The sequence below is a fragment of the Pseudoxanthomonas sp. 68-E7 genome (assembly GCF_057773145.1).
This window is the reverse complement of record NZ_JBYMTI010000003.1, coordinates 225,802-340,102: the sequence shown is the minus strand read 5'-3', so window position 1 is coordinate 340,102 and position 114,301 is coordinate 225,802. Positions and strand designations below refer to the sequence as shown.

Here is a 114,301-nt window from a genome sequence, read left to right as displayed (position 1 = left end):
ACGGCCTCATCGCGCGCATCGACCACGGCACGGTGCCGCCGAGCGTGGAGTACCGGCTCACCGCGCTGGGCCATTCGCTGGATCGCACCCTGGTCGGGCTGGATCGCTGGGCGGAACAGCACAAGGCGGCGTTGATCCAAGCGCGGGCGCAGCATGACCGGGGACCGGCACAACCGGAATAATCGGCGGACCCGATCCCGGGTGACAGGAGCGTCGAAGCATGCACCGCAAAGCCACCGATACCACCGCGGCCGTCGATGTCTTCATGGCCGCGCTTGTCCATCCCTGCAAGGCGGAAGTGGAGGTGCTGCGCGGCATCGTGACCGGCGTGGATCCGCGCATCGCCGAAGGCATCAAATGGAACGCGCCGAGCTGGCGCCTGGACGAGTACTTCGCCACCACCCATCTGCGGGCCAGGCAGGGCATCGGGGTGATCCTGCACCTGGGCGCGAAGACGCGAGCGCCCGAACAGCGGCCGGCGATCGACGACCCGGACGGACTGCTCGAATGGCTGGGGCCGGACCGCGCACGCGTCGCCTTTGCCGGCATGGACGAGCTGCGCCGCCGTCAATCGGCGTTCGAGGCCGTGCTGCGGCAGTGGATCCGCCTGCTCTAGGCGATGTGGGCGCCGCGCGTGATCACGCGTGGTCGGTCTGGTGCGCCCGCGCGAGTTCGCCGACGAGACGCCGGCCGGGATTGTCGCCGGCCATCCATTCCGCTGGCGGGAACAAATCGAACAGGCCGACCTTGAACAAGGTCGGTATCGCCGCCGCCAGTTCGCGTTCGACCGTGCCGCGTTCGCCGGCGTTGTAGCGGGTGATGTTGTGCAGCAGCGTGGCGACCGTGCCGGTCTGCACGCGACTGCCGTCCTTGAGGACGACCGCGGGCAGCACTTCGCCCTCGGCGACGATCTTGCGGTTGATGGCGGCCAGATCGTCAGGCGGGGAGGGCAGGGACATGCGATGTTCCGGTGACGGGGATGCCTGCAAGGATGCGGGCGGATCGCGCGCGGACAAGGGCGTAGACTCGCGCCCATGAGAGAACACCTGCAACCGTCCTGGCAGCGCGCCTGGCGAGGCATCGGCGCCCTCGGCGATGGCCTGGCCTGGTTCGAACAATTGCTGGCCTGCTACCGCGAGCCGCAGCGCCACTACCACACGCTGCAGCACCTCGGTGAATGCCTGGCCGCCTTCGACGAGGCGCGCGCGCTGGCCCATCGGCCGCACGAGGTCGAGCTGGCGTTGTGGTTCCACGACGCCATCTACGAGTTGAAGCGATCCGACAACGAGGTGCGCAGCGCCGACTGGGCGCGCGAGGCGCTGGTGGACGCGGAAGTCGACATCACCGCCGCGGATCGCGTCCACGCGCTGGTCATGGCGACCCGCCACGACGCGGTGCCGCGGGACGCCGACGCGCAGCTGCTGGTGGACGTGGATCTGGCGATCCTCGGCGCGGCGCCGGATCGGTTCGCCGAATACGAGGCGCAGATCCGGAGCGAGTATGCCTTCGTGCCCGGTTGGCTGTTCCGGCACAAGCGGCGCGAGATCCTGCGCGGCTTCCTGAATCGTCCGCGGCTGTACTCGACCCCGCATTTCCATGATCGGCTGGAAGCGCGCGCGCGGGAGAACCTGGCACGCGCGGTGTCGTAGCGCCGGTCCCGGCTGGCGCCCGGGGTGACGATCAGCGGAACAGGCGCCGCGCTACTCGCATTTCTTCTTGCCGCCCCACAGCTTGCCCAGGCGGAAGCCTTCGTCGTCGCATTCGGCGGGCTTGGGCGGCGCGACCGGCGCCAGTTTCGCCGCATGCGCGGCCAGGCGCTGCTTGCGCAGCTGTTCCAGCTTCTCGTGGATCTGCGGCATCACCGCCATCGCCGCGCGTTCGCCTTCCAGGATCGCGTTGTTCTTCTGCTCGAAGTCCGCCGGACCGATCTCGTTGACGCGGGGACGGATGACGATGTCCGCACGCGCTAGCTCCTGTTCACCCAACTTCTGGCCCATGATCGTGATCGACTGGTTGACGATGCCCAGCATGCTGCCCGGGCGGGTGCCCGGTGCCTTGGTCGAGATATCCACCGCGATCACGAAGTCCGCGCCAAGCTGGCGCGCGGCGTCCACCGGCACCGGGCTGACCACGCCGCCATCGACATAGGTGGCCTTGCCGATCACCACCGGTTCGAACACCCCGGGAATGCTGCTGGACGCCCGCACCGCCTGGCCGACGTTGCCGCGCACGAACACGGTGCGCTCGCCGGTTTCCAGTTGGGTGGCGACCGCGGCGAAGGGCTTCTTCAGCTTCTCGATCGGGCGCTTGCCGAGCAGGCCGTTGACGTAGTCCTGCAACGCCTGGCCCTGCACCAGGCCGCCGGAGAACAGGCGCACGTCGCGGATTTTGGTTTCATCCAGCGCGAACGCCTGCTTCTGCATCTGGAACGGATCCATGCCGCTGGCGTACAGCGCGCCGACCACGCTGCCGGCGCTGGTGCCGGAGACCACTTCCGGCTGGATGCCGTTGGCTTCCAGCATCTTGATCACGCCGATGTGGGCGAACCCCTTTGCCGCGCCGCCGCCCAGGGCCACGCCGACGCGAATCGGCGATGGTGGCGGCACCGGCGCGACGGGCGTGACCGCGGCGGGCGGCGGCGAGGGCCTGGTGTTGCCGCCGCAAGCAGCGAGCAGGACCAGCGGCAGCAACCAGGACAGGCGCGGGCGAAGCGGATTCATGAACGTGCAGGCGAAGTGGACTGGCCGCGCAGGATACCGCGTACCGGCCCAATGGCTTCCTACCGGGACGGCGGGAAGCCGGGGACGCGCAGATCAGTTGACGGAGAGGGGGCGTATCCCCGCCACCGCCGTTTCAGAAGCTGTTGTCGCCATCCAGGATCCGGCCCAGCCCGCCCAGCACCGAACCTTCGCCGCGCGCCTGCCCGCCGCCCTGCGGCGCGGCCTGCAGCATGCGGCCGGCCAGGCGCGAGAACGGCAGCGACTGCATCCACACCTTGCCCGGACCGGTCAGGGTGGCCAGGAACACGCCTTCGCCACCGAAGAACATGCTCTTGATGCCGCTGACCGGGCGCACGTCCATGTTCACGCTGGCGTGGTAGGCGACCACGCAGCCGGTGTCGACATCGATGCGTTCGCCGGCCCGGAGTTCGCGTTCGACCACGGTGCCGCCGGCGTGCACGAACACCCAGCCGTCGCCTTCCAGCTTCTGCATGATGAAACCTTCGCCGCCGAACAGGCCGGTGAGGATCTTGCGCTGGAAGTGGATGCCCACGCTGACGCCGCGCGCGCCGGCCAGGAAGCTGTCCTTCTGGCAGATCAGGGTGCCACCGTGCTCGTCCAGCTTCATCGCCAGCACCGTGCCGGGGTAGGGCGCGGCGAACGCGACCTTGGCCTTGCCGGTGCCGGTATGGGTGAACACCGTGGTGAACAGGCTCTCGCCGGTCAGCACGCGCTTGCCGGCGGACAGCAGCTTGTCCATGAAACCGCCGCCCTGGCCACTGTGCGAGCCATTGCCGAACACGGTGTCCATCTGCACCGTGCCGTCCTTGAACATCAGCGCGCCGGCCTCGGCGATCGCGCTCTCGCCCGGATCCAGTTCGACCTCGACGAACTGCATGTCGTGGCCGACGATGCGGAAATCGATCTCGTCGGCGCCGCGGCGGCCGCCGGAACCCGGCAGCGGCGGCACATGCGGCGGGGTGCTGGCCGCGCCGCCCAGTTCCGGCACCTCGCGCACCGCCTTCCATTCACGCATGCCCTCGCGCCAGGCCAGCGCGCCGGGGTTGAGCTGGGCATGGCGGCGGGCGGCTTCGTCGTCCAGCGGACCGACCCGCTGCTGATCATTGGGACTATGGAAATACCACTGGCTCATGAGGGCGTCCGGGGGGTGGGAAGAGCCGCGAGTCTAGCCGCGCCGCGGCCCGCCGCGACATACCCGGAAGTCCTGCCCGGTACGGTCGGATCGCGACCGCGGTCGCGGGTGGGCGGGATCCCCGTTACCTTCGGCATGAACAGGACTTCCGGCCATTGCCCCGGCTGTTGCTGTAATGCAACATTCGCGTGCTATGCGGCGCCCGCCGCCCCGACCACCCACCGGAAAGCCATCGCCATGTCCCGACTCCGCTCCGCCGCCGTGCGGCCGCACCGCCTTGCCTTCGCCATCGCCGCGCTGCTGCCGTTCGGCAGCGTCCTTGCACAGGAAGCGGCCACGCCCGCTCCCAAGACTGAAGCCTCGACGCTGGACACCGTGCAGGTGACCGCGCAACGCAAGGTCGAGAACATCCAGGACGTCCCGGTCTCCATCTCCAGCGTCAGCAGCGAAAAGCTCGACGTGCTGGGATCGGGCGGCAATGACATCCGCTTCCTGTCCGCGCGCGTGCCCAGCCTCAACATCGAATCGTCCTACGGCCGCGCGTTCCCGCGCTTCTACATCCGTGGCCTGGGCAACACCGACTTCGATCTCAACGCCTCGCAGCCGGTCTCGCTGGTGTATGACGAAGTGGTCCAGGAAAGCCCGCTGCTGAAGGGCTTCCCGATCTTCGATCTGGAACGCATCGAAGTGCTGCGCGGCCCGCAGGGCACGCTGTTCGGCCGCAACACCCCGGCCGGCGTGGTCAAGTTCGAATCGGCCAAGCCGACCCGCGAACTGGACGGCTATGCCCAGCTGTCCTACGGCACCGACAACATGTGGAACTTCGAGGGCGCCATCGGTGGTCCGCTCAGCGAGCGCTGGTCGGCGCGCGTCTCCGCGCTGTACCAGCGCAAGGAAGACTGGGTGAAGAACCAGAACCCGGCCGGCGTGGATCGCGGCGCCGAAGGCTATGACGAGTCCGCCGCGCGCGTGCAGTTCCTGTACGAGGGCGACGCGTTCGAGGGCCTGTTCAACCTGCACAAGCGCCACCTCAACGGCACCGCCCGCCTGTTCCGCGCCAACATCATCAAGCCGGGCACGAATGACTTCGTGCCGGGTTTCGACAAGGACAAGATGTACACCGACGGCGTGAACTTCTCCGAGCTCGACACCTGGGGCGGCAGCGCCCGCCTGCGCTGGGATCTGGGCGACTACAACCTGTATTCGATCAGCGGCTACGAGACCGCCGAATCGCTCAACCGCGGCGACATCGACGGCGGCTACGTCTACACCTTCGACTTCAATCCGGCCGACGGCACCGACGCCGGCCAGCCGCTGATCGGCGCGCGCTTCCCGTCCGAATCGGCCGACGGCCTGCCGCACCACAAGCAGCTCACCCAGGAGTTCCGCCTGGAATCGGACTACAGCGGCAGGTTCAACTGGCAGGCCGGCCTGTTCTGGTTCAAGGAAGACATCCGCATCGACAGCTTCAACTACGACTCGCTGGCGTCGGGCAACCCGCAGAGCGGGCACGCCATCCAGGAGCAGGAGAACAAGGCCTGGGCGGTGTTCGCCTCCGGTGAATACCAGGCCACCGACAAACTGAAGCTGCGCGGCGGCGTGCGCTACACCCAGGACGAGAAGGATTTCAGCGCCAGCGTGCTGCAGGCCGTGCCGGGCGGTTCGCCGGTGGGCGGCCCGTTCCGCGAGCGCACCGACGTGGACGATGTCAGCTGGGATGCCAGCGCGGTTTACGCGTTCAATGACAGCGTGAACTTCTACGCGCGCGTCGCAAAGGGTTTCCGCGCGCCGTCGATCCAGGGTCGCGTGGCCTTCGGCACCGTGACCAAGGCCGACTCGGAGGAAGTGATTTCCTACGAGGCCGGCGTCAAGGCGGACCTGTGGGACAAGCGCGCGCGCCTGGGCTTCAACGTATTCCGCTACGACGTGGATGGCCAGCAGCTGATCGCGGTCGGCGGCGGCACCAACCAGGCCAACCTGCTCAACGCCGACAAGACCATCGGCCAGGGCTTCGAGCTGGATCTGGAGGCCTACGTCCTGGACAACCTGCTGGTGACCTTCGGCAGCAGCTACAACGACACCGAGATCAAGGACGCCGATCTGGGCGTGGCGCCGTGCGGTGGCGGTTGCACGGTCACCGATCCGATCGTCAACGGCTTCGCCCGCATCAACGGCAACCCGCTGCCGCAGGCGCCGAAGTGGGTGCACAACCTGACCGCGCGCTACAGCGTGCCGATGGGCGATGGCGCCGAGCTGTACTTCTACACCGACTGGGCCTACCGCAGCGAAGTGAACTTCTTCCTGTACGAGTCGGTGGAATTCACCGGCAAGTCCTCGCTGGAAGGCGGCCTGCGCATCGGCTACGGCTGGAACTACGGTGACTACGAAGTGGCGCTGTTCGGCCGCAACATCACCGACCAGACCCGCATCGTCGGCGCCATCGACTTCAACAACCTGACCGGCTTCATCAACGAGCCGCGCACCGTCGGCGCCGAGTTCACGATGAAGTTCTGAGGCATCGCCCGCTCCGCCGGATGGCCGGCGGAGCGGGATGCGGCAGTCCCATGCGGGCTGCCATGCGAGTTCCGCGGCAGGAGCGACGCCAGTCGCGATACCTTCCCGCACACTGATTCCGGTGACTGCCTTCGCGACTCACGTCGTCCTGGCAGGATAAATCCCACGCGAAAAAGAAGCGGGACGCGTCCCGGCCGTTACTGCGTGGCGGACGAACCGGAGAACAGCGCTTCGCGCGCCACATCGAGCAACTGCTCGTCCGGGTCATTGCTCTGTTCCCAATACATCACGCCACCCAGGCCCTTCTCGCGCACGTAGGCGACCTTGGCGCGCAGGGCCTGCGGGTCCTCGTAGCTGATCATCTTGCGCAACCGCGGATTCCACAGCCAGGCGGCCTGCGCGTCTTCGTCCCAATGCCGGACATAGCCTTCCTTGTCCAGGCGGCTGCGCGCGATCTCCCGCCAGGAAATGAAACCGCCGCCGCTGGCGAAGGGTCGGTCCAGGCCGTTGTTGCCGTCGGTCACCTCGTCGAAGGTGCGGCCGTAGAACGCCAGGCCCACATGCAGTTTGCGCGGTGGCACGCCGCCGGCGAGGAATTCCTCCACCGCCTGCACCGTGTTGCGACTGCCGGGCTCGGCCGTGCGCGAAGGACGCAGGCCGGCGTGGTGGCCGGTGGTGCGCTTGAGGCTGCCGTAGAAGTCGTAGGTCATCAGGTTGATCCAGTCCAGGATCGCCGAGATGCGCGGAATGTCGAGGCCACGCGCCGCGTCGCCATCGGCGGCGGCGATGGTCAACAGATAATGGCGGTCGCCCTGGGTCTTGCCGAGCGCGTCCAGCTTTGCACGCACCGCTTCCAGCATCAGCGGGAAGTTGGCCTTGTCGTCGGCGCTGTAGCTGATGCCCGGGCCTGGATGGCCGGGATACTCCCAGTCGATGTCCAGGCCGTCCAGATCATGCCGGCGCACCAGCTCCACCGCGGTGTCGGCGAAGCGCGCGCGTGCGGCTTCGGTGGCCGCCGCTTCGGAAAAGTTCCCGGCGCCCCAGCCGCCTATCGACAGCACGATCTTCAGATCCGGATTGTCCTTGCGCAGCGCGGTCAGCCCCGCCAGCGATCGCGTCGCGGTCTCGCGGGGAAGGAATACTTCGTGCTGCGGATTGACGTGGGCGAAGGCGAAGTTGATGACGTCCAGCTTGCGCGCGCTGATCGGCGGCAGCTTTTCGCCATCGGATACGTAGCCAATCACCCGGTATTCCGGATCGTCGTCCACTTGCGCGGCGTGCGCTTCAACGGCACCGATCGCGAAAACGAATCCCAGTGCCAACCACCCTGATCGAATCAATCTGCTCATGTATCACGACTCCAAGCGGGGTCGCCAATATACGATTACTTTCACAGGGTGGAAGCGATGCGGGTCGCGATAGCGCTGAATGTCCACGATGACGTCATGCTGATGCGATGAAAGGTCATGCGATGGCTGCCGGGCGCCTTCGGATGTCCGTTCGGATGACGGCAGGACATGGCGCGGACAGCAAGGTCGAATGCGGATGATGTTTCGTCATTCCGTCGAAACGTGGTCGCGGCTCACGTCGCTCCTACAGGACACAGCGCCACGGATCCCGGCCGTGTAGGCGCGACGTCAGTCGCGACAACCCGTTCCGCCGGGAAATCAAAAGCTCGCGACTCACGTCGTTCCCACAGGACACGGTGCTGCGAATCCCGGCGGTGTAGGAGCGACGTCAGTCGCGACTCTCTCCATCCGCTCGAAGCAGCAACAGGAGCGCGCTTGAACCGCTTAGACGGACCAGCGACTTACTGCCCAGGCGGATCGCGCGGCGGAAAGCGCAGCACCACCCCGCGCACGCCATCGTCCTGCGGACGTATCCACAGCACCGGTACTTCGCGCGGCGCGGGCGGTTCCAGTTCGTCGTCAATCGGGGCCATCGATTCTTCTTCGTCTTCCCAGCTGTAGCGCTTGCGCGGCAGCGGTGGATCCAGCCGGCGGAACAGGATCGCGGCGATGAAGCCGCCGACGGCACCGCCCATGTGGGCCTGCCAGGACACGCCGGGTTCCTGCGGCAGGATGCTCAGCACCATGCCGCCGTAGAACAGGAACGCGATCATGCCGGCCGCGATCGCGGCGCGATCCCGGCGCAGCACGCCGAGCATGAAGATCATGAACATCAGGCCATGGGTCAGGCCGCTCGCGCCCAGATGATGCGAGCCCGGTTCGCCCAGCAACCACGGTCCCAGCCCCGCGCCCAGCCAGACCAGCGGCACCGCGCAGGCGGTGGCGCGCGGATACACCGCGCCGGCCAGGGTGCCGAGCATCAGCAGGGCGGTCGCGTTGGCGGCGATGTGCTCGACCGATCCGTGCAGCAGCGGCGCGGTCAGGATGCCGATCAGCCCCTGCGCCTGCAGCGGTGCGATGGCAAACGGCGCCCAGTCGAAACTGGATTGTGCCGAGAACACGATCGCCAGCAGCAGCACGAAGGCCAGGCTGAGATTCAGCGCCCACAGCAGGCGTCGGCGGTCATGCCGGCGCTGGGTGTCCGGATCGAAGGCCGGATGATCGGGATGATGCGCGTCCATGGATTCCTGCATGGCGCCCGGCCCCGGCGTTTGCAAGGGCCGGAGCGCGGGGACAGACCATCCCGTGGGCGGGATGGCCGTCCCCCTGGGTCAGGCGTGCGTGTCCGACCGGGCCGGACGGGCCAGGCTCAGGGCGATGGTCACGCCCAGGATCGCGGCCACGCCGGCCAGCGACCACAGCACCGGGATCTTGAACACGTCGATCAGCAGCATCTTGGTGCCGATGAAGGCCAGCACCACCGCCAGGCCGTAGGGCAGCAGGTGGAAGCGGTCGGCCATGCCGGCCAGCAGGAAGAACATCGCGCGCAGGCCCAGCACCGCGAACACGTTGGAGGTCAGCACGATGAACGGGTCGGCGGTGATCGCGAAGATCGCCGGGATGCTGTCCACCGCGAAGATCACGTCGGTGACGCCGATCAGCACCAGCACCACGAACAGCGGCGTGTACCAGCGCTTGCCGTCGCGGACGACGCTCAGCGCCTCGCCGTGATAGTCGGGCGAAAGCGGCAGGTGCCCGCGCATCCAGCGCAGCACCGGATTGCGTTCCAGATCCGGCTCCTTGCCGGCGGCGAACCACATCTTCACGCCGGTCAGCAGCAGGAACGCGCCGAATACGTACAGCAGCCAGTGGAAGTGGGCCAGCAGGGCGGCGCCGGCGAAGATCAGGAGGCTGCGCAGGACGATCGCGCCGAGGATGCCGATCACCAGCACGCGCTGGCGCTGCTCCTCCGGCACCGCGAAGTAGCTCATCAGCATCAGGAACACGAAGATGTTGTCGACCGCCAGCGACTTCTCCACCAGATAGCCGGTGAGGAATTCCAGGCCGACCTTGTTGGCCATCGCCACGCCGGCGGTCTCGTTGAGGTACCACCACAGGCCGGCATTGAACAGCAGCGCCAGGCCGATCCAGCCCAGGCTCCAGTACAGCGCCTCCTTGAAGGTCACCTTGTGCGCGCCGCCATGGCGCATCAGCACCAGATCGACCAGCAGCGCGATCACCACCACGCCGGCGAAGCCGGCCCACAACCACGGATTGCCTATCGTTTGCATCGGAATTCCCGTCGGAAAGAGTCAAGACCAGGCCGCAGGGCGACAGGCATGCACGGGATCGGGGGGAATCCGGGGCAGATCTTCGCCGTTGCGGCGAAGGTCTCGCTCACAGCCAGGTCTCTGGCTGCCGTGGGACCGGAGCTGGAAGGCTCGAAATGACGGCCGGCACGTTGGGAGCTACTCCCCTTCTGGCGGCGATTTTCAGGGCAAGGGGCCGGGACGGTCAACGGGAAAGGTAAAATGGCGTTCATGAACAGCCCGCTCCCCGTCGTACGCCTCAAGAACGCCTGGCGCTCCAGCCACCCGTGGATTTTCCAGAAACTGGTGGAAAAGCCCGCCCAGAAGCCCAAGCCGGGCAGCCTCGTCGACGTGGTTGGGGTGGACGGCGAGTGGATTGGCCGGGGCTTCTACAACGGCCATTCGCGCATCGCCGTGCGCATCCTGGAAACCCACCCGGATGTTCCGATCGACGCCGGCTGGTTCTCGCGCAAGATCGCCGAAGCGGTGTCGCTGCGGCGTGACGTGTTGAAACTGGACGCGACCACCGACGCCTGGCGCGTGGTCCACGCCGAGGGCGACGGCCTGTCGGGCCTGGTGGTGGACCGCTACGGCGATCTGCTGGTGGTCGAATTCTTCAGCGCCGGCATGTTCCGCCATCGCGAGTGGGTCTACGAGGCCCTGCAGGAACAGTTCCCCGGCGCACGCTTCTACAGCTTCGCCGAGGAACACATCCAGAAGCAGGAAAGCTTCGACTTCCGCGGCAGCGATCCGGTGCCGCCGGCGGTCATCAGCGAATACGGCGTTAAGTTCCGCGCCGACCCGGCCGGCGCGCACAAGACCGGTTTCTTCGCCGATCAGCGCGAGAACCGCGAATGGCTGTCGCACCAGTGCGGCGGCAAGCGCGTATTGGATCTATGCTGCAACACCGGTGGTTTCGCCGTCTACGCCGCCGCGCGCGGCGCGACCGAAGTGGTCGGTGTGGACATCGATCAGGACGTGATCGAAATCGCCAAGGGCAATGCGCGCCTGAACGACGTGCGCCCGAAGTTCGTGCAGGCCGACATCTTCCCGTACCTGCGCGATGCGGCCAACCGGGGCGATCAGTACGACGTGGTGATCCTGGATCCGGCGAAGATGACCCGCGATCGCGAACAGGTCATCGCCGCGCTGAAGAAGTACCTGGACATGAACAAGCTGGCGTTGGGCGTGGTCAAACCCGGCGGCCTGTTCGCGACGTTCTCCTGCACCGGCCTGGTCAGCGAGGAACAGTTCCTCGACATGCTGCGCCGCGCGGCCTACTTCTCCGGTCGCACCATCCAGATCCTCAAGGTCGCCGGCGCCGGCGCCGACCATCCCTTCATGGCGCACGTGCAGGAATCGCGCTACCTGAAGGCGGTGTTCTGCCGGGTGGTGGACTGAGCGGGCTGCGGGACACCTGCAAAAGCAAATCCCCCTCATTCCCCCTTTTACAAAGGGGGAGGCCGGAGCGGATTCCGAGCGATGGGTTTCCTCTAGCCCCCTTTGAAAAAGGGGGCGGGCGCCTGCGAAGCAGGTGACGGGGGATTGACCAGCCATGCGGCTGTTGAGAAGCGCTTGCTTTTTGCGATAGAAGCAAATCCCCCTCAGTCCCCCTTTTATAAAGGGGGAGGCAGAAGCAGAAAGCGCTCTGGCGCCTCAGCCTTCCGGCGACAGTTCGATGCAGTCGAACTTCACGTCCGGATTGACGTCGGCGTCGTAGTCCACGTCGTCGCGCTCGAAGCCGAACAGCTTGAGGAATTCGTGCTTGTAGTTGGCGTAGTCGGTCAGCGCGAACAGGTTCTCGCTGGTGATCTGCGGCCACAGCGCCTTGGCCTTGGCCTGCACTTCCGGACGCAGTTCCCAGTCGTCCAGGCGCAGGCGGTTCTCGTCGTCGGTCTGCGCCGGCTGGCCATCCGCGCGGTACATGCGGTCGCGGAACAGGCGGTCGAGCTGTTCGATGGTGCCTTCGTGCAGGCCCAGTTCCTTCATCACCTTGAACACGATGCTGATGTACAGCGGCATCACCGGAATCGCCGAGCTGGACTGGGTCACCACCGACTTCAGCACGGCGACGTTGGCGCCACCGCCGCTCGCTTCCAGGCGCTTGTCCAGGCGATGCGCGGTCTGGTCCAGATCGACCTTGGCCCGGCCCAGCGCGCCGTGCCAGTAGATCGGCCAGGTGATGTCGGTGCCGATGTAGCTGAAAGCGACCGTGCGCGCGCCGTCGGCGAGCACACCGGCCTTGGCCAGCGCATCGATCCACAGTTCCCAGTCCTGGCCACCCATCACGGTGACGGTGTCCTCGATTTCCTGCTCGGTCGCCGGCTCGATGGTCGCCTGGATGATGGCGTCCTTGTTGGTGTCGATGGCGGTGGAGGTGTAGGGCGCGCCGATCGGCTTGAGCGCGGAGCGCTTCAATTCACCAGTCGAGGGCAGCCTGCGCACCGGCGAGGCCAGCGAGTAGATCACCAGATCGACCTGGCCGCCCATCTCGTTCCTGATCAGTTCGATGACCTTGGCGCGGGCTTCGTCGGAGAACGCGTCGCCGTTGATCGAGCGGCTGTAGAGGCCGGCTTCCTTGGCGAATTTGTCGAACGCGGCGCTGTTGTACCAGCCGGCGGTGCCGGCCTTCTTCTCGCTGCCCGGCTTCTCGAAGAACACGCCCAGGGTGTCGGCACCGAAGCCGAACGCGGCGGTGATGCGCGCCGATAGTCCGTAGCCGCTGGAGGCGCCGATCACCAGGACCTTCTTCGGTCCGTCCGTGCGCACGCCCTGCGCGCGCGTGGCAGCGATCTGGTCGCGCACGTTGAGCTCGCAACCAAGCGGGTGGGTGGTGGTGCAGATGAAGCCGCGGACTTTGGGATGGATGATCAACGTCGTTACCGGGAATGTGCCTGCCCGGCATCTTAATGGCCGCTCCGGCGGGAAAGAAGCCTGAGGACGCTCCGCCGAAAATCCGTTCGCGCCGTTCGCAGGCGTACTGTTCCGGCGGGACAAAGAAAAAGCGGGCTTTCGCCCGCTCTTTCCATGCCGGTTGGCCGACGTTGCGCGATCAGGCGTCGCCGCCCTTCGCCAGCAGGCTGCTACGACGGCTGTAGAGCAGATAGACCACCACGCCGATGGCGTTCCAGGCCAGGAACCACAGCTGGGTGGTGCGCGGCAGGCTCCAGAACAGGTACAGGCAGCCGCCGATCGCCAGCGGGCCGACCAGCCAGGCCGCCGGCGTGCGGAACACGCGCGGACGATTCGGGTCGCGCTTGCGCAGTACCAGCAGGCACACCGCGACCGCGATGAAGGCCGCCAGCGTGCCGGCATTGGCCAGCGCGGCGATTTCGTCCAGGCGCGCCACGCCAGCCAACGCGGCCACCAGGACGGCGGTGAACACGGTGATGGCCACCGGCGTGCCGGTGCGCGGATTGACCTTGGACAGCCCGCGCGGGAGCAGGCCATCGCGCGACATCACGAAGAAGATGCGGCTCTGCCCGTACAGGAACGCCAGCAGCACCGTCGGCAGCGCGACCACGGCGGCGCCGGCGATGACCTTGGCGGCGGTGCCCTGGCCGAGTTCGCGCAGGATCAGCGCCAGCGGCTCCGGGCTCTGGCCGAACACGGTATAGCTCATCGCGCCGACGGCGGCGGCGGCGACCACGATGTAGATCAGGGTGCAGCCGATCATCGAACCGACGATGCCGATCGACAGATCGCGGCCGGGATTCTTGGTTTCTTCCGCCGCGGTGGAGATCGCGTCGAAACCGTAGAACGCGAAGAAGATGATCGCCGCCGCCGCCATCACCCCGCGCTCGACCCCGTCCGCGCCCATCGACTTGACGAAGCCGTAGGGCATGAACGGTTCCAGGTGGGTGGCATCGAAATGCGGCAGTGCGATCGCGACGAACACCGCCAGTGCAATTACCTTCACCACCACCAGGATGGCGTTGAGCGTGGCGCTCTCGCGGGTGCCGGCGATCAGCAGGCCGGCCACCACGAAGGTGATCAGCACCGCGGGCAGGTTGATCAATCCACCCGCATGCGGACCCACGGTCAGCATCGTGGGCAGCTCCACGCCCATGCCTTTCAGGAACCCCACCGCGTAGCCGGACCAGCCCACGGCCACCGTGCTGACCACCAGCGAGTACTCCAGGATCAGGCTCCAGCCGACCACCCAGGCGATCGATTCACCCAGCACGGTGTAGCTGTAGGTGTAGGCGCTGCCGGCGGCCGGCATCAGCGTCGCCATTTCGGCGTAGGCCAGCGCCGCGCAGGCGCAGACCACGCCGGCGACCACGAACGAGAGCAGCACCGCGGGCCCGGCCAGGTTCGCGCCCACCCCGATCAGGGTGTAGATGCCGGTGCCGACGATCGCGCCGATGCCCAGCGCCACCAGGTGGGGCCAGCTCAGCGTGGGGACCAGGCGGCGGCCCTCCTCGTGCACGGTGACGCGATCGATGGACTTGCGCCGGAGCCAGGTCTGCATGGAGTGTCCTTGGGAATTGCTCGAAGGGCCCGGCGGACCGGGGCAAGCCCCGGCCCTGATATGAGTCGAAGCGCGAGCAGGCTAAAGGCGCACCGCCCGGCTGGCAATCGGCAGCGCACCACCGGGACATCCGGGCCTGCGGTTGCCAGGAAGCGTGGGTGTCTGGCGGAAAAAATCAAATCCCCGTCGGCCGCCCACGCGACCGCCCGGCCCCCTTGACCCGCCATTCGGCTGCTGGGAAGCATTGCAGGGTGCATGCAGACAAGTACCCGGGCCCGTAGTCCGATTCCCCAACTGCAAGCGCACGCGCAGAGGTGCTCCGGAACCAGCAACCGCCTTTCTTTCCTGCGGAAGGGCCATGCCGAAGACATCCGGAGCCGGCATCCCGCATCTCCTCCCCCTTCGAAGAAGGGGGACCGAGGGGATTTGCTTCTGCTTCCGGTGCCGACCCCCTAACGCCCGTGATGCTTCTTCAGATACTCCGCCAGCGCCACGGCCTGGTTGTGCTCGGAATCGCGGGCGCCGTAGATCAGGGTGACCCGGCCATGCCGCAGCGCTTCGCGCAGCGGGGCCAGCACCTCGGGCTGGGCATCCAGCTCGGCGAAATAGCGCTCGCGGAATCCGTCCCAGCGCGCTGGCTCATGCCCGTACCAGGTCCGCAGTTCGGTGCTGGGCGCCACCGCCTTCATCCACTCCGCGTCCAGCTTCTCCTTCGATACGCCGCGCGGCCACAGCCGGTCGACCAGGATTCGCTTGCCGTCCGTCCGCGAGGCGGGTTCGTACGCACGCTTGATTCGCAGGTCCATGCAAGTGTCCTCAACCGGTGCCCAGGCGGACCCCGAAACCGACCAGGAAGACGCCGGCCAGCGACTGCAGCCAGCGCCGCAGCCGCGGCTGCTGGCGGACCCGCTGGCTCATCGCGTGTCCAGCCAGGATCAGCAGCGAGCAGTACAGCAGGGTGATCACCGCGATCAGCGCGGCCATCGTGGCGAAGGTCGCCAGGCCCTGGTGATGGGCCGGATCGATGAACAGCGGGAAGAACGCCATGTAGAAGATGATGGCCTTCGGATTCAGCAGGGTGACCAGGATGCCCTGGCGGAAATAACGTCCCGCTTCCATCCGCACCGGTCCGCCCGCACCCTCGCCGCGCTGCCACAGCAGCTGGAGGCCGATCCAGATCAGATAGGCGGCGCCCGCGTACTTCACCAGCCCGAACAGCACCGGGTTGGCCTTCAGCAGCGCCGCCACGCCGATCACCGCCAGCCACATCAGGATCTGATCGCCCAGCGCCAGCCCGGCGAGCGTCGCGTAACCCGCGCGCAGGCCGCCCTTGCCGGTGGCCGTCAGCAGCGAAAACGTGCCCGGGCCGGGAATGGCGAGGAAGACGATCACGGCCGCCACGAAGGTGCCGAGATCCTGGATGCCCATCCACTGCATGGCGGACCCGTTTCGATGAGGGAATCCGATTTTGCGCCCGAAAATCCGGCCTGTCATGCGCAGATGCCGATGGTTTGCCGAGGCGCCGGTATCAAGGCCTGAGACGCCGCCGGCTACACTGTCGGCATGGATACCCAGACCCTGCTCGTACTGCTCCTCGTCCTTGCCGCCGTGGCCATCGCGCTGCTGGTGGTGCTGCTCCTGCGCCGGCCCGAGGAACGGCTGGGCGGGGTGCTGGAGCGCGCGCTGCGCGACGAGCAGCGCGATGGCCGCAGCGAGTTGCGTGAACAACTGGAAGGGCTGTCGCGCCAGCAGGACGTCCGCATCGAGGGCTTCGGCCGCAGCCTGGCCGATCTGAGCACGCGCACCGATCAGCGATTGGACATCCTGCGCGAGGCGCTGAACGAGGACGCTCGCAAGGGCCGCCTGGAGGCGGCAGAGTCGCAGCAGCGTTTCGCCGACAGCCTCGGCCAGCGCCTGGCCGAGTTGACCCAGCGCAACGAGCTGCGCATCGGCGAGATGCGCACTACGCTGGAGGCGCGGTTGAAGGAACTGCAGACCGACAACACCGCCAAGCTGGAGCAGATGCGGCAGACGGTGGACGAGAAGTTGCAGACCACCCTGGAAGCGCGCCTGGGCGCGTCGTTCAAGCTGGTGTCCGAACGCCTGGAACAGGTGCAGCGAGGCCTGGGCGAAATGCAGCAGCTGGCCACCGGCGTGGGCGACCTCAAGCGCGTGCTGAACAACGTGAAGGACCGCGGCGGCTGGGGCGAGGTGCAATTGGAGAACCTGCTCGAACAGGTCCTGACCGGCGAGCAGTTCGCACGCGGCGTGCGCGTGCGGCCCGACAGCGGCGAAGCGGTCGACTTCGCCATCCGCCTGCCCGGGCGCGGCGAGGACCAGGCGCCGGTGTGGCTGCCGATCGACGCCAAGTTCCCGCGCGAGGATTACGAGCGGCTGCTCGACGCGCAGGAACGTGGCGACACGGACGCGGTACGCGCCGCCGGCTTGCAGCTCGAACGCGCGATCAAGGTCCAGGCCAAGTCGATCAACGAGAAGTACGTGGTGCCGCCGCACACCACCGACTTCGCGGTGCTGTTCCTGGCCACCGAAGGCCTGTACGCCGAGGCGATCCGGCGCCCGGGGCTGGTCGATGTCCTGCAGCGCGAACACCGCATCGTCGTGGCCGGGCCGACCACGCTGGCCGCCCTGCTCAACAGCCTGCAGATGGGCTTCCGCACCCTGGCCATCGAACAGCGCTCCAGCGAGGTCCGCCACCTGCTGGGCGCGGTGAAGACCGAATTCGGCAAGTTCGCCACGGTGCTGGAGAAGGCGCACAGCCAGCTCGACACCGTGCAGAACAGCATCAAGGCCGCCGGCGTGCGCACCCGCGCCATCGAGCGCCAGCTGCGCAACGTGGAAGCGCTGCCCGGCGAGGACAGCCAGAAGCTGCTGGGCGCTGACGAAGCGGAGTAGTCCTTGATTCTCGTCGGAGCGACGTAAGTCGCGACCTTTCGCTTGTCGAACGGATGGCTGTCGCGACTTACGTCGCTCCTACAAGGGACGAACCATTGGCAAACCAGAAGTGGCCAGATAAGAAAAAACCGGCGCTTTGCGCCGGTTTTTCCTGGGTCTCCACTTCGCGACTGACGTCGCTCCTGCCGAAAAAGAGGCCTCAGCCGCCCGGAGTGATCTGCGGCATCGGCATCGCGTTGGCCGGCACCGTCGGATCCGGATCCTCGTCGTTGAGGTAATCCGGCAGTGACTTGTCCTCGTCCTGCGAGCGCGTGCCCTCGATCTGGTAGGCGCGGCGCTGCATCCAGGAATCGCGGACCAGCGTGTAGTCGTCGACCGCGCCTTCGCGCAGGCTGTCCAGCGACAGCAGCTGGGCGCGGGTGTCGACCAGGTTCAGGCCCTGCAGGAAGATGCGGGTCTTGTCGTCCTCGACATAGCGGACCGGGCTGAGCGGAATGTCGCCGGCCAGGCCGAACACGTCGCGCACGGTGCGCGGGCCGAAGAACGGCAGTTCCACGTAGCGCGACTTCTTCCAGCCCCACACGCCCAGGGTCTGGCCGAAATCCTCGCTGCGGCGGGGAAGCTTGGCGTCGCTGGCCGGATCGAAGATGCCGCCGATGCCCAGCGTGGAGTTCAGCAGGAACCGGCCCAGCGCCTGGCTCGCCTGCTTGGGACGGCCCTGCAGCAGGTGGTTGATGGCGCTGAGCGGCTGGGTGAGGTTGTCGAAGAAGTTGCTCACGCCCAGGCGCATCGGCCGCGGCACCACATTGGAGTAGGCGCGCGCCAACGGCCGCGCCACGCCCCGATCCACCGCGTTGTTGAAGCGGTGCACCTTGCGGTTGAACTTCTCCCACGGGTCGTACACCGCGGGCGAGGCGACCGCGGCGGGCAGGGTGGGATCGGCGACCGCGCCGCCGTAGATGGCGGCGTAGTCGTCCTCGGCGGCGGTCGCCGCGACCGGTGCGTCGGAGGCGACGCCGGTGGCGGGTTCCGTTGCCGGTGCGTCGGTGACGGCCGCGGCCTGTTCCTGCGCGGACGCATCGACCGGCGGCGCGGCATCGGCGCTCACCGTTGCCGGCGCGGTGCCGTCGATCACCGCCGAACCGGCGGTGTCCGGCGCGGAGGCCGGCTGGGGTGCCGACGCGCAGGCGGTGGCGAGCGCGGCGAACAGGAGCACGGTGCAAAAGCGGAAGGTGTTCATCCCGTTTCCTTGGAATCTCGGGGGGAGAGGGTCAGACCGGGAACTCCAGTCCCGGCGTCAGGCGATAGGCGGCGCACAGATCGGTGAATCCGGCCGGTTGGCCTTCGATGGCCACCGTGCCGCCGGCCGCGCGCAGTTGCGCGATCAGTTCGGCCAACAATGCCAAGCCCGCGCTGTCCACGGTAGTGACATTGGTCAGGACGATGCGTTGCGCGCCGGTGGCCTTCGCCAGCTGCGGCCACAGCGCGACCGCCGCGGCGCGATCCAGCGCGCCGCGGAAGACCAGCGCGTCGCCCTCGCGGGCGACGCCGGCGTCACTTCTTGCCGCTGGTGTTGGCATTGGTCTGCAACCGGCCGGCGCGCAGGTCGGCGGCGACCTGGCTGATCGACTTCTGCCGCAACGGGGTGTCGAACTGGGTCTTGAACGTCTGCACGAACGAGACGCCCTCGACCATCACGTCGAACACCTTCCACTTGCCGCCCGCCTGGCGCAGCAGGTAGTCCACCGGAATCGGTTCGCCGTCCGGGCGCAGCATCTCGCTGGCGACCTTCACGCCGCGGCCGCCGGGCAGGGCCGACTCGGACTTCACCCGCACCTTCAGCTGGGTGTTGAAGTCCAGCAGCGCCGAACCATAGCGGGTCATCAGGCTATCGCCGAGCGCGTCGGCGAAGGTCTTGATGTCGGCGTCGCTGGCGCCGCGGCCGTGGATGCCCAGCACCAGCCGGGCAGCGTATTCGCGGTCGAACAGGTTGTTGAACTCGCCGGACACGTACTGGCGCAGGGTGGCCGGGTTGGCCTTGAACTCGGCGCGACGCTTTTCCAGCGTGCCGATGATGCGCGAGCTGTTGGTCAGCACCACCTGGCTGGCCGAACTGGGCGCGGCCTGGGCGGTGGCGGTCTGCGCGCTGGCGATCACCGGCGCGGCGGCGAGCAGCGCGGTGGCCAGGGCGAACGGCAGCAGGGAACGTTTCATGATCGTTTTCATGGCTGGGGTTGTTCTTCCGTCGGTTGTGCGGGAGGCGCGGCGGATTCGCCGTTGTCGCCACTGCCGGCGTTGCCGCCGCCGCTGAACATGTATTTGCCGGCCAGTTGCAGCAGATCCACGGCCGGTTGGGTGAAGGCGATTTCCTCGCCGGGCTTGAGCACTTCCGGATCACCGCCCGGCGAGAGGCCCACGTAGTTCTCGCCGAGCAGGCCGCTGGTGAAGATGCCGGCGGCGGTGTCGGCGGGCAGATCCTTGTACTTGCTGTCGAGCGACAGGGTGACGATGGACTCGAACTTGACCGGATCCAGCTGAATATCGGCCACCTGGCCGACCACCACGCCGCCGATCTTCACCGGCGCCTGCTTGCGAAGCTGGCCCAGGTTGGTGAAGCGAGCCCTCAGCTCGTAGCTGCCGCCGCCGATGCCGAAGCGCTTGTTGGTGGAGGCGATCGCCAGCACCAGCAGCGAGGCCAGGGCGAGCAGCAGGAAGGCGCCGACGGCGAATTCGAGACGGGGTCCACGGACGGCCATGGCATCAACTCCGGAAAAGCAGGGCGGAAAGGACAAAATTGAACATCAGCACCAGCAGCGAGGCGTTCACCACGGCGCGGGTGGTCGCCACCGAAGTGCCTTCGATGGTGGGTTCGGCGTGGTAGCCCACGTAGGCCGCCACCAGCGCGCTGGTGCCGCCGAACACCGCCGATTTCAGCAACGCCACGCCGAAGTCGTCCCAGAAATCGACGCTGTTCTGCAGCGCGGACCAGAACGTGCCGTTGTCCAGGCCCAGCACGTGCACGGCCTCGAAGTAGCTGGCGCTGATGGCCAGGCTGCAGAAGAAACCGGTCAGCAGCGGCACCGTCAGCACCGCCGCCCAGAAGCGCGGCGCGACCGCCTTGGCGACCGGATCAATGGCCATCAACTCCAGCGCCTTGATCTGATCGGTGGCGCGCATCAGGCCCAGTTCGGCGGCGATCGAGCTGCCGGCGCGGCCGATGAACAGCAGCGCGGTCAGCACCGGGCCGAGCTCGCGGTACAGCGACAGGCCCAGCAGTGTCGACAGCGCGTCGGAAGCGCCGAACGTGGTCAGCGTGCGATAGCCCTGCAGGGTCAGCACCAGGCCCACGAACGCGCCGCCGACCGCGATGATCGGCAGGGAACGTCCGCCAATCTTGTAGATCTCGCGGGTCAGTTCGGCGAGGAAATCCCGGGTCGGCGCCGAGGCGCGGAATACCGACAGCGAGAACAGCCCCGCGCGGCCGAGCGAACGGGTGGCGGCAACGAATGGCATCAGCTAACTCCTCCCTTGGGCAGCAGTTCCCTCCCCCGCGTGCGGGGGAAGGTGCCCGAAGGGCGGATGGGGGCAAGCGCGGAAACCCGCTTCCAGTCGCCCCCACCCCAGCCCTCCCCCGCGTCGCGGAGGAGGGGGCCATTCATGGATGCGACCGGCCGGCCCTGCGTGAAGGCCGCTTCGATGCCTGGTTCCCGATTCTGCATTCCCCGCTTCAAGCCGCTTCCTCCACGCGCTTGACCGCGTCGAACGCGATCGGGCCGTCCGGCTCGCCGCGCAGGAACTGGCGCACCAGCGGGTCGGCGGTGTTCTCCAGTCCGGCCGGCGTGCCGCTGAACACTAGGCCGCCATTGGCGATCACCAGCGCCTGATCGGCGATGGGCAGGGTTTCGTGGACATGGTGGGTGACGATGATGCTGGTCAGGCCCAAGGTGTCGTTGAGGCGCTGGATCAGGCTCATGATCACGCCGCTGGCAATCGGATCCAGGCCGGTCAGCGGCTCGTCGTAGATCATCAGCGGCGGATCCAGCGCCAGCGCACGGGCCAGCGCCACGCGGCGGGCCATGCCGCCGGACAGTTCGCGCGGATACAGATCCGCGGCGGCGCGCAGGCCCACCGCGTTCAATTTGAATTCGACGATGCGCCGGATCAGCGGCGCCGCCAGCCGGGTGTGCGTGCGCAGCGGCAGCGCGACGTTCTCGGCCACGGTCAGATCGGTGAGCAGGCCATTGCCCTGCAACAGCACGCCGATGCCCTTGCGCATTTCCAGCAGCGCGTGGCTGCGGCGCGGCACGGTTTGCCCGAATACTTCGACCTGGCCCGCGGTGGGCGGCAGTTCGCCGGTCAGCGCCGCCAGCAACGTGGACTTGCCGCTGCCGCTGGGGCCGAGCACGGTGGTGATGCTGCCGCGCGGCACCGACAGCGCGATGTCGCGCAGGATGGTGCGCCCGCCGCGGTCGAGGCGGACGTCGGACAGGCGCACGGCGGGTGTGTCGGCGGATGTCATGGCGGCGGCATTTAACGGAAAAGCAACGAGGAAGCTTCGCGTGAGATGGCTGAACAAAACCGAACTGGCCGGTACAGGTATTGTGCCGGAATCCCGGCCAGGAACGCCGGGGGCCGCGCGGGAAACAGCATCCCGAATCGGCCCGCTGAATCTCCCGCGTCTCGGCGACAGAGACGCCGCTGCGGCAAGATAGCCGGATGCCCGACGCCGCCGCGCCCGACTTCCGCCTCTACCACTCCAATTCCCTGGACGTCCTGGCGGGTCTGCTGGCCGCCGAGCTGCGCCAGCCCCTGCCGGGCCAGTCCCTGCTGGCGCCGGAAGTGGTGCTGATCCCGCAGGTGGCGATGCGGCGCTGGCTGCAGGCCACGTTGGCCGCCGAGCACGGCGTCGCCGCCAACCTGGAATTCCTCACCCCGGGCGAATTCGTCGCCCGCGCGCTGGCCGCCAACGTGCCAGGGGAGGGCGACGACCTGGACGCCGCAGGCCTGCGCTGGCGCCTGTACGCCGCGCTCACCGATTCCGCATTGCTGGCCCGACCCGCACTCGCATCGCTGCGCGGCTACCTGGCCGACGGGGATCCGGTGAAGCCGTGGGCGCTGGCGACCGAACTGGCCGGTGTGTTCGAGAAGTACCAGGCCTGGCGCCGCGACTGGCTGCTGCGCTGGGAAGCCGGCGCCGACCCGGCCGATCCGCAGGCGGTGCTGTGGCGGCACATCGCCAGCGGGGGCGAACACCGCGCGCGGCGCATCCAGCACTACCTCGACCGCTTCGCCGGCCCGGCGGCGGCCTTGCCCGAAGGCATGCCCGCGCGCCTGTTCGCCTTCGCCACCCTCAACATCTCGCCCGACGTGCTGCGCGTGGTCGCCACCCAGGCGCGCGCCGGCACCCTGCATTTCTACCTGCCCACGCCCACCCGATCCTATTGGGGCGATCTGCAGACGCTGGGCGAGCGCCTGCGCGCCGGCGACGCCGATCCGTTTGGCGAGGAACCGGGCGAGAACCCGCTGCTGCAGGCCTGGGGCGCGGCGGGCCGCGATTTCATGGCGGTGCTGGGCAGCTATGAAGTGGTGCATCCGGCCGGCGAGATCGCCGCCTATGCCGATCCCGCCGACGACTCCGCGCCGACGCGCGCCCAAGGCGGCCTGTCCGACAGCCTGCTGCGGCACATGCAGCAGGATCTGTTCCACCGCCGCGCCGCTCCCTCCGGCCCGCGGCGCGACACCCTCGATCGCCACGATCCCAGCATCCAGGTGCATGCCTGCCACACCCGCCTGCGCGAAGTGCAGGTGCTGCATGATCACGTGCGCGCGCTGCTCGACGACAAGCGCTTCGACCCGCCGTTGCAGCCGCGCGAGATCGCCGTGCTGGCACCGGACATCGATCCCTATGTGCCGTACCTGGACGCGGTGTTCGGCGGCGATGGCCACGACGATGCGCTGCCGTGGGCACTGGCCGACACCAGCCCGCTGGCCAGCGAGCCGTTGGCCGAGGTGTTCCTGCGCCTGCTGGACCTGCCGGTCTCGCGCTTCGGCCTGGACGAAACCCTCGACCTGCTCGCCAGCGCGCCGGTCGCCGAGGCGGCCGGCCTGGACACCGACGCCATCGACCGCCTGCATGGCTGGTTGCGCGAAGCCGGTGCGCGCTGGGGCCTGGACGCCGCGCATCGCGCCGCCGCCGCCGCGCCGGCCGACGATGCCTACACCTGGCAATTCGCGCTGGACCGCCTGCTGCTGGGCCACGCCAGCGGCGCCGAAGACGACATCGCCGGAGTCGCGCCGTGGACCGGATTGGAAGGCGGCGCGCTCGACGCGCTCGATACCCTGATCTGCCTGTTGCGCGAACTGGCCCGCCAGCGCCGCGATCTGGCCCAGCCGCTGCCGCCGGCGCAGTGGCGCGAACGCCTGCTGCGCCTGCTCGATGCGTTGCTGCCCGAGCGCCCCTCCGCGCCGCGCGCGCAACGCGCGCTGGATCGCCTGCGCACGCTGGTCGATCGCTTCGCGCGCGACGCCGAAGCGGCCGGCTATGCCGACGAGGTGCCGGCGGAAGTGGTGCGCGCTTATTTCGCCGACCTGCTGTCGCAGGCCGACACCCGCGCGCCACTGCTCACCGGCGGCATCAGCGTTGGCCGGATGGTGCCGATGCGCCTGCTGCCGTTCCGGGTGATCTGCCTGCTGGGCATGAACGACGGCGAGTTTCCGCATCGGGATCCGGCCGCCGGGCTCAACCGCCTGACCGCCGAACTTGGGACCGGGCGCCGGCGCCATGGCGACCGCTCCACCCGCGAGGATGATCGCTACCTGTTCCTGCAGTTGTTCGCCGCCGCCCAGGATGTGTTCTACCTGAGCTACCAGGGCGCGGACCCGCGCGACGGCAGCGTGCGCGAACCCTCGGTGCTGATCAGCGAACTGCTGGATGCGGCGGCGGCGTACCACGCCGATCCCGCCGCGCGCAAAGCGCTGGTGGTGCAGCACACCCTGCAACCGTTCGCGCCCGCCGCCTTCGGCAGCAAGGAGGAACCGCGCCGTTTCAGCTACCGCGCGCAATGGCGCCCGGCCGCGGATCGCGCCGGCGGCGCACGCCACCCGCCGCCGCCGTGGCTCGCGCAGCCCTTGCCCGCGCTGGACGCGCCGGAAAGGGATCTGTCGCTGGATACGCTGCGTCGCTTCCTCGCCGATCCGCAAGGCCAGTTCCTGGCCCAGCGGCTGGGCCTGCGCCTGCCCGAACCGATCGAGACCGCGGAGGATGTCGAACCGCTGGTGCTGCCCGGCGGCGGACTGGAACGCGCAGCCTTGCAGCAGGCCGTGATCGAGGCGCTGGATGATGGCCAGGAAAGCGGGCTGCGCGAACGCCTGCGCGCGCGTGCGCTGCTGCCGTCCGGCGTGCTGGGTGAACGCCAGTTCGAGACTCTGCTCGCCGAGATCCGCCCGTTCGCGCAGGCGCGCCGCGATTGGATGGAAGGGGAGGCCCTCACGTCCGAGCGTTATGAAGTGGAGCTCGACGGCACGCACCTGCACGGCCGCGTCGCCGATCTGCATCCGCGCGGGCTGGTGCGGTTGCGTGCCGGCGCGCTCAACGGCAACGCCGCGCTGCGCTGGGGCCTGGACTGGCTGCTGGCCAATGCCGCCGGCGCGAACCTGCCGCTGGTGCAGTTCCACGACGGCGGCGACGGCCCGGGGCCGCACCTGCTCGAAGCGCTGGATCCGGACCAAGCACGCGACGCGCTGCGCCAATTGCTCGCCCTGCATGCACAGGGCCTGCGCGAACCGTTGTGGTTCGCGCCCTACACCGGCTGGGACATCTGGAACGCCGAACCGGACAAGCGCCGCGCCGCCGGCTGGAAGCGCTGGCACGGCGACGGCAACGGTGGCTGGGCCGAAGGCGAGGGCGAAGCGATCCGGCTGGCGCTGCGCGGCCGCGATCCCTTCGCCAGCGAGGCGGACTACCTGCGGCTCGAACGCACCAGCCTGCGCATCTATGACCTGGTGCGCCGGGGCCGCGCGCATGGCGACGCCATGGAAGCGGAGGAGGCCGCATGAGCGCGCCGGATCCCGCCAGCCAGCCCTACCTGACCCGCGGGTTGGACGGCGTCCAGCTGATCGAGGCCAGTGCCGGCACCGGCAAGACCTACACGCTGGCCACCCTGTTCACCCGCCTGATCGTCGAACAGCAGCTGCGCATGGGCCAGGTGCTGGCGGTGACCTATACCGAAGCCGCCACCCAGGAGCTGCGCAAGCGCATCCGCGAGCGCCTGTCGCTGGCCGCGCGGCTAGCCGGCACCGACGCCAATGAGGGCGACAATGCCGAAGTCGCACTGACCCGCCACATCCTCCAGCGCCATCTTGCCGGCGGCGGGGAAACCGCCGACCAGCTCGCCCGCCGCCTGCGCATCGCGGCGGAGGAAACCGATCTGGCCGCCATCTTCACCATCCACGGTTTCTGCGCGCGCGTGCTGCGCGAACATGCGCTGGAAACCGGACAGGGTTTCGATGCCGTCGAACTGCTCGGCAATGCCCGCGACCTGTACGCCGAGGTCGCCGCCGACCTGTGGCGCGTGCACGCGGCCGATGCGGTGGATGCCGACGCGCTGGTCCGCCTGTGGAACAGTCCTGATGCACTCGCCGCCGATCTGCCGGCGCTGTGCGGGCCGTTGCCGCTGTATCCGCAGGACACGGCGAATACGCGGGATGACGACGCGCCGCCCGGCCTGGCCGGCGCCTGCGATCGGCTGGCGACCGGCATTGCCGCCCACGGCGAGGCCTACTTCGGTGCGGTGCTGGCGGCGCTCGATGGCGGCGTGCTCAACAAGACCTCATACAAGCCCGACTGGCTGGCCGCGTTGCAGCGCCAATTGCAGCAATGGAGCCAGCGGCCGGATCCGCTGATCGTGCTGGACGAACGCATCGAACGACTCACCCACGAGGCGTTGTCCGCCAAGACCAACAAGGCGCATGCCGGCAAGACGCCGCTGTCGCCCCTGCAGCCGTTGATCGCCGATTACCTGCAGGCGCTCGAGCGTTGCGCGCAATGGCGGCGCGGGCGGGCCATCGGCCTGCTGCATCGCCTGCGTGGCGAAGCCCGCCAGCGCCTGGCGGCGCTCAAGCGCACCCGTCGCGTGCAGACCTACGACGATCTGATCGAAGGCGTCGCCGAGGCGCTGGAAGGTCCGGATCGGCAGGCGCTGGTGGCGCGGCTGCGCGCGCAGTACCGGGTCGCGCTGGTGGACGAGTTCCAGGACACCGACGAGCGCCAGTGGCGGATTTTCGCGCGCGTGTTCGGCGATTCGGAAGAGGTGCGCACGCTCGGCGACGTGCCGGCGCTGTTCCTCATCGGCGATCCCAAACAGGCCATCTACGGTTTTCGTGGGGGCGACGTGGACACCTACCTGCTCGCCCGTCGGGTGGCCGACGAGGCGCCCCGGCTGGCCCACAATTTCCGCTCGCGTCCGGCGGTGCTGCGCGCGACCCAGGCGCTGTACGACGGTGCCGATGCCGCGGGCCAGGAGGCGTTCGCCCATCCCGGGATCCGCTTCGAACCGGTGCAGCCCGGCGACAAGCGCACCGATGCCGATCACCTGCGCGATGGGTTGCCCGCGCCCGCGCTGACCCTGCGCCTGCTGCAGGGCGAGGACGGCCAGCCATTGGCCGCTGACGGATCACGTGCCGCCGCCACCGCCGCCTGCGTCGCCGATATCCATCGCGTGCTCGCCGATGCGCGCGAAGGCCGCGCGCTGATCGACGGCCGTCCCGTGCAACCCGGCGACATCGCGGTGCTGGTGCGCAACCACAAGGATGCCACCCGCATGCAACAAGCGCTGGCGCGCGCCGGCGTGCCCGCGGTGGCCGCCGGCAAGCAGAGCCTGTTCGACACCGGTGAGGCCGGTGAATTGCGCACCCTGCTGCTGGCGCTGCTGCAACCGGCCGACAGCGGCCGCCTGCGCGCCGCGCTGTCCACCGTGCTGCTGGGCGAGGACGCGGCCGCCATCGCCGCGCTGGAAGTGGAGGGCGACGCGCAGCGCCACCACCAGGCCCGCCTGCTGCACTGGCGCGAGCGCTGGCAGCGCAGCGGTCCGCTCGCGCTGGTGTCGGATCTGTGCGCCGAACAGGCCGAGCGCCTGCTGCAACTGGTCGACGGCGAACGCCGCATGACCAACTACCTGCAACTGGGCGAGCAATTGCAGGAAGCCGCCACGCGCACGCTCGGCCTGCATGGCTTGCTTGATTGGCTGCAGGCGCGCATCGCCAGCGCCGATCCCGACGACGAGACCCAATTGCTCCGCCTGGAATCGGACGCGCGCCGGGTGCAGATCGTTACCCTGCACAAGAGCAAGGGCCTGGAGTATCCGCTGGTGTATCTGCCCTTCACCGGCATCGGCACCCGCCGCCCGGACAGCGGTCGCTACCGCGTGCTGCACGAAGATGGCCAGCGCGTGCTGCTGTGGCGCATCGACAAGGACGATCCCGCCTGGAAGGCGGCGGGCGAGACCGCCCGCAGGAACGCCGAGGCCGAAGACGCGCGCCTGCTCTACGTCGGCTTGACCCGTGCCGAGCATGCGCTGTGGATCGCGGCCGGCGACATCACCGACATCGACAAGAGCCGGCTGGCGCCCCTGCTGGCCGGCATCGCCGCGCTGCGCGATCACGCCGACATCCATGTCGTCGAAGGTCCGGCCGAACCGCCGCCGCCACGCCTGTCGCCCGAACACGAAGCATCGGTCGCGCCCGCGCGCATCGCCACCCGCCGCGTCGCCGCCGACTGGTGGGTCTACAGCTTCACCCAACTGGCGCACGCGGAAGCCGGCGGCGATCCGCTCGCCGCCGCCACCCAGGCAGACCCCGGTGGCGGCGACGAGACCCCGGCCGCGGATCCGGACGCGCCCGCCACCGTGGCCGCGCTGCCCGTCGCGGCCGATCCGCGATTTGCCGGCAGCCGCTTCGGCGTGGTCATGCACGCGGCGCTGGAAAATGCGGACTTCGCCGCCTGGCGCGATTGGCGCCGAGACGACCCCGCGCCCCCCGGGCAGGATCTCGTCATCGCCGACGCGTTGCGCGAGGGCGGCTATGCCGAGGCCGATGTCGCCGCGGGCGTGGAGGTGCTGGTGCCATTGATCGGGCACACCCTCGGCACCGCGTTGCCCGAAGGCGTGCGCCTGGCCGACCTGCCCGCGGACACGCGCCGCGCGGAAATCGAATTCCACTTCGCCATGACCGCCACCCCGGTGCCGGCGCTGCTCGCGCTGCTGCATCGCCACGGCGTGCTGCGCACGCGCAGCGCCTTCGGTGCGCGCCAGCGGCTGGAAGGCCTGATGACCGGCCTCATCGATCTCACCTACCGCCACGATGGCCGCTGGTACGTGCTCGACTACAAATCCAACCAGTTGCCCGGTTACGACGCCATGGCCATGCAGCAGGCGATGGCGCATAGCGAATATGACCTGCAGGCGCTGATCTACACCCTGGCCCTGCACCGCTGGCTGCGTTTCCGCCTGGGCGATGCTTACGACTATGCGCGTGATTTCGGCGGCGTGCGGTATCTGTTCTGCCGCGGACTGGATCTGGACCGGCAGCCTTCGCCCGGCGTGCATGCGCAGCGTTTTGATCCGGATCTGGTCCACGCCCTGGATGCGCTGTTCGCCGGCAATGCGGCAACCGCCCATCGTGACCCGCCCCCTCCCCCGCAGGCGGGGGAGGATTGGGGTGGGGGCAAGCGCGCCGGTGAATCCGCATGAGCACCTCCGGTCTCCTGAACACTCTCTGGCAGGCGGGCCACCTGCGCACGCTCGACCACGCGCTCGCCCAGAGCCTGCGCCGCCTGGATCGCGACACGCCGGACGAAGTGCTGGCCGCCGCCGCGCTCGCGTCGCTCGCCGTCTCGAAGGGGCATGCCGGCCTGCTGCTCAGCCAGCCGCGGGCGTTGCTCGACACCGAAGCCGAGTGTGCCTGGCCGGATGCCGACAGCTGGCGCGCGCAACTGATGGCCTCGCGCTGGGTCGCCCGTCCGGACGGCGCGGATGAAGCCTCCGACGCGCATGCGCCGCTGGTGCTGGAGCAGGGACTGCTCTATCTGCGCCGTTATCGGGAATACGAGCGGCAGCTGGCGCTGGGATTGCGGCGCATCGCGGCGCAGCAGATCGATGAGGGGAGAGACGTGTCCGCGCTTGAACCCTTGTTTGCTCGATTGTTTCCAGGCGCCCCCATCCCAACCCTTCCCCCGCACGCGGGGGAAGGGCTCGAGATTGCGCGAAACCAGACACTCCCCCTGTTCGCAGATGAACAACCTGACATCAAATCCGAAGCATCCCTTCCCCCGCCTGCGGGGGAAGGGGCTCGGAGTGCCTGCCCCAGACCTGATCCGGGGGCGGATGGGGGCAACCCGATCCCCGATCACCAGGCACTCGCCGCCACGCTCGCGCTCCTCCACCCCCTCCTGCTGATCACCGGCGGCCCCGGCACCGGCAAGACCACCACCACCGCGCGCCTGCTGGTGCTGCTGGCCGCGCAGGCCCGCGATGCGGGCCGTGCGCCGCCGCGCATCGCACTGGCGGCGCCCACCGGTCGCGCCGCTGAACGGATGGCCGAGAGCGTGCGCCACGCCACGCAGGCGCTGGCCGCCGTCGGCATCGACGCCGATCTGCTCGCCGCCCTGCCCACCACCGGCACCACCCTGCATCGCCTGCTCGGCACCGTCCCGGATTCGCCGCGCTTCCGCCACCACGCCGACCATCCATTGCCGTTCGACATCGTGGTCGTCGACGAAGCCTCGATGATCGACCTGCCATTGATGGCCAAGCTGGTCGACGCCATCGCCGACGGCACGCGACTGGTGTTGCTCGGCGATCCGGATCAGCTGCCTTCGGTGGAAGCCGGTGACGTCCTGTCCGCCATCCTCGGCGCCGCCATCGACGGCAACCGTGAACCGGAATCCGGTCGTCCCGACGAAAGCAGGGACCCCTTGCCCACGCAGCCCCGGGATGCCAAGGATGCGCGTTTCGCGTCGGATGCGCGGGAAACCTTCCCCGCCGTCCGCGTCCACCTTCAGCGCGGCTGGCGCCAGAGCCAATCCCTGCAACTGGCCCCGCTGGCCACCGCCGTCCGCGAAGGCGATGCTGGAACCGCACTGTCGCTGCTGCGCGCCGGTCGGTTGTCCAACGTACATTTCCACGAAAACCTGGAAGATCCGTTGCAGGCCCGGCAGGACGAATTGCTCGCCCACTGGCGCGCACTCGCGGCCGCCGCGTCGCCGGTCGAGGCGCTCGCCCTTTCCAGCCGCCTGCGCATCCTCACCGCCGTGCGCGAAGGACCGCAGGGCGCGCGCACCCTCAATGCGCGCGTCGAGCGGCTGTTGCTGGAAAGCCAGGGCATGGGCCTGCCACGGCCCGGTCAGCCTCATTTCCACGGCCAGCCGATCATCGTCACCGAGAACAGTTATCGCCACCGCCTGTTCAACGGCGACATCGGCATCTGCCTGAAGGACGGGCAGGGCGCGTTGACCGCCTGGTTCCCCGGCGATGACCCGCACCAGCCGCGCGCCTTCCATCCGGCCGCGCTGCCCGCGCACGAATCCGCCTTCGCCATGACCGTGCACAAGGCCCAGGGATCGGAGTTCGATACCGTCTGGCTGCTGCTTCCCGCGCGCACCAACCGCGTGCTTTCACGCGAACTGGTCTATACCGGCCTCACCCGCGCCCGTCGCGAACTGCACGTGGCGGGCGACGAAGCAGTGATCCGCGAGGCGCTGGCACGGCACGCGAGTCGCTGGTCGGGATTGGGATGGCGACTGGGCCGGGCTCAACCAAGGGAATGAGGTTTCCATGCACCCTGAAAAACTCTTCGCAATGAAGTTCTCGAGCGTGTATCCGCTGTACGTCAGGAAGGCGGAAGCCAAGGGACGTACGAAGGCGGAGCTGGACCAGGTCATCCACTGGCTGACCGGCTACGATCAAAAAACACTGCAGCGGCAGCTCGATGCCGGAAGCAGCATCGAGGCGTTCTTCGACGACGCGCCCGCGTTCAATCCGAGTGCATCGCTGATCACCGGTGTGGTCTGCGGGGTCCGGGTCAAGGAGGTCGAACATCCCCTCATGCGGAAGATCCGCTACCTGGACAAACTGGTCGATGAACTGGCGAAAGGGAAGGCGATGGAGAAGATCCTGCGGAAATGATCCGCGGTGCTCCCCGCCACCGCCTTCGATGGCGCCGTTTCAGTCGTTCGATACGCGCTCCAGATCCGTCCAGTACGGAAACATGTTCATGTTCTCCGAGGTCTTGCGCCAGGCGACGATTTCGCCGTCGATCCGATTGCCACGCAGCTTCAGCGCCAAGGACAGCTGATCCAGGTTTTCGCGGCGTGTATCGGGGCTGCCGACGTCGCCCTTGACCTCGCCCGACACCAGGCCGTCGATCAGGCCGAAATCGGCAATCGGGTTGGCCGGACCGTCGCCAACCGACATCGTGGCTTTGCCCTCATCCGAAATGGTCAGCACGGTCGGCAGGCGCTTGCCTTGGGCGAGCAGCGTCCCGCGCCAGGTGCCGCGGTAGTCCTTCAGGGGGTGAAGCGGCACCAGCGGCGGGTTCGCCGGGCGGGGCAAAGTGGTCCAGCCGGGCACCACCGTTTTCAGCAGGCGGTCGCGTACGCCGTCGATGAAATTGTGTTCGCCGCGCCGGTTGCTGAGCACGATCACGGCGGCCTCGGCCGAGGGCACCAGCACGAATTCCGCATTCACGCCGGCCTGTCCGCCGCCATGATGCAGCACGCCGATCTGGCCGGGTTCGTCATAGATCTCCCAGCCCATCCCGTAATGGAAACGCGGGGCGACCTGCGTGGCCGGGCGATGCAGTTCGTCCAGGCGTGCCTGATCCAGGATCCTCGCGGAGGCATCCAGCCCCTTGCCGCCCAGGTGCAGCATCGCGAAGCGAGCCAGGTCATGCGCGCTGGCATACAACTCGCCGGATCCCGGCGTGGCGGTCAGGTAGAACGGCAGCGGCTTGCCGTCGTCGGCGTAGCGAACGGCCATCTCGGCGCGGCGCGAGAGATCGGTGTCGAAGAAGCTGTCCTTCATGCCCAGCGGCAGCAGGATGCGATCGCGCAGGAACCCGCCGAGTTCCTGGCCAGACTGCCGCGCGACGATTCCGCCCAGGATGCCCATGGCCACGTTGGAATATTCGTAGCGCTCGCCGACGGGCGCGACCAGGTGGCCGTAATCGCGAACGAGTTCCGGAATGGTCGGCTGCTGGCCGGCTCCGCCTTCGGGATACATCGCGAACATGGTCGGCAGGCCCGACGAATGCGTCGCCAGCCGGCGCACGGTGACCTCGTCGGCAGGACCGCCTGCATCGACGATCTTCTCCGCACCCAGGTAATCATTCGCCGGGCGATCCAGCGCCAGCTTGCCTTCCGCCGCCAGCATCATCGCGGCCAGGGTGGTGAACGGCTTGGTGGTCGAGGCCACCGAGAACGCGGTGTGCGCCGTCGCCGGCCTGCGCGCCGCGCGATCCGCCCAGCCAAAGCCCTGCTCCCACAGGATCCGGCCGTCCTTCACCACCGCCACCGAGATGCCGGTCAGCCGGCCGGCGGCGACTTCCTTCTCGATGTCGGCCCGGATGGCAGCGTAGGGGTCCGATGCCGCCGCGCCGGCGGCGAACGCGGCCGGTATCCACAGCGTGGCGACGAAGAGCAGGAAAAGCAGGCGAAGCGTGCGTGCTGCATTCATGGGCGGCTTCCGGGTACGCGATCGTTGTGTGTGGGATGCGGGCATTGGGGAAGAGGTTTAATCCGAAGGCGGAGCCGGCTCATGGTCGAGGCCGCCAGCGTTGGAAAAAGGAATGAAATGGAGCGCGCATCGAACCGGTTCTTCCCCTTGCGTGCAGACGGCATCAAGAGTTAATCGGATATCTCCTGATTCGCGGGTTCGACGATGATGCTCGCACTTACTCCCATCAGATTCTCCTGTCCGGACACCCTGGCGACCCCGTCGATGGAATAGGACCCATTGATCCAGTGCCTGCGGTCGGGAGCGCGGCACAGGGTCCGGAGAAACACGTTATCAGCCCCTCCCGGCCCAAGTGGCACCTGGTGGACGCTGACAAATGGCATGGTGCCCGGACGCCAGTGGGTCTGGGGTGCGAAGTCGTTTGGGCCGGGCCGCCCGAAACCTGATCCGTAAAAGGATTTGATCACCACGACGACCGGCCGGCTCGTGCGATTGTCCACGTGGACGACTTTTCCGCAGTTGTCCGCCCGCGCGTCGCCGCAAGCACCCAGCCACACCCCCAGGAAAGCGATGACAAGCCCGGTACGCATATCGGTCATGACGGGAACCGCTGGCGGGAGGCCTGAATCCCAAGCCATTCCCATCGATGGGAGCCGTGTCCGGCCCGGCTCGGGTTACGATGCGGCACTTCCCACGTCGCCTGCTGTCGAACCCGTCCATGAAGGCCCGCACCCCCGACGCATCCACGGCGGCATGAGCAAACTGACCCGCGTGCAGACCTGGGCGACAGCCCCCAGGGTCGAACGCCTGCAATCGTGGATAGCCGCGATCTTCAGCGCGCTGCTGCATCTGCTGATGGTGCTGATCCTGCTGTATTCGTCCAAGCCCACGATAACCACGCCGCAGAGCGCCGCCGGTGGCAGCCGGGTGCGGGTGGACTTCATCGGCGAGCCGAATCAGTCGGACAATCCCGTGGAAGCACCGCCGAGCCCGCCCCCGACGCGTCCGCCCGAACCCATTCCGCCGCCGCCCGCGGCCTCGCGCCTCCAATCCACCCTGGTCGATCGCGCCGAAGACCCGTTGCCGCCCGAGTCGGCCACGCCTTCGGACAGCCAGAGCACGCGGCGCGTGCCGCAGTTCGTCGAGCGTCCCAGCGAATCCCCGCCGCAGCCTCCCCGCGCGTCCTCCTCGGCGCGGCGTCGCCCCGAAACCTGGACGGGCCGCCCACCGGGCCTGGTCGCCCAGGACCTGGCCCCCGAGAACGCAGGCCTGTCGAACAGCCCCGCCATCCGCAACGGCCGCGGGCGCGATGCCGCCGCCAACGGACCCAGCATGGAGCTGGGTGGCTACCTGGTTTATTACGACGTGCTCAGCGAAGCCCGTCTGCGCGCCTGGGCCGAGCAGGGCATGAAGGAGCTGTCCATTCCCCTGCCGGGCACGCGCTACTACATGGTCTGCCCGCTGGAGATCGCATTGCGGCGCGGCTCCGGCAAATGCCGCGCGCTGGATCCGGATTCGCCGGAAATGCAGGCCATCGGCGACGCCCGCCAGGCCGTCACCATGCTGCGGGTCTACAAGCAGGGCGAACTGGTCTGGCAGGGACCGGGGCCGTATCGGTGAACCTGCGCGCATCGCGCTGACGTTGTTTCGGAGCCATTGAACGGAATATACGAACCATATATGATTCGTATATTATTCAATCGAGCACACTCATGGGCATCGTCAACATCGATGATGATCTGCACGACCAGCTGCGGCGCGCCTGCACCGTGAGCAACCGCTCCATCAATGCCCAGGCCAGCTTCTGGATCAAGGTCGGCATGCTCTGCGAAATGAATCCGGAGCTCAGTTTCCAGGAGATTGTCGCCAGCGAGCTGCGTGCCGCCGGGGTGAAGCCGCAACCGCTGCGGCAGTCGCGCACGTGATCAAGAGCGCCGCCGAAGTCGAGTTGATGGCCGAAGCCGGTGCGCTGCTGGCAAGTGTCTTCGACGTGCTGGACCGGACGAAGCTGGAAGGCTGTAGCACGCTCGACATCAATGATCTCGTCGAACGCATGATCGTCGACGACCTGAAGGCACGCCCCGCCAGCAGGGGACAGTACGGATTTCCGTACGTGCTTAATGCCTCCATCGACGATGTCGTCTGCCACGGCATGCCGTCCCGGGACGACGTACTGCGCAGCGGCCAGATCGTCAACCTGGACATCACCCTGGAGAAGAACGGTTACATCGCCGACTCCAGCACCACCTACCTGATCGGCGAGGTGGCCTATCCCGCACGCCGGCTGGTGGCGACCACGTACAAGGCCCTGTGGCGCGGCATCGCCGCCGTGCGCCCCGGCGCGCGCCTGGGTGATGTCGGCCACGCCATCGCGCAATACGCCAGGGCCCACGGCTACAGCGTGGTCAAGGAATACTGCGGGCACGGCATCGGTCGCGAGATGCATGAGGACCCGCAGGTCCTCCACTACGGCAGGCCGGGTACCGGCCTGGAACTGGAAGCAGGCATGGTCTTCACCATCGAACCCATGCTCAACCAGGGCAGGGCAGCGATTCGCTCGCATCCGGACGAATGGCCCGTATACACCCGCGACGGCAAGCTGTCGGCGCAGTTCGAACATACCGTGGCGGTGACCCGGACCGGCGCGCGGGTGCTGACGCTGCGGGCCGGGGAGAAGCCGCCGTTCGATGTGGATTGAAGGCCGGCTTGTCGGCCGAATGAGCCGCCCTTAGGATTGGCGGCGGGAAGTGGCGGCACGACGGAGTTTCTCGTGAGGCACGCAGGACGCATCACCGAATGGAATGATGAACGTGGGTTCGGGTTCGTCGTTCCCAGTGGCGGCGGCGATCGCGCCTTTGTCCATGCCAGCCAATTCCAGCGCGGCTCGCGACAGCCGGTTGTCGGCGATTTGATTTCCTACGAAACCACGCGGGACGCGAAGGGCCGCCTGAATGCAAGGACCGTCCGCTTTGCCGGCCAGAAGATCGCGGTGCCGGCAAGCAGCGTGCGGCTCCCCGCCTGGCCGATGGCGCTGGTCTTCTTCTCGCTGCTGGCGCTCGCCACCTACCTCGGGAAATCGCCCATCCTCGTCTTCCTGGCCTACCTCGCGGCCAGCCTGGTGTCGTACATGATGTACTGCCTGGACAAGGCCGCCGCGGAAAAGGGATATCGCCGCACCCCCGAGTCCACCCTGCACCTGATCGATTTGTTGTGCGGCTGGCCCGGCGGTCTCGTCGCCCAGCAGCAGTTCCGGCACAAGACGGCGAAGGCCACGTTCCAGACCAGCTACTGGGTGACGGTCGTCCTGAACCTGGCAGGCGTTGCTTGGCTCATCGGAAGTGGCAAGGCGCAGTGGCTGTCCGGCGCTTTGTTTGCGGAATGATCATTTGATCCCGGTGCGCGCAACTGCGGGCTTGAATCGACCGCACCACCACCAGCTGCAAAAGAAGATCATGTCGTCAGGACCTTTCCATGGATATTGAGATCCATAACTCGGAAGCCGTCACATCCGTTTTCGGGTACTGGCCGAACTTTCATGACGCCGAAGTCGTCGAGCTGTCACTCATGCGGGCTGGCGAGTCCAGCGCATTCCCGAGCGCCCGGGTCAAGATCCATGCTTTTCGGGTGACTTCCGAAATCGATGATAGGGGCCGATACGTCACTACCGACCATTCACTGGTGACGATGCTGTTCGAGAGAGTCGAGGCCCTGGAGCTGGATGGCTTCAACCACCAGAACGCGATAAACAGGCTGCGGATTGAGGCCATCGACGGCGACCGCCTGGCCGTGAACTTCGAAGCTGCCTACGGTCTGGATTGCGCCTTCCAATGTCGTTCCGCATCGGTGCTGAGCGTGGAACCCGGCATCCCGCGATACAGCATCTGCTCCACTTGAGCGAGCTGGATTCAAACCCTTCGACGAACAGGACCCCGACATGAAAACCCGCGGGCAAGACGCGGCGCCCTTCACCTCGCCTGCGACGCCTCGAACACGGCCAGCTGCGCGGCAAACGCGCGCTGATATGCAGGCCGCGCTTCGCCACGTGCCACGTAGGCGGCCAGGTTCGGATACCCGTCCACCAGCTTCGAACTCCGCAGCCGCTGCAGCACCGAGATCATCAGCAGATCAGCGGCGCTGAAGGCGCCGTCCAGCCAGTTGGCGTCGTCCAGGTGCGCGGACAACTGGGCAAGACGTGCGTGCACGCGTGGCTCGAGCAGGGCCATGCGCGGTTCGAACCAGGGCTCGCCGCTCTCCGCGATCTTCATCATGCCGTGCTCGACCACCGGTGGCTCCATCGTGCTGACCGCCGTGAACATCCAGGTGATCGCCCGCGCGCGGGCATTCGTGTCGGACGGCAACAGACCGGCGTGGCGCTCGGCGATGTGGAACACGATGGCGCCCGAATCGAACAGCACCAGTTCGCCTTCCCGATAGGTCGGGATCTGCCCGAACGGCTGCAAGGCCAGATAGGCCGGTTCCTTCATCTCCTTGAAGGAGAGCAGCCGCACCTCGTAGGGCTGGCCGACTTCTTCCAGCGCCCAGCGCACGCGCATGTCGCGGGCCAGGCCCTGGCCGCGATCCGGCGAGGTTTCAAAGGCGGTGATGGTGGGGTACATGGGAGGACTCCTTGGGGCGGATGGCGCGATTACGTCGGGTTCGTCGGGGTCGAATGCCCGGCCTTTCCTGGATAGACGAACAGCGGGGTCAGGGATCGACAGGCTGTTGATGCGGGTTTTCGAATCGGATGGCGCCCCGAGCGGGGCCGCGATATCGTTAGCCCGCTGGTTTAGGGAACCGGCTATGGGGTAGCGAAATCGAGGGGACAAGGATGCAGGCACGACGTTGGCTGAGCATGATCGTGGTCGTCGCGGCGCTAGGGTTGGTGGGTTTCGGTGGCAAATCGAAGCCCGCCATCAAAATGCTCACCTCGGTGCAGATCGAGTATGTCGACGAACCCATGGGCGCGATGCAACTTCCGGCGGATACGGTGCGCGTGCCGGACAGCCAACTCATCGTGGCGGGCGACCATTACTCTGCTGGCTCGGTGCTGGTGGGCGGTCTTCTGGGTGCGCTCATCGACACGGCGCGGAGCAATGTGGCGAGCAAGCGCCTGCTGAAGAACAACCCGGAGGTCGCCCTGCATTTCCAGTTGAATGATCGTGCGCGCGAAATCACCCAGACCCGACTCGCGCAGATGTCGCCGGGATCGGTGAATACGTTCGCGCCCGATGGGGCATCGCGCCTGCAGGTGTGGGTGACGGTGATCCTCAACTTCACCCACGACCAGGCATACGCACGGCCCTATGTGTGGCTCAAGGCCGGCCTGGTCCCGGCGGGGATCCATCACGCGACCTGGCAGACGAACTACTTCGCGTCGTGGGGACCGGCCCGGCCAATGGAGGGTGACGGTGGCTGGTCGGCCGACGGAGGCGCGGAGCTGCGCCGCACCGTTGACCTCGCGCTGCAGGAAGCCATCCACGTCATGCTGGCGGACGTATCCCAACCCTTTCCCCGGGACCCTTCGACCCTGCAGATCATCAAGATGGACTATCCATATGATCGGGAGGCCATGAACTCCAAGGTGTACCGCTTGGGCGAAGACGAGAAGTTCGTGTACTTCATGCCCAAGGTCGGTGATACCTGGGGCAAGGCAGGTGTGCATGCGGTCGACAGATACATGCTGGAGTACTACACCAGGACGGGCCGATTCGCGCCGAAAGCAGGCGAGGGGGAAGTGCCCTGACAAGGCGGTCGGATGCATTCGCCTACTGGGCGCGACAAGAGATGGCGTTCGAGGCCCTTTAGCCGTGAATCCCGAGAGCCGCGCCGCCTGCCGAAGCAGCGATTGACCGGAGAGCGGCGTGCCCGCTAGGCTGATGAAAGCCTGGCAACCGCGAGCTTCCGATGCTCAAGTCTGCATTTCTCCTGACACTGCTTTTGTCCACGGGAGTGGCGCATGCGGGGGATGACTTCGACGAACGTGTCGCGCGCGCAAGGAAGGTCGAGCGCTCATCGCCTGCCGGACGCGACTACCTGATGCGATACATGCCCGAAACGAACGCGGCCTTCGAAAAAATATACAGTGACTGTTCCCGTCTGGGCAGGAAAGGCGAAGCAGAGATCTTCACGCTGGTGTTCGATATCGACGCCACGGGCAGCGTCACCCATGTCACGGTGGCGGAGAAGGACCGGAATGAATACACGCGGTGCTACGCGGAAGGTATGACACGAATAAAAGGGCCGCCACCGCCGGAATCATTCGCGGAGAAGGGGTTCCCGGCGGTGATTGAAGCGACGCACCATATCAAGCCGTAAGCCCATGCGAGAAGGTAATGCCGTTGGTAATCCGTCGTCTGATTCCCGGCAGGCATAGCAGGGCGATCGGTACCTACCCACCATCCCGCTGCACCCGCGCCCGATAGTCATGCACGTTGTCGCCGCTGATGCGGGTCTCGCGCGTGCCGGTGACGGTATCCACCTTGGTGTCCGAGCCGGTCACCGGCTTGGCCTCGACCGTGGTTTCGCGTTCGAACGCGTGCGACTTGTCGGTGTTGCGGTAATACCGATACAGGGCCCAATAGAGCGCCGTCGCGCCGACCGGGCCGGCCGCCAGCAGCCAGAGTCCACCGTCATCGCTCATGAGCCCACCACCAGGAACCAAAGGACAAGGGATTCGATGATCGTGCCGGTGGTGAGCGCGGCCAGCAGCAGCTTCCACTGCTGCACCGGCACGCTGCCCATGGTTTCACCGGTACGGCCGTTCACCGCGATGTAGTGCAGCATGCCGCCGTTGCTGCCGGGCTGGTGGTAGGAGTAGAGCCACACCGGCAGGTACATCGACACCCAGCGGGTGCCGTGGACTTCCAGTTGCTCGCGTTCCCAGCGCACGCCGCGGTCATAGCGCTCCACCGAGTCTTCGACCTGGGCCCGCGCGATCGACAGCAGCTGGTCTTCCAGGCGTGGCCGCATCCGTTCCACGTCAAGGTTGCGCTTCTCCGAGCTGAAACCCAGCAGGTAGGAGGCATTCCATTTCAACGCGTTCTTGGTGTCGAACGGCAGGATGGTGTTGATGATGTTGTTGGTGTTGACCCGGGTATCCAGGTTGCCGCGCTCGGAGGACGATTCCAGCGGCAGGTCGTCCACGGTGAAATCCACCGCCCGCTTCACCTGGTACACGTCGGCGTCGTAATAGGTCTTGCGGTTGTTGCCGGAGCCGCGCGTGTATTCGCGGGTCTTGATCTCGCCCTTGCCGATCACGGCGGCGCTCGCGTTGCCGTCGACGATCATGTAGGGCAGGTAGACGCCGACCACGTTCTCCGGGGTGAACTGTTCCTTGAATGCCTTCAGCGCGAACAGCTGCCGCTTGTCCACGAACTGGCGGATGCGCGCCACCGCATCCTCCTTGCCGATATGGAACGGCAGCACCGCGTCGGGCACCGCGCCGTTGGCGACCTGCTCGTTGACGCCGAACACATGGCGGCACCAGTGGCAGCGCGCCGTCATCGTACTCTCGGTGTTGACGGTGACCTCGGCGCCGCAGCCGGTGCATTTGAAGCTCATCAGGCTGGCCGCGCCGGCGTCGATGTCGCGCGCGCCCGAGGCGATGACGGTGCCGCGCAGCCGGTCGATGCCTTCGCCCAGCCCGAACGCTTCCTCCACCCGCGCGCCGTGCCACTCGTGGCGGCAGTACTGGCAGACCAGCAGGTCGGTGCCGAGCTTGAGCCGGACATCGGTGGCGCCGCACTTCGGGCAGCGGTTCAGGCCGTCGCGGAGCTCGGCCGACGCCGTGTCCAGCGCCACCGGATCCGGCGCCTCCAGTTCTTCGCGGATTGCGCCGGGCAAGCTGGCCGGATCGACCGGAAACTGGCCGGGCAGGGGCGGCACGTCGCGTGGCGAGCCGGGGCCGGTCACGGGCGCCGCCGGCAACGGCGGCGGGGTCTTGGGGTCGGACATGGTCGTGCTGCGTCCCGCGTGCTTACAGGCCCAGCGCCTTGGCCTTGAGCGCGTCGTAGTCGGCCTGGGTGATGAGGCCCAGGTCCAGCATTTCCTTGGCCTTCTTCAGCCGGGCGACCGGATCTTCCGCCGCCGGCGTGGCCGGGGCCACCGGCTGCTGCAGGCTGCCGACGCCGCCGACCATGCCGGTCGCCATGCCCAGTCCAACCAGCCCGGCGGCGCCGCCGTTCTCGCCGGCCGACTGGATGCCCTGCGCCACGCTCGCTTGCAGGTTGGAATTGCCGCGTCCGCCCGACAGCGCGTCGGCGCGCTGCACGGTCTTCAGCAGCTCGCGGGTGTTCGCGTCGTACTCGATCGACACGACCGCGGTCTTGACGATGGCCAGCCCGCGATCCGAATTCCACTGGTAGCCCTGCTCCACCGCCTCGGACAGGCTCTTCGCAAAGCCCAGCGAATCCTGCTGCAGCTTGGTGATGCGATTGCCCTTGGCCGGATCGTTCGTATACAGGCTGAAAGCCGGCGCCAGCGAACCCACCACCTCGTTGAACAACTGACTGGCGGCGGCGTTGTCCATGTCGGTGAAATCGAACACCTCGCCCGGCTGCAGGTAGCGCGCCGGCACGAAGTTCTTCACGAACAGGATGGGGTCGACGATCTTCAGCGTGTAGGAACCACGCGTCACCGCGCCCACCTGGGTATTGAGGAAGCCGTCGTCCCAATAGATTTCCGACTGGGTGCCGAAGCGGTTGTCCGGCAGCTCCTTCAACGACACGAAGAACGCCGCCTGCTGCGAACCCGGCTGGCCGCCGAACTTGAAGCGCTCCCAGCTCTGCTTGATCAACGGACTGACCAGGCCGTCGCCGGCAAAGATGGACTGCGAGTTCACGTCGTCCGAGCGCCACTCGTAGCCGCCCGGCTCGGCGACGAACCCGGTCACCGCGCCGTCCTGCATCAGCAGCAGCCCGTAACCCTCGGGCACGACAATCTTCGAGCCGTTGGTGATGATGTTGGAGGAGCCACGGGTGTTGGAACCCCGCCCCGCATTGGTCCCGCGCGGCACCGCCGCGAACAGCGCCGCCGTCGCCGGCAGGCCTTCCGGCACGGTGTAGAAGTCCTTCCACTGGTCCGCCAGCACGCCACCGACCGCTCCCGTCACCGCCTGTACAAGACCCATGACAAACTCCCTTCCATTTCATGACGGGCACCGCGCCCGTGGATGGGCGGAACTATAGCAGCGCCATGACTACAGAAAAGGCTGAAAGTCATGCCAACAGGCCGCTCCCGCCTCTCATGAACAGGAACAAGGCCGCCGCAGAAGCAAGCACCCGTAGAAGCGACGTAAGTCGCGAAGCCTTCCCCCAACCCCCATCGCAACTCACGTCGCTCCCACAAGACGCATGCGGAACAAAACAAGCCCCCAAAAATCGCCACCCACTCCTCCGCCACACCATTAGAACAACTCATGCGTCGCACAAGTTTTGGTCATTTGTGCGCCGAAGCTTGCCCGGGCAATGTCCTCGTCCTTCCAGACAGAGGATGGCAGTGGCATGAACGCAGTTGATGGGTTTCGTTCGGCGCTTCGGGTTTTCACGCTGGTCATCGCGGCCGTCACGGCGCCGCCGGTCCTGGCGCAGGATCCGCCGGAATGGTCCGCGCCGGTCAAACCCTTCCGCATCGCCGGCAATGTCCACTACGTCGGCACCCAGGGGCTGGCCGCCTACCTCATCACCACCCGTGACGGCGCCATCCTGATCGACGCCACGCTGGCGCAGAACGCCGGCCAGATCGAGCGCAACATCGAAAGCCTGGGCGTGCCGCTGCGCGAAGTGAAGCTGCTGCTCAGCGACCACGCCCATGCCGACCACGTCGGCGCGATGGCGCAGCTCAAGCGGGACACCGGCGCGCGCTTCCTCGCCAGCGAAGGCGACCGCTGGGCACTGGAGAACGGCAGGAACGAGGGCGACAACAACTACGGCGTCATGCCCTTCGATCCCATCCCGGTGGACGAGGTCATCCAGGACGGCCAGACCGTCCGCTTGGGCGAAGTCGAACTGACCGCCCACCTCACCCCCGGCCACACCCGCGGCTGCACCAGCTGGAGCATGACCGTGGACGACCGCGGCACCCCGCGCCGGGTGCTGTTCCTGTGCAGCATCACCGTGGCCGGCAACACCCTGGTCGGCAACAAGGCCTATCCCGGCATCGCCGACGACTACCGCGCCACCTTCGCCAAACTCGCCGCAATGCGCGCGGACATCGTGCTGACCAGCCACCCGGAGATGGCGGATGTGCTGGAGCGGGCGGCCAAGCGCGATGCGGGGAAAGCGGATGCGTTTGTCGAACACGGCCTGCTTTCCACATTGGTGGCGGACTTCAAGGCGGCGTTCGAGGACGCGTTGGAGGAACAGGAAGCCGCGAAGCGGCCTTGACTGAGGGAGTCCGTGAAGCGTTTGGACAAAGCGGCGCGCGGCCCCCGTATGCACGTGTGAATGACGGCGCTGGTCCGAACAGCATGCGGCTATACTCTCCCCGCACAATGGGGGTTTGCCTGCATGAAGACCGCATTGATTCCGTTTCTCTTCGTTGTCGCCACCTTGACGGGGTGCGGTTCCGCGCCCAATGAAGAAGAACGGGTGGCATTTGCCCAGGACGCTTCAAAAATATTGAAGACCGCTGGAAAGGGCGAGCTTTCACCGGATAGTTGGTCGTCTCCACTTTCCGATCTGGAACCCACTCGGGTATACGTTACGAATGAGGGGCTCTACTTAGTCATCTCATCGTCCTTCGCCGACGAGCGCGGACTTTTCGTACCCCGAAATCCTGACTTTGCGCCGCGGGCTGGAACCGACCCCACTTATACCCCTGTCCGAAGTGGCGTATTCGCCTACCGTATCAAGGGGTAGTTCGGTTCTTGGAACGTTCCCGACAGCACGACGGGACCAATAGATCCTGCTCGAGTGATGTCTATATTGTCTCTGTCCGCGTAAAGGAGTTCAGTCTGAAATCCTGGGAGCCGATGTCCGTCAACGAACTGGAAGCGCTCGTGACCAGTCAGCTCAATGAGTGTTCACAAGCCCAACGGACGTATTTCGACACCTATCGAGTAGTGCCCTATGCGGTGCCGTTCCAGCGTCGATATGGACTGGAGCATGTGCTGGTCGTGGCCCATCTTCCCAATGGGCTTCTCTATTTCGAGGACGTCGAAGAAGGTTTCGAGCTGGGAAATCTGGACGCCAACGGTAGGCTTTACGACTGCGGCTGCAATCAGCTTTCCCTTTCCCAGACATTGGTGCGGTTGGGCATCCGGTAATTCAAGGCGTCTCTTCAAACAACCGGACCGATACCAGCGAAGGCGGCACGTCACCCGATAAACGGCGCGGCTGCACCCTTCAATAGCGCACTGATTCGCGCTATGGTCCGCCTCGGGGTAATGGGGAAGGCCACATGGGACGTGGTAAACGCAATCTCATCGACGTGCTGGCCGGCCTGCCTTGGTCGGTCGGCCTGGTGATCGGTGCGCTGGGCTATCTCGCGCTCGCTCACGCCGTACCGATGTGGTTCGCCCGTCAGGGCCGGCCTTTCGCGCAGGCGTTCGCCGGTGCGTCCAATCCTTTCGGGTTGCTCACCTGGCTGTTCCTTGCCCTGTGCGCCATCGGCGCGCTTGCCTCATTTTTCAGGGCGCGGCGCACCCGCCAGCTGCTGGATACCCGCACCGGTCTGGAAAACGTCGCCGCACTGGGCTGGCGCGACTTCGAACGGCTGGTCGGCGAAGCCTTCCGCCGTCGCGGCTGCAGCGTCGAGGAAACCGGCCTGGGCGACGCCGACGGCGGCATCGATCTGATTCTGCGTCGCGATGGCCGACGCATCCTGGTGCAGTGCAAGCAATGGCGACGCCAGCGCGTGCCGGTCAATGTGGTGCGGGAGATGTATGGGCTGATGGCCCATCACCGGGCGGATGAATTGTCGCAATCGGTGAGATAACTGGTCCTAGAACTGATCACTTAGTCCAATATCAACCGAGCGATAAATTTGCCAGCATCATGACGCAAAACAACATCCGCCACGCTCTTTAGCGCAAATGGATCTTAATGCTTAGGCTCGGGCACATGGACACACCTATTCCTAGAACCTCTCTTTTCATTTCTCATGCGAATCCGGAAGACAACGCGTTTGTGCGCTGGCTGGGTGCGAAGTTGACAGCGTTGGGTTATGAAGTATGGGCAGATCTTTTGGAGTTTCGCGGTGGAATGGATTGGGAGCGAAGGCTTGAGGAAGCCTTGCGACATCGCGCAATCAAGATGCTTCTAGTTTGCACTCCAATTGGCTTGGCAAAACAAGGCGTTCGCAATGAAATAACTATTGGATCTCAGGTTGGAAAGAGCATTGGAGATGCTGAATTCATTATTCCTCTGCGCCTGCAACCGTATGAGGCAAGCTTTCAAATCGCACACGCGCAGTGGATAAATTTCTCTCAAGGATGGGCTGCCGGGTTCGCTGAGCTTAGAGACCTGTTAGCTGAGAATCATGCAATTTCCCGCGAACCAAATCGAAAGATGGATCAATGGTTATCAAACCAAACAACTGGTGCGGCACGTCTTATCAAGCGCAGTGAACGGCTTATCTCAAATTGGTTACACTTCCGCTCAATGCCGTTGACGGTCTACTACTGTGAGCCGCCTGCCGGATTTCCCCTCGAAAAATTCCAAGCGCGCACTTTGGGTGGATGGCCCATAGTGCCGTTTCGAGGCGGTGTATTGACTTTTACTATGCCGAATACGGTCGGTGAAATATCGCCTTCCGTTCCCGCAAAAATTAAAGCAAAGCTAAGTCTTGACACTTTTTTGAGTGACGGATGGAGTGAGCTAGGCGTTGAATGGTTTGAGGCCAACCGAATTTTCGCCGACCTTGGAAATCAGGCGTTCGATCTCTACATGCAACGGCGAGGCCTTGCATTCTTTGAAGATGCAAAGGGTAGGCATTCATGGTGGGGAGATATAAAGACCGCTCCGAAGACTCAAGTCAGCTTTGCATGGAACGAGCTCCAAGGATCGCGCCAAATTATGGGTCAGTCAGAGAAGCGTCGCATGTTCTGGCATTACGCTATGAATGGACAGATTCGTGACGCGCCCAAGCATCACTTCCGCATATCGGCCAGACTCATTTTCTCGACTAATGGCCTGGACGCTATCGACGACCCGAAGAAGATGCATCGGCTTCGGCGATCGTTTGCAAAGGGCTGGCGAAATGCGCGCTGGCGAGACATGCAGCTTGCCTATTTGTGGTGGGTGTCTGATGGGAGGAGCGAAATAGCTTTTCCTGTCTCCCCAGATTTCGACTTGATTGCGTCGCTACCGCCGGTTTGCTTTACGTCGCCTGTTGGCGTAGTTGACGCGGGTGATGTCGAGTTGGACGAAGATGATCCCGATGTGGAGCTAGATTACTGGGATGAGGAATTCAATGAAGACGATTAAGCAGGATCCCACGAGGCCGCGGCTCATCCACATAGCTGAACCCACGCTAGAATTCCGGTTCGGTCAGCAGATAGAGTACCCGCGAGATGGCCTCTATCTATTCGGACCAGTCGACGCGGATAGTTCGCCGCGCAAGATTCGATATGGATTCATAGGGACGAAGAAGTCGCTGGAGTGCTTTCAGGAGTGGGCGGCCAAAGTTTCCGCCTTCATTGACGTTCCGCCACGGGGGCGTGCGTCAAAGGAAAACGCCCCGCAGCATGTTCCCTTTCCGGGATTCTCCGAGGCTTTTCACTCGCAATGGACGAAATCGCCGTCCCATGCAATTACTGATATCGACGAAGATGACCTCTATCGGAAAGCGCGCATTGGCAACAGGTTTGAAGCGGTGAAAGAGCTTGTCGACGTTTTTGTCGAGCGACTTATCGCAGAAACAAAAAGGTCAGAAGACCCACCCAGCTTTTGGTATGTGGTTATTCCGGAGTTCGTATATGAATTGGGCCGGCCGCAATCGAATGTAACAAAGGCGGAGCGAGTTCAAGGCAATGTCACTATAGGAGAGAAGGCTGCGGCCACCTTGGCAGTTCAGCCGACACTATTCGGCGATCAAGAAAAGCAGGCCGAGGTCTACCAGTACGCCAAGAACTTCCGTCGCCAGCTGAAGGCCCGCTTGCTTGACCACAAGATCGTGACACAGATCGTTCGTGAGACGACTCTTGCACCACATCGCTTTGTGAAGGAAGGAACGGACATCCCAAGGCGCCGACTGGAAGATCCCGCAACTGTTGCTTGGAAATTATCTACTGGCTCGTACTACAAGAGCGGCGGACGACCTTGGCAACTGGCAAATATACGGCCTGGCGTCTGCTATGTCGGCTTGGTCTATAAGCAGCAACCTCAAGGTGAGGATGTCCGTCACGCTTGTTGCGCAGCGCAGATGTTCTTATCAGATGGCGAAGGTGTCGTTTTCCGTGGCGCGCTAGGGCCTTGGTACAACCCCGAGAACAGGCAGTATCATCTTGATGCCGATGCCGCTCATCGGCTGGCGACAACGGTAATCACCGAGTATCGCACACGGCATGGACGTGATCCTGCAGAGCTTTTCATCCATGCGCAGTCAAGATTCAGCGACGAAGAATGGGAGGGTTTTTCTAGTGCGTGCAGCGCGGTAACAAACCCCGTTGGGGTACAGATTGCCGATGCATGGGATGAACTGAAGCTCTTCCGGCCCGGCGAATATCCGGTTATCAGAGGCACTGCCTTAATAACCGGCAACCGTTCGGGGTTTTTGTGGACATCCGGTTACGTCCCAAGAATGGACACGTATATGGGGCCGGATACACCTAATCCGCTAAGGATCAACGTGCGCCGTGGAGATGCATCAATCCAGACAGTCATGGGCGACGTTCTTGCGCTGAGCAAGATCAACTTTAACACTTGCCTCTTCAATGATCGTTCGCCAGTCACTATCCGCTTTGCTAACGCTATAGGCGACATTCTCGTCTCCGCCCCTATCTATTCCGAACCCATGTTGCCTTTCAAGTTCTACATTTAGCGCCAGCACAGCTTGATATTCGTGTAGCGATTGCCCCAACTAGTAGCCAAATGTCCGCTTAGGGTTGATCGCTCTTATCCTTCTGAAACCTCGCAAATTCATTTGACGTCACACTCACTCCATAGCACCATTCCCCCGCTGCCCTGAATCCGGCAGCCGGGTTTAGCAGCCCGAATCACCGAGGCGCACCAGCGCCCATCGACCGATGACCGGCGCTTTTTTCATGCCGGTCTTCGGCGCATGGATGCATGCCCGTTACATGGCGGGCGGTGCGCGGAGACCGCAAGGTCTGCCGGTCCTCGGTCCGGTCTGCTAACCGCGTACCGTCCGTCACCTCGTTTAGCAGCGAGGCGACGGATTCCAGACAAACCGAGGAATCCCACATGACCCGTCGCAAGTCACCGGCGCGCACTGCCGCGCCCAAGTCTTCCCGCAAACCCCGCCGCGCCCGCTGCGTCTGGACCATCGCGGAAGATCCGCCCGGCACGGAAACCGCGCAACCCGAACCGCTGCCGCCCGCAAAGCCTCCACGCCCGCAGCGCCGCCGCTTCCGCATCCCGCACCGCTGCACGATGGGCTTCCAGTACTACGACGAACACCACGACGAGCAGGTCGTCAGCCGCCCCGTGCCCAAGCTGCGCCTGTCCGGCCGCTGGTTGGAGCAATGCGGCTTCGCGGTTGGTGACGATTTGCAGGTGACGGTCGGGCGTGGCGTGTTGCTGGTGAGCCGGCGCACGCGCGGTTGACGGTTGACGCCATGCCGGCGCGACATCGCTGACCGAACCCGATATCACCACCCATAAAAACAACGGGCCCGGACATCACTGTCCGGGCCCGTTGCCATGCGGCTGGCTTACTTGCTCAGGAAGTCCAGCAGATCCTGGTTGAGGCGATCCTTGTGGGTGTCCGCCAGGCCGTGCGGGGCGCCCTTGTAGACGATGAGCTGTGCGCCCTTGATCAGCGCGGCCGAGGCCTTGCCCGAGACGTCGATGGGGACGATCTGATCGTCGTCGCCGTGGATCACCAGGGTGGGCACGTCGAACTTCTTCAGGTCGGCGCGGAAGTCGGTGGCGGAGAACGCGGCGATGGAGTCATACGTGTTCTTGTGGCCGGCCTGCAGGCCCTGGGCGACGAACGACTGGATCAGCGCGGCGTTCGGCTTCTGGCCCGGACGGTTGAAGTTGAAGAAGGGGCCGGAGGCGATATCGGTGTACAGCTGCGCGCGGTTGTCCAGCGAGCCCTTGCGCAGGCCGTCGAACACTTCGATCGGCAGGCCGCCCGGGTTGTCGGCGGTCTTGAGCATCAGCGGCGGCACGGCGCTGACCAGCACGGCCTTCTTGACCCGCGCGGTACCGTGGCGGCCGATGTAGCGGGCCACCTCGCCGCCGCCGGTGGAGAACCCGACCAGGGTGACGTCCTTCAGGTCCAGCGCTTCGATGACCGCGGCCAGGTCGTCGGCGTAGTGGTCCATGTCGTTGCCGTCCCACGGCTGGCTGGAGCGACCGTGGCCGCGACGGTCGTGGGCGACCACGCGGTAACCCTTGGAAGCCAGGAACAGCATCTGCGATTCCCAGCTGTCCGAGCTGAGCGGCCAGCCGTGGCTGAAGGTGACGACCGGGCCGTCCTTCGGGCCCCAGTCCTTGTAGTACAGCTGCACGCCGTCGCGGGTGGTGACGTAGCTGCCGCTGACGGTGGCGCCCAGGGCGGTGGGCGCCTGCGGGGACTGGGCGGCCTGGGCGGTGGCGCCGGTCTGGGCGGCGAAGGCGAGCAGGGCGACGGCGACGGAGCGGGTGAGCGTGTTCATGGGTGGAATCCTTGGATGGAGGGTGGTGGGCGGCGCGGGGGCCGTGCCGGTGGGCGAGGTGTACTTTGCGCGCCGGGGCGATACGATTGGCTACGTACCGTCCTTAAAATTTGACCGAGCGTCCTGATGTCCGACCGACTCGCCGCCCTGCTGGAGCGCTTCTCCGTCACCGCGCAGGTGTTCCAGGCCGGCGCCCTGTGTGGCGTCAACCTGCTGGAGGCCGAGGCCGGCCTGGGCCAGCTGCACCTGATCAGGCACGGCGCGGTGGAGGTCTTCCACGGCAATGCCTTGCACTGCGTGGAGGTGCCCAGCCTGCTGCTGTACCCACGGCCGATGTCGCACCGCTTCGTCACCGATCCGGTGCGCGGCGCGGACATGACCTGCGCCAACGTGCGGTTCGACGGCGGCGCGAGCAATCCCATCGCCGCCTCGCTGCCGGAATTTATCTGCCTGCCGCTCGACGCGATCGACGGCGCCCCGCCGGTGCTGGATCTGCTGTTCGACGAGGCGTTCGCACAGCGTTGCGGACGCCATGCCTTGGTCAACCGCCTGTTCGAGGCGCTGATGGTGCTCATCCTGCGCCAGCTGATGGAACGCGGCGAAGTGCGCGGCGGCATGCTGGCCGGCATGTCGCACCCGCGACTGCGCCACGCCCTGGTGGCCATGCACGAGTCGCCGGCCCGGGAATGGACGCTGGACGATCTGGCCGCGACCGCCGGCATGTCGCGCAGCGTGTTCGCCGGCGCCTTCCGCGAAACGCTGGGCATCACCCCCGGCCAGTACCTGCAGGGCTGGCGGGTCAGCCTGGCCCAACAGGCCCTGCGCCAGGATCGCCCGCTGAAGGTGGTGGCCGCCGACGTCGGCTATGGCAGCGAAGCCGCGCTGTCGCGCGCCTTCAAGGCGCATGTGGGGCTGGCGCCGCGTGAGTGGAAGCGGGTGCAGGCGTTGGGGTGATGGGGTGGAGGCTGCGAGGAACGGATTGTCAGCCGCAACGGCTCCAGGCTGCGCTTGTCGGATCGCCTACGGTAGCCATGCGGCTTTGCCGTCGGAGATGGCCCACAGAAGACTGTAGGGCGTGGCATGCTGCTGATCAGCCATTGGAAGGATGACGGAAGGAGCGAAGCATGCGGTCTGCTCAAGGAGAACGCTGGGCCGGTCTATCGCCGCATGTGCTGGGTGCCTGCGTACTGGCCGGTCTGGTACTGGCCTATGCGGGTCTGTGCTGGGTGGCGCTGTATAGACCGGACTGGTTGCCGGGCGGCTCAATCTTCAATGCGTCGCTCGTTGGTCCCCCGCATCTGCTGGTCTGGGGAGGAACCCGCACGCTGTTCTGGATGACCACGCTTGCACTCGCGGCGGTGCTCGCCCTCGGCGCGTTCTTCCGTGTGCTGGTATTGCCCGCCGCCGTTCTGTTCCTTCTGATTTGGCTCGGGGCCGGGTTCTTCTCCGTGGCGTTGTCGGTGTAGACAAACGGCGAACGGAAAATCCCGCGCCGAACAGGCGGCCGGATTGCATCCGGTTCGTTGGTCCCCCTACTATCGAACGCGGGGAACGAGGGAGCGCCATGGACAGGAACGGGACCGTCGCCATCGCCAAGCAGGTTTTCGCTTTCCTGAAAGCGACCGCGCTGCGGCGATTCTTCATCCTGCTGGTAACGCTCGGCGTTGGCATGCTGACCCTGACCTGGGTCGATCTGCTGCTGTATCTGTTGCCGATGATCCCGATCCTGCCGAAGGAGAATCCAGAGCTTCCAGTCACCCTCGTCGCGGTGTCCCTCATCGCCATCGGTATCTTCGGCTTCGTCTACGAAGTCTGGAACGCGAGGCGATTGGAAGCGAAACAGCAAGCCGAAGCGTTGATCGAGGAAGAGAAGCGAGACGCCGCGACCCTGATATCTGCGCTCCGCACCGTGATCAGGAAATTTCCCGAAACGGCGGAGCGCAGAGACCACACCTACGGAAACCTCGAGATCATGGCGGCCATCACGGCGGCCAGTACATTTCGCGACAAGGCGTACTCCAGCTTTGCCGGCAACGCCGTCATGGGTGTCGTGTCGCGCGGCGACATCGACGCATCGAAACAGGCACCATTTCTGAACGTCACGCTTGACGATCTGGAGAAGCTGGCTACCGCACTGGGAGCGCACTATGAAATTGGATAGGGAAGAGCTCGCCCACGTCGTCCGCTACATGCAAGGCGAAACGGAGGGAGTACCAGGTGAAATCCTCCAGCGAATCGAGTTGGGTATCTGGGCGTCCAATGGGCCGTTTCCGCTTGACTTTCCCCGCGTCTTTCCGTTTCCGGAAGACCGCATTCCGGGAGACATTCCCGGGCCGCTTCTGATTTCCGGATATTTCGGCCCCGGGATTTCGCTGTGGTTGCTGGACCAGTTCCGCGAGCGGCGCATGCGCTGGCTCATGATCCGCGTCGAGTCATGGTCCTGCCATCTGCGCTGCGGCGAAGAGATCCTCTCCGAGCATTGCGAAGAGAATCTGGATGCGATGAACGAAGCCTGCAGGACCCTGCGCGATCGGTGCCTCGAGCGAAACCCGCGGATGCGGTTCTAGGTGGGAAAGTTGTAGCGCATATGTTTGCTCACGCTATCAGTATCGCGGGCCGGGCGTAGGCTGCCACATATGAGTTCAAGGTCGATAGCAAGCTGCAGGTCAACTTTGGCCATGACACGTTGAAGGTCATTCGGTGAAATGCGGTCGTGAAGAAAATAGGCATCTGTAGTTATGAGCAAGGGTACTGGCGCCGTCCGTGGTATCGCTTGTTCAATCCAGAATTCAAGGAAATCAAGGGGGAAAGTTCGTGATCGATCAGGTTGTTAAATCGATTGGGGCGTGGGCAATCGTGCCAGCGATTTCTATCGCCCTGGCTGGCTATCTGATTTCGAGGCTGACCGATTTCCACAGAACCAAAAGTCAGCAGCGAACCGAGTTTCTTGGGATCTGGCATGGCCTAAACAAGATGGACGATATGGCGCTCGAGGTCGCAATTCGACATCTTTATGGCGCTTATCTTCCGGCGAGGGCCATACGGAAGATATGCGACTCAGACCACTGTGCCGATGAGATGTTCAATCTAGCCCAGATCTGGCCGCTACTTCAGTACGACCAATCAAGCAGGACATTGTCTTGGAAGAACGATAAGCACGGGTCAGAAGAAGCCCTTGCTGCAGGTGAGCGATGGTGCATGGCCGGCTACTTCATGTTTGCAGCCATGGCTTTGGGATCATTCGCCTTCACGTTCGTTGCCGGGCCGAAGAGTCCGCTCGCATGGATATTGGGTTTGAATGCGGTACTTTCAGCAGCCCTGGCATTCAAGAGCCTTGATAACTCAGGAATGTATGCATTGGCAAAGAAGAAGAGAGACACTTTGCTGCCTCGTTTGGGCATCATGGAAGGCGATCAAAATTCCATGAAATCGGGTGCGGCAAGCGATTTCGCGAATACTTCGACCAGTGCAAACCGTCAGAGCTAATGAAGGCCGCGTCCGGCACGTTGCTGCAATAGCTTTACCGAGGCATTGGCAAGTGCGGCCGAGCGCCCTGGCTCTTTCACGCCGGTCCAACACAGCGGCAGTACGCTCCCCATCCGAACCCGACTCACGAGGCCCGCCATGATCCCGCGCATCCAGCCCTGCCTGTGTTTCGACGGCAACGCCGAAGAAGCTGCCCAGTTCTACGCGGATACCTTCGCCGATAGCCGCATCGACAAGGTCAACCGCGCGCCCGGCGACTATCCGGACGGCAAGCAGGGCGGCGTGCTGACCATCGAGATGACGATCCTGGGCAAGCCCTTCCTGCTGTTGAATGGCGGCGCGTCGTTCACCTTCAGCGATGCGATGAGCTTCCAGGTCTCCACCGAGGATCAGGCGGAAACCGATCGCTACTGGAAAGCGATTACCGAGAATGGCGGCCAGGAAATCATGTGCGGCTGGTGCAAGGATCGCTTCGGCCTGTGCTGGCAGATCACGCCGCGTCGGCTGATGGAACTGGTGAGCGGCGGCGGCGAGCAGGCTGAGCGCGCGTTCAAGGCGATGATGGAGATGAAGAAGATCGACATCGCTGCGCTGGAGAAGGCGGTTGCGGGCTGACCGTTCCGTCCGTACATCGCTTCTCCTCCCTGCGTTCGGCCAGTGCTATCGTTCGCGCCCATGAGCAAAGCCACCGACACGGTCAAATTCAAGGCGAAGCTGTCCCGGCCGGCGGAGCCGAAGGGCGCGGCGTGGAGCTTCCTGGCGCTGCCTGCCGAGGCCAGCGCCAAGCTGCCCACGCGCAGCCAGGTCACCGTGGACGGCACGCTGGACGGACACGCCTTCCAGGCCACGCTGGAGCCGGATGGGCAGGGCAGTCACTGGCTCAAGGTCGAGAAGAAACTGCGCGAAACCGCCGGCGTGTCGGTGGGCGACACCGTGACGCTGGAAATGGCGCCGGTGGCGGTGGAACCCGAGCCCAAGGTCCCGCCCGACATCCGCAAGGCGCTGTCCGAACACCCGGCCGCCAAGGCGCAGTGGGACACCCTCACTCCGGTCGCGCGCCGCGACTGGATCCAGTGGATGACCTCCGGCAAGAAGGCCGAAACCCGCGTGAAGCGGATCGCCACCGCATGTAGTCAGCTGGAATCGGGCAAGCGCCGCGCTTGCTGCTTTGACCGATCAGGAATTTACAGCAATGCGTTCTGTGCGCCGGAGGCGGCGGAGTAGGGGCTCGCGTCCTGCCTGAGGAGGGAGTGCGTCACTTCGCCAGTGCGATTTCGATTCGCTCCAGCAGCTTGAAAATCGCCGCTTCGTTCTGTGGCTTGTACCGAAGCCCGCCTGCCCTGTCCTCGCGGTGCAAAGTGCACGCGGGTGGAGCCGCTTCGACCAGCTTGTCGATGATGTTCTCCAGGCCGGCAGTGCGGAGATAGGCCAAGACGATCCGAAGACGGCCATCGGTACGAAGCGAAAGAAACCGGCGCGGGCCTGAAGAAGAGGGGTAGTAAAGATTGGCCGAGCCTTGCCGGAGTTCGAAGCTCAGCCCATTGGGGCGGGCTGCGGCGAGTTGCTGCATTCGGTCGACAATGGCGCGCGCGGTTTCGGTCTGGGCGGGTACGTTCTGCTGGACGACGGAGAGGAAGTCGTCGACCGACTTCAGCCGGGAGCCGCGTGGTTCTCGCTCTTCGTCGTTGACAACCTTGTCAACGATTACGCGGGCCTTGGGGGATTCACCCTCCACCACCACACGGACAACCTGTCGTAAATCGCTTTGCACGGTTCCCAGCAGTTCCGGAACCATGAACAAAAGATCGTTGTCGTCTGGCCTTCGATAGACGTTCAAGTCGACCATGGCCAGATCCCATTCGCTGGTCAGGTGCCTGGCGAGCATCGACTGGGAAAGGCGCAGGGCACGCGGGTCCAGCGCATCGCCGGCAATAACCAGCAGGAAGCGTCCGGCATTGAGGCATTCCACCAGATCTTCCTCCAGCGGTGCGTCAGGAGAATCCGGCAGGTTCGGTAGTGCCTCGCGATCCACATCCTGCAGGGAAAGCGCGTAGTCCAGGACCTGGGCAACGACCTCGCGTCGTTTCTGCGGGTTGTACGAAAGCTTTGTTTCGACGATGCCGATACGTCCGTATGAGGAAACCAGCAGGACATCGATGGGACCAGACCCGAAGTTGACTTCGGTTCGCCAAGGCAGCCAGATTTCGTCGGCCTCGACGCGTCCCGCCGCACGACAAGGGCCGACGACCAACTCGGGCTCGGCGAAAATCGCGTCACGAAACCAGCTTTCCTTCAGATCCAGTCCCTTCGCGCTCACACGCCTCAATACGGGCAGAGGAGACGGGTTTCCGTTCCGCCGCAATTGAAACAGGTCCTCGCCAATCGATTTCATCGCATGCTCCCCAAATATCGTCGTGATGATAGCGGGACTCATATCGTCCGGTTCAGGAAGGCGCCTACTCGTATCACCGGGGCCCGCCGTGGAAAACGGGGCACCGCCCGATGCGGTAGGATCTCCACCCCCGCAAGCAGGTCCAGATGCCATGAGCCATTCCGACGACAAGCCCGGCAAGGTCAGCCAGGAGCAGGCCGAAGACGCGGTCCGCGTGCTGCTGGAGTGGGCCGGCGAGGATCCGGCGCGCGAGGGGCTGCTGGATACCCCGAAGCGGGTGGCCAAGGCGTATCGCGACTGGTTCAGCGGTTACCGGATGGATCCGCGCGAGTATCTGGCGCGAACCTTCGAGGAAGTGGCCGGCTACGACGAGATGATCGTGCTGCGCGATATCGAGTTCGAAAGCCATTGCGAACACCACATGGCGCCGATCATCGGCAAGGCGCACGTGGGCTACCTGCCCAGCGGCAAGGTGGTGGGGATCAGCAAGCTGGCGCGGGTGGTGGACGTGTACGCGCGCCGCTTCCAGGTACAGGAAAAGCTGACCGCGCAGATCGCGCAGTGCATCCAGGACGTGTTGCAGCCGCGCGGCGTGGGCGTGGTGATCGACGGCGCGCACGAGTGCATGACCACCCGTGGCGTGCACAAGCGCGGGGTCAGCATGGTGACGTCCAAGATGCTGGGCGAGTTCCGCGAGGACGCGCGTACCCGCGCCGAGTTCCTGCGCTTCATCGAGACCGGCGGCCGCCGCTGAATTCCGGCTGGCCAGCGGTGCGCGGAGGCATCGGCGGCGGGCGAATGCATGTTCTCGCGGGCACGGCGCTGTTGCAGAATGCGGGAACCTGATCCGCACGCCATGCCACCGGAGGGCTGTCGCATGACCCACACCCCATTCGCCCGCCTTCGCCTGGTGGCCGGCCTGCTGCCGGTGCTGCTGGCGGCGTGCGCGTCTCCCGCTTCACCCGAGCCGGTGACCCCGGCGGGGCCGCTGGATGTGACGAAGTTGTTCGCCGATGCGCTGCATTGCCGTACCGGATTTCCGGATGGGCGCGATCCGGCGATGGCCGAACGCCTGCGCGCGGCCGGGGTCGAGTTCACGGACCGCGCGCCGGGCGAGGTCATTGACCTGCTGTACCAGTTCCGCGAGCCGCTGAAGATCGACGGTACCGAGATTCCGGCCATCGTCGTGCGCGGCGACAGTGGCGTGGCGGTGATCGCGCAGGCGCGCGGCGACATGGAGGACTTCGTCCGCCGCATGCAGGCCGCGCCACATGCGTCGGATCAGGCGGCAATCGATGGCTTCGGCGAGCTGGACGTGCTGTACAGCCGCGCCATGCCGCTGCGTCCCGGTCTGGACGCGACCGCGCCGCGGCTGGTGATTGGCCGCGGCATCGAAGCCGCCGCGTATGCGTTCCGCTGGGGTTGCCGCTCCTACGACGGCTGAGTGCGTGGTTGAAATGCGGGATATGACATTGAAGGACTCGTCGATCCGGATGGGCATCGCCGCGCGCAGAATGGCGCTTTGGTTTTCGGGAGATGCCGGTGTCGTGGTGTCATGCAAATCCGGGCCGTCTGGCGCGCCTGGTCGTCTGCGGGTTTGGCCTGCTGTGTCCGGCAGGTGCCGCGATGGCCGCCGATGAACCCTATCTGCAACTGGAACCGCGCCTGGCCAATGAGCCTTACCAGTGGCAGCTGCCCGATGGCACGCTGATCCGCAAGGGTCTCAGCGACAACGCCGCGCGGGTCACGGTGGCGGCGCATGAAAGCCGCGAGGACTACGTGCTGGAGATGATCTGGGGCCGCTTCCCGGTGAAGGTGCCGGCACGCTGCTGGACGTTGCCTGCGGCGCAATTCGAAAGCTGCGTGACCATTCGGCCACGCGAGGATTCGGCGTGGCAGCGCGAACAGGCGGAGAGTGTCGAGCGGCAGGATGCCGCGCGACGGCAGAACCGCGAGACGCGCGTGGCCTGGGCGGTCGAGCAGGTGGGCGCCAAGCGGGTGCCGCGCATCCTCGAGGTCGCGCTGGCCGAACACCGGCGCTGGTTGGCTTCGGACGCCGGGCGCGCGGGTCCGGACGTGTTTACATGCGGACGGCTCAAGCCCGCCCTGGCCGCCGCCCGCGCGCAGGACACCTTGCCGCGCCGGGCGATGCTGGATGGCGAGCCGGATGCGGTCGCCGCCTACGCGCAAGCCGCGCGGGGCGGAAACTGGCGTGCCGCCGGCGGATTGTTCGACGCGATGCTGGCGGACGAGGATTTCGAGTCGGCCCAGGTGATCGTGGCCTGGTTGTTGAAGCGGGAGATTCCCGCCGGCTACAACAAGCTCGGCACGCTGCTGGCGGCGACGTCCGGCTACGACGGCGCAACCGGCGGCGGCGGCGCATTGGTCGAGGGCCTGCGCCGGCACGCGGCGTGGCGGGGCGATCCGGCGGCGCAGATGGATCTGGCGAATCTGCTGGAAGACGCAGGCAACGACGCCAACGCCGCCCGTTTGCGCGCGTGCGCCATCGCGCAGAACCCGGCGCTGGCGAGGTAGGACACGATGTCGGCGGTGCGTGCATGGACGCACCGCCGCTGCGATGATGGCGCGGATGAAATCCGTTCCCGATGCCTGTCCCTGCGGTGCCGGCGCCGCCTATGCCGCCTGCTGCGGCCGTTACCACGCCGGTGAAGCCGCGCCCGACGCGGAAGCGCTGATGCGCTCGCGTTACAGCGCGTTCGTGCATGGCGATGAAGCCTATCTGCGTGCGAGCTGGGATCCGGCCACCTGCCCTCAGGATCTCGGACTGGACGCACCCGGCGGTGCGCGTACCCAATGGCTGGGGCTGACGGTGAAACAGCATCGCCGCACGGGCGAAGACACGGCCGAAGTCGAGTTCGTCGCGCGCTACCGCGTGGGTGGTGGCTCGGCGGTGCGCTTGCACGAGCTCAGCCGCTTCGTGCGGCGCGATGGACGCTGGTATTACGTGGACGGTGATCATCGCTGAGAGGATGCGTCGAGGGCCCCCACCCCAGCCCTCCCCCGCAAGCGGAGGAGGGAGCAGTCTGCGCTTGCGGGAGTTGCCGCGGTCGCCATCTGCTCTTCCCTCTGTTCTGTCGACCTGCAGAAAAACATGCGGCGATTCGTCTGTGCCCCTTCCCCCGCACGCGGGGGAAGGCTGGGATGGGGGCGCTTTCGGCGATCAGTGTCCGACCGTCGGCAGCGGTGCGCCCGCATTGGCTCATGCCGGAGGTGCGGCTTTTTTCCGGCGGCCCCCACCCTAGCCCTCCCCCGCATGCGGGGGAGGGAGCAGTCTGCGCTTGCGGGAGCCATCTGCTCTTCCTTCTGCTCTGTCGACCTGCATAAAAACATGCGGCGATTCGGCTGTGCCCCTTCCCCCGCATGCGGGGGAAGGCTGGGATGGGGGCGCTTTCGGCGATCAATGTCATACCGTCGGCAGGGGTGTGCCCGCATTGGCTCATGCCGGAAGTACGGCTTTTTTCCGGCGGCCCCCACCCTAGCCCTCCCCCGCAAGCGGAGGAGGGAGCAGTCTGCGCTTGTGGGAGCTGCCGCTGTCGCCATCTGCTCTTCCCTCTGTTCTGTCGACCTGCAGAAAAACATGTAGCGATTCGGCTGTTGCCCCTTCCCCCGCACGCGGGGGAAGGTTGGGATGGGGGCGCTTTCGGCGATCAGTGTCAGCCCGGTAGCAGCGATGTGCCCGCATTGGCTCATGCCGGAAGTGCGGTTTTTTCCGGCGGGCCCCCATCCCAACCCTCCCCGCAAGCGGAGGCGGGAGTGGTCTGTGCTTGTGGGTTGCAATGGCGCGGCGATGCTGGCGCCTGGGTAGCGGAGCAATCTCCGCGCTACGTTTGCGGGGTCGTTCAGGCACGTGGTCGCCAATCCACATCGGGCAGGGCAGAGTAGGAGTCCCCGCCGGCCAGGGAGGCCATCCGATGAAACCGCTGCTGTTGTGGGCGCTGATGGCGCCGCAGGATCCGCCGCCGATTCCACCGTCGCCTCCGGTGACGCCACCGACGCAGACGACGCCGGCGCCGATATCTGCGCCGATATCTCCACCGGTGCCGGTGCGGCGCGATCCGGTGTTCGATGCCTGCCTCGCGAAGATCCGCCCGCAGGCGGTCGCACGTGGCATCGCGGCGGACAGTTTCGATCGGTTGACGGCCAACCTGGCGCCGGACCTGTCGGTGCTGGATCTGCTGGACGCGCAACCGGAGTTCACCACGCCGCTGTGGGACTACCTGGCCGGACTGGTCGATGACGAACGCGTCGCCGACGGCAGGACCCAGCTCGACCTGCACCGGGATCTGTTGGCGGCGGTGAGCGCGCAGTCCGGTGTGGATGCGGCGACGGTGGTCGCGGTGTGGGGCGTGGAGAGCGACTACGGCCGGGTATCCGGCAAGCGTCCGCTGCTGGCTTCGCTGTCCACGCTGTCCTGCTTCGGACGTCGGCAGTCGTTCTTCCGCGGCGAATTCCTGTCGCTGCTCGGCCTGCTGCATGCCGGCGACCTGCGGGATCCGGCCCTGACCGGTTCCTGGGCGGGCGCGTTCGGCCACACCCAGTTCATGCCCTCGACCTACGCGCGCATCGCGGTGGATCAGGACGGCGATGGCCGGCGCGATCTGGTCGGCAGCATTCCCGACGCGCTCGCGTCCACCGCCGCCTACCTGCAACGCGCTGGCTGGCGCAGCGGCGAGCCGTGGGGTTACGAGGTGACGCTGCCGCCAGGCTTCGATGCTTCGCTGTCGGGACGCACGAAACGGCGACCGCTGTCGGATTGGCTGGTGCGAGGCATCGTGCGTGCGGATGGCGTGCCGCTCGCGCCCGCGGGTACCCCGTCAGCGCTGCTCCTGCCAACAGGCGCGCAGGGACCGGCCTTTCTGGTGTTCCGCAACTACGACGCGATCTACGCCTACAACGCGGCCGAGAGCTACGCGCTGGCCATCGCGCTGCTGTCCGACCGCCTGCGCGGCGGTACCGGCCTGCGCACCCCCTGGCCCACCGATGATCCCGGTCTGTCGCGTGCGCAGCGCCGGCAACTGCAGACGCTGTTGCTGGCCCGGGGCCACGCGATTGGCGCGGCCGATGGCATGATCGGCAGCAACACCCGCCGCGCCATCCAGGCCGAGCAGCTGGCACTTGGCCTGCTGCCCGCCGATGGGCGCGCCGGGCTGAAGATCCTCGCCGCCCTCGAACGCGCCGGTCCCCCGGTCACGCCCGCCAGAAGCCCACCATGACCTCGACGCCCGCTTCCCTCCATTCCGGCGATTTCAACGGCATCCCCGCCTGGCGGATCGACACGCCGGCCGCGCACGCGGCGGTCAGCATCCACGGCGGACAGTTGCTGGCCTGGCAACCGGCGGGCTTCGACAAGGTGTTGTGGTGCTCGCCGACCACGCACCGGCCGCCGCAGGCGATTCGCGGCGGGGTGCCGGTGTGCTGGCCGTACTTCGGCCGCGACGGGCAACCCGCCGATGCGCCGCAGCATGGCCACGCACGCATCTCGGCGTGGCAGTTCGTCGATGCGGTGGAGGAGGACGACGCGGTGCTCCTGGATCTGGCGCTGCCGCCGGATCCGCGCACGCCGCTGCGGCTGCGCCAGCGGCTGCGCATCGGCGCGGTGCTGGAACAGACCCTCGTCACCACCCACGCTGGCGACGCCGAGTTCGCCTTCACCCAGGCGCTGCACAGCTACTTCGCGGTCGGCGACGCGGGCCGGGTGTCTGTTTCCGGCGTAGACGGCCTGCGCTACGCCGACAAGTTCGACGGTGGCAACGAATACCGGCAGGCCGGTGACTGGCGGCTGGACGAACCACGCGACCCCGGCCGCAGCGATCGAATCTATGAAGACGCGGGGACGCGCTTCACCCTGATCGATCCGGTCGGCCGGCGCCGCATCGCGCTGGAAACCCGGGGCAGTCGATCGCTGGTGATCTGGAATCCGGGCGAGGCCGGTGCCGCCGCCATCGCCGACCTGTCACCAGGGGGCTGGCGGGAATTCGTGTGCGTGGAAACCGCCAACGCGGGAGAGGATGTGGTCCGGCTGGCGCCGGGCGCCGAGCATCGACTGGGGCAGCGCCTGTCAGTCTCACCTTTGTAGACGGGAGATCCACTACACTGCGGCACCTTTTTTCCGCCGTGCGTATCCCGTGACCGAAGCCCCGCCTGTCAGCGGCCGCCGCGCCGCGCTGATCTTCATTTTCGTCACCGTCCTGATCGACATCCTGTCGTTCGGCGTGATCATTCCCGTGCTGCCCGGCCTGGTCCGCGAGTTCGTCGGCGGCGACTTCGCCAAGGCGGCCTGGTGGGTTGGCATCTTCGGCACCCTGTTCGCGATCATCCAGTTCGTCTGCTCGCCGATCCAGGGCGCGCTGTCGGATCGCTTCGGCCGCCGGCCGGTGATCCTGCTGTCGTGCTTCGGACTGGGCGTGGACTTCCTGCTGATGGCGCTGGCGCAGTCGCTGCCGTGGCTGCTGATCGCGCGCATCTTTTCCGGCGTGTTCTCGGCCAGCTTCACCACCGCCAACGCCTACATCGCCGATATCACCCCGCCGGAAAAACGCGCGCAGGCGTTCGGCATGATCGGCGCGGCGTTCGGCGTGGGCTTCATCATCGGTCCGATCATCGGCGGCCAGCTGGGTGCGATCGACCTGCGCCTGCCGTTCTGGTTCTCGGCCGGACTGGCGCTGCTGAACTTCCTGTATGGCTGGTTCGTCCTGCCGGAGTCGCTGCCGAAGGAGAAGCGCACGCCGCGCTTCGACTGGTCGCATGCCAATCCGATCGGTTCGCTGGTGCTGCTGAAGCGCTATCCGCAGGTGTTCGGCCTGGCAGCGGTGGTGCTGATCGCCAACCTTGCCCACTACGTGTACCCGAGCGTGTTCGTGCTGTTCGCCGAGTACCAGTACAAGTGGAATGAAAGGCAGGTGGCCTGGGTGCTGGCGATCGTCGGTGTGTTCAGCGTGATCGTGCAGGCCGGGCTGGTCGGGCGGATCGTGCCGAAGCTGGGTGAACGCCGCACGCTGCTGTTCGGTCTGGCCTGCGGCGTGGCCGGCTTCTTCATCTACGGCCTGGCCGACGTGGGCTGGATCTTCCTCGCCGGCCTGCCGATCAGCGCGTTGTGGGGCCTGGCCGGACCGGCGACGCAGGCGCTGATCACGCGCCAGGTCGGGCCGGAGGTGCAGGGCCGCATCCAGGGCGCGCTGATGAGTCTGGTCAGCCTGGCCGGTATCGTCGGACCGATGATGTATGCCAGTACCTTCGCCCTGTTCATCGGCAAGAACGCCCCGGCGCACCTGCCGGGCGCGCCATGGATGCTGGCCTCGCTGCTGCTGTTCATCGGCCTGCTGGTGGGTTGGCGCTTCGCCCGGCCGGCGCCGGACGCGCACGCCTGATCCAGCGAGGTGCCGGGGGGAATCCAACCTCCGGCACTGTTCGCGGACCTTCGGATGGGAGATGCTCGCGCCGAACACGAGACGCGAGGTTCCCCATGCGCAGGACGATACTGTTGGGCTTTGCCGTGGTGCTGGCCGGTTGCGCCAGCCAGCCCGATTACTACGACACCAATGCGGCGGTGGATGCGAATCCGCTGTGCGCCAGTCGCCCGGACAATCCGAATGATCCGGTCTCCAAGGACTGTGAACGCACCAGCGGCGTGCGCTGGTCGCAGGACGACAAAGGCGGCCAGCCGCTGGATCTGAGCGGGGCGAAGAAGAAGGACGATTGATCCGCGTCCTGGCGGGCACCCACCCGCCAGGCGGGCACCTGTTCCTCCGCGCCGGGAGGCAGCCTGCCGGCCAGGGGACCGGCGGCCACCTCCCTCCATCGCCGGTCACCTCCCGGATGGGAGAGAGACTTCATTCGGACGGGGACCGGCGATGCCGCGTCAGTCGTTCTCGACGTGGACGATGGCGCCGCTGGTGGCGTCCAGATGGATCTCCACGTCGTTACCGTCGGCACGCTCGGCCTCGGCCTTCCACATGCCGTCGTCGAAATCGACGTCATGCACCTTGGAATAACCGGCCGCGGCGAGTTTCGCCTTGATGTCGTTCTCGCTGAAGTTCGACACCAGCGCCTCGGCCTTGATGTCGCCGTTGGCCGGGTTCACGCGCACGTCGACGCGATTGCCATCCGCACTGGTGGCATCGGTCTCCCACATGCCGTCCTCGAAATCGAGATCATCCATGCGGGTGTAGCCCTTCTCGGTCAAAAGCGCCCGCACTTGCGGTTCGGTCATCGCCGCCTTGGCGGGATCCTGCGCCTGGGCCTGTGCCAGCAGCGGCGTGGCAGCCATCGCCAGCGACAACAGCCAGAGTTTGCGGGAAGGGCGGATGAAGGAATGCGTCTGCATGGTTCGCTCCTGTGTCGGGAGGAACCCGATACTGCCGCCGTCCACTTCACCGGCGGATGAACCCGCTGGAAAGACGGCGTGAACCGTTCGGCGACATGAAAACCGCGTGAGCGCGATGTTCTATCCGCGTCGCCAGATCAGCAAGGTCACCGCACCTGCGATCAATCCCCAGAACGCCGAACCGATGCCGGCGATGGTCAGGCCCGAAGCGGTCACCAGGAAGGTGATCAACGCCGGTTCGCGATGCGATTCCTCGCGCAGCGCCGCCGACAGGCTGTTGCCGATCGTGCCCAGCAGGGCGATGCCGGCGATCGCCATGATCAGTTCCTTCGGGAACGCGGCGAACAGCGCGGCGACGGTGGCGCCGAAGATGCCGACCAGCAGGTAGAAAACGCCGGCGGCGATCGCCGCGACATAGCGCCGATCCGGATCCTCGTGCGCTTCGCGGCCCATGCAGATTGCGGCGGTGATCGCGGCCAGGTTGAGCGCGAACGCGCCGAACGGCGCGAGCAGCAGGTTCGCCGCGCCGGTCCAGCCCACCGCCGGAGAAATCGGGATCGCGTAGCCGGAGGCGCGAATCACCGCCACGCCGGGCACGTTCTGCGAGGCCATCGTCACCACGAACAAGGGCAGCGCTATGCCGAACAGCGCCGGCAACGAGAAGCTGGGGAACAGGAAGATCGGTTTCGCCAGTTCCCAATGCAATCCGTCGGTCTTCAACTGGCCGAGTCCGGCCGCGAAGGCGATGCCGACCAGCAGGGTCAGGATGACCGCGTAACGCGGCAACAGCCGGCGTGCGAGCAGATAAACCACGAACATGGTCAGCGCCATGCCCAGCTGGGTTTTCATGGCGACGAAGGCGTCCAGGCCGAAACGCAGCAATACGCCGGCCAGCATGCCCGAGGCCAGCGACACCGGAATGCGGCTGATGGTTTTCTCGAAGATGCCGGAAAAACCCGCAGTGGTGATCAGCACCGCCGAAATCATGAAGGCGCCGATGGCGTCGGACAGCGGCAATCCGGCTGCGCTGCTGATCAACATCGCCGCGCCGGGTGTGGACCACGCGGTCACCACCGGCATGCGATAGCGCAGCGACAAGCCGATGCAGGTCAGGCCCATTCCCAGGCCGAGCGCCCACATCCAGGAACTGATTTCCTCCGGCGATGCGCCCAGTGACTGCGCGGCCTGGAACACGATGACCGCCGAACTGGCGAAACCGACCAGCACGGTGACGAAACCGGCGGCGATGGCGGACAGGGACAGATCGCGCAGCAAGGCGCGCGGCGGAGATGCGTTGGACATGGAGGTGCCGCTCGACGGAACCGGGTGATTGTCGCTTACGGATGCGGGCGCAGAAAGTGCGTGGCGCGGCTGCGGGTGATGGCGCGCATGGAATGCCGGATGCCGGTTGCCGCCATCGGTGTGATGGGGGAAGGCGGTGGTGGCCGCGAGTTTGTTGTCATGGCGCGGGGTTTCTCCGGTTGGCCCCCACCCCAACCCTCCCCCGCAGGCGGAGGAGGGGGCTGCGTGCGCGCGCTGACGGATTCATCGACGGGATGCGCCGTGTCAGCCGCTGGATGCAGCGCCGCTCCGGCTTAGGCTCCTTCCCCCGCTCGCGGGGGAAGGTTGGGATGGGGGCGCTTTCGGCGAGACAGAAAAGCCACATGCCACCCCCATCCATCGCGTCACTCAAACCCGACAACCGCCAGATCCTCTCAACCCCGCGACGCCCGCAACTCCACTGCTGCCAGCCAGCGCCGTGCGACCACCGGCGAGGTCATGCACACCGCATCATCCGTCACCGTGGTGACCGCGCGCTCCAGCAACTGGATGTCGGCTTCATGCTGGCGTGCCACGTGCGGGTCCTCGAAGAAAATCACCCGCTGGCAACGTCGCTCCAGCACGCGGTCGGCGATCTGCGCGTCGCCGCCCATCGGCCCGCTCTGGTAGCGCTCGGCCCAGGGCTTGTCCTGCGGCCAGCCGCGGCTCCAGGCCAGTTCGTTGAGACGCTGGCCGGTGGTGCCGGTGGCGACGCGGTGGGCGAAGCGCGACAGGTGATCGAAGTGCTCGGCGGCGAACGCCAGCATCTGCGGTTTCATCGCATCGTGCGCGATCAGCGCCAGGGTCTGCTCCTCCAGCGCATGGAAGCGATCCGCGGCCGGATCCGGCGCGAAGCCGGCGTGGATGCGTTCCATTTCCACCCAGTCGCGCGCCGAGGCGACCGTGGAGAGGAATGGTTTGCCGTGGATCACGCACTGCCGCTTCAGCGCGATCGCTTCGGGAAAGATGGAAGAAGGATCGACGGGATCGATCAGGTAGATGGCGCCATCGAGATTGCGTTCGGCGCCTTCCAGCCCGACCACTTCCGCCACCAGCTTCATCAGCCCGCCCTCGCGGCCATAGGGATAGCGGCGCAGGTGGGGATAGCTGGCCAGCATGCCGGCCGCGACGATGGCGTCGTGGGTGCGCCCGACCGCGTGCAGGCCGAGCTTCAGTTCGCGGATGCCGGACTCGCAGGCGCGCAGCCAGCGGAACAGCGCGGCGTCTTCGTTGTGATGGTGCAGGCGGTTGGCGGCAAGACCCAGGCGCATGGACGAGGCGTCGAAGGGGAAAGCCCTAGTCTAGCGATCCCGCGTGCGCGGCACAGGTGGGCGACGGCCCACCATTGCCATACCAATCCACCGCCGCCGCAACGAATATGGGACGTGGCTACGATGAACTACCCGGCCAACATCTCCGCGATGCTCGCCGCCGCATCCCGCCCTTCGGCCACCGCGGTCACCACCAGATCCGCGCCGCGCACGGCGTCGCCACCGGCGAACAGCTTCGGATGGGTGGTCTGGAACGGCAGGCGATCGGCGCCACCGGCGACGATGCGGCCGTTCGGCGTGCCTTCCACGCCCTGCGCCGCCAACCACTCCGGCACGCTGGGCGAGAAACCGAAGGCGATGATCACGACGTCGGCCTCCAGCAGCGATTCGCTGCCTTCGATCGGCACCGCGTTCTGGCGGCCGCGTGCGTCGGGTTCGCCCAGGCGGGTCTCCACCACCTGCACGCCGGTGACCTTGCCGTCGTCGTCGCCGACGATCGCCAGCGGCTGGCGGTTGAACAGGAAGCGCACGCCTTCCTCGCGCGCATTGGCGACTTCGCGCGCCGAGCCGGGCATGTTGGCTTCGTCGCGGCGATAGGCGCAGGTGACCTTGGCCGCGCCCAGTCGGATCGCGCTGCGCACGCAGTCCATGCCGGTGTCGCCGCCACCCAGCACCACCACCCGCTTGCCGGCCAGATCCGGCAGCGCGAGCTTGTCTTCCCAGCCGGCGATCGGCCGGCCCCAGGGATCGTTGCCGCCGACGATGCGACCGTTCTGCACCAGGAATGGAAGCGCCGGCAGCACGCCGTCCAGATCCTGTCCCTCCAGGCCGCCGTCGGTGTAGCGGTAGGCGCCGGTGCCGAGGAACACCGCGTCGTAGTCGGCCAGCAGTTCCTCCAGGCTCACGTCGCGGCCCACTTCCACGCCCAGCCGGAACTCGATCCCCATGCCTTCCAGTACTTCGCGGCGACGGGCGATGACGTTTTTTTCCAGCTTGAAGGTCGGGATGCCGAACTGCAGCAGGCCGCCGATCTGCTCGTAGCGGTCATACACCACCGCGTGGATGCCGGCACGCGCCAGCCGATCCGCGCAGCCGATGCCGGCCGGTCCCGCGCCGATCACCGCGACCCGCTTGCCGGTCGGCTTGACGTCGCTCAGGTCCGGACGCCAGCCGTTGGCCAGCGCGGTGTCGGTGATGAACTTCTCGACCGCACCGATGGTGACCGCGCCGAATTCCTCCAGCGTGCAGGCGCCCTCGCACAGGCGGTCCTGCGGACACACCCGGCCACACACTTCCGGCAGCGGGTTGGTCGAATGGCAGAGCGCGGCGGCTTCCTCGATGCGGTTTTCCTGCACCAGCTGCAGCCACTGCGGAATCGCGTTGTGTACCGGGCACTTCCAGCTGCAATACGGATTGCCGCAATCCAGGCAACGGCCGGCCTGGTACTGCGCGTCGGGCTTGTCGAACTTGCCGTACAGCTCGCCCCAGTCGCCGGAGGTGCGCAGTTCCAGCGGAATGCGCTGCGGCATGGTCCGCGGCAGTTCGAGGAATTGGAAGACGTGCTTCTTGCTCATGGCGGGGATTCGGGAATGGGGATTGGGGATTCGCGCAATCAAAAGCCGGGTGATTCGGGAACCGGGAAGCGGAGGGGGATGGCGCGCCTGCGAATCCCCAATCCCGATTCCCGAATCCCGTCGCTCAGGCGGCTCGCCTGAGCGAATCCGTCAACGACTCCAGGCTCGCGGCCTTCGGCTTGACCAACCAGAACTTGCCGACGTAGTCACGGAACTCGTCCAGGATCTGCTGTGCCCAGATGCTGCCGGTGAGTTCGCGATGGCGCTGGATCAGCTTGTGCAGGTGCTGGCGGTGGCTTTCGAAACCTTCCGGCGAGATCCGGTGGATGTCGATCAGTTCGTGGTTGTAGCGGTCGACGAAATCGCGATCCAGATCCAGCACGTAGGCCAGGCCACCGGTGAAGCCGGCGCCGAAGTTCAGGCCTACCCGGCCCAGCACCATCACGATGCCGTCGGTCATGTATTCGCAGCAGTGATCGCCTGCGCCTTCGATGACCGCCAGCGCGCCGGAGTTGCGCACGGCGAAACGCTCGCCCGCGCGGCCCGCGGCGAACAGTTCGCCGCCGGTGGCGCCGTACAGGCAGGTGTTGCCGAGGATCGGCGTGTTGCGCGCCTCGAAGCGCGCGCCGCGCGGCGGACGCACCACCAGCCGGCCGCCGGCCATGCCCTTGCCGACGTAGTCGTTGGCCTCGCCTTCCAGCTCCATGTTCAGGCCGCCGGCGTTGAACGCGCCGAAGCTCTGGCCGGCGGTGCCGCGGAAGCGCAGGTTCAACGGCGCGTCGGCCATGCCCTGGTTGCCGTGGGTGCGGGCGATGGCGCCGGACAGGCGGGTGCCGATCGAACGGTCGGTGTTGTGGATCAGGAAGCGGTGCTCGCCGCCGGCCTTGCGCCGGATCGGCTCGGCCAGCAGGCCGTCGAGCTGGGTGGCCAGGCTGTCGGGTGACTCGTACAGGCGCTGGGCCGCGCAGCTTTCGCTGCCGGTCTGCGCGCCCTGCAGCAGGCGGGCCAGGTCGACGCGCACGCCGGCGCGCGGCGAGGCATCGATCTGCTCCAGCAGATCGGTGCGGCCGACGATTTCGTCCAGCGAGCGCGCGCCCAGGTAGGACAGCCACTGGCGCACTTCCTCGCTGAGCAGGCGGAAGAAATTCTCCACCCGTTCCGGCAGGCCGGTGAAGTACTGCGAGCGCAGGCGCTCGTCCTGGGTGGCCACGCCGGTGGCGCAGTTGTTGAGGTGGCAGATGCGCAGGTATTTGCAGCCCAGCACGATCATCGGACCGGTGCCGAAGCCGAAGCTGTCCGCGCCCAGCAGCGCCGCCTTGACCACGTCCAGGCCGGTCTTCAGGCCGCCGTCGGTCTGCAGCACGGTGCGATCGCGCAGCTGGTTGGTGACCAGCGCCTGGTGCGCCTCGGCCACGCCCAGTTCCCACGGCACGCCGGCGTAGCGGATCGAACTGATCGGGCTGGCGCCGGTGCCGCCGTCGTGGCCGGAGATGGTGATGAGATCCGCGCCGGCCTTGACCACGCCGGCGGCGATCGTGCCGACGCCCGCGTGCGAGACCAGCTTCACCGATACCAGCGCCTGCGGATTGACCTGCTTGAGGTCGTAGATCAGCTGGGCCAGATCCTCGATGGAATAGATGTCGTGGTGCGGCGGCGGCGAGATCAGGCCGATGCCCGGGCGCGCGTAGCGCAGGCGGGCGATCAGTTCGTTGACCTTGTGGCCGGGCAGCTGGCCGCCTTCACCGGGCTTGGCGCCCTGGGCGACCTTGATCTGCAGCACTTCGGCGTTGACCAGGTACTCGGGCGTGACGCCGAAGCGGCCGGAGGCGACCTGCTTGATCTTGCTGCGCTTCTCGGTGCCGTAGCGGGCCGGATCCTCGCCGCCTTCACCGGAGTTGCTGCGCCCGCCCAAGCGATTCATCGCGATCGCCAGCGCCTCGTGCGCTTCCGGCGACAGCGCGCCCAGGCTGATCGCGGCGGTGTCGAAACGGCGCAGCAGATCGCCGGCATCGGCGACCTCGGACAGCGGCGTCGGCGTTTCCGCGCGCTTGAGCGCCAGCAGATCGCGCAACGCCGAAGGCGGGCGCGAGTTCACCGCGTCGGCGTAGGCCTGCCAGTCGGCGGCATCGCCGGTGCGGGTGGCGCGTTGCAGCGTGGTCACCACGTCCGGGTTGTACATGTGGTACTCGCCGCCGTGGACGTACTTCAGCAGTCCGCCGATTTCCGGCTGCGCGCGATCGTTCCAGCCGCGTGCTTCCAGCTCGCGCGCCTCGGCGTCCAGGCGTGCGAAGCCGACGCCGCCGATGCGCGAGGGCGTATCCGCGAAGCAGAGGTCGACCACGTCTGGCTCCAGGCCGACGATCTCGAACAGCTGCGCGCCGCGGTAGCTGCTGATGGTGCAGATGCCCATCTTGGAGATGATCTTGGACAGGCCCTTGTAGATGCCCTTGCGGTAGCTGCGGCCGATCTGGGCCTGCTCACCGCCCTTCTTGAGTTGCAGGATGCCGCGCCGGCCCAGGTCGAACAGGGTCTGGTAGGCCAGGTACGGATACACCGCGGTGGCGCCGTAGCCGATCAGGCAGGCGATATGGTGGGCGTCGCGCGCGGTGCCGGTCTCGATGATCAGGTTGACGTCGCAGCGCAGGCCTTCGCGGCACAGGTGATGGTGGACCGCGCCGGTCGCCATCAGCGCATGCACCATCGGCCGGCCCTGCTGCGGCCGGCGATCGCTCAGCACCACCATGACCATGCCTTCGCGCGCGGCCTGTTCAACCTCGGCGCAGATGCGCTCGATGGCCGCCTTCAGCCCTTCCTCGACGCTGTAGGACAGATCGATGTAGCGGTGCTTCTGGTCGTACGGATCCATCTTCAGCAGCTGGCGCAGCTTGCGCTGGCTGAGCACCGGCGAATTCAGGATGACGTGGTTCACCGTCTCCGGGCCGGCGTGGAAGATGTTGGTCTCCTTGCCGAGCTGGGTCGCCAGCGACATCACGCAGTCTTCGCGCAGCGGATCGATGGGCGGATTGGTGACCTGGGCGAAGCCTTGGCGGAAATAGTCGTACAGCGGCCGGGTCTGCCGGCTCAGCACCGCCATCGGGGTGTCGTCGCCCATCGATCCGGTGGCTTCCTGCTCGGTCTCGGCGAGCGGACGCAGCACCTGCTCCACTTCCTCGCTGGTCAGCTGGAACAGCTTGTGGAAGCCGCGCAGGGTCTTCTCGTCGAACGGCGCGTCGGTCAGCGACGGATCGATCAGTTCAGTCTGCAGGTAGGTGACGCCGTGGTGCAGCCACTGCTTGTACGGCGCGCGTCCACGGTTGATGCGATCCACCGCCTCGCTGTCGAGCAGGTCGCCGCGCTTCAGATCGATGGCCATCATCTCGCCGGGACCGAGCTTGCCCTTGCGGGTGACGCGCTCGGCCGGCACTTCCCACACGCCGGCTTCGGAAGCGACCAGGAAATGGCGATCGCTGGTCAGCATCCAGCGCGCCGGACGCAGGCCGTTGCGATCCAGCATGCAGGCGGCGTAGCGGCCGTCGCAGGCGACGATGCCGGCGGGGCCGTCCCACGGCTCGGTGTTGAGGCCATAGAACTCGTAGAACGCGGCCAGGTCGGCGTCCTTGAATTCCAGCGACTGGGTCGCCGGCGGGACCAGGATGCGCAGCGCCTGCAGCAGATCCATGCCGCCGGCGACCAGCAGCTCCAGCATGTTGTCCAGGCTCTGCGAGTCGGAGCCGTGCATGGAGATGACCGGATCGAATTCGGCGATGTCGAAACGCGGCGTCTTCCACACCTTGCTGCGCGCCTGCGCCCAGCGGCGGTTGCCTTCGATGGTGTTGATTTCGCCGTTGTGCGCCAGCAGGCGGAACGGGTGCGCCAGCGGCCAGCGCGGCAGGGTGTTGGTGGAGAAACGCTGGTGGAACACCACCGCGCTGCTGGCCAGATCGCTTCGCTGCAGATCCGGATAGAAGATCGGCAGCTTGTCCGGCAGCACCATGCCCTTGTAGCCGATGGCGTACTGGGCGAGGGTGACCACGTAGAAGTCGGGAATGCCGGCGCGCAGTTGCTGTTCGCTGCGGCGGCGGGACAAGAACAGCGCCAGCCCGAAGGCGTCGTCGTCCTGGTGATCGCCGGCATCGACGAAGATCTGTTCGATGCGCGGCAGGGTTTCCTTGGCCAGCACGCCGCAGACGCTGTCGTCGGTCGGCGGCACGCGCCAGCCGCGCGGTGTCACGCCGGCGCGACGCAGTTCGGCTTCCAGCACGGCGCGACATCGATCCGCCTGCGCGGCATCGTGCGGCAGGAACACCAGGCCGGCGGCGAAGCGTGCGCCCACGGCGATGCCGGCTTCTTCGGCCAGCGCGCGCAGGAAGGCATCGGGTTTCCGGATCAGCAGGCCGCAGCCATCGCCGGTGAGTCCGTCCGCAGCGACGCCGCCGCGATGGGTCATCCGCGAAAGCGCGGCAATGGCGGTGTCGACCAACGCGCGTGACGGCTGGTCATCCAACTGCGCGATCATGCCGAAACCGCATGCATCGCGTTCGTCGTTCGGGTCGTAGAGCCCGTGGCGACTGCGAGGGGCCATCTCTGCCTCAAACCTTTGCTGACGGCGACACCGTGCCCTGCCCCGCAGCGGCACTTCGAAATGTCACCGGAAGCCCGACTAAAGCACAGATGTTGCGGTGCCGCAACCGCGATCCGACGAAGCTCGACGATAGTTGCAGAAGCAACTTTTCAGTGGCTTTTCTTTGGTCTGCTGAGCGTGGGGATCGCGTGCGTGCTCAACCGCAACCGACGCGCGCGATGCGTCGCTGCGCATCGAGGTAAAGGTTGAGGCGGCCTGCGCGGTAGTCCTGCACGCCGACCTGATCCGCACGCACCGCACGCGCCATGTCGGCACCGGCGGCGGCGCGTGCTTTCTCGATCACGGCGGCATCGATCGGCAAACCGATGACGTTCTGTGCGGCGGAAGGATCACAACGCGGTGGCAAGGGCGCGAGCGCGGCCGCGGCGGGCGGTGTGGCTTTCGGCGGAGGGGAGGAACCACAGCCGGCGAGTGCGGCGGCGGACAGCCATGCGAGGGTGCTGAGCTTGCTGGCCATGCGGGATCCTTTCCCGGTGCGTGCCGACGCCCGGTGGCATCGCTGCGGATGGGGAGGATCTTAAGGCGTTTTCGCGTGCGGGCGATCGCCCCGGGGTTAGTTGACGGCGCGCGTTGGCCCCCACCCCAGCCCTCCCCCGCAAGCGGAGGAGGGGGCTGTATCCGTGCATTGGTCTTTTCCGGCAAACGACGGGAAGAAACCCGCGCTCGTAGACCGCCCCTTCCCCCGCGTGCGGGGGAAGGTTGGGATGGGGCGCTGGATGCGTGCGAGCGTGCGGGAGGGTGACGGCGTGCGTTGGCCCCCACCCCAGCCCTCCCCCGCAAGCGGAGGAGAGGGGCTGTATCCGTGCATCGGTTTTTTCCCGCAAACGACGGGAAGAAATCCGCGCTCGTAGACCGCCCCTTCCCCCGCGTGCGGGGGAAGGTTGGGATGGGGGCATTGGATGCGTGCGAGCGTGCGGGAGGGTGACGGCGCGCGTTGGCCCCCACCCCGGCCCTCCCCCGCAAGCGGAGGAGGGGGCTATATCCGTGCTTCGGTCTTTTCCGGCAAACGACGGGAAGAAATCCGCGCCCGTATACCACCCCTTCCCCCGCGTGCGGGGGAAGGTTGGGATGGGGGCGCTGGATGCGTGCGAGCGTGCGGGAGGGTGACGGCGCGCTGGCCCCCACCCCGGCCCTCCCCCGCAAGCGGAGGAGGGGGCTGTATCCGTGCATCGGTCTTTTCCGGCAAACGACGGGAAGAAACCCGCGCCCGTGTACCACCCCTTCCCCCGCGTGCGGGGGAAGGTTGGGATGAGGGCGCTGGATGCGTGCGAGCGTGCGGGAGGGTGACGGTTTGCGCTGGCCCCCACCCCAGCCCTCCCCCGCAAGCGGAGGAGGGGGCTGTATCCGTGCTTCGGTCTTTTTCGGCAAACGGCGGGAAGAAATCCGCGCCCGTGTACCGCCCCTTCCCCCGTGTGCGGGGGAAGGTTGGGATGGGGGCGCTCTCAGCGTTGCTGGAACCGCACGCGCCCGTGGTGCAAATCAATCAGCCGCAGCGAACGGCGGTCACCACGCCCTTGTCGTCCAGATCGATGTTCAGGCGATTGGGATTGAATTCCATGGTCGCCACTTCACCCGGCTTGAGCGTGCGCACGGCGGTGGCCTTCGCATCCTTGCCCGCCTGCTCGGTGTCGGCCGGCGTAGCGGCCTTGCCGATGATCCACTGCGCCTGGGTGTCGTCGCAGCTGCCCGGTGCGGGCGCGGTGCCGGTGGGATCGGCGCCGGGTTCGGCCTGCTCGGCGGCGGCGGCCTGCGATTGTTCCGTGGCGGCCGTCTGTTCGTCGGGCGCGGGTGCCGAGCAGGCCGCGAGCGTCAGGGTGAGCAGGAGGGCGGGAATCGCGTAACGGGACATGCAGGCTCCAGCAGCAATCGAAAGATGGGCCAAGCATCGCCCAGCCGGCATTCGCATGTCGTTAACCGGCCCCATCGGCAGGATCCGGGCATGGCCGAATCTCCCGAGGTCTTGAATGCTCTCGCCGAGGCCGCGCAGCAGGCGCGCGACGCGGGCCTGATCCACGTCAGCGACGTCGAGCCCGGGATCCGCCGCCGTCGTGCCGGGCGTGGTTTCGCCTACGTGGATGCGGCCGGCGCGATCGTTCGCGATGCGGCGACCCTGCAACGCATTCGCGCGCTGGCCATTCCGCCAGCCTATACCGACGTCTGGATCTGCGCGCACGCGCAGGGCCACCTGCAGGCGACCGGACGCGATGCGCGTCGGCGCAAGCAGTACCGCTACCACCCGCAGTGGCGGTGGGTGCGCGACAACGGCAAGTTCACCCGCATCGTCGCCTTCGGCCGGGCGCTGCCACGCCTTCGCCGGAAGGTCCGCGCCGATCTGGCGCTGCCGGGCTATCCGCGCGACAAGGTGATGGCGATCGTGGTGGCGTTGATGGCCGCGACCCTGGTGCGGGTGGGCAATGCGGAATACATGCGAGACAACGGTTCGTTCGGATTGACCACCCTGCGCAACCGGCATGTCGAGTTCGTCGGTGGCGGACGCGTGCGGCTGCACTTCACCGGCAAGGGCGGGCAGGCGCACGACATCGCGGTCGACGACCGGCGCCTGGTCCGGCTGGTGCGCGGTTGCCGGCAATTGCCCGGGCAGCTGCTGTTCCAGTATCGCGACGACGACGGCGAACTGCATCCGGTGGATTCGGGCGCGGTCAACGATTACCTGCGCGCGGCGATGGGCGAGACGTTCACCGCCAAGGACTTCCGCACCTGGGCCGGTACCCTGGCGGCCTTCCAGTTGCTGGCGGCCACGCCACCGCCGGAACGGCGCAGCGAGCGAGCACTGGCGCGGGTGCGGCAGGCGGTGACCGAAGCGGTCGCGGGCATGCTGGGGAACACGGTGGCGGTTTGCCGCAAGGCCTACATCGACCCGGTGGTGTTCGACGGCTGGCGCGATGGCCGGTTGGCCCGCTGCGCCCAAGGCGTGCGCGGGCCGCGCCAGTGGGAACAGGCGGCGCTGCGGTTCCTGGATCGTGCCCACCGCGACGCCGCGCGCGCGGCGTCCGGTGGCAGGCGTCGCCGCGGGGACGCCGGCGCGAAATGATCAGCCGCAGGTGACCTGGGTGATCTTGTTGTCCTTGTCCAGGTGCACGTTCACCCGGTCCTCGCGGTAATCCATGGTGACGGCCTGATTGGGACCGATGGGACGGATCAGGCCGGCGCCGCTCTCGCGCCAGACGCGGCCCATGTTGGCCTGGTTGCCTTCCTGGCCGACCGCCCACTGCACGGGTTCGGCATTGCACTTGCCCGAGCCGGGCTTGGGCGCGTCGCCCGCGCCGGCTTCGGCGGTGGGCGTGGTGGTGCAGGCGGTCATCGCCAGCGCGGCGGTGACAGTGGCGAAACCCAGCAGGGTGCGCAGGGACATGGCGGCTTCCTTATCGGTGGGTGGATGGCGCGCATGGTATGCCGAAACACGCCTTGCGCTGTTGGTGGTGTGTCGCAGGTTGGAGTGGAAGCAAACCCCCTCGATCCCCTTTCTTCGAAGGGGGAGGAAAGGCGCCGCCATCCGCTGTTGAGAGGCGCCTGCTTCAGGAGCGGAAAGCAAATCCCCCTAGGTCCTCCTTTGACCAGCCACTCGGCTGTTGTGAAGCGCCGCAAAAGGAGAAGAAAAGCAGGCCGTTCCGAAGGAGCAGCCCCCTTTGAAAAAGGGGCGGGCGGCCGCGCAGCGGACGACGGGGGATTTGCCTTGGAGCAGGTTGATCCCCTCGATCCTCCTTCTTACGCACTCAACAGCCGAACAGCTGATCAGGGAAGACAGAAGCAAATCCCCCTCAATCCCCCTTCTCCGAAGGGGAGGCAACTCAGTCGCGATAGATCCGCGGCGCGCGCTTCAGGCCACACAGCAGCGAGTAGGCGCTGCCGTTGGCGTGGCGGGCCAATTCGGTGACCGGGATCTGCGCGCCCCACAGCTCGATCCGGCTGCCAAGACCCGCCTGCGGCAGGTCGGTCAGATCGACGGTGAGCATGTCCATCGAGACCCGGCCGATCAGCCGGCTGCGCTGGCCGTCGATGGCGACCGGGGTGCCGGTGGGGGCGAAGTGCGGATAGCCGTCGGCATAACCGAAGGCGACCACGCCGACCCGGGTCGGGCGTTCGGTGACGAAGCCGCCGCCGTAGCCGATCGGTTCGCTGGCGGCGAGTTCGCGCACGCTGATGATCTTCGATTCGGCGGTCATCACCGGGCGCAGGCGATCGGCCTGCGGGTGCGCGTCGGAAAATGGCGTCGCGCCGTACAGCATCAGCCCGGAACGGCCCCAGTCGCCGCCGACGCCGGACCAGCCGAGCAGGCCGGGCGAGTTGGACAGGCTGCGTTCGCCGGGCAGATCGCCCAGCGCGGCGGCGAACGCGTCCACCTGCTCGGTGGTGCGCGCGCTGTCCAGTTCGTCGGCGCGGGCGAAGTGGGTCATCGCCACCACCGAGGCCACCTGCGGCAATGCGTTCAACCGCTGCCAGGCGGCGCGGTAGTCCTGCGGCGCCAGGCCGACCCGATGCATGCCCGAATCCAGCTTCAGCCAGATCCGCAGCGGGCGTTCGAGAGGGGCCCGCGCCAGCGCCTCGATCTGCCAGTCGGCGTGGATCACGCACCACAGATCGTGCGCGGCGATCACCGGCAGTTCGTCGGCTTCGAAGAAACCTTCCAGCAGCAGGATCGGCGAGCGGATGCCGGCGCCGCGCAGGGCCAGCGCCTCTTCCAGGCAGGCGACCGCGAAGCCGTCGGCGGCTTCGGCCTCCAGCGCCTGCGCGCAGCGGACCGCGCCGTGCCCATAGGCATCGGCCTTGACCACGGCGAGGGAACGGCCGCCCGCGAGTTCGCGGGCGATGCGGTAGTTGTGGCGCAGGGACTGCAGGTCGATCAGCGCGCGGGCTGGGCGCATGGTTCAGGCTGGGGGTCGTGGCCGCCGCGGCGCGCGCCGTAGCGGGAAATATCGAGGCCTTCGCCGCTGATCTGCGGCATGCGCGAGGCCATCAGGTCGGCCAGGTAGCGGCCCGAGCCGCATGCCATGGTCCAGCCCAGTGTGCCATGTCCGGTATTGAGGAACAGGTTCGAGTACTGCGTCGCGCCGACCACCGGCGTACCGTCTGGCGTGGCCGGGCGCAGGCCGGTCCAGAAGCTGGCGCGGGACAGATCGCCACCGCGCGGATACAGATCGCCGACCACCATTTCCAGGGTGGCGCGACGCTTCGGCGACAGCGACAGATCGAAGCCGGCCACCTCGGCCATGCCGCCCACGCGGATGCGATCGTCGAAGCGGGTGATCGCGATCTTGTAGGTCTCGTCGAGGATGGTGGAGGTCGGCGCCATCGCGGCGTCGACGATCGGCAGGGTCAGCGAATAGCCCTTGAGCGGATACACCGGCAGGCGGATGCCCAGCGGCGCCAGCAACTTCGGCGAGTAGCTGCCCAGCGCCAGCACGTAGCGGTCGGCGGTTTCCAGCTTGCCGTCGATGCGCACGCCGCGGATGCGGCCGCCCTGGGTTTCCAGCGCCTCGATGGTCTGGCCGTAGCGGAATTCCACGCCCGCCGCCTCGGCCATCGCCGCCAGCCGCTGGGTAAACAGTTGGCAATCGCCGGTCTGGTCGTTGGGCAGGCGCAGCGCGCCGACCAGCTTGTCGGACACGCTGGCCAGGGCCGGCTCGACCCGGGCGATGCCGTCGCGATCCAGCAGTTCGTAGGGCACGCCGTACTCGTCCAGCACTGCGATGTCCTTGGCCGCGCCGTCCAACTGGGCCTGGGTGCGGAACAACTGGGTGGTGCCGAGCTGGCGGCCTTCGTAATGGATGCCGGTTTCGGCGCGCAGTTCGTCCAGGCAGTCGCGGCTGTATTCGGACAGCCGCACCATGCGCGCCTTGTTGATGGCATAGCGGGATTGGGTGCAGTTGCGCAGCATCTGCGCCAGCCACAGGTACTGGTTCGGATCCAGGCCCGGGCGGATCGCCAGCGGCGCATGTTTGGAGAACAGCCACTTCAGCGCCTTCAGCGGCACGCCCGGAGCGGCCCACGGCGAGGCGTAGCCCGGCGAGATCTGGCCGGCATTGGCGAAGCTGGTCTCGCCGGCCGGTGCGGCCTGCCGATCCACCACGGTGACCTCGAAGCCGGCGCGCGCCAGATACCACGCGCTGCTCGTGCCGATGACCCCGCTACCCAGTACCAGTACCCGCATGAGGATGCTCCGCCCTGTTTCCAGACAATTCCCTGCCTCGAAAGGCCAGGAACATGAGTTCGGCGAGTATAGGGACGGTTATATAGGGTTATTTTCCGTATTTGATGGCAACATTGGTGGAAACCACCAGAAAGCCCCGCTTCCTTGGAGCCGCCATGACCCAGCGCCGCCGCGAACTGGACAAGATCGACCGCAACATCCTGCGGGTGCTGCAGGAGGAGGGGCGGATTTCCTTCACGGAGCTGGGCGAACGGGTCGGCCTGTCGACCACGCCCTGCACCGAGCGGGTGCGCCGGCTGGAGCGCGACGGGGTGATTACCGGCTACTACGCGCGGCTGGATCCGCAGTACCTCAAGGCCAACCTGCTGGTGTTCGTGGAGATCAGCCTGGCCTACAAGTCCGGCGACATCTTCGAGGAGTTCCGCCGCGCCGCCCTGCGCCTGCCCAACGTGCTGGAATGCCACCTGGTGTCGGGCGATTTCGACTACCTGATCAAGGCACGCATCTCGGAGATGGCCTCCTACCGCAAGCTGCTCGGCAGCACCCTGCTGACCCTGCCGCACGTGCGCGAATCCAAGAGCTACATCGTGATGGAAGAGGTCAAGGAAACCCTCAGCCTGCCGGTGCCCGACTAAGCCCCCGCCTGAACGGTCCGGGATGACGATGGGCACATGACGCCCGCGCGCCGGACGGGAGTATCGTGGCCGCCTTTGTCCCGTTCCGAGGTCCGCCATGCATGCCCACCGCTGGATCCTGCTGACCGCCGCGCTGTGCGGCGCCAGCGCCTGCAACCGCACGCCCGAACCGGCCGCCGAGGCGCCCAAGGCCGAAGCGCCCGCCGCCGCGCCGGTCATCGGCATCGACCTGGCCGGCCTGGACAAGGCGGTCGCGCCGGGCGACGACTTCGACGAATACGCCAACGGCGGCTGGCGCAAGAACGCGGTGATTCCGGACGACCGTTCCAGCACCGGCGTGTTCCTGGAAGTGTTCCAGAAGGCGGAGAAGCGCAACGCCGATCTGGTCCAGGGCCTGGCCAAGGCCAACCCGGCCGCCGGCACCCCCGAGCGCAAGATCGCCGACTACTACGCCGCCTACATGGACGAGGCGGGCATCGAGCAGCGCGGCCTGGCGCCGCTCCAGCCGTGGCTGGACCGCGTCGACGCCATCGCCACGCCCGCCGATCTGGCGCGCTACATCGGCAGCAGCGTGCGCGCCGACACCGATCCGCTCAACGCCACCAATTTCGCCACCGACAACCTGTTCGGCCTGTTCGTCGCCCAGGGCCTGGAAGATCCCTCGCAGAACGTGGGCTACCTGATGCAGGGCGGCCTGGGCATGCCGGACCGCGAGTACTACCTGGCCGCCGACAAGGAGATGGCCGCCAACCGCGAGAAGTACCAGGCCTACATCGCCCACCAGCTGAAGCTGGCCGGCGCCAGCGACGCCGACGCGGCCGCCAAGGCCAAGGCGATCTTCGATCTGGAAATGAAGATCGCCAACGCGCACGCCAACATCGTCGACAGCCAGGACGTGCACAAGGCCAACAATCCGTGGGAAACCGCGGCGTTCGCCGGCAAGGCGCCGGGCATGGACTGGAAGGCGTTCTTCGAAGGCGCCGGCTTGGGCGGGCAGAAAGTGCTGATCGCTTGGCAGCCGGATGCGATCAAGAAACTATCGGCGCTGGTCGCCAGCCAGCCACTGCAGACCTGGAAGGATTACCTGCGCTTCCACGCCATCGATCACAGCGCCGGCCTGCTGCCCAAGGCCTATGCCGACGCCAGCTTCGAATTCCACGGCAAGACCCTGCAGGGCACGCCCAAGCAGCGTGATCGCTGGAAGCGCGCGATCGGCGCCACCAACGGCGCGCTCGGCGACGCCATCGGCCAGATCTACGTGAAGCAGTACTTCCCGGCCTCATCCAAGGCGCAGGTCGAGGAGATGGTCAACAACATCCTGGCCGCGTTCCGCGAGGGCGTGGACAAGCTGGAATGGATGACCCCGGCCACCAAGGAAAAAGCCAAGGCCAAGGCCGCGACCATGCGGGTCGGCGTGGGCTATCCGGAAACCTGGCGCGACTACGCCGCGCTGGAGGTCAAGGCCGACGATCCGCTCGGCAACGCGCGTCGTGCGGAAGAGTTCGAGTACCGCCACCAGACCGCCAAGCTGGGCAAGCCGGCCGATCGCGCCGAATGGTGGATGACCCCGCAGACGGTCAACGCGGTGCAGCTGCCGTTGCAGAATGCGATGAACTTCCCGGCCGCGATCCTGGAAGCGCCGTTCTTCGATCCCAAGGCCGATCCGGCCGCCAACTACGGCGCGATCGGCGCGGTGATCGGCCACGAGATCAGCCACGGCTTCGACAACACCGGCGCCGAGTTCGACGACCAGGGTCGCCTGCGCAACTGGTGGACGCCGGAAGACGCCGCGCACTTCAAGGCCGCCGGCGACCGCCTGATCGCGCAGTACAACGCCTACGAACCGCTGCCGGGCCTGCACATCAACGGCGAGCAGACCCTGGGCGAGAACATCGCCGACGTGTCCGGCCTGGCCATCGCCTACACCGCGTACAAGAAGTCGCTGGGCGGCAAGGAAGCGCCGGTGATCGACGGCCTGACCGGCGACCAGCGCTTCTTCATCGCCTACGCGCAGGCCTGGCGCACCAAGACCCGCGACGCGGCACTGCGCGCGCAGGTGATCGGCGATGGCCACGCACCGGGCCGCTACCGCGCCCAGACCGTGCGCAACGTCGATGCCTGGTACGCCGCGTTCCCGTCCAAGCCGGGCGAGAAGCTGCACCTGGAAGCGAAGGATCGGGTCAAGATCTGGTAAGCCGGCACGCCGGCACTGCATCGACTCGTGACGGGGGATACCCGCGAGCGCAGACCGTCCCCCTCCCCCGCTGGCGGGGGAGGGCTGGGGTGGGGGTCACCGGAAAAAATCCGCACCCGGGCACCCGCGTCAAACCCATAAACCATAGCCGTCGATCACACAGCGAGCGCCGAAAGCGCCCCCATCCCGGCCTTCCCCCGCTTGCGGGGGAAGGGGCAACGCCGTAACGCGGCGATGACTGCAAGCGAACGCAGATCGCTCCCTCCCCCGCGTGCGGGGAAGGGGCAACGCCGTAACGCTGCGACGACTGCAAGCGAGCGCAGATCGCTCCCTCCCCCGTTGGCGGGGGAGGGGCAACGTCGAAACGCGGCGACGACTGCAAGCGAGCGCAGATCGCTCCCTCCCCCGCTGGCGGGGGAGGGTTGGGGTGGGGGCCGGAAAAATCCGCATCCCGGCACCTGCCGCCAAACCCATGCATCGTCGCCGCCGATCAGACAGCGATCGCCGAAAGCGCCCCCATCCCGGCCTTCCCCCGCACGCGGGGGAAGGGGCAACACCGAAACGCGGCGATGACTGCAAGCGAGCGCAGATCGCTCCTTTCCCCGCGTGCGGGGCAAGGGGCAACGTCGAAACGCGGCGACGGCTGCAAGCGAGCGCAGATCGCCCCCTCCCCCGCACGCGGGGGAGGGTTGGGGTGGGGGCGACCGGAAAAAATCCGCACCCTGGCGCCACCCCAGCTCAAACACCGCCGCTGTCGCTCACACAGCGATCGCCGAAAGCGCCCCCATCCCGGCCTTCCCCCGCACGCGGGGGAAGGGGCAACGCCGAAACGCTGCGATGACTGCAAGTGAGCGCAGATCGCTCCTTCCCCCGCACGCAGGGGAAGGGGCAGCACCGAACCGCTGTGATGTTCCGCAGGTCGAAAGCGCAGGAGAAGGGCGACTGGCGACGACCGTCCTTTTTCATGTCTCCGTTTCGCCGCACGCCGGCGTACGCCGCCGGGCACGATTGCGATGGTGTGCCGGTGCAGGCATAGTCCGCCGGGCAAGCGACGCGACGCAGGAGCGCCATGAAGAACCGACCGGTTTCCCGCCCGGAACCCGATGACGAGCAGCGCCGGCTGGCGGTGCTGATCGACGCCGACAATGCCCAGCCCGCGGTCATCGAAGGGCTGCTCGGCGAGATCGCGAAATACGGTGTCGCCAGCGTCAAGCGCATCTACGGCGATTTCACCAGCACCCGCATGACCCAGTGGAAGCAGGCGCTGCTGAAGCATTCGATCGCGCCGGTGCAGCAGTTCGCCTACACCAGCGGCAAGAACGCCACCGACAGCTCGCTGATCATCGACGCGATGGATCTGCTGTACACCCAGCGCTTTGACGGTTTCTGCCTAGTGTCCAGCGACAGCGATTTCACCCGCCTGGCCCAGCGCCTGCGCGAGGAAGGCCTGATGGTGTACGGCTTCGGCGAACGCAAGACGCCGGACGCGTTCGTCCAGGCCTGCGACAAGTTCGTCTACACCGAGGTGCTGCGCAGCGAGACGCCACCGGCGCCACCACAGCCTCCGGCCAAACCAGCGAAGAAGGCGGCGAAGAAGGCCGGCGCGCCGAAGAGCGCGCCGGCGCAGGCCGAGCCCACCGCCGCGCCGACCCCGGAACCGGCGCGTGGCGAGGCGCTGCCGTTGCGGTTGATCCGGCAGGCCATCGAGGAGGCCTCCGACGATCAGGGCTGGGCGTTCCTGGGCACGGTCGGCAGCTACCTGATCAAGATCCGGCCGGACTTCGATCCGCGCCTGTACGGGCAGAAAAAACTCAGCGATCTGCTGAAGCAGCATCCCCGCCACTTCGAAGTGGAAGAGCGCGGCGGGGATGGCGGCGCCAGCCGGCGCTTCTACGTGCGCTGGCGCGACTGACGGAGGGAGCGGCGCGATGATGGACGACAAGCGCCATGCGCCGGCCTGCGATCGCAATCGCGACCCGATCCTGGCCGTGCTGCGCCATCACTTCGCCGAAGTCCGCCGGGTGCTGGAAATCGGCAGCGGCACCGGCCAGCACGCGGTGTATTTCGCGATGAAGCTGCCCCGCCTGATCTGGCAGTGCTCGGATGTCGCCGACAACCTGCCCGGCATCCGCCAGTGGCTGGACGAAACGGATCTGCCGAATACCCCGCCGCCGCTGGAACTGGATGTCGACGGTGCGTGGCCCACCCAACGCTTCGATGCGGCGTTCAGCGCCAACACCCTGCACATCATGGGCTGGGCCTCGGTGCAGGCGTTCTTCGCCGGACTGGGCGGCGTGCTGGGCCCGCGCGCCTCGCTGATCGTCTATGGCCCGTTCAACTACGAAGGGCGCTACACCAGCGAGAGCAACCGCGAGTTCGATGCCTGGCTGAAGGCGCGCGATCCGGCCTCCGGCATCCGCGATTTCGAGGCGGTCGACGCCCTGGCGAACGCGCACGGCTTCCTGCTGATCGACGACGTGGCGATGCCGGCCAACAACCGCTGCCTGGTCTGGCGCAAGGCCTGAGCCTGGAAGGAGGTCACGGTGACTTCCGCGGCTTGGTGCGACGCCGGCGGCTGCCCAGAATGGGCCATCGACCTGGGGAGTCATGCCATGCGCCATCCGCTGCTGCCGCTCGTCGGCGTCGTGTCCCTGCTGCTCGCCGCTGTCGCCGGCGCCGCCGAACCCGCCAGCACGGCCGAGGTGGAGCGCTACGCGCGCCAACTGGTGGAGAAAACCTATCCCGCCGACGGCCCCGGCGCGGTGATCCTGGTGGTCCGTGGCGACGAGGTGCTGTACCGCGGCGCGCGCGGCCGCGCCAGCATCGAACTGGGCGTGCCGTTGAACGCCGACCAGGTGTTCCGGATGGGATCGATCACCAAGCAGATGGCCGCGGCGGGGCTGCTGATCCTGGTCGAGCAGGGCGGGCTGTCGCTGGAGGATCCGCTGTCGAAATTCCTGCCGGACTACCCCGGCGGCGGAAACGTCAGCGTGCGCATGCTGCTGAACCACACCTCCGGCATCAAGAGCTACACCAGCATCCCGGGCGTGATGGAAGGGCCGATCAGACAGGACCGCACCACCGCGCAGATGATCGAGACGTTCAAGGATCTGAAGCCGGACTTCGCGCCCGGCCAGGGTTATGCCTACAACAACTCCGGCTACGTGCTGGTCGGGGCGATCATCGAGAAGGTCAGCGGACAGCCGTGGCACGCCTACCTGAAGCGGGCCCTGTTCGAGCCGCTCGGCATGCGCCATACCGGTTACGGACTGGAGAGTGCGGGCGTGATCGCCGGCATGGTCCAGGGCTACACCGGTGAATCCGGTTATCCGGCCAAGGCCGGCTACCTGAGCATGACCCAGCCGCACGCGGCCGGCGCGCTGGTCACCACCGTCGACGATCTGCTGCGCTGGAACCGCGCGCTGCACGAAGGCAAGGTGCTGAAGGACGCGACCTACCGGCAGATGATCACGCCGACCGGCAAGGCGATCGACGCCGGCTATGGCTTCGGCATCCAGTCGCTGACGCTGCGTGGACAGCCGATGCTGGAACACGGCGGCGGCATCCACGGCTTCGCCACCCGGCTGCTGTACCTGCCGGGCAGCGACATCAGCGTGGCCGTACTGCAGAACACCGACAATCCGGTCGAGGGCGAGGAACCGGGCGACGTGTCGCGGCGACTGGCCGCGTTCACCCTGGGCGAACCGTTCCCGGAGCCGATCGCGGTCGCGGTGGATCCGGCCCGCCTGCAATCCGCGCTCGGCGCATACAGCGGCGGCCGGGAACGGGCATTCGTCCTGCGCCTGATCGACGGCAAGCCTGTGCTGCAGGAAGGCGAGCGCCGGCATGCGGTGGTGCCGATCGGGCCGGACGATTTCGTCTACGCGCACCGGCTGACCCGGTTCCGGATCGAACGCGACGCGGCCGGCCGCGCAGTGGCGATGCGCTATTTCCGGATGGGCGACGGCGAAGGCGAGCGCCTGCCGCGCAGTGGCGACGCGCCGCCGCCGTGATGGCCGCGCGTCATCGCGCGTATCGCGCATCCACGTCGCCGCCATCGCGATGAACGGCTAGGATGGCGGCAACACCAGCAGGGGAATGCGCGCGGAATGTCCAGGTTGCTGATGGGGTTGCTGTGTTCGTTGGGACTTTGCCTGAGCGGCGCGCTCGCCGCCCAGCCGGCCGCGCCGCCGGCCACGGTCGTCGCCGATGCGGACTATCCCGGCACCCTGCGGCTGGAAGTCGACGCCAGCGACATCGATCGGCGCATCCAGCGGGTGCGCGAGCGCATTCCGGTCGCCGCCGGGCCGCTGACCCTGTGGTATCCCAAATGGATTCCCGGCAACCACGCGCCGACCGGACCGATCAACCAGATCGCCGGCCTGGTCATCACCGGCAACGGCCAGCGCATCGCCTGGCGCCGCGATCCGGGCGACATGTACGCCTTCCATCTCGACGTGCCCGCGGGCGTGACCGAGATCGAGATCGCGTTCCAGTACCTGTCGCCCACCTCTTCCGCGCAGGGCCGGGTGGCGATGACCCCGCAGATGCTGTCGCTGCAATGGCATCGCGTGCTGCTGTATCCGGCCGGGCATGACGCGCGCCGCATCCGCATCGCGCCGAGCCTGCGGTTGCCGGCCGGCTGGGAATCGGCGACCGCGTTGCCGGTGGAGGCGCGCGAAGGCGCCGAACAGCGCTACGCCGCCACCGATCTGCTGACCCTGATTGATTCGCCGGTCTACGCCGGCCAGTATTTCCGTCGTTTCGATCTGGATACCGGCCCCACGCCGGTGCGCCTGAACGCGATGGCCGACACCGCCGCGCAACTGGACGCGTCACCGGCGATGCTGCAGGCGCACCGCGCGCTGGTGAAGCAGGCCGATCACGTGTTCGGTCCGCGCCCGTTCGCGCACTACGACTTCCTGCTGGCGCTGTCGGACAGCTTCAGCGGCATCGGCCTGGAACATCGCCAGTCCAGCGAAAACGGCACCTATGCCGACTACCTGCGCGGCGACGCCGCCTTCATCGACAACGATCTGCTGCCGCACGAATACGTGCATGCCTGGAGCGGCAAGTTCCGCCGGCCGGACACCACCTGGGCGCCGCACTACAACAGCGCCATCGACAACTCGCTGCTGTGGGTCTATGAAGGGCAGACCCAGTACTGGGCGGTGGTGCTGGCGGCGCGCGCCGGCCTGTGGACGCCGGAGCAGGCACGCGCGGTGCTGGCGAACACGCTGGCGACCGCCGCGACCCAGCCGGGCCGCGACTGGCGCGATCTGCAGGACACCGTGCACCAGGGCATCGTCGACTACAACGATGCGCCGCAGGCATGGTCGAGCTGGCAGCGTGGCTATGACTTCTATTCGGAAGGCTCGTTGCTGTGGCTGGCGGTGGACGCGCGCCTGCTCGAACAGTCGCATGGCCGACGCAGCCTGGACGACTTCGCCCGTCGCTTCCACGCCGGCGCCGGCGCGGACGCGCCGATTTCGCTGTACGGCTTCGACGACGTGGTGCGGGTCCTGGACGAAGTACAACCCGGTGATTGGCGCGGCTTCCTGCGCGCGCGCTTGGACGGGAAAGGCGCGGCGTCACCACTGGACGGGCTGGAACGCAGCGGCTGGCGGCTGGTGTACGGCGATGCGCCGAACGTGGCCATCACCGACGCGGAGGGAGCCGGCGGCAACGACGACCTCCGTTTCTCCGTCGGCCTGAAGATCGCTTCCGATGGCGGAATCGAGGAAGCGATCTGGAACTCGCCGGCCTTCGCCGCGGGACTGGCGAAGGACATGACGGTGATCGCGGTGGATGGCCTGGCCTATACCGGCGAGCGCCTCAAGCGCGCCATCGTCGCGGCCAAGGCCTCGCCCCGGCCCATCGAACTGCTGGTCCGCCAGGGCGAGCAGTACCGTAGCGTCCGCATCGACTACCACGACGGCCTGCGCTATCCGCAACTGCAGCGCATCCCGGGCACCGAGGACCGCCTGTCGAAGATCCTCGCACCGCGCTAGCCGTGCCCCTGTAGGAGCAGAAGGATTCAGGGGATGAATGTCTGTTCGGGATCGTCGAAGGACTTGAATTCCAGCGCGTTGCCGGAAGGGTCAAACAGGAACATGGTCACGTGCTGGCCGGGCTTGCCCTTCAGGCGCAGGTGCGGCTCTTCGTGGAAATCGACCTGCGCGTCCTTCAGGCGCCGGGCCAGGGTTTCCCACGCGGGCCGGTCCAGGTTCATGCCAAAGTGCGGCACCGGCACCGCCTCGCCATCGAAGCGGCCGTTGTGCAGCGGCTGGCCGTCGCCGCCGATGTGCGCGACCAGGTGATGGCCGAAGAAATCGAAGTCCTGGTAGGACACGTCGCTGCGCCCCTGCGGACAGCCCATGACGTCGCCGTAGAAGTGGCGCGCCTCGTCCAGGTCGCGGACCGGGAAGGCGAGGTGGAACTGGGTGATCGCGCTCATGACGCGGCTTCCAGCTGCGGCGTGCAGGCGTCGAGGATGTTCTGCCAGAACAGGTTCCAGGCCGAGATGCTGCGCTCGTAGCCGCGCGCCAGTTCGGGCAGCACCGCCGGATCGTGGCGCAGGTATTCATCGATGGCCGCGCGGGTGAGCTCGCCGTGGATGATGTCCTCCTCGCCGGTATGGATGGTCCAGAACTCCCAGTCGATGCGCTCGGCGTTGGCGACCAGGTAGGGATTGCGGCGCATGTGCTCGAACATCACCGACAGGTAGGTCTGGCACAGGCATTCGCCGCCCATGCCGCGCAGGCCGACGCCGAAGGCGATCGGGTGGTTGGCCATGTCGCGGGTCAGGCCCTTGAGGATGTGTTCGTTGGCGGGCAACGGCGTGTCCAGTTCTTCCGCCGGCACGCCGATGGTGGCGAGGAAGCGGTCGTACACGGTGGGATGGGCACGCGCGGGATCGCCTTCGCCCAGTTCCTCGGCCAGGATCTGGCCCAGCAGGCTGCGCAGGCCGCCGAACGGCAGGCGCGCCACCAGCAGGGCGAGATCGCTGATGTAGTCGATGGTGAAGAACCGGTACTGGATGCAGACCTGGCGCAGCGCTTCGGGCGACAGGTGTTCGAGGATCTGCATGCGCTGTGCGGCCAGCGCTTCGGTGGCTTCCTTGGCCTCGTCTGCGAACATCCAGAATTGATCGCGTGTCATTGCTTGGGCGTGCATGAATCGTTCCTGGGGGAAGGAAGGGCGAGGCCAACGATGCGTTGCCGTTGACCCCGGTGGACGATGATGGGTATCGGCGGCGTGAGCAGAACGTGCAGGCGAAGCAAAAAATGAAGCAGCTTCACGCGCTTGCGACATGACGGCCGGTTCGTGCGACGCATGCGCGTTCATGGATGTGGAACGCGTGGACGAACGACGTGACAAACATGAGGCGACCATGAAGGCGAACGCCGGCATTGCCTGTTCATCCGGTGGAGTGAAGAGAATTGCACGTCATCCGCGTGGGCGCGCGCTAGCATCGGCGCGCGCTGCATCGGAGAGTGCCTGCTTTGCCGTTGTGGATGCGCTTCCCACCTCGCCGAGACGATCGGCACGGAGTCCATGCGCACATGCAGGAAACGAACATCCGGGTCATTCCGTCCGCCCACGCCATCGTCGGAATCGCCGCGCGCGGCGTGCCGTTGCTGTGGACGAGCGGCTGGGACTCCACCTTCCAACTGCTGCGGCTGTTGCTCAAGCACCGGCTGCCGGTGACGCCGTATTACCTGGAGGATCCGACCCGCGCATCCACGGCGACCGAGCGGCGGAGCATCCAGCGCATCACCGACGCGCTGCACGAGCGGTATCCGGAAACGCGGGTGCTGTTGCGGCCGTTGCGGGTGTTCCGGGTCGCGGACCTCGCGCGCGATCCGGAAGTCAGTGACGCGCTGCGCGAGGTGCGCTCGCGCGTCTACATCGGCAGCCAGTACGAATGGCTGGCGCTGTTCTGCCGCCAGCATGGCCTGGACGGCATCGAGTTGAGCGTGCACGTGGACGACAAGGTACAGGCCCTGCTCGCGGACCGGGTGGAATCGTTCGAGACTGTCGGCGGCTATCGCAGTCATCGGCTGGATCCGCGCGATGCAGGCGGCGCCGAGTACACCCTGTTCCGGCATTTCGGTTTCCCGCTGTTCCAGATCGACAAGCAGGCCATGGCGCGCGAGGCGGCGGAAGCCGGCTGGGACGCGATCATGGACATGACCTGGTTCTGCCATCGCCCGATCAACGGCAAGCCCTGCGGCGCCTGCGCGCCCTGCGTCTATACCATCGAGGAAGGCCTGGCCTGGCGGGTGCCGCGCTCGCGGCGGATGTTGTCGTTCCTCTATCGCAAGCTGGCGCTGCCGTTGAAGCCACCGCTGCGCGCCGCGCTGGCGCAGGTGAGGCGACGCTAGGCTTTCCGGGAAGGGCACATCGTTTCGCCGCACGATGGGCGTTCGATGCGCATCGAACGTCGATCGCCATCGTGGCGACGGGCCGGGAACAACATCAGCGATCCTGCACAGCCGGTCCGGGGGAGTTTTCGAGCGTCCGGTCCTGTGCTGCCTGGGCCGGGGGGATGGATCGTCCGGCGGGTTGGCGGGCGCACTGGGACGGCGTCGGTTCGGACACCGTCACGGCCATCATCCCGAAGGATTCCGCCAGCTTCGCCTCCAACTGATCCGTGGCACGCCGGTTCGCGCGGGACGGGCCGCCGGCCCCGACGGTGGCGAAATAGCAGACTTCGGTGCCGCCTTCCAGCTGCAGGATCTCGAAGTAGCCATTGCCGTTGTTGGATATGAAACAGGAGAGCGGCAAGTCTTCTTTCTTCCGGCAGGTCCCTGGCCCGTTGTCGGTGAAATCCGCGACGGCCGCCGCCACGGAAGCCGGCGAGGCGGCGGTGTCGCGGACGAAAATGCGCCGGGAGTAGAGCGCATCACAGGACGTGAGGATGAGAGGCGCGAGCGCGGCGAGGACAAGCCAGCGCGGCCTGGGTAGGTGTTTCCGAAACATGGTCCTGTCATGCCTCCTTGACTCGGTGGTAAGCGAGTCTAGGTCGAGCGCGCGCATCGGGGCGAGTGGCGTCGTGCTCCACTCGCTTTGCGTTTCTTTCCTGGAAACAGGTTTCGCAGACATCGGCACGCGCCGGCCCATGCCCGACGGCGGTGGCAGGACAAGCCCGACTGGACCCGCGCATGCGATCGACCCTGGCAGAAAAAAACCCGCCGGGTGGCGGGTTTTTCTTCCCGATGATGCGCCGGTCAGGCGACCTGGACGATGCGCAGGGCCTTGGGATTGTTCCACTGCGCGAGCAGCTCGGCTTCGCGCGCCTTGGCTTCGTGCAGGTGGCGTTCCTTGACGTGGCCGTAGCCGCGGATGTGTTCGGGAATGCTGGCGATGTCCACCGCCAGGCCCAGGCGTTCGGCGTCCAGCGAACCGAGCAGCTGATCCAGGGTGCGCTCGTAGTCGCCGATCAATTGGCGCTCGCCGCGGCGCTCGGCGGTACGGCCGAATACGTCGAAGGCACCGCCGCGCAGGAAACGCAGCTTCGCCAGCAGGCCGAATGCCTTGAACACCCACGGGCCGTATTCCTTCTTGATCAACCGGCCCTGCGCATCCTTCTTGGCGAACAGCGGCGGCGCCAGGTGGAAATGCACCTCGTAGTCGCCGTCGAACTGCTGCTGCAGGCGGCGCTGGAACTCGCCGCTGGTGTACAGGCGCGCCACCTCGTACTCGTCCTTGTAGGCCATCAGCTTGAAGAAATAGCGGGCGACCGCTTCGGTCAGCGCGGTGGAACCCGGCGCCTTGACGTTCTCGGCGGCGCGCACGCGGGTGACCAGATCGCGGTAGCGGCTGGCGTAGGCGGCGTCCTGGTAGTCGGTGAGGAAGGCCACGCGACGGGCGATCAATTCGTCCAGCGAGCGCGACAGGCGCAGGTCGTCCAGCGGCAGGAACGCCACTTCGCCGCCAGCCGCGCCGCCTTCCGGCAGGCCGCGCAGTTCGCTCTCGTTGTCCGGATTGCGCGGCGCGGCGTTGGCGCCCCACTCGGTGCTTTCCCACTCGCCCGGCGGCAGGATCCGCAGGTTGCGCGGGGTGCGCTCGGATTCGGTCTGGGCGTTGCGGATCAGGCCGGCGGCTTCCTGCACCGCCTGCGGATCGACCACCGCCAGGCGGCCCCAGGCGAACGCGCGCCGGTTCATCTCGATCGCCGCGCCGTTGAGTTCGACCGCGCGCATGATGGCGTCGAACGAGATCGGCACCAGGCCCTGCTGCCAGGCGTAGCCGAGCATGAACAGGTTGGCGGCGATGGCGTCGCCCATCAGCGCGGTGGCCAGCTGGGTAGCGTCGACCAGCATCGGATCGCGGCCGCCCAGCGCGACTTTCACGCCGGCGATGATGTCGGTGGCCGGGAACTGCATGTCCGGATGGGTGGTGAAAGTGCCGGGCATCGCCTCGTAGGTGTTGAGCACCACGTGCGAGCGCTCGCCGCGCACCTTGGACAGCGCCCAGTAGTCGTTCACCACCACCATGTCGCAACCCAGCACCAGATCGGCCTCGCCGGCGGCGATGCGCACGGCGTGGATGTCCTCCGGGGTGCGGGCGATGCGGATGTGGGTGGTCACCGCGCCGCCCTTCTGGGCCAGGCCGGTCTGATCCAGCACGCTGGCACCCTTGCCTTCCAGATGGCCGGCCATGCCCAGCAGTGCGCCGATGGTCACCACGCCGGTGCCGCCGACGCCGGTGATCAGGATGTTCCAGGGCTGGGCCAGATCCGACTCGAAGGTCGGCGCCGGCAGGTTGTCCAGCTTCTCGGCCACGGTGGCTCGGCTCTTATCAAGCATGTTGCCCTTGCGCGGATTGCCGCCATGGACGGTGACGAAACTCGGGCAGAAGCCGTTGACGCAGGAGAAGTCCTTGTTGCAGTTGGACTGATCAATCTCGCGCTTGCGCCCGAACTCGGTTTCCTTCGGCAGCACCGACACGCAGAAGCTCTTCACGCCGCAATCGCCGCAGCCTTCGCAGACCAGCGTGTTGACCATCGTGCGCTTGGCCGGATCCGGCAGCTTGCCGCGCTTGCGGCGACGGCGCTTCTCGGTCGCGCAGACCTGGTCGTAGATGAGGATGGAAACGCCCTTCACCTTGCGCAGCTGCTTCTGCACGTCTTCCAGCTGCTTGCGGTCATGGAATTCCACGCCGGTCGGGAACAGTTCGCGGCGGCTCCATTTGCGCACGTCGTCGCTGACCACGACGATCGTGTCCACGCCCTCGGCGCGCATCATGTGGGCGATCTGCGGCACGCTCAGGGTGCCGTCCACCGGCTGGCCGCCGGTCATCGCGACCGCGTCGTTGTAGAGGATCTTGTAGGTGATGTTGACGCCGGTGGCGACCGACTGCCGCACCGCCAGCGATCCGGAATGGAAAAAGGTGCCGTCGCCGAGGTTCTGGAACACGTGCTCGGTTTCGGTGAACGGCGCCTGCCCGGACCAGGTGACGCCTTCGCCGCCCATGTGGGTGAAGGTGTCGGTGTCGCGATCCATCCACGTCACCATGTAGTGGCAGCCGATGCCGCCGAGCGCGCGCGAGCCTTCCGGCACCACCGTGGAGGTGTTGTGCGGGCAGCCGCTGCAATAGTGCGGCACGCGCGGGAAGCTGGCGCGCGGCAGCGCGAGCTCGGCTTCCTTCTCCTCCATCCAGCGCAGGCGCTGTTCGATGGATTCATTGCTGATCGAGCTGGATTGAAGCAGGCGCTGGATGCGGCGGCCGATCACGCCGGCGATGGTGGCCGGAGTGAGCTCGCCGGTGGACGGCAGGATCCAGTCGCCGGCCTCGTCGTACTTGCCGACGATGGACGGACGCTGGCCCGCGCTGGCCGGCCAGTTGTAGAAGTATTCCTTCATCTGCCGCTCGATGAAGGCGCGCTTCTCCTCCACCACCACGATGTCTTCCAGCCCGCGCGCGAATTCGGCGATGCCGACAGGCTCCAGCGGCCAGGTCATGCCGACCTTGTACACGCGGATGCCGATGTCGGCGCAGGCGCGCTCGTCCAGGCCCAGGTACTCCAGCGCCTGCAGCACGTCCAGGTAGCTCTTGCCGGTGGTGACGATGCCCAGCCGCGCGCGCGGCGAATCCAGCACGATGCGATCGATGCCGTTGGCGCGGGCGAACGCCTGCGCGGCCTTGACCGCATAGCGGTGCAGGCGCATTTCCTGATCCAGCGGCGGATCCGGCCAGCGGATGTTGAGGCCGCCGGCGGGCATGTCGAAATCTTCCGGCAGCAGGATCGTGCGCGCGAATGGGTTCACTTCCACCGACGCCGAGGATTCCACCGTTTCGGCGATCGTCTTGAAGCCGACCCAGCGCCCGGTGTAGCGGCTCATCGCCCAGCCCACCAGGCCCATGTCGAGGATGTCCTGCACGCCGGCCGGGTTGAGCACCGGCATCATCGCGCTGACGAATTCGTCTTCCGAACCATGCGGCAGGGTCGAACTGCGGCAGGCATGGTCGTCGGCGGCCAGCGCCAGCACGCCACCGTGCTTCGAGGTGCCGGCGGCGTTGCCGTGCTTGAACACGTCGCCGCAGCGATCCACGCCCGGACCCTTGCCGTACCACATCGAGTACACGCCATCGACCTTGGCGCCGGGGAACAGGTTGGTCTGCTGGGTGCCCCAGACCATGGTCGCGCCCAGATCCTCGTTGAGGCCGGGGGTGAACTTCACCGCCGCCGCCTCCAGGTGCTTGCGCGCGCGCCACAGTTCCAGGTCGAAGCCGCCCAGCGGCGAGCCACGATAGCCGCTGATGAAGCCAGCGGTGTTCAGGCCGGCGGCCTGGTCGCGCAGGCGCTGCATCAACGGCAGCCGGACCAGCGCCTGCACGCCGCTCAGGTAGATGCGGCCGTCGGTGCGGGTGTACTTGTGCTCAAGGGTGTAGTCGTTGTCCAGCACGCCGATCTGCGGAGTGTTGGCGGACGACGGCGAGGTGAGTTCGGCGGTGCTGGTCATGGGCTGGCCCGGGCTGCGGCTGGCGTGATCCGGCGAGAAGCCGGACGCGAAGGGCGCGAATTGTAGCAGCGGGGGTCCTGCGGCCCTGGTTCAGGTGTGGCGCTGTCGAAGCAAGGATGGGCCGGCGTGACGGGGATTGACCCGCCACTCGGTTGCTGTTGAAAAGCGCCTGTGGTTGGCGCGAAGAGCAAATCCCCCTGGGTCCCCCTTTTTCGCTTTCAACAGCCGAACGACGGGGGGATTTGCGCTTCCAAAGGGCAAACAGAGGCAGGCTTTTCCCGTGAAAACCGGCATCCGCCCACTCAGAGATCGAACCCCAGCAGCAGCGGATCATGATCCGAGCTGCGCCAGGGCTGGGCGGGATCGCCGTGCGGATAGCCCGCGCTGTCGGCCGAATCGGCGTTGAGGTGCCACTCGGCCGCGCCGCGCAGGCGGCCGGCCAGGCCGGGGCTGAGCAGGGCATGGTCCAGGCGGCCGGTCAGGCCGTTGTAGACGTAGCTGTAGGGCTGCTTCACCTTGGCCACAGCGAAGGCGTCGCGCCAGCCGGCCTCGCGCAGCCAGCGCACCGGGTCCTCCATCGCGTAGGCGTTGAAGTCGCCCAGGATGACCTTCATCGCGCTGCCCTGGCCGGTCGGATCCTGTTTCAGCCAGGCGTCCAGGCGATGCGCCGAATCCAGCCGCAGCGCGTTCCAGCAGCCCTGGGTGTCGCCCTGGTCCTGGTCGGCGCCGGTGGCTTCCGAACAGCCCTTGGACTTGAAGTGGTTGGCCACCACCACGAACGCCGGCCCCTGGCCGCGGCGGAACGCCTGCGCCAGCGGCACCCGGCTGCGATCGCCGAACGGACCGCCGGTCAGGGTGGCGGGCTTGCCGACCGGGGTGACCCGCGAAGCACGGTAGATCAGGCCGACCCGGATGGTGTCCGGTCCTGGGCCCTCGCCGGCATCGACGAAGCGCCAGTCGCCGCCCCGCGCGTTCAGCGCGGCGACGAACTGGGCCAGGCTGGATTCGGGCCCGTAGCCATCGTTTTCCAGTTCCATCAGCGCCGCGACGTCGGCGTCGAGCGTGCGCACGGTGGCGACCAGCTTGGCCAGCTGCGCCTGCAACTGCGCGGGGGTCTTCGCCCCGCGCGGTGTCGGAAAGCCACCGCCACGGCCGTCGCCGTTGAACAGGTTTTCCAGGTTGAAGGCGGCGATTTTCAGCGTTCCCGGCACACGGGGCGCGAGCGGGTAGGCGGCGGTTGGCAGCGTCAGCCGGCCGGTCAGCTGCAGCCGATGGCTGCCGTGGCGCTCGTCGACGATGCCTTCCACATCCTCCAGGACCGTGCCGACCCGCGGAACGGGCTGGGTGCCGAGCCAGCCGATCGACTTGGGATCCCGTTCGCCGCTGCCGTCGTCCAGGGTCAGCCGGCGGCGGGCGTTGTCCTCCAGCACCCGCTGGAACGCCTCGCTGCCGGGCGCGGCCACCTCGCTGGGTTGCCAGAGCCGGCCCTCGAACGCGGTGGTGAGTTCGCCGAACCGCTCGACCTGATCGGTGCCGCTGACGGTGAGCGGCGCGGCGATGCGCACGCGCATGCCTTCCAGCGCTTCCCAGTCCGCGGGCGCGGCGGCCAGCACGACCGGTGCCGGTACGGACGCAGCCCCGCCGAGGCGTTCGATGTCGTCCGCGGTGATCGCGGTCAGCCGGCTGCCCTGCCTGCCAAGTTCCAGCTCGGTGACTTCACCGCGCACGCGGTAGCGCTGGCCGACCTGCGGAACCTCGCCGTCGTCTGCGTTGGCGTCGAACGCCATCGGCACGAACACCGCGTCCGAACTCGCCGGATCGCCGTCTCCGCCATCCTGCAGGAAGAAGCCGCCCAGGCCCTGGGGGAAATCCGCCGTGACCACGCCTTCGACCGTCACCGTCTGGCCCACTAGCGGACTGGCCGTGCCGGTGCCCTGCACCTGGCCGATGGCGATGACCCGGGGCGCCTGGGCGTGGGCCAGCGCGGCGCAGGTCAGCAGGGCGGTGGCGGGCAGGGTGCGGCGTAGGAGCATGGCGGATGCCTGGCGGAACGGTAAGCCGGACATGATAGCCAGCGGGGATGACGGGCGATGGGGAAGCGCCAACGCGCCCCGACCGCCGAGGGACGGGTCAATGCGCCCGGTTCCCGTCTTGGCCCGCCCTGCGGCTGTTGAAAGCGCAAAAAGAGGGCGGGCGCCGAAGGCGACCAGGGACTGGCTCAAACCCGCAAAACGAAAAAACGCCGCCCGGAGGCGGCGTTTTCAGCATTGCAGGCAAGCCGGAAAGGCTTACTTCACGTTGGCCAGCATCCAGTCGACCGTGGCGTGGATCTGCTCTTCGGTCAGGGCCGGGTTGCCGCCCTTCGGGGGCATGATGCCGCCGTCCGGACCGGTGAAGCCTTCGATGGCGTGCTTGTACAGGGTGTCCTTGCCCTTGGCCGCGCGCGCGCCCATGCCGGCGGCGGTCAGCATCGGGGCATTGCCGGTGCCGTTCTTGTGGCAGGCGCCGCACAGGTTGTCGAAGATGACCTGGCCGTCGGTGGTGCCACCGTAGGCGACCTGCGAGGAGGCGGCCGCGGCGGCGGCAGCCTGCGCGGCGGCCTGGGCTGCGGCACCGGTGGCGCCGGCATACACCGCGCCCGACGGGGCGATGCGGCCTTCGGTGCGCTTGGCGGCCTGCGGGTTCACTTCCGCCGGGATCGAGGAGTGCAGGAAATGCGCACCGATGATCAGGCCGAGGGTGACCACCACCAGGAAGCCGATCACCATCGAGAAATGCTTCAGGAATTCGAGGTCGTAATTACGCACTTTCCACCTTTGGCAGCACGGCGGGAAACCGTGCTTGGCTACGAAAAACGGGGGAGCCGGAAACCGTCACCGGACGGATTCGCGGACAGATGCCGGGCGCGGGCGCCCGAGGCAAGGCGCCCATTATAAGCAGGGTGGCCGGTCTTGCCTCAACCTGCGGGGCTCAGGGGCACCAGTAGGTGCGCACCGGCGCCGGGGCCTGGCGCAGGACCGCGGCGACCGGCGCCTGCGGGGTGGCGTCGGCCAGCGCGGCGTCCAGCACGTCCCGCTTGGCGGTCCCTTCGATATGCAGGTACAGGTGGCGGGCGGCCAGCAGCACCGGCAGGGTCAGGGTGACGCGGGCCTCGCCGGCACCGGGGGCGCGCATCGGCAGCAGCCGCGCGGCCGAGCCCGGATCCAGCGCCGCGGCCAGGTGATCGCCGCCGGGAAAGAATGAGGCGGTGTGCCCATCGGTGCCCATGCCCAGCACGATCGCGTCGAACGCCGCCGGCAGGCTGGCGAAACGCCGCTCCAGCTCGGCCAGGGCATCTTCCGGTTCGGGCGTGTCGCGGAACAGCGGCAGGAAATGCGCCGCCGCCGCCGCGCCGCGCAGCAGGTGCTCGGCCAGCAGGCGCGCGTTGGAACGATCGTTGTCCGGCGCCACCCAGCGTTCGTCGACCAGGGTGACGGTGACCTTGTCCCAGTCCAGCGGTTGCTCCGACAGGCGTTGCAGGAACCGGCGCGGGGTGGTGCCGCCGGACAGCGCCAGCAGCGCGCCGCCACGGGCCTCGATCCCGGCGCGCAGATCCGCGGCGACGGCCGCGGCCAGCGCACCGGCCAGCGCCTCGCTGTCGGAGAAGGTGATCAGGTCGGTCGGGACGGGGGAGAGGGGGGAATTCGTCACGCGCTTACACCGTGTCCTCGTGCCAGGTCCGGCCATCGCGCTCGACCAGCGCGACCGCCGCGCTCGGTCCCCACGAACCGGCGGTGTACGGCTTGGGTGTCTCGCGCTGGTTTTCCCACGCGCCCAGGATCGGGTCGATCCACTTCCATGCCGCCTCGACCTCGTCGCGGCGCATGAACAGGGTCGGATTGCCGCGCACCACGTCCATCAGCAGGCGCTCGTAGGCTTCCGGCTGGTGCACGCCAAAGGCCTCGGCGAAGCTCATGTCCAGCGGCACATGCTGCAGGCGCAGGCCACCCGGGCCCGGGTCCTTGATCATCAGCCACAGCTTCACGCCCTCGTCCGGCTGCAGGCGCAGGACCAGCTTGTTGCCCATCACCGGGCCGGCGCCGTGCTCGAAGATCGAATGCGGGATCTGCTTGAACGCGATCACGATCTCGGAGACGCGCTCGGGCAGGCGCTTGCCGGTGCGCAGGTAGAACGGGACCCCGGCCCAGCGCCAGTTGTCCACTTCCGCCTTCAGCGCCACGAAGGTCTCGGTGCGCGAATCCTCGCGCCCGAGTTCGTCCAGGTAGCCCGGCACCGCCATGCCGTTGACCGCGCCGGCGCGGTACTGGCCACGCACGGTCATGTGGCTGATCTCGTCGGCGGTGATCGGGCGCAGCGAACGCAGCACCTTCAGCTTTTCGTCGCGCACGGCATCGGCTTCCAGTGCCGCCGGCGGTTCCATCGCCACCATGCACAGCAACTGCAGCAGATGGTTCTGGACCATGTCGCGCAGCGCGCCGGAGGTGTCGTAATAGGTCGCGCGCTTCTCCAGGCCGACCGTCTCGGCCACGGTGATCTGCACGTGATCGATGTGGTTGGCGTTCCACAGCGGTTCGAACAGGATGTTGGCAAAGCGCAGCGCCAGCAGGTTCTGCACCGTTTCCTTGCCCAGGTAATGATCGATGCGGAAGATCTGGCTTTCCGCGAACGCGCTGCCGACCGCGTCGTTGATCACCGTCGCGCTGGCCAGGTCGTGGCCGATTGGCTTCTCGATGACCACCCGCGACTGGCCGCCGTTGAGGCCGTGCGCGCGCAGGCGGTCGCACAGGTTCACGAACAGGCTGGGGCTGGTCGACAGGTAGAACACCCGGATGCGATCGCCCTGCGCCTTGAGCGCGGCGGCGAATTCCTCCCAGCCCTCGTCCTTGGTCGCGTCCAGGGCGTGGTAGCCCAGCTTGTCCAGGAACGCCGGCAGCTTGGCCTTCAGCGCCTCGTCGTTGCCGGCCACGCGCTGCAGGGCTTCGCCCACCTTGGCGCGGTAATCGGCGTCGGTCTGCTTGTCGCGGGCCACGCCGATGATCCGGCTGTCCTCGCGGATCTGGCCATCGGCGTAGCGGCGCAGCAGGCCGGGCAGCAGCTTGCGCAGGGCCAGGTCACCGGTGCCTCCGAAAATCACCAGATCGAAGGGGTCGACGGGCAGGGTCTTGGCGGTCACGTCGTCATCTCGTTCGCTTGTCAGGTTGGGAGGAACAATACCACCGGGCTACCACGCTGACCAATGAATCAGGCCAATGTGACCATTTGTCGGCTGATATTGCCTTTATTGGTACGTGAGTGGTATGTTCTTGCTCATGCAAAAAGCCCTGTTCGATGAATACCATCGCCTGCAGACCGGTGAATCCACCCGCGCGGTGGCCTACCTGCGCCTGCGCCGCGCCCTGCAGAACCTGATGGACGCCGGCGTGCTGCGCTCGGGCCAGGCCCTGCCCAGCGAACGTGATCTTGCCAACCTGCTGGGTCTGTCCCGCGTGACGATCCGCAAGGCACTGGCCGGGCTGATCGAGGCCGGCCTGCTGGTGCAGCGGCAGGGCGCCGGCACCTTCGTCGCCGAACGCATCCTGCGCCAGTTCTCGCGCCTGACCAGCTTCACCGACGATCTGCGCGAGCGCGGCCTCAATCCACAGGTGAAGTTCCTGGAGCGCAGCGTTGGCGAGGTGACCCCGGAAGAGTCGATGGCGCTCAACCTGTCGCCGGGCAGCGGCGTGGTCCGCATGTATCGCCTGCGCCATGTCGACGGCTCGCCGATCGCGATCGAGCGCACTTTGGTGCCGCTGTCGTTGCTGCCGGATCCGGAGAGCGTCACCACCTCGCTGTACGAGGCGCTCGACGCGCACGGCAACCGCCCGCGCCGCGCGCTGCAACGCCTGCGCGCGGTCGCGCTGGACGAAGAGGCCGCGCGCCACCTGGAGCTGCCGGTCGGCGCGCCCGGCCTGCTGGTCGAACGCCGCGCGTTCCTGGAAGACGGCCGCGTGGTCGAATCCACCCGCTCCTACTATCGCGGCGACGCCTACGACTTCGTCGCCGAGCTGCAGAGCGAGTAGTCGCCGGCACGGCTTTCCGCGCCGGCCGCGCCGCGCCGCCGGCATCGACGACGGGCTTCGTCGCGTCGTGGCGGAGGACCTGCATCCGCCCCCGCCGCACGCTGCACTACGCCGCAATCGCAGTCGCTGGACAAGGACGTGGCCCCGTTCGCCGACGCGGAAGGCCGCCACCCGCGGGTCAACCCGATCACCCGCGAAGCGTATCCATACCTGCTGGAGGCGATGCCGCATCGCCTCTGGGAGGACGCGTACCGCTGGCGCCGGACAGTGGCCCGCGCGAGTCGCCGCGCAGGCACCTGCGCCCGCATCACGAAACGCTGCGCCCGCGTTGCGGTCGCTATACTCGCGGCCCTCACGGAGGACGCGATGAAACGGCAAGGACGACGAGACGCGATCGGGTTGCGGTTGGCGGGCTTGATGCTGCTGGCCGTCGGTTTTCCCGCGTCGGCATGGCCGGCAGATCCGGGTGGCGCCGTTCGCACGCTGCCGTCGCAGGTGCGGGAAGACGTGAACGATATCGCCCGGCAACTGCTCAAGGTACGCGATGACGACGTGGAGCTCGCGTGCCCCAAGGCGGTGGAGAACGCGCGCTGGGGCGTGGAGACCATGCTGGAGGTCGGCGAACGCAACCTGCAGGATGGCTATCTGGGCCGCGCGGACTACGATCGCATGGCGGCACCGCTGAAAACGCGGCTGGAAACCCTGACCCTAGCGGACTGCGAAAACGCCACCGGCGCGCGCCGCGAGTTCTATCGCTGCATGTCCAGCGACTACAACCACGTGATGGCCTGCGCCACCGCCCACGAGTAAGCGAAGCCTTCGCGCACACGCTCGCATTCCCTGCTCGCCGGATGCGTTGCGATCGAAGCGTCCGATGGCTTTGTACCGATCCAAATCCGTCGGCTTCACCACCAAAGAAATACCAATCGCGGGATTGGTGCATCGCACGATGCAAACATGACTCCATTGCGTAATCTGACAGCGCTGTCATCACTGGCGGGACGCGGGACTTCCGGCGAGTGATGCCACGATTCCGCCCGTCGCGTGCCGGGTGGCTCCACTGGAATGCGCGACGGGCCGCCCTCCACGCGACCTCCGCGTTACCGTGGACCCATCGCGCGACGACGCGCCATCCATCGCCACGGGAGTCCGTAGTGGAATTGTCCTCGCTCGATATCGGTATCGTCCTGGTCTATCTGGCCGGCATCTTCATCCTGGCGCAGTGGGTGTCGCGCGAGAAGGGCGGCCACCAGAAGGACGCCAAGGACTACTTCCTGGCGAGCAAGTCGCTGCCGTGGTGGGCGATCGGCGCATCGCTGATCGCGGCCAACATCTCGGCCGAGCAGATCATCGGCATGTCCGGTTCCGGCTATGCCATCGGCCTGGCGATCGCCTCCTACGAATGGATGGCGGCGTTGACGCTGCTGATCGTCGGCAAGTTCTTCCTGCCGGTATTCCTGCGCAACGGCATCTACACCATGCCGCAGTTCCTGGAACAGCGTTACGGCACGCGCATCCGCACCCTGATGGCGGTGTTCTGGCTGCTGCTGTACGTGTTCGTCAACCTGACCTCGATCATGTGGCTGGGTTCGATCGCGGTGAGCCAGGTGACCGGCATGGACCAGATGCTCGCGTTGACCCTGCTGGGCGTGTTCGCGCTGGTGTACCAGCTGTATGGCGGCCTGAAGGCGGTGGCGCTGACCGACATCGTGCAGGTGTCGCTGCTGGTGCTGGGTGGCCTGCTGGTGGCCGGCCTGACCCTGAGCCACATCGGCGAGGGCGCGGGCGTCGTCGCCGGCTTCCAGAAGCTGTGGACGCAGCACCCGGAACACTTCGAGATGATCCTGAGCAAGGACAATCCCTTCTACAAGGACCTGCCGGGCATCAGCGTGCTGATCGGCGGCATGTGGATCATGAATGTCAGCTACTGGGGCTTCAACCAGTACATCATCCAGCGCGCCCTGGCCGCCAAGGACATCGCCGAGGCGCAGAAGGGCGTGTTGTTCGCCGCCTTCCTCAAGCTGCTGATGCCGGTGATCGTGGTGTTGCCGGGCATCGCCGCGGTGGTGCTGGCGCCAGGGCTGGACAAGCCCGACCAGGCGTATCCAACCATGATGCGCCTGCTGCCGACCGGTATCCTTGGTCTCGTGTTCGCCGCGCTGGTGGCGGCGATCGTCGCGTCGCTGGCCTCCAAGATCAATTCGGTGGCGACCATCTTCACCCTCGACTTCTACGCCAAGTCGAAGAGCCAGCCGAGCGAGGCGCGGCAGGTGAAGGTGGGCCGCATCGCCGCCGCGGTCGCCGTGCTGCTGGGCATCCTCGCCGCACGGCCGCTGCTGGGCAGCTTCGACCAGGGCTTCCAGTTCATCCAGGAATTCACTGGCTTCTTCACCCCGGGCATCGTGGTGATCTTCGTGCTCGGCCTGTTCTGGAAGCGCGCCAACGAGGCCGGCGCGCTGGCCGCGGCGCTGGGTTCGGTGCTGCTGTCGGCGGCCTTCTTCTGGGCCCAGAAGACCGGTCTGTACCTGCTGCCGTTCATGGATCGCGTCGGCATCGTGTTCCTCGCGGCGCTGGCGCTGGCGGTGGTGGTGTCGCTGGCGACCGCGCGCGCCGAGGGCAAGGATTTCATCCGCACCGACGACGTCGACTACCGCACCCCGGGCGTGTTCAACATCGGCGCGGTGGGTGTGGTCATCATCCTGATCGCGCTGTACACGATCTTCTGGTGATCCGGGAGGCCGGGCTTGCCCGGCCTACGACGCGGAAGCGTCGACTCGAACTTCGAATCCGGTTCACGGGCGCATCTGGAGCAGGTTGGCCGAGACTCGCGTCGCTCCCGCAGGGACGGCCGATGACCGGAAGCGGGCTTCAGCGCTTGCGGCGTGGCGCGGCGATGGATTCGCGCAGTTCCAGGCTGTACTGGACCGGCACCATCCGGCCCGCATCGGGATCGCGGATGTTGTTGAGCAGTTCCAGGGTGGCCATCCGGCCCATGTCGCGGGTCGGCTGGCGGACCGTGGTCAGCGCCGGAAAGATATGGCGCGAGATCGGCGTATCGTCGAAGCCGCACACGGAAAGATCCCGCGGCACGCTCAGCCCGCGCAGGCCCGCAACCCGAATCACCCCGGCGGCGGTGTCGTCGTTGGCGGCGAAGATCGCGGTCGGCGGATCCTTCAGATCCAGCAACTGGTTGGCGCCGTGAACGCCGGATTCGAAGGTGAACGCGCCGTCCACCACCAGCTCCGGATCGAAGGCGATGCCGGCCCGCTCCAGTGCGTCGCGGTAGCCGGCGAACCGCCAGGCGCAGGCACCGTGCGCCTTGTGGCCCTTGATGTGGCCGATGCGGCGATGGCCGAGCGCGACCAGTTCGGCGATCAGATCGCAGACCGCGGCATGCTCGTCCACGGTCACCCCGATGCGGCCGCGGCGGCTTCGCGGCGAAATGCTGGCGAAGGGGATCTCGTGTTCTTCCAGTTGCGCCAGCAGGGCCTTGTCATCGGTCAGCGGCGGAATCAGCAGCACCCCGTCCAGGCCGAAGTGCTCGACCAGCGAGGTGATGTCGGCCGTGTAACCGCGCTGGCCGAAGGTGACCGGGGCCAGCACCAGGGTGTAGTGCTGCGCCCGGCACGCTTCCAGCACGCCGCTCTGGATTTCCATCAGGTAGTTGCGTGACGGATTGTCGTAGGCCAGCGCGACTACGTAGGAGCGCTGGCCGGCCAGGCTGCGCGCCGACGGATTGGGACGGTATTGCAGGCGGGCGACGACCTCCTCGACCCGGCGCCGGGTCTCCTCGCGCACGTTGGGCTCGTGGTTGAGCACGCGCGACACCGTTTTCATCGAAACGCCGGCGGCGGCGGCCACGTCCTCGATCCGAATGCGCATGGCGCTGGGGTTCCTTCACCTCTTCCAGGACGTCATTCTGCCAGAGCGCGCGGCGCCGGCCTTGCGCGCCGCGTCACGGCGCCTCCGGCGTCCACACGAACGTCGCCAGGCTGCGCGCCGGCAGGGTGTAGCGCAGGACCTGCTCGCCCTGTCCGACCGAAAGGCGGCGGGCGCGGCGGCTCGAGTTGGTCACCACCAGCACCAGCGACCCGTCGTCCTCGTTGCGGAACGCGACGTGGTCCAGGTCGCCGCCCTCGCCCTCGGAAGCGATGCGGCGCGCGCCCGGACGGACGAAGCGGCTGGCGTGCGCCAGCGCGTAGTACTCGTCGGTGCGGCTGACCGCGCCGGTCGCCGAATCGATGGTCACTACCCCGCGGCAGGTGTCGCAGCCGCCCGCGTGCGGACCGCCGTCCTGGTCCAGCGCGAGGTTCCAGAACAGCACGCCGCGCGCCCAGTTGCGGGTCGCGCCGATGACCTGCTCGCGTGCCTGCAGGGTCAGGCCGCCGCTGATGATCGGCTCCCAGTCGCCACCGGAGCATTCGGTGAGGTAGGCATCCTTGTCGGGAAACGCCTCGTGGACCGGCGTCTGCGCCTCGACCTCGCCGCCATAGCAGTGCCAGGCGATCGCCGACACGTACTTGCCCGCGGCCGGATCGTTCAGCACGCCCAGCGGTTCCTGCGGCTTGTCCCAGTTGTGGTCCCAGTCGAAGATCTGCGGTGCGTCCTTGCGGGTCGCCAGCAGCGGCCCCAGGTGATCACCGATGAGGCGCGCGCGTGCCGGCGCGTTCAGGCGCATGCCGGGGTAGTCCTTGGGCTCGAAGTCCGGTTCGTTCTGAACAGTGAGCGCGAAGATCGGAATGCCCTCGGCCGCATAGGCATCCACGAACTTGAGCAGATAGCGGGCGAAGGCGTCGTAGTACTCCGGGCGCAGGGTGCCCTGGATCAGGCTGTTGTTCGATTTCATCCAGGCCGGCGCGCTCCAGGGCGAGGCCATCACCTGGAGTCGGGGATTGATGGCCAGTGCGGCGCGGGTCACCGGCACCACGTCGCCGCGATTGGGCTCGATGCTGAAATGCTCCAGGTCCGGATCCGGCTGGTTGCCCGGCGGATCGTCCAGGCTGTAGTGGTGGCGCGAGAAGTCCGAGGCGCCGATGGTCAGGCGGGTGAAGCTCAGGCCCAGTCCGCCGTTCTCACGGCCGAACAACTCGCGCAGCAGGGCGTCGCGTTGTTCCGGCGACATGCGGTGCTGGATGAGCCACGCGGAGGAATCGGTGATCGAGGCGCCGAAGCCGACCATCTGCTGGTAACGCTGCTCCGGATCGACTTCGATGTGCAGGCGCCGCGCCGAATCGTCACCGAAGGCCACCGGCGCCTGTGCCTGCAGCGCCTGCCGGTGATCGCTCGTGGTGATCCAGACCTGTGCCCGCGGTCCCGCGTATGCGGCGCCGGCCAGGCCGCCGGCGAGCAGCGTCGCGAACAGGGTGGACGTGGTGAGCGGCTTGCGCCAGCGGATGATGTTCATCAATGGAGTTCTCCCTCGGTTCGCGGTGGCGAAAAAAGCGCCAGATATCCGCGCACTTTCAATGTTGCGTTGCAGCGATCGCGCCGCGTGCCGCAGGCCATGCGTCAACAATGGCGGCGATTGTCGCCAGGAGGCGTAACGCCATGTTGACAAGTCACATTGGGCGACAGTATGACAGCGCTGTCAATACTGGCTGGAGAGGGCCGCATGACTCATCACGCACACACATCGGACGCCACCGGCGTCCAACGTCGCTTCGCCCCCCGCAGGCACCTGCTTGCCTCCGCCTGCGCATTGGCACTGGTTTCCACGTTCGCGGCCCATGCCCAGGATGCGCAGCAGGGTCAGGCCGCGGAAACGCAGCAGAACCAGGACATCAGCACCCTCGACAAGGTGCAGGTGACCGGCATCCGCGGCAGCATCGCGACCTCGATCGATACCAAGAACGAGTCCAGCTCCATCGTCGAGGCGATTTCCGCCGAGGACATCGGCAAGCTGCCTGACGTGAGCATCGCCGAATCGATTGCCCGTCTGCCGGGCCTGGCCGCGCAGCGCGTCAATGGTCGCGCCCAGGTCATCGCCATCCGCGGCCTGGCGCCGGACTTCGCGGCAACGCTGCTCAACGGCCGTGAACAGGTCACCACCGGTGACAACCGTGGCGTCGAGTTCGACCAATACCCGTCCGAGCTGATCAACGCCGTGACCGTATACAAGACTCCGGACGCCAAGCTGATTGGCCAGGGTCTATCCGGTACGGTCGATCTGCAGACCATCCGCCCGCTCGAATACGGCGAACGCCGGATCGTGGTCAACGCGCGCGGCGAGAAGAACTCTTTCGGCCGACTGAACTCGGGTGTCAGCAACAGCCTGGGCAACCGTTTCAGTGCGTCCTACATCGACCAGTTCGCCAACAACACCATCGGCATCGCGCTGGGTTACGCGCACCTGGACTCGCCGTTCCAGGAAAAGCACTACAAGGCCTGGTGGTGGGGTGGCTCGGCGGATTGGTTCCCGGCCGATGGCATTCCCGGCAAGCCCGCGGGCGCTGAAATGCTGATGGGCGCCGAAGCCTGGGCGCGTTCCAGCGACCAGATCCGCGATGGCCTGATGGGTGTGTTCGAGTACAAGCCCAACGAGAACTTCCATAGCATCCTGGACCTGTACTATTCCAAGTTCGACCAGAAGGAGACGATGCGCGGCATCATGTGGAGCCAGGATCCGTGGACCGGAAACGGCGTCACGATCTCGAATCCGTCCGTTGTCCGCCGGGGCAACGTGGACATCGTCACCGGCGGCAACCTGACCAACATCGAGCCGGTCATCCGCAACGATTACAACCGCCGCCAGGACGACATGTTCTCGGCCGGCTGGAAGAATATCTGGCACTTCGCGGAGAACTGGACCGCCCAGGCCGATCTGAGCTATTCCACCACGGAGCGCGAGCAGAGCATCGCCGAGACCTATGCCGGCATGCAGACCGTGGGTGCGGGCGGCGTGATCAGCCCGGTGCTGGACACGTTGACCTACAGTTCACCGTTGAGCTCGGAGTTCGCCCGCTTCTCGTTCGGACGCAACTACGCCGACCCCTCCTCCGTGGTGCTTAGCGATCCGTCCGGCTGGGGCCGTGATGGCCGTATCGAGATGCCGCATCTGGAAGACACCATCAAGGCGGCCCGCTTCGAGCTGCGTCGCGATTTCGAATCGGGCCCGTTCACCGGCCTGGATGTGGGCTTCAACTTCAGCCGTCGCGAAAAGGAAAAGACCTCCTACGTCTACTACGCGAACCTGAAGAACGGGCGCATCCCGATCACGCTCGACAGGGATGTTCTGGTCGCGCCCACCAATCTGGGTTTCGTCGGCATTCCGCACGTGTTGTCGTATGACGTCAACGAAGCGCTGAGCCGCTACTACGACATCGGCCTGCAGATGGACCAGAACGACTTCCAGAAGGACTTCTCGGTGACCGAGAAGGTCAAGACCTTCTACGCCAAACTGGACATCGATACGGATCTTGGTGAGCGGGTGCGCCTGCGCGGCAACGTAGGCGTGCAGTACATCAAGACCGATCAGTCCTCGCGTGGCTTCAACGTCGCCAGCGTCAACAATCTCGGCGCGGTCGAAGCAGGCACGGATTACGATGACCTGCTGCCCAGCCTGAACCTGGTCGCAGACTTCGGAGACGGCTGGTTCCTGCGCTTCGGCGCCGCCAAGACCCTCGCGCGCGGCCGCATCGATGACATGCGGGCGGCTTCCAACGCCAGCGTTTCCCCGACCACGCGGCAGTGGAGCGGCAGCGGCGGCAACCCGTACCTGGAGCCGTGGCGCGCCAAGGCGGCCGATCTCTCGCTGGAGAAGTATTTCGGGCCCGCCAGCTACGTAGCCCTCGCCCTGTTCTACAAGAACCTGGACAACTACATCCGCAGCAACACGGTCGAGTACGACTTCACCGGTTACACGAACCCGGATCCGACCATCGTGCCCGTTTCCAACATCGGCCAGTTCAGCACGCCGGTGAACGCGGAAGGCGGCTATCTACGCGGCGTCGAGCTGAGCACGGCGATTGACTTCGGCATGTTCACCCCGGCGCTGGACGGCTTTGGCGCGCTGTTCAGTGCGTCCTACACGGAGAGCGACATCAATCCGGGCAACACCACTTCGACCGTCGCGGCGCTCAACCGCTTGCCAGGCCTGTCGCGCGACGTCGCCAACCTGACCCTGTACTACGAAAAGAACGGCTTCTCCGCGCGTGTCAGCGAGCGTTATCGTTCGGAATTCCGTGGCGAGATCTACAACCTGTTCTTCTCGCGTGCTTACACGACGATCCTGGCGGACCGCCAGACCGACCTGCAGCTCAGCTATGAGTTCCCGGATGGCAGCAACATGGCGGGCATGTCGTTCCTGTTCCAGGTCAACAACCTGACCAACTCGCCCTACCGTACCGTGCAGGATTCGGAGTTCGGCGGTGGCGCGAGCCAGCCGCTGGAGTACAACGAGTACGGTCGCCAGTTCATGTTGGGCGTGAGTTACAAGTTCAACTGATGCAAATCCGGCCGGCGGTGCCCGAAAAGGTTCCGTCGGCCGCCGATGCTGTGCACGGCGGAGCGATCCGCCGTTTTTTTCTTTGAACCGTCCGGAGGACAAGACGTGAAAATCCGTGATATCGCACTCCTGATCGGAGTCTGCCTGGCGATGGGACTGGCGGCCTGCGCCAAGCAGGGACCGGCCGCCGCCGATCAGAAACCCGCCGAACCGGCGAAGCTCGCCGACTGGCCGCGGCTGAAGAGCGCCGTGGCGCAGGATCCGGCCCTGGAAGCGCGTATCAAGGAAATCCTGGCCTCCATGACCCTGGCCCAGAAGGTTGGCCAGATGACCCAGGCGGAGATCAAGTCGATCACGCCGGAGGAGGTCCGCAAGTACTACATCGGTTCGGTGCTCAATGGCGGCGGCTCCTGGCCGGCCAAGAACAAGCATGCCGACGTGAAGGACTGGCTGGCCCTGGCCGACGCCTACTATGCGGCGTCGATGTCGACCGACGCCAAGGTGCCGGTGCCGATCATCTGGGGCACCGACGCGGTGCACGGTCACAGCAACGTGTTCGGCGCGACCATCTTCCCGCACAACATCGGTCTGGGCGCCGCGCACGATCCGGCACTGATCGAGAAGATCGGCGCGGCCACCGCGCAATCCACCCGCGCCACCGGCATCGGCTGGGCATTCGCACCGACCGTGGCCGTCGCGCAGAACGCGCGCTGGGGCCGCACCTACGAAAGCTATTCCTCGGAGCCGGCGCTGATCCGCGAATACGGCGCCGCCTACGTCAAGGGCATGCAGGGCACGCTGAAGGGCGACGCCAACGTGGTGGCCACCGCCAAGCATTTCATCGGCGATGGCGCGACCGACAATGGCAAGGACCAGGGCAATTCGACCGTGGCGCTGGGCGACATGATCAATGTCCACGGCCAGGGGTACTACGGCGCCATCGAAGCCGGCGTGCAGACGGTGATGGCCTCGTACAACAGCTGGAACGACGTCGCCGCCGGCAAGGACTACGGCAAGATGCATGGCGCGAAGGATCTGCTGACCGGCGCGCTGAAGGACAAGATGGGCTTCGACGGCTTCATCGTGTCCGACTGGAACGGCATCGGCCAGGTGCCCGGATGCAGCAATGCCAGCTGCGCCGCGTCGATCAACGCCGGCATGGACATGATCATGGTGCCGGACGACTGGAAGGCGTTCATCGCCAACACCATCCAGCAGGTCGAGAGCGGCGAGATTCCGCTGGCCCGCATCGACGACGCGGTGACCCGCATCCTGCGGGTCAAGCTGCGCGCCGGGCTGTTCGAGCGCAAGCCGTCCGACAGTCCGCATGCGGGCAAGCCCGAATCGCTGCGACATCGCGAACTGGCCCGACAGGCGGTGCGCGAGTCGCTGGTGCTGCTGAAGAACGAGAACGCCGCGCTGCCGCTCAAGCGCAACCAGCGCGTACTGGTGATCGGCAAGAACGCCGACAGCGTGCCGAACCAGGCCGGTGGCTGGTCGCTCACCTGGCAGGGCACCGACAACAGCAATGCCGATTATCCGAACGCGGACACGCTGCTGGCCGGCATCCGCGAAGCGGTGGGCGATGCCAACGTCACCGTCCGCGAATCGGCCGAGGGCGTGGATCCGGCCAGCTTCGACACCGTCATCGCGGTGATCGGCGAGACGCCCTATGCCGAGATGATGGGCGACATCCTGCCGTACCAGACCGTCGCGCACAGCCAGCGCCATCCGGAGGATCTGGCGGCGCTGAAATCCGCCGCGGCCACCGGCAAGCCGGTGGTCACGGTATTCCTGTCCGGACGTCCGCTGTTCACCAACGACCTGATCAACCTGTCGAGCGCCTTCATCGCCGCCTGGCTGCCGGGCACCGAGGGCAAGGGCGTGGCCGATGTGCTGTTCGCCGGTGCGGATGGCAAACCCGTGCATGATTTCCGTGGCCGCTTGACCTTCCCGTGGCCGGGCGATGCCTGCCCGGCGCCGTCGAACCATCCGGATCCGAAGAAGCCCGCGCAGTTCGGACTCGGCTATGGCCTGTCCTACGCAAAACCCGGTCAGGTCGCCAAGCTGGCCGAAGCCGCGCCCGCGACCTGCGGCGAAGCCACCACGGTGGCGGTCTTCAACCTCGCCGACGCCGGGCCGTACGCGCTGCACCTGTCGGCGGCGGGACAGGACCGCGCGCTCGGCGCGGACCTCAACCAGACCATCGAATGGCCGCAGGACAAACCCGCGCTGCGCGTGCGCACGGTCCAGGTCAACACCCAGCAGGATGCCAAGGAAGTCACCTGGCTGGCGCCGGCACGCTTCTATGCGCGCAGCGCGGGCGGCACCAGCATGGCCTCGATTGCGCAGGACAAGGGCGTGCTGCTGTTTGACGTGAAACTCGCGCAGGCCCCCAAGGGCAAGGTTACCCTGCGCTTCGGCTGCACCCAGGGCTGCGGCGAGGGCATCGATCTGGCGCCGCTGCTGGCCGGCTACAAGCCCGGTGACAAGCACACCGTGAAGGTGCCGCTGTCCTGCTTTGCCGATCGCGGCGCCAACCTGGGCGGCATCGACATGCCGTTCGCAATCGACGCCGATGCACCGTTCTCGGCCGCCTTCACCAACATCAAGGTGATGGCCGGCGCGGCGGATGATGCCGATGCGGTGAAGTGCGGAAAATAGCCACCGCGTGTGACCTTGCGGAACGGGAGATGTCTTCGGATCGTCCCCCGTTCCATTTCCGTTGCCGTCCGCCATCGTCATTGCCGGCGATGGCCGGGATCCATTCGCTGCGGCATTGAGTGGCCCTGAGTCCTGAAGCATCGCGCTGGAATGATGACGACGGGGGGTCTTGAATATCCCTGTTTCCCGTCATCGCCGTCATCGCCCGTCCTCGTCATCCCGGCGAACGCCGGGATCCATTGGCCGTGGCGTTGAATGGCTCCGAGCCTTGAAGCATCGCGCGGAAATGGATTCCCGCTTGCGCTGGAATGACGACGACGGGGGGTCTTGAATATCCCTGTTTCCCGTCATCGCCCATCCTCGTCATCCCGGCGAACGCCGGGATCCATTGGCCGTGGCGTTGAATGGATCTGAGCCTTGAAGCATCGCGCGGAAATGGATTCCAGCTTGCGCTGGAATGACGGGCGCTGGTTATGGCGCGCCGGCGTGGACCGGTATGCAGCGCCGGTTGGTTAGAGTTTTCTGGCCCCCCGGAAATGCGCCTCAATCTGCTCCAGCGTCCGCCCCTTCGTCTCCGGCAGCAGGAACGCCGCCACCAGGAAATACAGTACGGTGCAGGCGGACCAGAAGAAGAACATGCTGGCGTAGCCGTAGTGGCCGACGGTGGGCAGGAAGATCGCCGCGATGGTGGTGGAGACGAACTGGTTGATCAGCAGGGCGATGCTCATGCCGTTGGAGCGGATGCGGGTGGGCATCAGTTCCGACAGTGCCAGCCACACGCAGACGCCGGGGCCGACCGCGAAGAACGCGACAAACACCAGGATGCAGGCCGCGACCGCCCAGCCATGCGTGGGCGACGGCACCGGTCCGATGCTGGCGCGTTCGATCACCAACGGCGCCCGCATCGCCGCGGCGGGATCCGGGAACGGATTCAGGTGCAAGCGGCGGAAGAACGCACCGATGACGCTGTCGGCCTGCACGGTCTGGTCGCGCAACAGGATCAGTTCGGGTACGCCGGCCGCATCGCTGCGCAGCGAACGCACGTTGCTGAAGCCGCCATAGGCGTAGGCGATGGTCAGCTGTTGTGGTCCACTCCCGCCATCGACACCCAGGCGGCGCCACTGCGCGGTGTCCAGTTCCAGCCTCAGCGCGTCGCCCGCGACCTGCGATTGCAGCAGCGGCGAAACGTCACGCTCGCTGCGCTCGGCGCGGACGAACAGCAAGGCCGCGGCCAGCAGCGCCACCGCGATGCCGCCGCTGCCCAGCATCAGCAGGAACTTGCGGCCCTTGCGATCCACCAGCACCAGCGCGACCACCGTCATCACCGCGTTGAGCACCTTGATGGCGACATCGGCGCCATTGGCGACCGCGCCGGGCAGGCCGGCCTGGTTGAGGATGTTGACCGCATAGGCCAGCACCGAATTGATGCCGGTGGCCTGGGTGAAGGCGAGCACCGCGCAGGCCAGCAGGAACGGCCAGACGTAGCGACGGCTGAGCAGGCGATCGCGCTCGTGCTCACCCCGTGCTTCTTCCGGTGCCCGCATGCGTGCCAGTGTCGTTTCCACTTCACCGGCGGGAACGGTCCGGCGCAGTGCGTCGCGTGCGCGTTCGGTCCGTCCGCATCGCACCAGCCAGCGGGGAGACTCGCTGAGCAGCAGCACGCCGGCGGTGAATACCATGCCGGGCAGCAGGCAGCTCCAGAAAATCGTCCGCCAGGCGTGATCCTTCGCCGCGAACAGCACGCGCTGCTGTTCGGCGGCGGCCAGTCCACGCACCGAGGCCTCCGCCGCGTCCACCGCGTGCGCGTGATACAGCCCGATCACCGCCGCCAGCACCAGCCCGATGGTCAGCAGCAGCTGGAACATCGCCGCGCCGCGTCCGCGCCGTTCCGGTGCGAGCACCTCGGCCAGGTACAACGGCACCACCACGCCGATCAGCCCGCCGCTCACGCCCTGCAGCAGGCGACCCAGCAACAGGGGCGTATAGCCCGAGGCCAGCGCCATGATCGGAATGCTGAGGGTGAACAGCAGGCCGGCGAGGAACATCGCGCCGCGCCGACCGATCAGATCCGCGATGGCGCCGGCGAACAGCGAGGACAGCACGCTGCCCAGCAGCACCGCCGCCACCACGAAACCGAGTTGCTGGCTGGTCAGGTGCCAGCTGACGGTGGCGGTGGCTTCCAGGTAGGGCAGCGCGC

The 114,301-nt window shown here is 66.8% G+C and carries 97 protein-coding genes (2 of these 97 running past the window's edge); 52 read left to right on the top strand and 45 right to left on the bottom strand.

Features of this window, described 5'->3' with window-relative positions:
• Both AC3DE2_RS09570 and AC3DE2_RS09565 read left to right on the top strand, forming a co-directional pair.
• On the top strand, window positions 1–182 hold the 3' end of the coding sequence (locus AC3DE2_RS09570; protein ID WP_488426005.1) for a winged helix-turn-helix transcriptional regulator. The gene continues 190 nt to the left of window position 1, outside the view; the window shows 182 of its 372 coding nt (coding positions 191–372); its start codon lies off the left edge, out of view; its stop codon occupies window positions 180–182.
• A gap of 38 nt (window positions 183–220) precedes the next feature.
• A complete protein-coding gene (locus AC3DE2_RS09565; protein ID WP_295376769.1) occupies window positions 221–616 on the top strand; it encodes a DUF1801 domain-containing protein in 396 nt (131 codons plus the stop codon).
• A 22-nt stretch (window positions 617–638) separates the two neighbouring features.
• Here the strand turns inward: AC3DE2_RS09565 and AC3DE2_RS09560 are convergent, their stop codons facing one another.
• A complete protein-coding gene (locus AC3DE2_RS09560; RefSeq protein ID WP_488426004.1) occupies window positions 639–959 on the bottom strand; it encodes a DUF7709 family protein in 321 nt (106 codons plus the stop codon).
• A gap of 75 nt (window positions 960–1,034) precedes the next feature.
• Between AC3DE2_RS09560 and AC3DE2_RS09555 the strand changes: the two genes are divergently transcribed.
• Complete coding sequence (locus AC3DE2_RS09555; protein WP_488426003.1) at window positions 1,035–1,649, top strand: HD domain-containing protein; 615 nt, start codon at window positions 1,035–1,037, stop codon at window positions 1,647–1,649.
• A gap of 51 nt (window positions 1,650–1,700) precedes the next feature.
• Here AC3DE2_RS09555 and AC3DE2_RS09550 read toward each other — a convergent pair whose 3' ends face one another.
• Both AC3DE2_RS09550 and AC3DE2_RS09545 read right to left on the bottom strand, forming a co-directional pair.
• A complete protein-coding gene (locus AC3DE2_RS09550; protein ID WP_488426002.1) occupies window positions 1,701–2,720 on the bottom strand; it encodes a patatin-like phospholipase family protein in 1,020 nt (339 codons plus the stop codon).
• A 133-nt stretch (window positions 2,721–2,853) separates the two neighbouring features.
• A complete protein-coding gene (locus AC3DE2_RS09545) occupies window positions 2,854–3,873 on the bottom strand; it encodes a TIGR00266 family protein (protein WP_488426001.1) in 1,020 nt (339 codons plus the stop codon).
• A 237-nt stretch (window positions 3,874–4,110) separates the two neighbouring features.
• Here AC3DE2_RS09545 and AC3DE2_RS09540 point away from each other — a divergent pair, with 237 nt between their 5' ends.
• Window positions 4,111–6,387 (top strand): TonB-dependent receptor, encoded by a 2,277-nt coding sequence (locus AC3DE2_RS09540; RefSeq protein ID WP_295376777.1) that lies wholly within the window; start codon window positions 4,111–4,113, stop codon window positions 6,385–6,387.
• Between the two features lie 197 nt (window positions 6,388–6,584).
• Here the strand turns inward: AC3DE2_RS09540 and AC3DE2_RS09535 are convergent, their stop codons facing one another.
• The 3 genes from AC3DE2_RS09535 to AC3DE2_RS09525 all read right to left on the bottom strand — a co-directional run bounded on the left by AC3DE2_RS09535 (window position 6,585) and on the right by AC3DE2_RS09525 (window position 10,027).
• Entirely contained in the window at window positions 6,585–7,736 is a 1,152-nt protein-coding gene (locus AC3DE2_RS09535) for a glycoside hydrolase family 18 protein (protein ID WP_488426000.1), read from the bottom strand.
• Window positions 7,737–8,197: 461 nt separating this feature from the next.
• Window positions 8,198–8,977 carry a rhomboid family intramembrane serine protease gene (locus tag AC3DE2_RS09530; protein WP_488425999.1) on the bottom strand — a complete coding sequence of 260 codons (780 nt, stop codon included), beginning with the start codon at window positions 8,975–8,977 and terminating at the stop codon, window positions 8,198–8,200.
• A 90-nt stretch (window positions 8,978–9,067) separates the two neighbouring features.
• Entirely contained in the window at window positions 9,068–10,027 is a 960-nt protein-coding gene (locus tag AC3DE2_RS09525) for a TerC family protein (protein WP_488425998.1), read from the bottom strand.
• A 249-nt stretch (window positions 10,028–10,276) separates the two neighbouring features.
• On the opposite strand from AC3DE2_RS09525, the gene AC3DE2_RS09520 reads away from it, so the two are divergent.
• Entirely contained in the window at window positions 10,277–11,446 is a 1,170-nt protein-coding gene (locus AC3DE2_RS09520; RefSeq protein WP_295383137.1) for a class I SAM-dependent rRNA methyltransferase, read from the top strand.
• 255 nt (window positions 11,447–11,701) lie between these two features.
• Here AC3DE2_RS09520 and fabV read toward each other — a convergent pair whose 3' ends face one another.
• From fabV to leuE, 4 genes are all read right to left on the bottom strand, one after another.
• A complete protein-coding gene (gene fabV / locus AC3DE2_RS09515; protein ID WP_488425997.1) occupies window positions 11,702–12,919 on the bottom strand; it encodes an enoyl-ACP reductase FabV in 1,218 nt (405 codons plus the stop codon).
• A gap of 178 nt (window positions 12,920–13,097) precedes the next feature.
• On the bottom strand, window positions 13,098–14,519 hold the full coding sequence (locus tag AC3DE2_RS09510; RefSeq protein WP_295383139.1) for an amino acid permease: 1,422 nt from the start codon (window positions 14,517–14,519) through the stop codon (window positions 13,098–13,100).
• Window positions 14,520–14,971: 452 nt separating this feature from the next.
• Window positions 14,972–15,325 (bottom strand): DUF488 domain-containing protein, encoded by a 354-nt coding sequence (locus AC3DE2_RS09505; protein WP_295383141.1) that lies wholly within the window; start codon window positions 15,323–15,325, stop codon window positions 14,972–14,974.
• A gap of 10 nt (window positions 15,326–15,335) precedes the next feature.
• A complete protein-coding gene (gene leuE / locus AC3DE2_RS09500) occupies window positions 15,336–15,956 on the bottom strand; it encodes a leucine efflux protein LeuE (protein ID WP_488425996.1) in 621 nt (206 codons plus the stop codon).
• Between the two features lie 126 nt (window positions 15,957–16,082).
• Here leuE and AC3DE2_RS09495 point away from each other — a divergent pair, with 126 nt between their 5' ends.
• The gene (locus tag AC3DE2_RS09495) at window positions 16,083–17,432 is read left to right on the top strand and encodes a DNA recombination protein RmuC (protein WP_488425995.1); all 1,350 of its coding nucleotides are present in this window, start codon (window positions 16,083–16,085) and stop codon (window positions 17,430–17,432) included.
• Window positions 17,433–17,631: 199 nt separating this feature from the next.
• Here AC3DE2_RS09495 and AC3DE2_RS09490 read toward each other — a convergent pair whose 3' ends face one another.
• From AC3DE2_RS09490 to AC3DE2_RS09465, 6 genes are all read right to left on the bottom strand, one after another.
• Window positions 17,632–18,672 (bottom strand): MlaA family lipoprotein, encoded by a 1,041-nt coding sequence (locus tag AC3DE2_RS09490; protein WP_488425994.1) that lies wholly within the window; start codon window positions 18,670–18,672, stop codon window positions 17,632–17,634.
• Window positions 18,673–18,703: 31 nt separating this feature from the next.
• Window positions 18,704–19,012, bottom strand: coding sequence for an STAS domain-containing protein (locus AC3DE2_RS09485; protein ID WP_488425993.1), 309 nt, complete (start codon window positions 19,010–19,012; stop codon window positions 18,704–18,706).
• Complete coding sequence (locus AC3DE2_RS09480) at window positions 18,987–19,646, bottom strand: MlaC/ttg2D family ABC transporter substrate-binding protein (RefSeq protein ID WP_488425992.1); 660 nt, start codon at window positions 19,644–19,646, stop codon at window positions 18,987–18,989. Before AC3DE2_RS09480 ends, AC3DE2_RS09485 begins: the two co-directional genes overlap by 26 nt.
• Before the next feature lie 8 nt (window positions 19,647–19,654).
• Window positions 19,655–20,188, bottom strand: coding sequence for an outer membrane lipid asymmetry maintenance protein MlaD (gene mlaD / locus AC3DE2_RS09475; protein ID WP_488425991.1), 534 nt, complete (start codon window positions 20,186–20,188; stop codon window positions 19,655–19,657).
• Between the two features lie 4 nt (window positions 20,189–20,192).
• Window positions 20,193–20,945, bottom strand: coding sequence for an MlaE family lipid ABC transporter permease subunit (locus AC3DE2_RS09470; RefSeq protein ID WP_141454892.1), 753 nt, complete (start codon window positions 20,943–20,945; stop codon window positions 20,193–20,195).
• Window positions 20,946–21,159: 214 nt separating this feature from the next.
• Window positions 21,160–21,951 (bottom strand): ABC transporter ATP-binding protein, encoded by a 792-nt coding sequence (locus AC3DE2_RS09465; RefSeq protein ID WP_488425990.1) that lies wholly within the window; start codon window positions 21,949–21,951, stop codon window positions 21,160–21,162.
• Window positions 21,952–22,148: 197 nt separating this feature from the next.
• On the opposite strand from AC3DE2_RS09465, the gene recC reads away from it, so the two are divergent.
• Genes recC through AC3DE2_RS09445 form a run of 4 tightly spaced genes read left to right on the top strand, consistent with a single transcriptional unit; the run spans window position 22,149 to window position 31,609 of the window.
• Window positions 22,149–25,487: an exodeoxyribonuclease V subunit gamma gene (recC, locus tag AC3DE2_RS09460; RefSeq protein ID WP_488425989.1), complete on the top strand. Its 3,339-nt coding sequence runs from the start codon at window positions 22,149–22,151 to the stop codon at window positions 25,485–25,487.
• Window positions 25,484–29,176: an exodeoxyribonuclease V subunit beta gene (gene recB / locus AC3DE2_RS09455; protein ID WP_488425988.1), complete on the top strand. Its 3,693-nt coding sequence runs from the start codon at window positions 25,484–25,486 to the stop codon at window positions 29,174–29,176. The genes recC and recB overlap by 4 nt, the downstream gene beginning before the upstream one ends.
• Window positions 29,173–31,251, top strand: a complete 2,079-nt coding sequence (gene recD, locus AC3DE2_RS09450) for an exodeoxyribonuclease V subunit alpha (protein WP_488425987.1) — start codon at window positions 29,173–29,175, stop codon at window positions 31,249–31,251. The genes recB and recD overlap by 4 nt, the downstream gene beginning before the upstream one ends.
• 7 nt (window positions 31,252–31,258) lie before the next feature.
• Window positions 31,259–31,609: a DUF2200 domain-containing protein gene (locus AC3DE2_RS09445; RefSeq protein WP_488425985.1), complete on the top strand. Its 351-nt coding sequence runs from the start codon at window positions 31,259–31,261 to the stop codon at window positions 31,607–31,609.
• Between the two features lie 39 nt (window positions 31,610–31,648).
• Here AC3DE2_RS09445 and AC3DE2_RS09440 read toward each other — a convergent pair whose 3' ends face one another.
• Both AC3DE2_RS09440 and AC3DE2_RS09435 read right to left on the bottom strand, forming a co-directional pair.
• On the bottom strand, window positions 31,649–33,157 hold the full coding sequence (locus tag AC3DE2_RS09440) for a serine hydrolase domain-containing protein (protein ID WP_488425984.1): 1,509 nt from the start codon (window positions 33,155–33,157) through the stop codon (window positions 31,649–31,651).
• A 170-nt stretch (window positions 33,158–33,327) separates the two neighbouring features.
• Window positions 33,328–33,756: a hypothetical protein gene (locus AC3DE2_RS09435; RefSeq protein WP_488425983.1), complete on the bottom strand. Its 429-nt coding sequence runs from the start codon at window positions 33,754–33,756 to the stop codon at window positions 33,328–33,330.
• A 154-nt stretch (window positions 33,757–33,910) separates the two neighbouring features.
• On the opposite strand from AC3DE2_RS09435, the gene AC3DE2_RS09430 reads away from it, so the two are divergent.
• The 5 genes from AC3DE2_RS09430 to AC3DE2_RS09410 all read left to right on the top strand — a co-directional run bounded on the left by AC3DE2_RS09430 (window position 33,911) and on the right by AC3DE2_RS09410 (window position 37,051).
• Window positions 33,911–34,777: a type II toxin-antitoxin system RelE/ParE family toxin gene (locus AC3DE2_RS09430; protein ID WP_488425982.1), complete on the top strand. Its 867-nt coding sequence runs from the start codon at window positions 33,911–33,913 to the stop codon at window positions 34,775–34,777.
• A gap of 92 nt (window positions 34,778–34,869) precedes the next feature.
• Window positions 34,870–35,082 carry a ParD-like family protein gene (locus AC3DE2_RS09425; RefSeq protein ID WP_488425981.1) on the top strand — a complete coding sequence of 71 codons (213 nt, stop codon included), beginning with the start codon at window positions 34,870–34,872 and terminating at the stop codon, window positions 35,080–35,082.
• Window positions 35,079–35,855, top strand: coding sequence for a type I methionyl aminopeptidase (map, locus tag AC3DE2_RS09420; protein ID WP_488425980.1), 777 nt, complete (start codon window positions 35,079–35,081; stop codon window positions 35,853–35,855). Before AC3DE2_RS09425 ends, map begins: the two co-directional genes overlap by 4 nt.
• A gap of 72 nt (window positions 35,856–35,927) precedes the next feature.
• A complete protein-coding gene (locus tag AC3DE2_RS09415; protein WP_488425979.1) occupies window positions 35,928–36,539 on the top strand; it encodes a DUF1294 domain-containing protein in 612 nt (203 codons plus the stop codon).
• An 89-nt stretch (window positions 36,540–36,628) separates the two neighbouring features.
• Window positions 36,629–37,051 (top strand): Imm50 family immunity protein, encoded by a 423-nt coding sequence (locus AC3DE2_RS09410; RefSeq protein ID WP_295383162.1) that lies wholly within the window; start codon window positions 36,629–36,631, stop codon window positions 37,049–37,051.
• Window positions 37,052–37,122: 71 nt separating this feature from the next.
• Here the strand turns inward: AC3DE2_RS09410 and AC3DE2_RS09405 are convergent, their stop codons facing one another.
• Window positions 37,123–37,773, bottom strand: a complete 651-nt coding sequence (locus AC3DE2_RS09405) for a glutathione S-transferase family protein (RefSeq protein ID WP_488425978.1) — start codon at window positions 37,771–37,773, stop codon at window positions 37,123–37,125.
• A gap of 236 nt (window positions 37,774–38,009) precedes the next feature.
• Between AC3DE2_RS09405 and AC3DE2_RS09400 the strand changes: the two genes are divergently transcribed.
• Window positions 38,010–38,900, top strand: coding sequence for a hypothetical protein (locus AC3DE2_RS09400; protein ID WP_295383165.1), 891 nt, complete (start codon window positions 38,010–38,012; stop codon window positions 38,898–38,900).
• Window positions 38,901–39,061: 161 nt separating this feature from the next.
• The gene (locus tag AC3DE2_RS09395) at window positions 39,062–39,472 is read left to right on the top strand and encodes a hypothetical protein (protein WP_295383166.1); all 411 of its coding nucleotides are present in this window, start codon (window positions 39,062–39,064) and stop codon (window positions 39,470–39,472) included.
• 73 nt (window positions 39,473–39,545) lie between these two features.
• Here the strand turns inward: AC3DE2_RS09395 and AC3DE2_RS09390 are convergent, their stop codons facing one another.
• From AC3DE2_RS09390 to AC3DE2_RS09380, 3 genes are read right to left on the bottom strand one after another with little or no spacing between them, the layout of a single operon-like run.
• On the bottom strand, window positions 39,546–39,797 hold the full coding sequence (locus AC3DE2_RS09390) for a hypothetical protein (RefSeq protein WP_295383168.1): 252 nt from the start codon (window positions 39,795–39,797) through the stop codon (window positions 39,546–39,548).
• On the bottom strand, window positions 39,794–41,110 hold the full coding sequence (locus tag AC3DE2_RS09385; protein WP_488425977.1) for a TFIIB-type zinc ribbon-containing protein: 1,317 nt from the start codon (window positions 41,108–41,110) through the stop codon (window positions 39,794–39,796). Before AC3DE2_RS09385 ends, AC3DE2_RS09390 begins: the two co-directional genes overlap by 4 nt.
• A gap of 22 nt (window positions 41,111–41,132) precedes the next feature.
• The gene (locus AC3DE2_RS09380; protein WP_488425976.1) at window positions 41,133–42,284 is read right to left on the bottom strand and encodes an SPFH domain-containing protein; all 1,152 of its coding nucleotides are present in this window, start codon (window positions 42,282–42,284) and stop codon (window positions 41,133–41,135) included.
• 373 nt (window positions 42,285–42,657) lie between these two features.
• Between AC3DE2_RS09380 and bla the strand changes: the two genes are divergently transcribed.
• The 7 genes from bla to AC3DE2_RS09345 all read left to right on the top strand — a co-directional run bounded on the left by bla (window position 42,658) and on the right by AC3DE2_RS09345 (window position 48,882).
• Window positions 42,658–43,539: a subclass B3 metallo-beta-lactamase gene (bla, locus tag AC3DE2_RS09375; protein ID WP_488425975.1), complete on the top strand. Its 882-nt coding sequence runs from the start codon at window positions 42,658–42,660 to the stop codon at window positions 43,537–43,539.
• A 123-nt stretch (window positions 43,540–43,662) separates the two neighbouring features.
• On the top strand, window positions 43,663–44,013 hold the full coding sequence (locus AC3DE2_RS09370) for a hypothetical protein (protein ID WP_488425974.1): 351 nt from the start codon (window positions 43,663–43,665) through the stop codon (window positions 44,011–44,013).
• A 113-nt stretch (window positions 44,014–44,126) separates the two neighbouring features.
• Entirely contained in the window at window positions 44,127–44,420 is a 294-nt protein-coding gene (locus AC3DE2_RS09365) for a hypothetical protein (protein ID WP_488425973.1), read from the top strand.
• 134 nt (window positions 44,421–44,554) lie between these two features.
• Window positions 44,555–45,091, top strand: a complete 537-nt coding sequence (locus AC3DE2_RS09360) for a restriction endonuclease (protein ID WP_488425972.1) — start codon at window positions 44,555–44,557, stop codon at window positions 45,089–45,091.
• Between the two features lie 125 nt (window positions 45,092–45,216).
• Window positions 45,217–46,581 (top strand): toll/interleukin-1 receptor domain-containing protein, encoded by a 1,365-nt coding sequence (locus AC3DE2_RS09355; protein WP_488425971.1) that lies wholly within the window; start codon window positions 45,217–45,219, stop codon window positions 46,579–46,581.
• Window positions 46,568–48,136, top strand: coding sequence for an argonaute/piwi family protein (locus AC3DE2_RS09350; RefSeq protein WP_488425970.1), 1,569 nt, complete (start codon window positions 46,568–46,570; stop codon window positions 48,134–48,136). The genes AC3DE2_RS09355 and AC3DE2_RS09350 overlap by 14 nt, the downstream gene beginning before the upstream one ends.
• A 383-nt stretch (window positions 48,137–48,519) precedes the next feature.
• Window positions 48,520–48,882, top strand: a complete 363-nt coding sequence (locus AC3DE2_RS09345) for a SymE family type I addiction module toxin (RefSeq protein ID WP_488425969.1) — start codon at window positions 48,520–48,522, stop codon at window positions 48,880–48,882.
• Window positions 48,883–48,989: 107 nt separating this feature from the next.
• Here the strand turns inward: AC3DE2_RS09345 and AC3DE2_RS09340 are convergent, their stop codons facing one another.
• Entirely contained in the window at window positions 48,990–49,940 is a 951-nt protein-coding gene (locus tag AC3DE2_RS09340; RefSeq protein ID WP_488425968.1) for an alpha/beta fold hydrolase, read from the bottom strand.
• Between the two features lie 126 nt (window positions 49,941–50,066).
• Here AC3DE2_RS09340 and AC3DE2_RS09335 point away from each other — a divergent pair, with 126 nt between their 5' ends.
• From AC3DE2_RS09335 to AC3DE2_RS09305, 7 genes are all read left to right on the top strand, one after another.
• On the top strand, window positions 50,067–50,894 hold the full coding sequence (locus AC3DE2_RS09335; protein WP_488425967.1) for a helix-turn-helix domain-containing protein: 828 nt from the start codon (window positions 50,067–50,069) through the stop codon (window positions 50,892–50,894).
• Between the two features lie 170 nt (window positions 50,895–51,064).
• Window positions 51,065–51,406, top strand: coding sequence for a hypothetical protein (locus tag AC3DE2_RS09330; protein ID WP_488425966.1), 342 nt, complete (start codon window positions 51,065–51,067; stop codon window positions 51,404–51,406).
• A 98-nt stretch (window positions 51,407–51,504) separates the two neighbouring features.
• Entirely contained in the window at window positions 51,505–52,101 is a 597-nt protein-coding gene (locus AC3DE2_RS09325; RefSeq protein ID WP_488425965.1) for a hypothetical protein, read from the top strand.
• A complete protein-coding gene (locus AC3DE2_RS09320; RefSeq protein WP_488425964.1) occupies window positions 52,088–52,507 on the top strand; it encodes a hypothetical protein in 420 nt (139 codons plus the stop codon). Before AC3DE2_RS09325 ends, AC3DE2_RS09320 begins: the two co-directional genes overlap by 14 nt.
• A 247-nt stretch (window positions 52,508–52,754) precedes the next feature.
• The gene (locus AC3DE2_RS09315; protein WP_488425963.1) at window positions 52,755–53,426 is read left to right on the top strand and encodes a hypothetical protein; all 672 of its coding nucleotides are present in this window, start codon (window positions 52,755–52,757) and stop codon (window positions 53,424–53,426) included.
• A gap of 138 nt (window positions 53,427–53,564) precedes the next feature.
• Window positions 53,565–54,041, top strand: a complete 477-nt coding sequence (locus tag AC3DE2_RS09310) for a VOC family protein (protein WP_488425962.1) — start codon at window positions 53,565–53,567, stop codon at window positions 54,039–54,041.
• Between the two features lie 60 nt (window positions 54,042–54,101).
• The gene (locus tag AC3DE2_RS09305; RefSeq protein ID WP_488425961.1) at window positions 54,102–54,650 is read left to right on the top strand and encodes a YdeI/OmpD-associated family protein; all 549 of its coding nucleotides are present in this window, start codon (window positions 54,102–54,104) and stop codon (window positions 54,648–54,650) included.
• Window positions 54,651–54,681: 31 nt separating this feature from the next.
• Here the strand turns inward: AC3DE2_RS09305 and AC3DE2_RS09300 are convergent, their stop codons facing one another.
• A complete protein-coding gene (locus AC3DE2_RS09300; protein WP_488425960.1) occupies window positions 54,682–55,818 on the bottom strand; it encodes a hypothetical protein in 1,137 nt (378 codons plus the stop codon).
• Window positions 55,819–55,969: 151 nt separating this feature from the next.
• Here AC3DE2_RS09300 and folE point away from each other — a divergent pair, with 151 nt between their 5' ends.
• The 8 genes from folE (at window position 55,970) to AC3DE2_RS09260 (ending at window position 63,538) form a co-directional block, all read left to right on the top strand.
• A complete protein-coding gene (gene folE, locus AC3DE2_RS09295; RefSeq protein ID WP_295376259.1) occupies window positions 55,970–56,572 on the top strand; it encodes a GTP cyclohydrolase I FolE in 603 nt (200 codons plus the stop codon).
• 123 nt (window positions 56,573–56,695) lie between these two features.
• Window positions 56,696–57,262, top strand: a complete 567-nt coding sequence (locus AC3DE2_RS09290; RefSeq protein WP_488425959.1) for a hypothetical protein — start codon at window positions 56,696–56,698, stop codon at window positions 57,260–57,262.
• Window positions 57,263–57,444: 182 nt separating this feature from the next.
• Window positions 57,445–58,353: a hypothetical protein gene (locus AC3DE2_RS09285; RefSeq protein WP_488425958.1), complete on the top strand. Its 909-nt coding sequence runs from the start codon at window positions 57,445–57,447 to the stop codon at window positions 58,351–58,353.
• Window positions 58,354–58,408: 55 nt separating this feature from the next.
• Window positions 58,409–58,804, top strand: a complete 396-nt coding sequence (locus AC3DE2_RS09280; protein WP_488425957.1) for a YchJ family protein — start codon at window positions 58,409–58,411, stop codon at window positions 58,802–58,804.
• 973 nt (window positions 58,805–59,777) lie between these two features.
• A complete protein-coding gene (locus tag AC3DE2_RS09275) occupies window positions 59,778–61,052 on the top strand; it encodes a lytic murein transglycosylase (RefSeq protein ID WP_488426145.1) in 1,275 nt (424 codons plus the stop codon).
• On the top strand, window positions 61,049–61,915 hold the full coding sequence (locus tag AC3DE2_RS09270; RefSeq protein WP_488425956.1) for a D-hexose-6-phosphate mutarotase: 867 nt from the start codon (window positions 61,049–61,051) through the stop codon (window positions 61,913–61,915). The genes AC3DE2_RS09275 and AC3DE2_RS09270 overlap by 4 nt, the downstream gene beginning before the upstream one ends.
• A 49-nt stretch (window positions 61,916–61,964) precedes the next feature.
• Window positions 61,965–63,206, top strand: coding sequence for a TCR/Tet family MFS transporter (locus AC3DE2_RS09265; RefSeq protein WP_295378419.1), 1,242 nt, complete (start codon window positions 61,965–61,967; stop codon window positions 63,204–63,206).
• 95 nt (window positions 63,207–63,301) lie between these two features.
• Complete coding sequence (locus tag AC3DE2_RS09260) at window positions 63,302–63,538, top strand: hypothetical protein (RefSeq protein ID WP_488425955.1); 237 nt, start codon at window positions 63,302–63,304, stop codon at window positions 63,536–63,538.
• A 159-nt stretch (window positions 63,539–63,697) separates the two neighbouring features.
• On the opposite strand, the gene AC3DE2_RS09255 is transcribed toward AC3DE2_RS09260, so the two are convergent.
• The 7 genes from AC3DE2_RS09255 to AC3DE2_RS09225 form a co-directional block, all read right to left on the bottom strand.
• Window positions 63,698–64,162, bottom strand: coding sequence for a PepSY domain-containing protein (locus AC3DE2_RS09255; protein ID WP_488425954.1), 465 nt, complete (start codon window positions 64,160–64,162; stop codon window positions 63,698–63,700).
• 120 nt (window positions 64,163–64,282) lie between these two features.
• Complete coding sequence (locus tag AC3DE2_RS09250) at window positions 64,283–65,464, bottom strand: benzoate/H(+) symporter BenE family transporter (protein ID WP_488425953.1); 1,182 nt, start codon at window positions 65,462–65,464, stop codon at window positions 64,283–64,285.
• Window positions 65,465–65,877: 413 nt separating this feature from the next.
• On the bottom strand, window positions 65,878–66,753 hold the full coding sequence (locus AC3DE2_RS09245) for a methylglyoxal synthase (protein WP_488425952.1): 876 nt from the start codon (window positions 66,751–66,753) through the stop codon (window positions 65,878–65,880).
• 128 nt (window positions 66,754–66,881) lie between these two features.
• The gene (locus AC3DE2_RS09240) at window positions 66,882–68,327 is read right to left on the bottom strand and encodes an FAD-dependent oxidoreductase (protein ID WP_488425951.1); all 1,446 of its coding nucleotides are present in this window, start codon (window positions 68,325–68,327) and stop codon (window positions 66,882–66,884) included.
• Window positions 68,328–68,451: 124 nt separating this feature from the next.
• Entirely contained in the window at window positions 68,452–72,909 is a 4,458-nt protein-coding gene (gene gltB, locus AC3DE2_RS09235) for a glutamate synthase large subunit (RefSeq protein ID WP_488425950.1), read from the bottom strand.
• A 196-nt stretch (window positions 72,910–73,105) separates the two neighbouring features.
• Window positions 73,106–73,426, bottom strand: a complete 321-nt coding sequence (locus AC3DE2_RS09230; protein WP_488425949.1) for an I78 family peptidase inhibitor — start codon at window positions 73,424–73,426, stop codon at window positions 73,106–73,108.
• A gap of 1,026 nt (window positions 73,427–74,452) precedes the next feature.
• Entirely contained in the window at window positions 74,453–74,818 is a 366-nt protein-coding gene (locus tag AC3DE2_RS09225) for an I78 family peptidase inhibitor (protein WP_488425948.1), read from the bottom strand.
• Window positions 74,819–74,908: 90 nt separating this feature from the next.
• On the opposite strand from AC3DE2_RS09225, the gene AC3DE2_RS09220 reads away from it, so the two are divergent.
• Window positions 74,909–76,021: a DNA topoisomerase IB gene (locus AC3DE2_RS09220; protein ID WP_488425947.1), complete on the top strand. Its 1,113-nt coding sequence runs from the start codon at window positions 74,909–74,911 to the stop codon at window positions 76,019–76,021.
• Here the strand turns inward: AC3DE2_RS09220 and AC3DE2_RS09215 are convergent, their stop codons facing one another.
• The 3 genes from AC3DE2_RS09215 to AC3DE2_RS09205 all read right to left on the bottom strand — a co-directional run bounded on the left by AC3DE2_RS09215 (window position 76,022) and on the right by AC3DE2_RS09205 (window position 79,138).
• Entirely contained in the window at window positions 76,022–76,342 is a 321-nt protein-coding gene (locus AC3DE2_RS09215) for an I78 family peptidase inhibitor (RefSeq protein ID WP_488425946.1), read from the bottom strand.
• 436 nt (window positions 76,343–76,778) lie between these two features.
• On the bottom strand, window positions 76,779–77,852 hold the full coding sequence (alr, locus tag AC3DE2_RS09210) for an alanine racemase (protein ID WP_488425945.1): 1,074 nt from the start codon (window positions 77,850–77,852) through the stop codon (window positions 76,779–76,781).
• On the bottom strand, window positions 77,831–79,138 hold the full coding sequence (locus AC3DE2_RS09205) for a D-amino acid dehydrogenase (protein ID WP_488425944.1): 1,308 nt from the start codon (window positions 79,136–79,138) through the stop codon (window positions 77,831–77,833). Before AC3DE2_RS09205 ends, alr begins: the two co-directional genes overlap by 22 nt.
• Before the next feature lie 155 nt (window positions 79,139–79,293).
• On the opposite strand from AC3DE2_RS09205, the gene AC3DE2_RS09200 reads away from it, so the two are divergent.
• The 6 genes from AC3DE2_RS09200 to AC3DE2_RS09175 all read left to right on the top strand — a co-directional run bounded on the left by AC3DE2_RS09200 (window position 79,294) and on the right by AC3DE2_RS09175 (window position 87,978).
• Entirely contained in the window at window positions 79,294–79,773 is a 480-nt protein-coding gene (locus AC3DE2_RS09200; RefSeq protein ID WP_141454834.1) for an Lrp/AsnC ligand binding domain-containing protein, read from the top strand.
• 97 nt (window positions 79,774–79,870) lie between these two features.
• Window positions 79,871–81,967, top strand: a complete 2,097-nt coding sequence (locus tag AC3DE2_RS09195; protein WP_488425943.1) for a M13 family metallopeptidase — start codon at window positions 79,871–79,873, stop codon at window positions 81,965–81,967.
• Window positions 81,968–83,036: 1,069 nt separating this feature from the next.
• Window positions 83,037–83,879, top strand: coding sequence for an NYN domain-containing protein (locus AC3DE2_RS09190; protein ID WP_295381391.1), 843 nt, complete (start codon window positions 83,037–83,039; stop codon window positions 83,877–83,879).
• Between the two features lie 19 nt (window positions 83,880–83,898).
• Window positions 83,899–84,492: a DUF938 domain-containing protein gene (locus AC3DE2_RS09185; RefSeq protein ID WP_488426144.1), complete on the top strand. Its 594-nt coding sequence runs from the start codon at window positions 83,899–83,901 to the stop codon at window positions 84,490–84,492.
• Window positions 84,493–84,579: 87 nt separating this feature from the next.
• Window positions 84,580–85,980: a serine hydrolase domain-containing protein gene (locus AC3DE2_RS09180; protein WP_488425942.1), complete on the top strand. Its 1,401-nt coding sequence runs from the start codon at window positions 84,580–84,582 to the stop codon at window positions 85,978–85,980.
• A 96-nt stretch (window positions 85,981–86,076) separates the two neighbouring features.
• Window positions 86,077–87,978: a M61 family metallopeptidase gene (locus tag AC3DE2_RS09175; RefSeq protein WP_488425941.1), complete on the top strand. Its 1,902-nt coding sequence runs from the start codon at window positions 86,077–86,079 to the stop codon at window positions 87,976–87,978.
• 26 nt (window positions 87,979–88,004) lie between these two features.
• Here AC3DE2_RS09175 and AC3DE2_RS09170 read toward each other — a convergent pair whose 3' ends face one another.
• Window positions 88,005–88,424, bottom strand: coding sequence for a VOC family protein (locus tag AC3DE2_RS09170; protein WP_295381378.1), 420 nt, complete (start codon window positions 88,422–88,424; stop codon window positions 88,005–88,007).
• The gene (locus AC3DE2_RS09165; protein WP_295381369.1) at window positions 88,421–89,143 is read right to left on the bottom strand and encodes an iron-containing redox enzyme family protein; all 723 of its coding nucleotides are present in this window, start codon (window positions 89,141–89,143) and stop codon (window positions 88,421–88,423) included. The genes AC3DE2_RS09170 and AC3DE2_RS09165 overlap by 4 nt, the downstream gene beginning before the upstream one ends.
• 389 nt (window positions 89,144–89,532) lie before the next feature.
• On the opposite strand from AC3DE2_RS09165, the gene AC3DE2_RS09160 reads away from it, so the two are divergent.
• Window positions 89,533–90,354: a hypothetical protein gene (locus tag AC3DE2_RS09160; RefSeq protein ID WP_488425940.1), complete on the top strand. Its 822-nt coding sequence runs from the start codon at window positions 89,533–89,535 to the stop codon at window positions 90,352–90,354.
• A gap of 94 nt (window positions 90,355–90,448) precedes the next feature.
• Here the strand turns inward: AC3DE2_RS09160 and AC3DE2_RS09155 are convergent, their stop codons facing one another.
• The 6 genes from AC3DE2_RS09155 to zwf all read right to left on the bottom strand — a co-directional run bounded on the left by AC3DE2_RS09155 (window position 90,449) and on the right by zwf (window position 100,111).
• Window positions 90,449–90,952, bottom strand: coding sequence for a hypothetical protein (locus AC3DE2_RS09155; RefSeq protein ID WP_295381360.1), 504 nt, complete (start codon window positions 90,950–90,952; stop codon window positions 90,449–90,451).
• Between the two features lie 248 nt (window positions 90,953–91,200).
• A complete protein-coding gene (locus AC3DE2_RS09150; RefSeq protein WP_488425939.1) occupies window positions 91,201–94,938 on the bottom strand; it encodes an indolepyruvate ferredoxin oxidoreductase family protein in 3,738 nt (1,245 codons plus the stop codon).
• A gap of 302 nt (window positions 94,939–95,240) precedes the next feature.
• The gene (locus tag AC3DE2_RS09145; RefSeq protein ID WP_488425938.1) at window positions 95,241–96,971 is read right to left on the bottom strand and encodes an ExeM/NucH family extracellular endonuclease; all 1,731 of its coding nucleotides are present in this window, start codon (window positions 96,969–96,971) and stop codon (window positions 95,241–95,243) included.
• Between the two features lie 255 nt (window positions 96,972–97,226).
• Window positions 97,227–97,745 carry a c-type cytochrome gene (locus AC3DE2_RS09140; RefSeq protein WP_295381350.1) on the bottom strand — a complete coding sequence of 173 codons (519 nt, stop codon included), beginning with the start codon at window positions 97,743–97,745 and terminating at the stop codon, window positions 97,227–97,229.
• A gap of 163 nt (window positions 97,746–97,908) precedes the next feature.
• On the bottom strand, window positions 97,909–98,628 hold the full coding sequence (gene pgl, locus AC3DE2_RS09135) for a 6-phosphogluconolactonase (protein ID WP_295381348.1): 720 nt from the start codon (window positions 98,626–98,628) through the stop codon (window positions 97,909–97,911).
• A 4-nt stretch (window positions 98,629–98,632) separates the two neighbouring features.
• A complete protein-coding gene (gene zwf / locus AC3DE2_RS09130) occupies window positions 98,633–100,111 on the bottom strand; it encodes a glucose-6-phosphate dehydrogenase (protein ID WP_295381345.1) in 1,479 nt (492 codons plus the stop codon).
• A 136-nt stretch (window positions 100,112–100,247) separates the two neighbouring features.
• Here zwf and AC3DE2_RS09125 point away from each other — a divergent pair, with 136 nt between their 5' ends.
• From AC3DE2_RS09125 to AC3DE2_RS09115, 3 genes are all read left to right on the top strand, one after another.
• Complete coding sequence (locus AC3DE2_RS09125) at window positions 100,248–100,997, top strand: GntR family transcriptional regulator (protein ID WP_295381344.1); 750 nt, start codon at window positions 100,248–100,250, stop codon at window positions 100,995–100,997.
• 138 nt (window positions 100,998–101,135) lie between these two features.
• A complete protein-coding gene (locus AC3DE2_RS09120; protein ID WP_488425937.1) occupies window positions 101,136–101,807 on the top strand; it encodes a hypothetical protein in 672 nt (223 codons plus the stop codon).
• Between the two features lie 344 nt (window positions 101,808–102,151).
• Entirely contained in the window at window positions 102,152–103,726 is a 1,575-nt protein-coding gene (locus AC3DE2_RS09115; protein ID WP_295381337.1) for a sodium/sugar symporter, read from the top strand.
• Between the two features lie 139 nt (window positions 103,727–103,865).
• On the opposite strand, the gene AC3DE2_RS09110 is transcribed toward AC3DE2_RS09115, so the two are convergent.
• On the bottom strand, window positions 103,866–104,879 hold the full coding sequence (locus AC3DE2_RS09110; RefSeq protein WP_295381335.1) for a LacI family DNA-binding transcriptional regulator: 1,014 nt from the start codon (window positions 104,877–104,879) through the stop codon (window positions 103,866–103,868).
• Between the two features lie 73 nt (window positions 104,880–104,952).
• Window positions 104,953–106,401, bottom strand: coding sequence for a glycoside hydrolase family 30 protein (locus tag AC3DE2_RS09105; protein ID WP_488425935.1), 1,449 nt, complete (start codon window positions 106,399–106,401; stop codon window positions 104,953–104,955).
• A gap of 207 nt (window positions 106,402–106,608) precedes the next feature.
• Between AC3DE2_RS09105 and AC3DE2_RS09100 the strand changes: the two genes are divergently transcribed.
• Both AC3DE2_RS09100 and AC3DE2_RS09095 read left to right on the top strand, forming a co-directional pair.
• Complete coding sequence (locus AC3DE2_RS09100; RefSeq protein WP_488425933.1) at window positions 106,609–109,440, top strand: TonB-dependent receptor; 2,832 nt, start codon at window positions 106,609–106,611, stop codon at window positions 109,438–109,440.
• Between the two features lie 105 nt (window positions 109,441–109,545).
• Window positions 109,546–112,104, top strand: a complete 2,559-nt coding sequence (locus tag AC3DE2_RS09095) for a glycoside hydrolase family 3 protein (RefSeq protein WP_488425931.1) — start codon at window positions 109,546–109,548, stop codon at window positions 112,102–112,104.
• A gap of 512 nt (window positions 112,105–112,616) precedes the next feature.
• Here AC3DE2_RS09095 and AC3DE2_RS09090 read toward each other — a convergent pair.
• Window positions 112,617–114,301, bottom strand: partial view of an MFS transporter gene (locus tag AC3DE2_RS09090; RefSeq protein ID WP_488425930.1) — the 3' portion only. It continues 130 nt past the right edge of the window; only the last 1,685 of its 1,815 coding nucleotides appear in the window; its start codon lies beyond the right edge, outside the window — the gene reads right to left on this strand; it ends in the stop codon at window positions 112,617–112,619.

Coding starts and splice junctions, on each gene's coding strand:
- AC3DE2_RS09205 (WP_488425944.1), bottom strand. CDS start 79,138: ATGCGGGTACTGGTACTGGGTAGCGGGGTCATCGGCACGAGCAGCGCG.
- bla (WP_488425975.1), top strand. CDS start 42,658: ATGAACGCAGTTGATGGGTTTCGTTCGGCGCTTCGGGTTTTCACGCTG.
- AC3DE2_RS09215 (WP_488425946.1), bottom strand. CDS start 76,342: ATGTCCCTGCGCACCCTGCTGGGTTTCGCCACTGTCACCGCCGCGCTG.
- AC3DE2_RS09545 (WP_488426001.1), bottom strand. CDS start 3,873: ATGAGCCAGTGGTATTTCCATAGTCCCAATGATCAGCAGCGGGTCGGT.
- AC3DE2_RS09425 (WP_488425981.1), top strand. CDS start 34,870: ATGGGCATCGTCAACATCGATGATGATCTGCACGACCAGCTGCGGCGC.
- AC3DE2_RS09510 (WP_295383139.1), bottom strand. CDS start 14,519: ATGCAGACCTGGCTCCGGCGCAAGTCCATCGATCGCGTCACCGTGCAC.
- leuE (WP_488425996.1), bottom strand. CDS start 15,956: ATGCAGTGGATGGGCATCCAGGATCTCGGCACCTTCGTGGCGGCCGTG.
- AC3DE2_RS09395 (WP_295383166.1), top strand. CDS start 39,062: ATGCTCAAGTCTGCATTTCTCCTGACACTGCTTTTGTCCACGGGAGTG.
- AC3DE2_RS09405 (WP_488425978.1), bottom strand. CDS start 37,773: ATGTACCCCACCATCACCGCCTTTGAAACCTCGCCGGATCGCGGCCAG.
- recD (WP_488425987.1), top strand. CDS start 29,173: ATGAGCACCTCCGGTCTCCTGAACACTCTCTGGCAGGCGGGCCACCTG.
- AC3DE2_RS09435 (WP_488425983.1), bottom strand. CDS start 33,756: ATGACCGATATGCGTACCGGGCTTGTCATCGCTTTCCTGGGGGTGTGG.
- AC3DE2_RS09520 (WP_295383137.1), top strand. CDS start 10,277: ATGAACAGCCCGCTCCCCGTCGTACGCCTCAAGAACGCCTGGCGCTCC.
- AC3DE2_RS09370 (WP_488425974.1), top strand. CDS start 43,663: ATGAAGACCGCATTGATTCCGTTTCTCTTCGTTGTCGCCACCTTGACG.
- AC3DE2_RS09555 (WP_488426003.1), top strand. CDS start 1,035: ATGAGAGAACACCTGCAACCGTCCTGGCAGCGCGCCTGGCGAGGCATC.
- AC3DE2_RS09195 (WP_488425943.1), top strand. CDS start 79,871: ATGCATGCCCACCGCTGGATCCTGCTGACCGCCGCGCTGTGCGGCGCC.
- AC3DE2_RS09335 (WP_488425967.1), top strand. CDS start 50,067: ATGTCCGACCGACTCGCCGCCCTGCTGGAGCGCTTCTCCGTCACCGCG.
- AC3DE2_RS09390 (WP_295383168.1), bottom strand. CDS start 39,797: ATGAGCGATGACGGTGGACTCTGGCTGCTGGCGGCCGGCCCGGTCGGC.
- AC3DE2_RS09430 (WP_488425982.1), top strand. CDS start 33,911: ATGAGCAAACTGACCCGCGTGCAGACCTGGGCGACAGCCCCCAGGGTC.
- AC3DE2_RS09300 (WP_488425960.1), bottom strand. CDS start 55,818: ATGAAATCGATTGGCGAGGACCTGTTTCAATTGCGGCGGAACGGAAAC.
- AC3DE2_RS09540 (WP_295376777.1), top strand. CDS start 4,111: ATGTCCCGACTCCGCTCCGCCGCCGTGCGGCCGCACCGCCTTGCCTTC.
- AC3DE2_RS09155 (WP_295381360.1), bottom strand. CDS start 90,952: ATGTTTCGGAAACACCTACCCAGGCCGCGCTGGCTTGTCCTCGCCGCG.
- AC3DE2_RS09535 (WP_488426000.1), bottom strand. CDS start 7,736: ATGAGCAGATTGATTCGATCAGGGTGGTTGGCACTGGGATTCGTTTTC.
- AC3DE2_RS09325 (WP_488425965.1), top strand. CDS start 51,505: ATGGACAGGAACGGGACCGTCGCCATCGCCAAGCAGGTTTTCGCTTTC.
- AC3DE2_RS09565 (WP_295376769.1), top strand. CDS start 221: ATGCACCGCAAAGCCACCGATACCACCGCGGCCGTCGATGTCTTCATG.
- AC3DE2_RS09440 (WP_488425984.1), bottom strand. CDS start 33,157: ATGAATGCAGCACGCACGCTTCGCCTGCTTTTCCTGCTCTTCGTCGCC.
- AC3DE2_RS09240 (WP_488425951.1), bottom strand. CDS start 68,327: ATGAGCAAGAAGCACGTCTTCCAATTCCTCGAACTGCCGCGGACCATG.
- AC3DE2_RS09245 (WP_488425952.1), bottom strand. CDS start 66,753: ATGCGCCTGGGTCTTGCCGCCAACCGCCTGCACCATCACAACGAAGAC.
- AC3DE2_RS09345 (WP_488425969.1), top strand. CDS start 48,520: ATGACCCGTCGCAAGTCACCGGCGCGCACTGCCGCGCCCAAGTCTTCC.
- AC3DE2_RS09410 (WP_295383162.1), top strand. CDS start 36,629: ATGGATATTGAGATCCATAACTCGGAAGCCGTCACATCCGTTTTCGGG.
- AC3DE2_RS09225 (WP_488425948.1), bottom strand. CDS start 74,818: ATGTCCCGTTACGCGATTCCCGCCCTCCTGCTCACCCTGACGCTCGCG.
- alr (WP_488425945.1), bottom strand. CDS start 77,852: ATGCGCCCAGCCCGCGCGCTGATCGACCTGCAGTCCCTGCGCCACAAC.
- AC3DE2_RS09105 (WP_488425935.1), bottom strand. CDS start 106,401: ATGAACATCATCCGCTGGCGCAAGCCGCTCACCACGTCCACCCTGTTC.
- folE (WP_295376259.1), top strand. CDS start 55,970: ATGAGCCATTCCGACGACAAGCCCGGCAAGGTCAGCCAGGAGCAGGCC.
- AC3DE2_RS09525 (WP_488425998.1), bottom strand. CDS start 10,027: ATGCAAACGATAGGCAATCCGTGGTTGTGGGCCGGCTTCGCCGGCGTG.
- AC3DE2_RS09180 (WP_488425942.1), top strand. CDS start 84,580: ATGCGCCATCCGCTGCTGCCGCTCGTCGGCGTCGTGTCCCTGCTGCTC.
- recC (WP_488425989.1), top strand. CDS start 22,149: ATGCCCGACGCCGCCGCGCCCGACTTCCGCCTCTACCACTCCAATTCC.
- AC3DE2_RS09280 (WP_488425957.1), top strand. CDS start 58,409: ATGAAATCCGTTCCCGATGCCTGTCCCTGCGGTGCCGGCGCCGCCTAT.
- AC3DE2_RS09100 (WP_488425933.1), top strand. CDS start 106,609: ATGACTCATCACGCACACACATCGGACGCCACCGGCGTCCAACGTCGC.
- AC3DE2_RS09360 (WP_488425972.1), top strand. CDS start 44,555: ATGGGACGTGGTAAACGCAATCTCATCGACGTGCTGGCCGGCCTGCCT.
- AC3DE2_RS09385 (WP_488425977.1), bottom strand. CDS start 41,110: ATGTCCGACCCCAAGACCCCGCCGCCGTTGCCGGCGGCGCCCGTGACC.
- AC3DE2_RS09400 (WP_295383165.1), top strand. CDS start 38,010: ATGATCGTGGTCGTCGCGGCGCTAGGGTTGGTGGGTTTCGGTGGCAAA.
- AC3DE2_RS09255 (WP_488425954.1), bottom strand. CDS start 64,162: ATGCAGACGCATTCCTTCATCCGCCCTTCCCGCAAACTCTGGCTGTTG.
- AC3DE2_RS09220 (WP_488425947.1), top strand. CDS start 74,909: ATGGCCGAATCTCCCGAGGTCTTGAATGCTCTCGCCGAGGCCGCGCAG.
- AC3DE2_RS09150 (WP_488425939.1), bottom strand. CDS start 94,938: ATGACCAGCACCGCCGAACTCACCTCGCCGTCGTCCGCCAACACTCCG.
- gltB (WP_488425950.1), bottom strand. CDS start 72,909: ATGGCCCCTCGCAGTCGCCACGGGCTCTACGACCCGAACGACGAACGC.
- AC3DE2_RS09305 (WP_488425961.1), top strand. CDS start 54,102: ATGAGCAAAGCCACCGACACGGTCAAATTCAAGGCGAAGCTGTCCCGG.
- AC3DE2_RS09495 (WP_488425995.1), top strand. CDS start 16,083: ATGGATACCCAGACCCTGCTCGTACTGCTCCTCGTCCTTGCCGCCGTG.
- AC3DE2_RS09355 (WP_488425971.1), top strand. CDS start 45,217: ATGGACACACCTATTCCTAGAACCTCTCTTTTCATTTCTCATGCGAAT.
- recB (WP_488425988.1), top strand. CDS start 25,484: ATGAGCGCGCCGGATCCCGCCAGCCAGCCCTACCTGACCCGCGGGTTG.
- AC3DE2_RS09320 (WP_488425964.1), top strand. CDS start 52,088: ATGAAATTGGATAGGGAAGAGCTCGCCCACGTCGTCCGCTACATGCAA.
- AC3DE2_RS09505 (WP_295383141.1), bottom strand. CDS start 15,325: ATGGACCTGCGAATCAAGCGTGCGTACGAACCCGCCTCGCGGACGGAC.
- AC3DE2_RS09125 (WP_295381344.1), top strand. CDS start 100,248: ATGCAAAAAGCCCTGTTCGATGAATACCATCGCCTGCAGACCGGTGAA.
- AC3DE2_RS09340 (WP_488425968.1), bottom strand. CDS start 49,940: ATGAACACGCTCACCCGCTCCGTCGCCGTCGCCCTGCTCGCCTTCGCC.
- AC3DE2_RS09310 (WP_488425962.1), top strand. CDS start 53,565: ATGATCCCGCGCATCCAGCCCTGCCTGTGTTTCGACGGCAACGCCGAA.
- AC3DE2_RS09290 (WP_488425959.1), top strand. CDS start 56,696: ATGACCCACACCCCATTCGCCCGCCTTCGCCTGGTGGCCGGCCTGCTG.
- AC3DE2_RS09160 (WP_488425940.1), top strand. CDS start 89,533: ATGCAGGAAACGAACATCCGGGTCATTCCGTCCGCCCACGCCATCGTC.
- AC3DE2_RS09250 (WP_488425953.1), bottom strand. CDS start 65,464: ATGTCCAACGCATCTCCGCCGCGCGCCTTGCTGCGCGATCTGTCCCTG.
- AC3DE2_RS09550 (WP_488426002.1), bottom strand. CDS start 2,720: ATGAATCCGCTTCGCCCGCGCCTGTCCTGGTTGCTGCCGCTGGTCCTG.
- AC3DE2_RS09175 (WP_488425941.1), top strand. CDS start 86,077: ATGTCCAGGTTGCTGATGGGGTTGCTGTGTTCGTTGGGACTTTGCCTG.
- AC3DE2_RS09330 (WP_488425966.1), top strand. CDS start 51,065: ATGCGGTCTGCTCAAGGAGAACGCTGGGCCGGTCTATCGCCGCATGTG.
- AC3DE2_RS09285 (WP_488425958.1), top strand. CDS start 57,445: ATGGCCGCCGATGAACCCTATCTGCAACTGGAACCGCGCCTGGCCAAT.
- AC3DE2_RS09365 (WP_488425973.1), top strand. CDS start 44,127: ATGTCCGTCAACGAACTGGAAGCGCTCGTGACCAGTCAGCTCAATGAG.
- AC3DE2_RS09185 (WP_488426144.1), top strand. CDS start 83,899: ATGGACGACAAGCGCCATGCGCCGGCCTGCGATCGCAATCGCGACCCG.
- AC3DE2_RS09170 (WP_295381378.1), bottom strand. CDS start 88,424: ATGAGCGCGATCACCCAGTTCCACCTCGCCTTCCCGGTCCGCGACCTG.
- AC3DE2_RS09230 (WP_488425949.1), bottom strand. CDS start 73,426: ATGGCCAGCAAGCTCAGCACCCTCGCATGGCTGTCCGCCGCCGCACTC.
- AC3DE2_RS09380 (WP_488425976.1), bottom strand. CDS start 42,284: ATGGGTCTTGTACAGGCGGTGACGGGAGCGGTCGGTGGCGTGCTGGCG.
- AC3DE2_RS09110 (WP_295381335.1), bottom strand. CDS start 104,879: ATGCGCATTCGGATCGAGGACGTGGCCGCCGCCGCCGGCGTTTCGATG.
- AC3DE2_RS09350 (WP_488425970.1), top strand. CDS start 46,568: ATGAAGACGATTAAGCAGGATCCCACGAGGCCGCGGCTCATCCACATA.
- AC3DE2_RS09270 (WP_488425956.1), top strand. CDS start 61,049: ATGACCTCGACGCCCGCTTCCCTCCATTCCGGCGATTTCAACGGCATC.
- AC3DE2_RS09470 (WP_141454892.1), bottom strand. CDS start 20,945: ATGCCATTCGTTGCCGCCACCCGTTCGCTCGGCCGCGCGGGGCTGTTC.
- AC3DE2_RS09165 (WP_295381369.1), bottom strand. CDS start 89,143: ATGCACGCCCAAGCAATGACACGCGATCAATTCTGGATGTTCGCAGAC.
- AC3DE2_RS09260 (WP_488425955.1), top strand. CDS start 63,302: ATGCGCAGGACGATACTGTTGGGCTTTGCCGTGGTGCTGGCCGGTTGC.
- AC3DE2_RS09530 (WP_488425999.1), bottom strand. CDS start 8,977: ATGGACGCGCATCATCCCGATCATCCGGCCTTCGATCCGGACACCCAG.
- AC3DE2_RS09190 (WP_295381391.1), top strand. CDS start 83,037: ATGAAGAACCGACCGGTTTCCCGCCCGGAACCCGATGACGAGCAGCGC.
- mlaD (WP_488425991.1), bottom strand. CDS start 20,188: ATGGCCGTCCGTGGACCCCGTCTCGAATTCGCCGTCGGCGCCTTCCTG.
- AC3DE2_RS09275 (WP_488426145.1), top strand. CDS start 59,778: ATGGCGCCGCAGGATCCGCCGCCGATTCCACCGTCGCCTCCGGTGACG.
- AC3DE2_RS09485 (WP_488425993.1), bottom strand. CDS start 19,012: ATGCCAACACCAGCGGCAAGAAGTGACGCCGGCGTCGCCCGCGAGGGC.
- AC3DE2_RS09465 (WP_488425990.1), bottom strand. CDS start 21,951: ATGACATCCGCCGACACACCCGCCGTGCGCCTGTCCGACGTCCGCCTC.
- AC3DE2_RS09560 (WP_488426004.1), bottom strand. CDS start 959: ATGTCCCTGCCCTCCCCGCCTGACGATCTGGCCGCCATCAACCGCAAG.
- AC3DE2_RS09200 (WP_141454834.1), top strand. CDS start 79,294: ATGACCCAGCGCCGCCGCGAACTGGACAAGATCGACCGCAACATCCTG.
- AC3DE2_RS09445 (WP_488425985.1), top strand. CDS start 31,259: ATGCACCCTGAAAAACTCTTCGCAATGAAGTTCTCGAGCGTGTATCCG.
- AC3DE2_RS09145 (WP_488425938.1), bottom strand. CDS start 96,971: ATGCTCCTACGCCGCACCCTGCCCGCCACCGCCCTGCTGACCTGCGCC.
- AC3DE2_RS09490 (WP_488425994.1), bottom strand. CDS start 18,672: ATGAACACCTTCCGCTTTTGCACCGTGCTCCTGTTCGCCGCGCTCGCC.
- AC3DE2_RS09480 (WP_488425992.1), bottom strand. CDS start 19,646: ATGAAACGTTCCCTGCTGCCGTTCGCCCTGGCCACCGCGCTGCTCGCC.